General features: G+C 35.1%; 113 protein-coding genes, 1 tRNA gene, 2 pseudogenes and 1 riboswitch (2 of these 117 only partly in view). Of the genes and pseudogenes, 29 read left to right on the top strand and 87 right to left on the bottom strand.

The annotated features are described in order from the left end of the window. From BKP56_RS03965 to BKP56_RS03950, 4 genes are all read right to left on the bottom strand, one after another. Positions 1-550, bottom strand: the 5' portion of a protein-coding gene (locus tag BKP56_RS03965) for a mannose/fructose/sorbose PTS transporter subunit IIA (RefSeq protein ID WP_072693809.1). It extends 443 nt beyond the left edge of the window; the window shows 550 of its 993 coding nt (coding positions 1-550); the start codon lies at positions 548-550; the stop codon falls past the left edge of the window. Positions 551-991: 441 nt separating this feature from the next. Next, positions 992-1,723: a glycerophosphodiester phosphodiesterase gene (locus tag BKP56_RS03960; protein ID WP_072693808.1), complete on the bottom strand. Its 732-nt coding sequence runs from the start codon at positions 1,721-1,723 to the stop codon at positions 992-994. A gap of 223 nt (positions 1,724-1,946) precedes the next feature. After that, positions 1,947-3,008 (bottom strand): SDR family oxidoreductase, encoded by a 1,062-nt coding sequence (locus BKP56_RS03955; protein ID WP_072693807.1) that lies wholly within the window; start codon positions 3,006-3,008, stop codon positions 1,947-1,949. A gap of 109 nt (positions 3,009-3,117) precedes the next feature. Next, positions 3,118-5,490, bottom strand: a complete 2,373-nt coding sequence (locus BKP56_RS03950) for a phosphoketolase family protein (RefSeq protein WP_072693806.1) — start codon at positions 5,488-5,490, stop codon at positions 3,118-3,120. 233 nt (positions 5,491-5,723) lie between these two features. Here BKP56_RS03950 and BKP56_RS03945 point away from each other — a divergent pair, with 233 nt between their 5' ends. Together BKP56_RS03945 and BKP56_RS03940 are read left to right on the top strand one after the other, a co-directional pair. Beyond that, the gene (locus BKP56_RS03945; RefSeq protein ID WP_072693805.1) at positions 5,724-6,377 is read left to right on the top strand and encodes a deoxynucleoside kinase; all 654 of its coding nucleotides are present in this window, start codon (positions 5,724-5,726) and stop codon (positions 6,375-6,377) included. A gap of 25 nt (positions 6,378-6,402) precedes the next feature. After that, a complete protein-coding gene (locus BKP56_RS03940) occupies positions 6,403-6,912 on the top strand; it encodes a methylated-DNA--[protein]-cysteine S-methyltransferase (RefSeq protein WP_072693804.1) in 510 nt (169 codons plus the stop codon). Positions 6,913-6,965: 53 nt separating this feature from the next. Here the strand turns inward: BKP56_RS03940 and BKP56_RS03935 are convergent, their stop codons facing one another. The 8 genes from BKP56_RS03935 to rsmG all read right to left on the bottom strand — a co-directional run bounded on the left by BKP56_RS03935 (position 6,966) and on the right by rsmG (position 14,141). Continuing rightward, complete coding sequence (locus BKP56_RS03935; protein ID WP_072693803.1) at positions 6,966-7,730, bottom strand: CPBP family intramembrane glutamic endopeptidase; 765 nt, start codon at positions 7,728-7,730, stop codon at positions 6,966-6,968. 140 nt (positions 7,731-7,870) lie between these two features. Further along, positions 7,871-9,349 carry an IMP dehydrogenase gene (gene guaB / locus BKP56_RS03930; protein WP_072693802.1) on the bottom strand — a complete coding sequence of 493 codons (1,479 nt, stop codon included), beginning with the start codon at positions 9,347-9,349 and terminating at the stop codon, positions 7,871-7,873. A 278-nt stretch (positions 9,350-9,627) separates the two neighbouring features. Beyond that, complete coding sequence (locus BKP56_RS03925; RefSeq protein ID WP_072693801.1) at positions 9,628-10,335, bottom strand: DUF1129 domain-containing protein; 708 nt, start codon at positions 10,333-10,335, stop codon at positions 9,628-9,630. A 29-nt stretch (positions 10,336-10,364) separates the two neighbouring features. Then, positions 10,365-11,465 (bottom strand): redox-regulated ATPase YchF, encoded by a 1,101-nt coding sequence (gene ychF / locus BKP56_RS03920; protein ID WP_072693800.1) that lies wholly within the window; start codon positions 11,463-11,465, stop codon positions 10,365-10,367. 79 nt (positions 11,466-11,544) lie between these two features. After that, complete coding sequence (locus tag BKP56_RS03915) at positions 11,545-11,709, bottom strand: DUF951 domain-containing protein (RefSeq protein ID WP_232226955.1); 165 nt, start codon at positions 11,707-11,709, stop codon at positions 11,545-11,547. Positions 11,710-11,763: 54 nt separating this feature from the next. Next, positions 11,764-12,645, bottom strand: a complete 882-nt coding sequence (locus tag BKP56_RS03910; protein ID WP_072693798.1) for a ParB/RepB/Spo0J family partition protein — start codon at positions 12,643-12,645, stop codon at positions 11,764-11,766. Next, positions 12,635-13,399, bottom strand: a complete 765-nt coding sequence (locus BKP56_RS03905) for a ParA family protein (RefSeq protein WP_072693797.1) — start codon at positions 13,397-13,399, stop codon at positions 12,635-12,637. Before BKP56_RS03905 ends, BKP56_RS03910 begins: the two co-directional genes overlap by 11 nt. A gap of 25 nt (positions 13,400-13,424) precedes the next feature. Further along, positions 13,425-14,141: a 16S rRNA (guanine(527)-N(7))-methyltransferase RsmG gene (gene rsmG / locus BKP56_RS03900; protein WP_072693796.1), complete on the bottom strand. Its 717-nt coding sequence runs from the start codon at positions 14,139-14,141 to the stop codon at positions 13,425-13,427. A gap of 480 nt (positions 14,142-14,621) precedes the next feature. Between rsmG and BKP56_RS03895 the strand changes: the two genes are divergently transcribed. Both BKP56_RS03895 and BKP56_RS03890 read left to right on the top strand, forming a co-directional pair. Continuing rightward, positions 14,622-15,509, top strand: coding sequence for a helix-turn-helix domain-containing protein (locus tag BKP56_RS03895; protein ID WP_072693795.1), 888 nt, complete (start codon positions 14,622-14,624; stop codon positions 15,507-15,509). A 707-nt stretch (positions 15,510-16,216) separates the two neighbouring features. Beyond that, a complete protein-coding gene (locus tag BKP56_RS03890; protein WP_072693794.1) occupies positions 16,217-16,696 on the top strand; it encodes a GNAT family N-acetyltransferase in 480 nt (159 codons plus the stop codon). 75 nt (positions 16,697-16,771) lie between these two features. Here the strand turns inward: BKP56_RS03890 and BKP56_RS03885 are convergent, their stop codons facing one another. From BKP56_RS03885 to BKP56_RS03865, 5 genes are all read right to left on the bottom strand, one after another. Beyond that, on the bottom strand, positions 16,772-17,188 hold the full coding sequence (locus tag BKP56_RS03885; RefSeq protein ID WP_072693793.1) for a GNAT family N-acetyltransferase: 417 nt from the start codon (positions 17,186-17,188) through the stop codon (positions 16,772-16,774). Between the two features lies 1 nt (position 17,189). Further along, positions 17,190-18,560, bottom strand: a complete 1,371-nt coding sequence (locus BKP56_RS03880) for a flavocytochrome c (RefSeq protein ID WP_072693792.1) — start codon at positions 18,558-18,560, stop codon at positions 17,190-17,192. Between the two features lie 139 nt (positions 18,561-18,699). After that, the gene (gene arsB, locus BKP56_RS03875; protein WP_072693791.1) at positions 18,700-19,755 is read right to left on the bottom strand and encodes an ACR3 family arsenite efflux transporter; all 1,056 of its coding nucleotides are present in this window, start codon (positions 19,753-19,755) and stop codon (positions 18,700-18,702) included. Between the two features lie 121 nt (positions 19,756-19,876). Beyond that, complete coding sequence (locus BKP56_RS03870; protein ID WP_072693790.1) at positions 19,877-21,538, bottom strand: FAD-dependent oxidoreductase; 1,662 nt, start codon at positions 21,536-21,538, stop codon at positions 19,877-19,879. Positions 21,539-21,550: 12 nt separating this feature from the next. Next, positions 21,551-21,880: an ArsR/SmtB family transcription factor gene (locus tag BKP56_RS03865; protein ID WP_072693789.1), complete on the bottom strand. Its 330-nt coding sequence runs from the start codon at positions 21,878-21,880 to the stop codon at positions 21,551-21,553. Positions 21,881-22,054: 174 nt separating this feature from the next. On the opposite strand from BKP56_RS03865, the gene chrA reads away from it, so the two are divergent. Together chrA and BKP56_RS03855 are read left to right on the top strand one after the other, a co-directional pair. Further along, a complete protein-coding gene (gene chrA, locus BKP56_RS03860; protein WP_072693788.1) occupies positions 22,055-23,245 on the top strand; it encodes a chromate efflux transporter in 1,191 nt (396 codons plus the stop codon). Positions 23,246-23,284: 39 nt separating this feature from the next. Continuing rightward, positions 23,285-23,575, top strand: a complete 291-nt coding sequence (locus BKP56_RS03855) for a DUF983 domain-containing protein (RefSeq protein WP_198033983.1) — start codon at positions 23,285-23,287, stop codon at positions 23,573-23,575. 51 nt (positions 23,576-23,626) lie between these two features. Here the strand turns inward: BKP56_RS03855 and BKP56_RS03850 are convergent, their stop codons facing one another. Beyond that, positions 23,627-24,997 (bottom strand): aldehyde dehydrogenase, encoded by a 1,371-nt coding sequence (locus BKP56_RS03850; protein ID WP_072693786.1) that lies wholly within the window; start codon positions 24,995-24,997, stop codon positions 23,627-23,629. A gap of 185 nt (positions 24,998-25,182) precedes the next feature. Next, positions 25,183-26,103: a methyl-accepting chemotaxis protein gene (locus BKP56_RS03845; protein WP_083540461.1), complete on the bottom strand. Its 921-nt coding sequence runs from the start codon at positions 26,101-26,103 to the stop codon at positions 25,183-25,185. Between the two features lie 434 nt (positions 26,104-26,537). Here BKP56_RS03845 and BKP56_RS03840 point away from each other — a divergent pair, with 434 nt between their 5' ends. Next, positions 26,538-28,163: an ABC-F family ATP-binding cassette domain-containing protein gene (locus tag BKP56_RS03840; RefSeq protein WP_072693785.1), complete on the top strand. Its 1,626-nt coding sequence runs from the start codon at positions 26,538-26,540 to the stop codon at positions 28,161-28,163. Positions 28,164-28,326: 163 nt separating this feature from the next. On the opposite strand, the gene BKP56_RS03835 is transcribed toward BKP56_RS03840, so the two are convergent. Continuing rightward, positions 28,327-29,481: an ABC transporter permease gene (locus tag BKP56_RS03835; protein WP_156849215.1), complete on the bottom strand. Its 1,155-nt coding sequence runs from the start codon at positions 29,479-29,481 to the stop codon at positions 28,327-28,329. A 175-nt stretch (positions 29,482-29,656) separates the two neighbouring features. Between BKP56_RS03835 and BKP56_RS03830 the strand changes: the two genes are divergently transcribed. Next, complete coding sequence (locus BKP56_RS03830; protein ID WP_072693783.1) at positions 29,657-30,610, top strand: IS30 family transposase; 954 nt, start codon at positions 29,657-29,659, stop codon at positions 30,608-30,610. A gap of 1 nt (position 30,611) precedes the next feature. Here BKP56_RS03830 and BKP56_RS03825 read toward each other — a convergent pair whose 3' ends face one another. The 4 genes and pseudogenes from BKP56_RS03825 to BKP56_RS03810 all read right to left on the bottom strand — a co-directional run bounded on the left by BKP56_RS03825 (position 30,612) and on the right by BKP56_RS03810 (position 33,950). Beyond that, positions 30,612-31,382 carry an FtsX-like permease family protein gene (locus tag BKP56_RS03825; RefSeq protein ID WP_072693782.1) on the bottom strand — a complete coding sequence of 257 codons (771 nt, stop codon included), beginning with the start codon at positions 31,380-31,382 and terminating at the stop codon, positions 30,612-30,614. Continuing rightward, positions 31,372-32,143: pseudogene (locus BKP56_RS03820) on the bottom strand (ABC transporter ATP-binding protein). Before BKP56_RS03820 ends, BKP56_RS03825 begins: the two are co-directional and overlap by 11 nt. 114 nt (positions 32,144-32,257) lie before the next feature. After that, positions 32,258-33,277 (bottom strand): sensor histidine kinase, encoded by a 1,020-nt coding sequence (locus BKP56_RS13855; RefSeq protein ID WP_232226954.1) that lies wholly within the window; start codon positions 33,275-33,277, stop codon positions 32,258-32,260. Next, complete coding sequence (locus BKP56_RS03810) at positions 33,270-33,950, bottom strand: response regulator transcription factor (protein WP_072693781.1); 681 nt, start codon at positions 33,948-33,950, stop codon at positions 33,270-33,272. Before BKP56_RS03810 ends, BKP56_RS13855 begins: the two co-directional genes overlap by 8 nt. A gap of 349 nt (positions 33,951-34,299) precedes the next feature. On the opposite strand from BKP56_RS03810, the gene BKP56_RS03805 reads away from it, so the two are divergent. Next, a complete protein-coding gene (locus tag BKP56_RS03805) occupies positions 34,300-35,100 on the top strand; it encodes a helix-turn-helix domain-containing protein (protein WP_072693780.1) in 801 nt (266 codons plus the stop codon). 182 nt (positions 35,101-35,282) lie between these two features. Here the strand turns inward: BKP56_RS03805 and BKP56_RS03800 are convergent, their stop codons facing one another. The 7 genes from BKP56_RS03800 to BKP56_RS03770 all read right to left on the bottom strand — a co-directional run bounded on the left by BKP56_RS03800 (position 35,283) and on the right by BKP56_RS03770 (position 42,323). Beyond that, positions 35,283-35,987: an ABC transporter ATP-binding protein gene (locus BKP56_RS03800; RefSeq protein ID WP_072693779.1), complete on the bottom strand. Its 705-nt coding sequence runs from the start codon at positions 35,985-35,987 to the stop codon at positions 35,283-35,285. Continuing rightward, positions 35,988-36,764 carry an ABC transporter ATP-binding protein gene (locus BKP56_RS03795; RefSeq protein WP_072693778.1) on the bottom strand — a complete coding sequence of 259 codons (777 nt, stop codon included), beginning with the start codon at positions 36,762-36,764 and terminating at the stop codon, positions 35,988-35,990. Beyond that, complete coding sequence (locus BKP56_RS03790; RefSeq protein ID WP_072693777.1) at positions 36,761-37,717, bottom strand: branched-chain amino acid ABC transporter permease; 957 nt, start codon at positions 37,715-37,717, stop codon at positions 36,761-36,763. The genes BKP56_RS03795 and BKP56_RS03790 overlap by 4 nt, the downstream gene beginning before the upstream one ends. Before the next feature lie 9 nt (positions 37,718-37,726). Continuing rightward, entirely contained in the window at positions 37,727-38,605 is an 879-nt protein-coding gene (locus tag BKP56_RS03785; RefSeq protein ID WP_072693776.1) for a branched-chain amino acid ABC transporter permease, read from the bottom strand. A gap of 84 nt (positions 38,606-38,689) precedes the next feature. Continuing rightward, the gene (locus BKP56_RS03780; protein WP_072693775.1) at positions 38,690-39,856 is read right to left on the bottom strand and encodes an ABC transporter substrate-binding protein; all 1,167 of its coding nucleotides are present in this window, start codon (positions 39,854-39,856) and stop codon (positions 38,690-38,692) included. Between the two features lie 811 nt (positions 39,857-40,667). Continuing rightward, a complete protein-coding gene (locus BKP56_RS03775) occupies positions 40,668-41,378 on the bottom strand; it encodes a GntR family transcriptional regulator (protein ID WP_072693774.1) in 711 nt (236 codons plus the stop codon). Between the two features lie 48 nt (positions 41,379-41,426). Continuing rightward, entirely contained in the window at positions 41,427-42,323 is an 897-nt protein-coding gene (locus tag BKP56_RS03770; protein ID WP_072693773.1) for a class I mannose-6-phosphate isomerase, read from the bottom strand. Between the two features lie 192 nt (positions 42,324-42,515). Here BKP56_RS03770 and deoC point away from each other — a divergent pair, with 192 nt between their 5' ends. Together deoC and BKP56_RS03760 are read left to right on the top strand one after the other, a co-directional pair. Then, entirely contained in the window at positions 42,516-43,217 is a 702-nt protein-coding gene (gene deoC, locus BKP56_RS03765; protein WP_072693772.1) for a deoxyribose-phosphate aldolase, read from the top strand. Positions 43,218-43,231: 14 nt separating this feature from the next. Continuing rightward, a complete protein-coding gene (locus BKP56_RS03760; RefSeq protein ID WP_072693771.1) occupies positions 43,232-44,095 on the top strand; it encodes an SDR family oxidoreductase in 864 nt (287 codons plus the stop codon). A 1,094-nt stretch (positions 44,096-45,189) separates the two neighbouring features. Here BKP56_RS03760 and BKP56_RS03755 read toward each other — a convergent pair. The 6 genes from BKP56_RS03755 to BKP56_RS03730 form a co-directional block, all read right to left on the bottom strand. Beyond that, the gene (locus BKP56_RS03755; protein WP_072693770.1) at positions 45,190-45,441 is read right to left on the bottom strand and encodes an SHOCT domain-containing protein; all 252 of its coding nucleotides are present in this window, start codon (positions 45,439-45,441) and stop codon (positions 45,190-45,192) included. Between the two features lie 17 nt (positions 45,442-45,458). After that, positions 45,459-45,845, bottom strand: coding sequence for a DUF302 domain-containing protein (locus BKP56_RS03750; protein ID WP_072693769.1), 387 nt, complete (start codon positions 45,843-45,845; stop codon positions 45,459-45,461). A 437-nt stretch (positions 45,846-46,282) separates the two neighbouring features. After that, positions 46,283-46,744, bottom strand: coding sequence for a Dps family protein (locus BKP56_RS03745; RefSeq protein ID WP_072693768.1), 462 nt, complete (start codon positions 46,742-46,744; stop codon positions 46,283-46,285). A gap of 187 nt (positions 46,745-46,931) precedes the next feature. After that, positions 46,932-48,392 carry an ABC transporter permease subunit gene (locus BKP56_RS03740; protein ID WP_072693767.1) on the bottom strand — a complete coding sequence of 487 codons (1,461 nt, stop codon included), beginning with the start codon at positions 48,390-48,392 and terminating at the stop codon, positions 46,932-46,934. Further along, positions 48,393-49,289 carry an ABC transporter ATP-binding protein gene (locus BKP56_RS03735; protein ID WP_072693766.1) on the bottom strand — a complete coding sequence of 299 codons (897 nt, stop codon included), beginning with the start codon at positions 49,287-49,289 and terminating at the stop codon, positions 48,393-48,395. Beyond that, positions 49,273-50,211: an ABC transporter ATP-binding protein gene (locus BKP56_RS03730; protein WP_072693765.1), complete on the bottom strand. Its 939-nt coding sequence runs from the start codon at positions 50,209-50,211 to the stop codon at positions 49,273-49,275. Before BKP56_RS03730 ends, BKP56_RS03735 begins: the two co-directional genes overlap by 17 nt. A gap of 186 nt (positions 50,212-50,397) precedes the next feature. On the opposite strand from BKP56_RS03730, the gene BKP56_RS03725 reads away from it, so the two are divergent. After that, complete coding sequence (locus BKP56_RS03725) at positions 50,398-50,961, top strand: TetR family transcriptional regulator (RefSeq protein WP_072693764.1); 564 nt, start codon at positions 50,398-50,400, stop codon at positions 50,959-50,961. Positions 50,962-51,128: 167 nt separating this feature from the next. Continuing rightward, a riboswitch (NiCo riboswitch) is annotated at positions 51,129-51,234 on the top strand. A 156-nt stretch (positions 51,235-51,390) separates the two neighbouring features. Here BKP56_RS03725 and BKP56_RS03720 read toward each other — a convergent pair. Further along, a tRNA-Val gene (locus BKP56_RS03720) sits at positions 51,391-51,463 on the bottom strand. 122 nt (positions 51,464-51,585) lie between these two features. On the opposite strand from BKP56_RS03720, the gene BKP56_RS03715 reads away from it, so the two are divergent. Beyond that, positions 51,586-52,872: a hydroxymethylglutaryl-CoA reductase, degradative gene (locus BKP56_RS03715; RefSeq protein ID WP_072693763.1), complete on the top strand. Its 1,287-nt coding sequence runs from the start codon at positions 51,586-51,588 to the stop codon at positions 52,870-52,872. A gap of 102 nt (positions 52,873-52,974) precedes the next feature. On the opposite strand, the gene BKP56_RS03710 is transcribed toward BKP56_RS03715, so the two are convergent. From BKP56_RS03710 to BKP56_RS03685, 6 genes are all read right to left on the bottom strand, one after another. Then, the gene (locus tag BKP56_RS03710) at positions 52,975-53,952 is read right to left on the bottom strand and encodes an L-lactate dehydrogenase (protein WP_072693762.1); all 978 of its coding nucleotides are present in this window, start codon (positions 53,950-53,952) and stop codon (positions 52,975-52,977) included. A gap of 127 nt (positions 53,953-54,079) precedes the next feature. Further along, entirely contained in the window at positions 54,080-55,390 is a 1,311-nt protein-coding gene (locus BKP56_RS03705) for an MATE family efflux transporter (protein ID WP_072693761.1), read from the bottom strand. A gap of 113 nt (positions 55,391-55,503) precedes the next feature. Continuing rightward, positions 55,504-56,319 carry a phosphonate ABC transporter, permease protein PhnE gene (phnE, locus tag BKP56_RS03700; RefSeq protein ID WP_072693760.1) on the bottom strand — a complete coding sequence of 272 codons (816 nt, stop codon included), beginning with the start codon at positions 56,317-56,319 and terminating at the stop codon, positions 55,504-55,506. Between the two features lie 15 nt (positions 56,320-56,334). After that, on the bottom strand, positions 56,335-57,162 hold the full coding sequence (gene phnE / locus BKP56_RS03695; protein WP_198033981.1) for a phosphonate ABC transporter, permease protein PhnE: 828 nt from the start codon (positions 57,160-57,162) through the stop codon (positions 56,335-56,337). 12 nt (positions 57,163-57,174) lie between these two features. Continuing rightward, positions 57,175-57,954 carry a phosphonate ABC transporter ATP-binding protein gene (gene phnC / locus BKP56_RS03690; RefSeq protein ID WP_072693759.1) on the bottom strand — a complete coding sequence of 260 codons (780 nt, stop codon included), beginning with the start codon at positions 57,952-57,954 and terminating at the stop codon, positions 57,175-57,177. A 104-nt stretch (positions 57,955-58,058) separates the two neighbouring features. Further along, the gene (locus BKP56_RS03685; RefSeq protein ID WP_072693758.1) at positions 58,059-59,117 is read right to left on the bottom strand and encodes a phosphate/phosphite/phosphonate ABC transporter substrate-binding protein; all 1,059 of its coding nucleotides are present in this window, start codon (positions 59,115-59,117) and stop codon (positions 58,059-58,061) included. 368 nt (positions 59,118-59,485) lie between these two features. On the opposite strand from BKP56_RS03685, the gene mscL reads away from it, so the two are divergent. After that, positions 59,486-59,872: a large conductance mechanosensitive channel protein MscL gene (gene mscL, locus BKP56_RS03680; protein WP_072693757.1), complete on the top strand. Its 387-nt coding sequence runs from the start codon at positions 59,486-59,488 to the stop codon at positions 59,870-59,872. Between the two features lie 64 nt (positions 59,873-59,936). On the opposite strand, the gene BKP56_RS03675 is transcribed toward mscL, so the two are convergent. Both BKP56_RS03675 and BKP56_RS03670 read right to left on the bottom strand, forming a co-directional pair. Continuing rightward, positions 59,937-61,154: an acetyl-CoA C-acetyltransferase gene (locus tag BKP56_RS03675; protein WP_072693756.1), complete on the bottom strand. Its 1,218-nt coding sequence runs from the start codon at positions 61,152-61,154 to the stop codon at positions 59,937-59,939. A gap of 56 nt (positions 61,155-61,210) precedes the next feature. Beyond that, the gene (locus BKP56_RS03670) at positions 61,211-62,377 is read right to left on the bottom strand and encodes a hydroxymethylglutaryl-CoA synthase (protein WP_072693755.1); all 1,167 of its coding nucleotides are present in this window, start codon (positions 62,375-62,377) and stop codon (positions 61,211-61,213) included. 469 nt (positions 62,378-62,846) lie between these two features. Here BKP56_RS03670 and BKP56_RS03665 point away from each other — a divergent pair, with 469 nt between their 5' ends. Continuing rightward, the gene (locus BKP56_RS03665) at positions 62,847-63,053 is read left to right on the top strand and encodes a hypothetical protein (RefSeq protein ID WP_072693754.1); all 207 of its coding nucleotides are present in this window, start codon (positions 62,847-62,849) and stop codon (positions 63,051-63,053) included. A gap of 253 nt (positions 63,054-63,306) precedes the next feature. Here BKP56_RS03665 and BKP56_RS03660 read toward each other — a convergent pair whose 3' ends face one another. The 8 genes from BKP56_RS03660 to BKP56_RS14210 all read right to left on the bottom strand — a co-directional run bounded on the left by BKP56_RS03660 (position 63,307) and on the right by BKP56_RS14210 (position 70,125). After that, complete coding sequence (locus BKP56_RS03660; protein WP_072693753.1) at positions 63,307-64,143, bottom strand: DUF1129 domain-containing protein; 837 nt, start codon at positions 64,141-64,143, stop codon at positions 63,307-63,309. Then, positions 64,109-64,471: a PadR family transcriptional regulator gene (locus BKP56_RS03655; RefSeq protein ID WP_072693752.1), complete on the bottom strand. Its 363-nt coding sequence runs from the start codon at positions 64,469-64,471 to the stop codon at positions 64,109-64,111. Before BKP56_RS03655 ends, BKP56_RS03660 begins: the two co-directional genes overlap by 35 nt. A 534-nt stretch (positions 64,472-65,005) precedes the next feature. After that, on the bottom strand, positions 65,006-66,211 hold the full coding sequence (locus BKP56_RS03650) for an ABC transporter permease (RefSeq protein WP_072693751.1): 1,206 nt from the start codon (positions 66,209-66,211) through the stop codon (positions 65,006-65,008). A 4-nt stretch (positions 66,212-66,215) separates the two neighbouring features. Beyond that, on the bottom strand, positions 66,216-66,890 hold the full coding sequence (locus tag BKP56_RS03645) for an ABC transporter ATP-binding protein (RefSeq protein ID WP_072693750.1): 675 nt from the start codon (positions 66,888-66,890) through the stop codon (positions 66,216-66,218). Next, positions 66,883-68,115 carry an efflux RND transporter periplasmic adaptor subunit gene (locus tag BKP56_RS03640; RefSeq protein ID WP_072693749.1) on the bottom strand — a complete coding sequence of 411 codons (1,233 nt, stop codon included), beginning with the start codon at positions 68,113-68,115 and terminating at the stop codon, positions 66,883-66,885. The genes BKP56_RS03645 and BKP56_RS03640 overlap by 8 nt, the downstream gene beginning before the upstream one ends. Before the next feature lie 20 nt (positions 68,116-68,135). After that, on the bottom strand, positions 68,136-68,681 hold the full coding sequence (locus BKP56_RS03635; RefSeq protein WP_072693748.1) for a hypothetical protein: 546 nt from the start codon (positions 68,679-68,681) through the stop codon (positions 68,136-68,138). A gap of 629 nt (positions 68,682-69,310) precedes the next feature. Then, positions 69,311-69,889 (bottom strand): hypothetical protein, encoded by a 579-nt coding sequence (locus BKP56_RS03630; protein WP_072693747.1) that lies wholly within the window; start codon positions 69,887-69,889, stop codon positions 69,311-69,313. A gap of 17 nt (positions 69,890-69,906) precedes the next feature. Beyond that, complete coding sequence (locus BKP56_RS14210; RefSeq protein WP_072693746.1) at positions 69,907-70,125, bottom strand: stage II sporulation protein M; 219 nt, start codon at positions 70,123-70,125, stop codon at positions 69,907-69,909. 216 nt (positions 70,126-70,341) lie between these two features. On the opposite strand from BKP56_RS14210, the gene BKP56_RS03620 reads away from it, so the two are divergent. Next, positions 70,342-71,661, top strand: a complete 1,320-nt coding sequence (locus tag BKP56_RS03620) for an IS1380 family transposase (protein ID WP_072693356.1) — start codon at positions 70,342-70,344, stop codon at positions 71,659-71,661. Positions 71,662-71,854: 193 nt separating this feature from the next. Here the strand turns inward: BKP56_RS03620 and BKP56_RS03615 are convergent, their stop codons facing one another. The 3 genes from BKP56_RS03615 to BKP56_RS03605 are packed head-to-tail and all read right to left on the bottom strand — an operon-like array spanning position 71,855 to position 73,182. Then, entirely contained in the window at positions 71,855-72,100 is a 246-nt protein-coding gene (locus BKP56_RS03615) for a hypothetical protein (protein ID WP_072693745.1), read from the bottom strand. Further along, entirely contained in the window at positions 72,093-72,785 is a 693-nt protein-coding gene (locus BKP56_RS03610) for an ABC transporter ATP-binding protein (protein ID WP_072693744.1), read from the bottom strand. The genes BKP56_RS03615 and BKP56_RS03610 overlap by 8 nt, the downstream gene beginning before the upstream one ends. A 1-nt stretch (position 72,786) precedes the next feature. Further along, positions 72,787-73,182, bottom strand: a complete 396-nt coding sequence (locus BKP56_RS03605; RefSeq protein ID WP_072693743.1) for a hypothetical protein — start codon at positions 73,180-73,182, stop codon at positions 72,787-72,789. A gap of 169 nt (positions 73,183-73,351) precedes the next feature. Between BKP56_RS03605 and BKP56_RS03600 the strand changes: the two genes are divergently transcribed. Beyond that, entirely contained in the window at positions 73,352-74,671 is a 1,320-nt protein-coding gene (locus BKP56_RS03600; RefSeq protein ID WP_072693419.1) for an IS1380 family transposase, read from the top strand. A gap of 188 nt (positions 74,672-74,859) precedes the next feature. On the opposite strand, the gene BKP56_RS03595 is transcribed toward BKP56_RS03600, so the two are convergent. The 8 genes from BKP56_RS03595 to BKP56_RS03560 form a co-directional block, all read right to left on the bottom strand. After that, on the bottom strand, positions 74,860-75,852 hold the full coding sequence (locus tag BKP56_RS03595; protein WP_072693742.1) for a hypothetical protein: 993 nt from the start codon (positions 75,850-75,852) through the stop codon (positions 74,860-74,862). Positions 75,853-75,913: 61 nt separating this feature from the next. Then, positions 75,914-76,204 carry a hypothetical protein gene (locus BKP56_RS03590; protein WP_072693741.1) on the bottom strand — a complete coding sequence of 97 codons (291 nt, stop codon included), beginning with the start codon at positions 76,202-76,204 and terminating at the stop codon, positions 75,914-75,916. A gap of 496 nt (positions 76,205-76,700) precedes the next feature. Further along, a complete protein-coding gene (locus BKP56_RS03585; protein ID WP_072693740.1) occupies positions 76,701-76,883 on the bottom strand; it encodes a hypothetical protein in 183 nt (60 codons plus the stop codon). A gap of 136 nt (positions 76,884-77,019) precedes the next feature. After that, positions 77,020-77,616 (bottom strand): response regulator, encoded by a 597-nt coding sequence (locus tag BKP56_RS03580; RefSeq protein ID WP_156849213.1) that lies wholly within the window; start codon positions 77,614-77,616, stop codon positions 77,020-77,022. An 8-nt stretch (positions 77,617-77,624) separates the two neighbouring features. Continuing rightward, positions 77,625-79,367, bottom strand: coding sequence for a sensor histidine kinase (locus BKP56_RS03575; protein ID WP_156849212.1), 1,743 nt, complete (start codon positions 79,365-79,367; stop codon positions 77,625-77,627). Positions 79,368-79,579: 212 nt separating this feature from the next. Further along, a complete protein-coding gene (locus tag BKP56_RS03570) occupies positions 79,580-80,413 on the bottom strand; it encodes a class 1 isoprenoid biosynthesis enzyme (RefSeq protein ID WP_072693737.1) in 834 nt (277 codons plus the stop codon). Beyond that, complete coding sequence (locus BKP56_RS03565) at positions 80,404-80,583, bottom strand: hypothetical protein (RefSeq protein ID WP_072693736.1); 180 nt, start codon at positions 80,581-80,583, stop codon at positions 80,404-80,406. The genes BKP56_RS03570 and BKP56_RS03565 overlap by 10 nt, the downstream gene beginning before the upstream one ends. Before the next feature lie 460 nt (positions 80,584-81,043). After that, entirely contained in the window at positions 81,044-82,363 is a 1,320-nt protein-coding gene (locus BKP56_RS03560) for an IS1380 family transposase (RefSeq protein WP_072693735.1), read from the bottom strand. Between the two features lie 289 nt (positions 82,364-82,652). Between BKP56_RS03560 and BKP56_RS03555 the strand changes: the two genes are divergently transcribed. Next, positions 82,653-83,015 carry a YtxH domain-containing protein gene (locus BKP56_RS03555; RefSeq protein WP_072693734.1) on the top strand — a complete coding sequence of 121 codons (363 nt, stop codon included), beginning with the start codon at positions 82,653-82,655 and terminating at the stop codon, positions 83,013-83,015. Between the two features lie 81 nt (positions 83,016-83,096). On the opposite strand, the gene BKP56_RS14185 is transcribed toward BKP56_RS03555, so the two are convergent. Continuing rightward, positions 83,097-83,546: a group II intron maturase-specific domain-containing protein gene (locus tag BKP56_RS14185; RefSeq protein WP_232226953.1), complete on the bottom strand. Its 450-nt coding sequence runs from the start codon at positions 83,544-83,546 to the stop codon at positions 83,097-83,099. 69 nt (positions 83,547-83,615) lie between these two features. Next, positions 83,616-84,277 (bottom strand): annotated as a pseudogene (locus BKP56_RS14180) (reverse transcriptase domain-containing protein); the annotation flags it as partial. Positions 84,278-84,850: 573 nt separating this feature from the next. Here BKP56_RS14180 and istA point away from each other — a divergent pair. Further along, positions 84,851-86,407, top strand: a complete 1,557-nt coding sequence (gene istA, locus BKP56_RS03545) for an IS21 family transposase (protein ID WP_072693405.1) — start codon at positions 84,851-84,853, stop codon at positions 86,405-86,407. Next, the gene (gene istB, locus BKP56_RS03540) at positions 86,397-87,152 is read left to right on the top strand and encodes an IS21-like element helper ATPase IstB (RefSeq protein ID WP_022796280.1); all 756 of its coding nucleotides are present in this window, start codon (positions 86,397-86,399) and stop codon (positions 87,150-87,152) included. Before istA ends, istB begins: the two co-directional genes overlap by 11 nt. 556 nt (positions 87,153-87,708) lie before the next feature. On the opposite strand, the gene BKP56_RS03535 is transcribed toward istB, so the two are convergent. Continuing rightward, the gene (locus BKP56_RS03535; RefSeq protein WP_072693733.1) at positions 87,709-88,014 is read right to left on the bottom strand and encodes a hypothetical protein; all 306 of its coding nucleotides are present in this window, start codon (positions 88,012-88,014) and stop codon (positions 87,709-87,711) included. 174 nt (positions 88,015-88,188) lie between these two features. Here BKP56_RS03535 and BKP56_RS03530 point away from each other — a divergent pair, with 174 nt between their 5' ends. Further along, positions 88,189-88,656 (top strand): hypothetical protein, encoded by a 468-nt coding sequence (locus tag BKP56_RS03530; RefSeq protein WP_072693732.1) that lies wholly within the window; start codon positions 88,189-88,191, stop codon positions 88,654-88,656. A 25-nt stretch (positions 88,657-88,681) separates the two neighbouring features. Next, complete coding sequence (locus BKP56_RS03525; RefSeq protein WP_072693731.1) at positions 88,682-89,047, top strand: hypothetical protein; 366 nt, start codon at positions 88,682-88,684, stop codon at positions 89,045-89,047. Positions 89,048-89,114: 67 nt separating this feature from the next. Here BKP56_RS03525 and BKP56_RS03520 read toward each other — a convergent pair whose 3' ends face one another. Genes BKP56_RS03520 through BKP56_RS03510 form a run of 3 tightly spaced genes read right to left on the bottom strand, consistent with a single transcriptional unit; the run spans position 89,115 to position 91,949 of the window. Next, complete coding sequence (locus BKP56_RS03520) at positions 89,115-89,966, bottom strand: MurR/RpiR family transcriptional regulator (RefSeq protein ID WP_072693730.1); 852 nt, start codon at positions 89,964-89,966, stop codon at positions 89,115-89,117. A gap of 32 nt (positions 89,967-89,998) precedes the next feature. Next, entirely contained in the window at positions 89,999-90,892 is an 894-nt protein-coding gene (gene murQ / locus BKP56_RS03515; protein ID WP_072693729.1) for an N-acetylmuramic acid 6-phosphate etherase, read from the bottom strand. Next, positions 90,882-91,949 carry a DUF871 domain-containing protein gene (locus BKP56_RS03510; RefSeq protein WP_072693728.1) on the bottom strand — a complete coding sequence of 356 codons (1,068 nt, stop codon included), beginning with the start codon at positions 91,947-91,949 and terminating at the stop codon, positions 90,882-90,884. The genes murQ and BKP56_RS03510 overlap by 11 nt, the downstream gene beginning before the upstream one ends. Before the next feature lie 228 nt (positions 91,950-92,177). On the opposite strand from BKP56_RS03510, the gene BKP56_RS03505 reads away from it, so the two are divergent. Beyond that, positions 92,178-93,101, top strand: coding sequence for a ring-cleaving dioxygenase (locus BKP56_RS03505; protein WP_072693727.1), 924 nt, complete (start codon positions 92,178-92,180; stop codon positions 93,099-93,101). Between the two features lie 360 nt (positions 93,102-93,461). Next, positions 93,462-93,590: a putative holin-like toxin gene (locus tag BKP56_RS14205; protein WP_143744950.1), complete on the top strand. Its 129-nt coding sequence runs from the start codon at positions 93,462-93,464 to the stop codon at positions 93,588-93,590. Positions 93,591-93,745: 155 nt separating this feature from the next. On the opposite strand, the gene BKP56_RS03495 is transcribed toward BKP56_RS14205, so the two are convergent. The 7 genes from BKP56_RS03495 to BKP56_RS03465 form a co-directional block, all read right to left on the bottom strand. After that, positions 93,746-94,606, bottom strand: a complete 861-nt coding sequence (locus BKP56_RS03495) for a helix-turn-helix domain-containing protein (protein ID WP_072693726.1) — start codon at positions 94,604-94,606, stop codon at positions 93,746-93,748. 179 nt (positions 94,607-94,785) lie between these two features. Beyond that, entirely contained in the window at positions 94,786-96,111 is a 1,326-nt protein-coding gene (locus BKP56_RS03490) for an IS3 family transposase (protein WP_072693725.1), read from the bottom strand. A 190-nt stretch (positions 96,112-96,301) separates the two neighbouring features. After that, the gene (locus BKP56_RS03485; protein ID WP_083540456.1) at positions 96,302-97,378 is read right to left on the bottom strand and encodes a mechanosensitive ion channel family protein; all 1,077 of its coding nucleotides are present in this window, start codon (positions 97,376-97,378) and stop codon (positions 96,302-96,304) included. Between the two features lie 72 nt (positions 97,379-97,450). Next, a complete protein-coding gene (locus BKP56_RS03480; protein WP_072693724.1) occupies positions 97,451-98,164 on the bottom strand; it encodes a DUF624 domain-containing protein in 714 nt (237 codons plus the stop codon). A gap of 27 nt (positions 98,165-98,191) precedes the next feature. Then, positions 98,192-99,010 carry a carbohydrate ABC transporter permease gene (locus BKP56_RS03475; RefSeq protein WP_072693723.1) on the bottom strand — a complete coding sequence of 273 codons (819 nt, stop codon included), beginning with the start codon at positions 99,008-99,010 and terminating at the stop codon, positions 98,192-98,194. Next, positions 99,010-99,870 (bottom strand): carbohydrate ABC transporter permease, encoded by an 861-nt coding sequence (locus tag BKP56_RS03470; RefSeq protein ID WP_072693722.1) that lies wholly within the window; start codon positions 99,868-99,870, stop codon positions 99,010-99,012. Before BKP56_RS03470 ends, BKP56_RS03475 begins: the two co-directional genes overlap by 1 nt. Positions 99,871-99,963: 93 nt before the next feature. Further along, entirely contained in the window at positions 99,964-101,298 is a 1,335-nt protein-coding gene (locus BKP56_RS03465; RefSeq protein ID WP_072693721.1) for an ABC transporter substrate-binding protein, read from the bottom strand. A gap of 342 nt (positions 101,299-101,640) precedes the next feature. On the opposite strand from BKP56_RS03465, the gene BKP56_RS03460 reads away from it, so the two are divergent. Next, positions 101,641-102,468 (top strand): GNAT family N-acetyltransferase, encoded by an 828-nt coding sequence (locus BKP56_RS03460; RefSeq protein ID WP_072693720.1) that lies wholly within the window; start codon positions 101,641-101,643, stop codon positions 102,466-102,468. A 182-nt stretch (positions 102,469-102,650) separates the two neighbouring features. Continuing rightward, a complete protein-coding gene (locus tag BKP56_RS03455) occupies positions 102,651-103,676 on the top strand; it encodes a N(5)-(carboxyethyl)ornithine synthase (RefSeq protein ID WP_072693719.1) in 1,026 nt (341 codons plus the stop codon). 231 nt (positions 103,677-103,907) lie between these two features. Here the strand turns inward: BKP56_RS03455 and BKP56_RS03450 are convergent, their stop codons facing one another. The 3 genes from BKP56_RS03450 to BKP56_RS03440 all read right to left on the bottom strand — a co-directional run bounded on the left by BKP56_RS03450 (position 103,908) and on the right by BKP56_RS03440 (position 106,214). Continuing rightward, positions 103,908-104,234, bottom strand: a complete 327-nt coding sequence (locus BKP56_RS03450) for a four-helix bundle copper-binding protein (protein ID WP_072693718.1) — start codon at positions 104,232-104,234, stop codon at positions 103,908-103,910. Positions 104,235-104,391: 157 nt separating this feature from the next. After that, positions 104,392-105,522 (bottom strand): ABC transporter permease, encoded by a 1,131-nt coding sequence (locus BKP56_RS03445; RefSeq protein ID WP_072693717.1) that lies wholly within the window; start codon positions 105,520-105,522, stop codon positions 104,392-104,394. Further along, positions 105,522-106,214, bottom strand: a complete 693-nt coding sequence (locus BKP56_RS03440) for an ABC transporter ATP-binding protein (RefSeq protein ID WP_072693716.1) — start codon at positions 106,212-106,214, stop codon at positions 105,522-105,524. The genes BKP56_RS03445 and BKP56_RS03440 overlap by 1 nt, the downstream gene beginning before the upstream one ends. A 253-nt stretch (positions 106,215-106,467) precedes the next feature. Between BKP56_RS03440 and BKP56_RS03435 the strand changes: the two genes are divergently transcribed. The 3 genes from BKP56_RS03435 to BKP56_RS03425 all read left to right on the top strand — a co-directional run bounded on the left by BKP56_RS03435 (position 106,468) and on the right by BKP56_RS03425 (position 108,687). Then, a complete protein-coding gene (locus BKP56_RS03435) occupies positions 106,468-106,755 on the top strand; it encodes a hypothetical protein (RefSeq protein ID WP_072693715.1) in 288 nt (95 codons plus the stop codon). Between the two features lie 19 nt (positions 106,756-106,774). Beyond that, entirely contained in the window at positions 106,775-107,059 is a 285-nt protein-coding gene (locus BKP56_RS03430; protein ID WP_072693714.1) for a hypothetical protein, read from the top strand. Between the two features lie 437 nt (positions 107,060-107,496). Further along, positions 107,497-108,687, top strand: coding sequence for an IS256 family transposase (locus BKP56_RS03425; RefSeq protein WP_072693692.1), 1,191 nt, complete (start codon positions 107,497-107,499; stop codon positions 108,685-108,687). Positions 108,688-108,712: 25 nt separating this feature from the next. Here the strand turns inward: BKP56_RS03425 and BKP56_RS03420 are convergent, their stop codons facing one another. The 6 genes from BKP56_RS03420 to BKP56_RS03395 all read right to left on the bottom strand — a co-directional run. Further along, complete coding sequence (locus BKP56_RS03420) at positions 108,713-110,038, bottom strand: hypothetical protein (protein ID WP_072693713.1); 1,326 nt, start codon at positions 110,036-110,038, stop codon at positions 108,713-108,715. Positions 110,039-110,044: 6 nt separating this feature from the next. Beyond that, on the bottom strand, positions 110,045-110,401 hold the full coding sequence (locus BKP56_RS03415) for a hypothetical protein (protein ID WP_072693712.1): 357 nt from the start codon (positions 110,399-110,401) through the stop codon (positions 110,045-110,047). Positions 110,402-110,658: 257 nt separating this feature from the next. Then, positions 110,659-111,978: an IS1380 family transposase gene (locus BKP56_RS03410; protein ID WP_072693356.1), complete on the bottom strand. Its 1,320-nt coding sequence runs from the start codon at positions 111,976-111,978 to the stop codon at positions 110,659-110,661. A 152-nt stretch (positions 111,979-112,130) separates the two neighbouring features. Beyond that, positions 112,131-114,014 (bottom strand): YobI family P-loop NTPase, encoded by a 1,884-nt coding sequence (locus BKP56_RS03405; protein ID WP_072693711.1) that lies wholly within the window; start codon positions 114,012-114,014, stop codon positions 112,131-112,133. A 355-nt stretch (positions 114,015-114,369) separates the two neighbouring features. Continuing rightward, a complete protein-coding gene (locus tag BKP56_RS03400) occupies positions 114,370-115,197 on the bottom strand; it encodes a hypothetical protein (RefSeq protein WP_156849211.1) in 828 nt (275 codons plus the stop codon). 71 nt (positions 115,198-115,268) lie between these two features. After that, positions 115,269-115,343, bottom strand: partial view of an IS6-like element IS1216 family transposase gene (locus BKP56_RS03395; protein WP_002325565.1) — the final stretch only. The gene runs 606 nt beyond the window's last position; only the last 75 of its 681 coding nucleotides appear in the window; its start codon lies beyond the right edge, outside the window; it ends in the stop codon at positions 115,269-115,271.

Genomic DNA, 115,343 nt, shown 5'->3' with positions numbered 1-115,343 from the left:
ATGCCGTTGCTACTTGTCCATGTAACAAACGAGAATCTACACGTGCTAAAACAATTTTAATTTTTCCGTCTCCAACAACTGTATTAGGAGGTAGTTCTCCTTTAGGTTGTCCATCGTCTGCAATTTTAACTCCATTAGCAGATGCAGGTTGTAATTCTTCTGGTCTGACCTTTACACCATCTTTTGCTGTTTCAATAATATGTGCAGCAATTTCTTGAGCAGATGTCATTGACAAGCGAGATGCATAAGCTTCTATTAACATTGGTAAATTCAAACCAGCAACGATTGCCCATTTATCTTTATTCTCTTCAAATAAAGTATTAGCCTGATTAAACGGAGTACCTCCCCATAGATCCACCAAGAATAATACTTCATCTTGATCATCGAATGATGCAATTGCTCTCTTCATTTTTGCTTTGACATCTTCAGGACCTTCACTTGGCATCAAGGTAATAGCTTTAACATTCTCTTGTTCTCCAAAGATCATTGCGCCGGATTGCAAGATGCCTTCAGCGAATTCGCCATGGCTTGCTAGTATAATTCCTACCATTTCTTAACCTCCTAAATAATTTCTTTCTATTGCTTAACTAGACATGTCCACCAAAATCGTTCTCATCATTTGATAGTTTGTCTATATCTCAATTCTTTTTATTCTTTCTTACAATGTCTCCCCCTTTCAATCTTCTTCGATCTCTAATCTTATTGGAAGCTTAGAGCGACAAAACTACAGTATTTGTCCGTCACTTACTATATTGCAAATTCCGTGCCAACTTTAGTGTATCGTTATTAAACGTTGTTTTATCAACGTTTAATAACAAAAAAATATAAAAACAGATACACTAATTAGTGTATCTGTTTTCGCTTCAAGATTTTATCCTTCTCAGTTTTAGTGTATTGATCAATATTTCAAACTTAAAAGCTGCTGTTAAAATGGAAAGCGAATCACACTTTGTTTTTATAAATCCATGAACTAATAATCTGATTCATATATCTAAACGGATAGCTTATCTTGAATTTTCTTAAGGCGATCGGGAAAATCTGTAATAATAGCATTGATTCCAACTTTAACTGCTTTTTCTAAATCTAATTTTTCATTGATTGTCCAAGCATTGATTTTCAAATCGTAATTGTCTGCATATTCTATTAATTCTTCATTTAAAGATAATGCATTAGGATGGATATAATTCATCCCTATTTCTTTAGCTTTTTGGATAATTTGTTTAGTGCACTTTGATATCAACAGTCCAGTCTGAATTGTTGCATTTAATTTTTTAACTCGAATCATATTTTCTTTGTGAAAAGAAGATATGATTACCTGATTTTCTAATCCATACTCTTCAATCATTTTTAATACTTTCTTTTCTAATCCAATATCATTACCGTTAACTGTTTTAAGTTCAACATTAGTAAGAAGGTTTTTATCCTGCACCCATTCAAAGTATTCTTTTAAAGTCGGGATTTTTTGTTCTGCTAACTCTTCCTGACCTTTACTATTAATCGATAAAGACTTAAGCTCCTCTAGAGTATAGTTTGTTAATTGTCCTTTACTACTTGTTAATCGCTCTAAAGTATCATCATGAAAAATAACGACCGTTCCATCTTTCGTTAATTGAACATCTAATTCAATACCGTCAGCCCCCACTTCGAAAGCTTTTTGAAATGCAATCATCGTATTTTCTGGATACTTTCCACTAAATCCTCGGTGGGCCAAATTTAATGTCATAATACTACTTCCTTCCCTTATAACGATCTATTCAGTCATTATTCTTACATAGTTTTTTCGCTGTTATCCTACAAAAAGAGTGTAGCATAAGAATATAAATTTAATGCATTTTTTACTACTATTTTATTAAGTTTGTATAGTGTTTTATTATAAAAACCTCTGAAAGTTAGACTATTTCCCAACTTTCAGAGGCAGTATTTAGATAGTATTTTATCTTGTTACTTTATATTTTTTTGAGTTGTATACATTTTAACGCTGTTAACGCAACTCCTGCAGTTATGGCTGCTGCTGTCACAGCAGGATTTTTTTTCGCTTTTACCATAAGGCTTTTTGGTCTGTGCCAGCCTAAGTTATTACCACGCTCATACAAATCTTCTTTATGTTCATAGAGATTTCCAGCCTCAGGAGCTGGCGATTTCGTATTCTCATCATAATTAGTAGGATACGTATTGATTTCCATAATTTTATCAGTCAGTCTCGGATGTATCATTCCCACGATTGAGAAGAATTTAGATTGTGTCCCCACATACATATCGCGTTTAGGGTGTTCAGCAACATGAAGAATTGCTTCTGCCACACTTTCGGGTGGATAAACAATCCCTTTATGTGTTGGCTTTTTATTGATATAACTTGTTGCATGATCTGTATAAGGAGTATCTACTCTAGCTGGATGAATTTGGGAAAGAACTACTGGTGCGTGTTCTTTTTCCAGTTCCATACGTACAGCATCTGTAAATCCTCTAATGGCATGTTTGCTGGCTGAATAGATTGATTGAACCGGAAATGCACGATTTCCTACAACACTACCCATATTAATAATAGATCCAGGTTCATTCTTTTCTTTATAATGAGCGATGGCTCTTCGAGTTCCGTATACAACTCCCCAGAAATTGATATCAAATAATTGGCGCATATCTTTAATTGGAATTTCTGCTGAATATCCATAAATAGACACTGCAGCATTATTCAGCCAAGTATCAAATCCGCCAAATTCTGCAATTGCTTTTTCAGCAATTTTGTCTATGTCTTCTTCTTTAGACACATCGGCTACAACATAGGCAGACTCTGTTCCTCTAACTTTCAATTCTTTTTCTAATATACTTAAAGCCTCTTCGTTTCTCGAAGCTAACACTAACTTTACACCTTGTTCTGCGGCCATCCTTGCAGTTACCAGACCAATTCCGCTTGTGGCCCCTGTGATAACCATTACTTGGTCCTTTAATTTTTTTAATTTTAATTTCATACTATTTAAAGGCATTCCTGTATCTACTGTTCTTTGTTCCATATTATCTTCCTCCTTTAATGGATGTACGTTATTATTTCTTAAAGTTCATTTTATTGAAAAACGAAGACATTATTCAACTTATAGGGCTTAATTTGTAGTAAATCAACATTTAATCTACTGTGGTCCATCTCCACCCCGTCACCTCCGGCATATCTTTGCCATGTTCACGGATATAATCATGGTGCTTGCCCAATAGCTTATCCATTTCCACTTCAAAATCCTGTGCTTCAAATCCATATACCATTCTAGCTGCATCTTTTGCTAAACTAAATCTGTCCAACTCGTTTAAAACGCGCATATCAAATGGAGTTGTTACTGCACCATTTTCCCTATAACCATGAATGGAGATAGGGTGAATCGGTCTGTCAAAGAAAATATCTCTAATTAATCCTTCGTAACTATGATAAGCAAATAAAACAGGTTTATCTGGAGTGAAATATGCATCAAATTCACTGTCTGTTAAACCATGAGAATCGATTTTCTGATGACGTAACTTGAACAAATCAACTACGTTAATAAAACGAATACGCATTTCCGGAAAATATTCTTTAAGAATTGTAACAGCAGCTAAAGATTCTAGATTCGGCTCCGTGCCAGCAGCAACCATTATAATATCAGGTTCTTCATCTTGATCTGTACTGGCCCAATCAATTTTTTTCAAGCCGTTTTCTACTAATTCTTCTGCTTCATCAGCTGAATAGAATTGCGGACGCGGATGTTTACTAGAGACAATCAGATTGATTTTTTGTGTAGAACTTAACACTTTTGACATTACAGCCATCAAAGTATTTGCGTCAGATGGATAATAGGCGCGAATATATTCTGGCTTTTTCTCAGCCAGATGGGTAACTATTCCCGGATCCTGATGGGTATAACCATTGTGGTCCTGCTGGTACACAGAAGAAGATGCGATGATATTCAGTGAGGGATAGTCTCTTCGCCACTCTAACTCATCCGCTTTTCTGATCCATTTAAAATGCTGTGTCAGCATAGAATCCACTATTCTCAAGAAGCCTTCATAACTTACGAAGAATCCATGACGTCCAGTTAAAACATATCCTTCCAGCCAGCCTTCTGCCTGGTTTTCTGACAACTGAGAATCAATCACTCTTCCTGACGTACCCATTGATGCATCATTTGGCTCATGTGTAGGTTCCATCCATTGACGATCAGTCACTTCCAGCACTGCATTCAACCGGTTTGAATTAAGTTCATCTACACTGAAAATTCGGAAGTGATCTGAACTGTTGGCGACAATATCTCGACTATACTTCCCAAACTCTGTCATATCCTGTTTTTTTTCTGCTCCAGGTGTTTCTATTGAAACAGCGTATTCTTTCCAGTTTAGTACATCTAGTGGTTTAGGATTAATTCCGCCATTCGTAATTGGATTAGCAGACATTCTACTTTTACCTTTTGGTGCAATAGATTGAATACTTTCTTTTAATTTCCCATTTTCATCGAATAATTCTTCCGGTCTATAAGACTTCATCCAGTTAACTAAAGCATCACTATGTTCCAAGTTACTTTGTTCAACTGGAATAGGAATTTGGTGAGATCTGAAGGAGTCTTCAATCGGTTTGTTATCCCAGAATTTCGGCCCTGTCCAACCTTTAGGTGTTCGCAGTATAAATACAGGCCAAGTTGGCATTGCAAGTTTGGTTTCCTGATTATCTCTGGCAGACTTTTGAATCATCTGGATCTTTTCAATTGCTTCATCCAGTTTTTCTGCCATTTCCGGATGCAGTTTTCCAGCATCGTCTCCTTCAACAAATATAGGATCCCAGCCTAATCCTTTAAAATACTGAGTCAGTTCTTTATCTGTTTTTCTTGAAAGAATTGTTGGATTCGCGATTTTGTATCCATTTAAACAAAGTATTGGAAGCACTGCACCGTCTTTTCTAGGATTGATAAACACGTTAGAGAACCAAGAAGTTGCCAAAGCTCCCGTTTCCGCTTCACCATCTCCTATCGTTACAGCAGCAATCACTTCTGGATTATCCAGTATTGCGCCTGTAGCATGTGACAAGGCATATCCTAATTCTCCACCTTCATGTATAGATCCCGGTGTTTCTGGTGCTGCATGTGACCCAATTCCACCCGGGAAGGAAAATTGTTTGAACAGCTTCTGCATTCCGTATTCATCTTGAGATATTTCAGGATAGATTTCTGAATAAGTCCCGTCTAAGTAGGCATTTGATACCATAACTTGTCCGCCATGACCGGGACCTTCAATGAAAAACATATTCAAATTATATTTATTGATGACACGATTCAAATGAGCATACACAAAATTCTGTCCCGGGATGGTACCCCAGTGACCAATTGGATTCACTTTAACATCTGATGACTTTAGTTCAGTCTTAAGTAAAGGATTATCTTTTAAGAATAATTGACCAACTGATAAATAATTAGCTGCTCGCCACCAAGCATCTACTTTGTTTAAATAGTCTCTTGATGAAAAATCTTGTAATTTTTCCATGACCATTCTCCTCGTATTATAAGTTTATAGTTTCACTATACTGCTACAAGAAAGCAAGTAACAAATAAAGTGATTTACTAATCTACTTTGAGAGCCAATGTTTATTAAATTATTGTCTGTTAATTCTTCTTAACTAATAAACGACCTTTTAATTAAAACCTTTATGGAATTTTTACTTGCAATGTTTTCTGCCTATTTCATGTGGTATGATAATAGAGGTGAATTTTTAAAGAATGGAAGGAGATAAGATGTCAGTGATTGTATTAGCTGGTATGATTGGAGCGGGTAAGAGCACATATACTACGTTCATTTCAGAAGAATTTAAAAGTAAAGCTTTTTATGAACAGGTGGTAGAAAACCCGATTCTTGAAAATTTTTATGCAGATCCCCAAAGATGGGCCTTTTCATTACAGATTTTCTTTTTGAATACTCGGTTCAGAAGTATTAAACAAGCATTAGTTCATAGACATAATGTACTCGATCGATCAATTTATGAGGATGCTCTTTTTACTAAAATCAATTATGAAGAAGGAAATATGAGCGAAGCGGAAATGATATTATACACAGACCTACTGGATAATATGATGGAAGAATTGCAGGATATTCCTAAAAAAGCCCCTGATTTGCTGATTTACCTAAGAGGTTCTCTTGATACTCATTTAGAAAGAATAAAGAAAAGAGGTCGTCCTTTCGAACAGGTCGAAGGAAATTCCGGATTATTAGATTATTATACGAAGTTGCATAGTCGCTACGATGACTGGTTCAATGCATACGATAAAAGTCCGACATTGGTGATTGATATTGATTCAGTTGACTTGGAACGAGAAGAAGATAGAATAAAGGTAATGAAAGAAATCAAAAATGCTTTAAAGACGCATTCAATTTAACCTTAGTTATATAGGGGGAAGGTATATGGTTAAAACAATCTTCTATTCTGAAGTTTTATATGATAATTGGTCTTTTTATATTGCCGCTACTGAAAATGGATTGGTGTATGTAGGATCTTCTCCACAAACTTTTGATGAGCTTAAAAGTTGGGTGAACAATTTGACTTTTAATACAGATCTGATTAGAGATGACAATAAACTCGCTCGATATATTAGTCAATTCGAAGAATACTTAGCAAACCGGCGAAAAAATTTTACCTTTCCAGTTGAATTGTTCGGAACACCATTCCAAATTGAAGTATGGAAAAAACTATTGACCATCCCTTATGGTGAAACAACGACTTATAGCGAAATTGCTATTGCACTAAATAGAAAGCCAGGACACTCACGAGCAGTCGGTACAGCAATCGGTAAAAATCCATTACAAATCGTTTATCCTTGCCACCGGGTCGGACCAAAAGTCGGAGCTCCTAAAGGGTTTCGCGGGGGCTTACCAATGAAGAAAGCATTACTCTCCCTAGAAGGTATAAAATAAAAAAGAATCCGGCCATCAAAATTCTTTGAAATTTTGATGGCCGGATTCTTTTTTTATTGATACAAGGCGATAAATCCTAATAGGTTATTTAGCATATGATAAACAATACCAGCCTCTACACTTCTAGTTTGTTTCGCAGCATAAGCGAACTGGAAACCCATTCCGATATATGAGAATGCACTAGGAATATCAGTAGGAACATGGATCAATCCAAATAAAACAGAACTGACAATTACAGCTAACCAAGATGCTTCTAAGGAATTATGACGGAACAGAATCAACCCTCGAAATAGCCATTCTTCAGCAATTGGTGCAGCAATAACAACCATCAAAAACATCAGCAATATTGGTGTTGATCCAACAAGCTCTTCTATTCCCTGTTGATTAATAGCCTCTGCTTCACCAAATATGGATGTAAGTATATAATTTCCCAATATATATATAACATATGAGACAGGAATATACCATGAAAGAAATCGCCAATCCTTTTTACTTAAACCGGGTATAACTTTCCATTCATCTTTAGTTAACTGTTTTCGGTTAACCAAAGGGATTTTCCTCCAGATAATCACTATAGTCAAAAATACTAGCCCCATTACTGTTCCAAGTGATGAACCTAAATTAATGACTGGTTCTAAAGCACTCATAAGTTCAGTTTCTGAAGCAAAGTTCTGAATTACATCTCTATTTACTATGATGACATAAAAAGTAAGCAGAAAAGTTACTACTATTTGCATAACTATGGGCGACAATACCCACATCAGAGCTTGCTCTCTCTTCAAAATTTTTCTTAACGGATATCCTTCAAAAACTTTCATATTTAATCTCCAATCTAGTATGTACGTATGTACGTATGTAATCTTTCTCAAGAATACCAAAATGATGATTTAAAAGATAGCATAAATTGTAATAAAAAAGCACCGAAAAAATTTCGATGCTTTTATTACATGAGTAAATATTAAACAGAATAATTTGGCGCTTCTTTTGTGATATGCACGTCATGCGGGTGAGACTCTCTTAATCCTGCACCTGACATTTGAATAAATTGAGCATTTTCTCTTAGCTCTTTCAAATTGGCAGCTCCAACGTATCCCATTCCCGAACGTAGTCCTCCGGTTAATTGGAAAAGGATATCTTGAACACTCCCTTTATAAGCCACCCGACCTTCAATTCCTTCTGGGACTAATTTATTTGATTCTGTCTTATTATCTTGGAAGTAACGATCACTAGAGCCTTTTTTCATCGCGCCAAGACTGCCCATGCCTCGGTAAGTTTTGAAACGACGACCTTGATAAATTTCAAATTCTCCTGGTGATTCATCCGTCCCTGCAAGCATACTTCCAAGCATTACAGCATGACCTCCAGCAGCAAGAGCTTTAGCAATATCTCCTGAATATTTGATTCCACCATCAGCAATTATAGGTTTGCCATATTCGCGTGCAACTGAAGCTGCATCGTAAATAGCAGTAATCTGTGGAACTCCAACTCCAGCAACTACTCTAGTTGTACAAATCGAGCCCGGACCAATTCCAACTTTCACTACATCTGCACCGGCCTCAAACAGTGCTCTGGTACCTTCTGAAGTAGCCACATTTCCTGCAACGAGTGTAACAGTTGGAAAAGCTTCACGAATTTTTTTCATTTCTCTTAAAACACCTGCACTATGACCGTGAGCTGTATCCACAACGATTAGATCAACACCAGCATCGATCAAGGCCTGGGCACGTTCAAACGTATCTTTAGTAATACCTACAGCTGCACCAGCTAGTAAACGTCCATGCTTGTCTTTAGCCGCTTTCGGGAACTGAGTGATTTTTTCTATATCTTTAATAGTAATTAAACCGCTCAACCATCCATTAGCATCAACCAAAGGTAATTTCTCTATTTTATGTTCTTTAAGTAGAAGTTCCGCTTCTTCTAAAGACGTTCCTACAGGAGCCGTAACAAGATTTTCTTTTGTCATTACATCCTGTATCTGTCCAGACATATCCGTAATGAATCTCATATCCCGATTTGTTAAGATCCCAACGAATTTTCTATTTTCCATCGTTTCTACAATCGGCACTCCACTAATACGATACTTAGACATTAACGCTTCCGCTTCGGATACCAAATTTTCTGGAGTTAAAAAAAATGGATCAATAATTACACCGGATTCAGATCGTTTAACTTTACGCACTTCATCAGCTTGCTGTTCGATCGTCATGTTTTTATGAATTACACCAAGGCCTCCCTGGCGCGCCATTCCAATAGCCATTCCAGAAGCGGTTACAGTATCCATACTCGCACTTAGTATTGGTAGATTTAATTTCACAGATTCTGAAAGTTCTACTTGCAAGTCAACTTCATTTGGCAAAACATGGCTTTCTGCCGGTAACAGTAATACATCATCAAACGTATATCCTTTTTTATTGAATTTTGTTTCCCAATTGCCCATTTTTTCTCCTCCATTTTGTGATTACAGCTGATGCTGCCGTAATTTTTAATTATAAAATTACCACCCATATCTAACAACGTCAATACTAGGATTCGTCTTGTAAGAACTTTCTCATAAAGCAGAACTAAAAAACTATTGATAACGCTTAATTAACGAATGATACGTCTGAAAAAAATACAATTGTAAAGATTTTACCTCGCATTACTTAGGCTGACTGCACTATGATTTTATAAAAAACCTCTAAAGACTAATCGTCTCTAGAGGTTTTAAGAAATAATTTAAAATAAGGTTCCTTGAATACTCAATCTGCGTTTCAAGTAAATTTTTGCTCCAATTGCTACGACACCGATGATAACAGATATAGTTGGTGATAACATAGGATTTATACTGCTTGGAAAAGCACCTAAAGTCATTAACAAAACAAATCCTATCATAACTCCAGAGGTAGCTAGAATATATTTCAAAAATCCACCTTTTTGCCCTGGAACAGGTGCATATTTTGCAATGACCATTAAAGCCAGACCACCAATGGCAAATGCAAGAAAAGCCATAAACAATCTCATTGTAGCAGCTTGATCTGTAAATAAGCTGATTAATCCAGTAATTCCTGTATAAGCTCCCCCGGCTGTCAAGGCACCATCCAGATAGATTTTCCAAGTTTCTGAACGTACAGTTTCTCCTTGTTCACCAGCAGTTTGATTCTCTGTCAGATAGTTTGCTTGATCTGTGACAGTTCCATAGATGCGACGAGCTGTTAGATGCTGACTTTGTTGTTTGATGATATTTTTCAACATATCATTATAAATGATTGTCTTCCGTTCTTCTGGTACGCCGTGATCATCTAAGCTGCGATTCAGCTTAACCATATACTCTCGATTTTTATTCGTCAACTGTTCATATAATTTCGTATTTTCTTCTTTTTTCGCTAAAAGTTCCGCTGCTTTGTCAGGTTGCTCAGGAGCTTCTTTATTATTTTTATTGAACAAACGATTTTTCTCCTTTCTGATATAAATTTTTATACATTGAATCTGAACAAAATGACATCGCCATCTTGCACCACATATTCTTTTCCTTCTGAACGTAATTTCCCAGCTTCTCTTGCTGCTTTTTCACTGCCTAATGCATCATAATCTGCATAAGCAATCGTTTCTGCTCGAATAAAACCATGTTCAAAGTCACTATGAATAACACCGGCAGTTTGAGGAGCTTTCATCCCTTTGCGGAATGTCCAGGCACGAACTTCTTTTTCGCCCGCAGTGAAGAATGTCGCTAAACCTAATAGATCGTATGAAGAACGAATCAATTTATCTAATCCGGGTTCTTCCACACCTAGATCTTCTAAAAACATAGCTTTTTCTTCATCATCTAGTTCTGCAATTTCTTCTTCGATCGCTGCAGAAATTGTTACAACCTCCGCACCTTCTTCGTTTGCTATACTTCTAACGACTTCTAAGTGTTTATTACCTTCTGCGTTTGCAATATCTTCTTCTGCGACATTAGCTACATACAGTACAGGCTTGCTTGTTAATAAGAATAATGACTTGACGATTGGTAGTTCTTCCGGTGTGAAATCAAGCATTCTAACTGGTTTGCCTTCTTCCAGAACAGGTTTGATTTTGTCAAGAACTGTAAGCATTTCAAGAGCATCTTTATCTTTTGACTTAGCTTGCTTTTTCACACGGTCATAACGTTTTTCTACAGAATCCAAGTCTGCAAGTGCTAACTCTAAATTGATTGTTTCAATATCATCGGCTGGACTAACCGCTCCTGAAACATGTGTAATATTTTCATCATCAAAACATCGAACAACATGACAAATCGCATCCACTTCGCGAATATTTGCCAAGAATTTGTTCCCTAAGCCTTCTCCTTTGCTCGCACCCTTTACAATTCCTGCGATATCTGTGAATTCAAAAGTAGTAGGAACAACTTTCTGTGGTTTAACGAGTTCTGCTAATCTTTCAAGTCTTTTATCTGGTACTTCTACGATTCCTACGTTTGGATCAATGGTTGCAAACGGATAATTCGCTGCTTCTGCACCAGCTTTTGTTATGGCATTAAATAACGTTGATTTCCCTACATTTGGTAAACCGACGATTCCTGCTGTTAAAGGCATTTCAGTATTCACCTTTCCTTGCTTTCATGATTTTAAAATAATTTGAATGAAATAGTGCTGACGTCTTTTAAATATCTGACTAACCTATTTCGTCTGCTTTTTTGAGTACTTTTTTCATTTTCCTCTCGAACTCTCTTCGAGGCATGAGGACTAACTGGCCACATCCGACGCATTTAATCCGAATATCAGCACCCAGTCGAATGATTTCCCAACGGTTCACTCCACAGGGATGTTTTTTCTTCATCTCAACTACATCATGCAGTTCATATGACTTCTCCACAATCCTCACTCCCTACTTTTACTCAAATTCGATATCCAAATCTTCTAAAATACGATTCAAATCATCTTGAGAAACGTATTCGATTTCGATTTTTCCTTTTTTACCTTTTTCTCGAATCACAACACTTGTTCCAAATTTATCTGTTAACAGCTCTTCAGAGCGACGGATATAAATTGATTTATCTGCATCAACTTGCTTTTTCTTTTCTATTTTCGGCTTCTGATTTGCTTCTGCGACTAGATGTTCTAACTGCCTTACAGTTAGTCCTTCTTTTACCGTCCGTCTAGCAAATTTAGTCAGTTTTTTCTTATCTTTTAGACCAAGTAGTGTTCTAGCCTGACCGTTTGAAAGTTTATTTTCTTGGAGCAGATTTTTAACTTCTGTGGGCAAAGTTAGTAGTCGTAAGTGGTTTGCAATATAAGAACGACTTTTCCCTAGTTTTTCTGCAACCTTTTCTTGAGTCATAGAAAGTTTTTCCATCATCATATTATAAGCTTCTGCTTCTTCTAGCGAAGTTAAGTCTTCACGCTGTAAGTTTTCTAAAATAGCAACCTGCATCATGACTTCTTCATTCAATTCTCTTATGATTGCTGGGATTGTTTCTTTTTCAGCAATTTTAGACGCTCTAAAGCGACGTTCTCCAGCTATAATTTCGTACCCTTTGACTGAAGACTGGCGCAATATAATTGGCTGCAATACCCCAGATACGCTGATTGATTTTGCCAATTCATTCAGTGCACTTTCGTCAAAATGTCTTCTTGGCTGATAAGGATTGGGACGTATCTCTTCAAGAGAGATCAATTCTACACGTTCATCGTCCCCACTAACTTCATTTTCAAAATCAGGCACATCAAACAACGCATCAATGCCTCGCCCTAAGCCTTTCTTTTTATTTACCATTCAGCATCACTTCCTTCGCTAACTCTTGGTAAACCTCTGCACCTTTTGAGCGCAGATCGTAATCAATGATCGACAAGCCATAACTCGGCGCTTCTGACAAACGAATATTTCTGGGAATAATGGTCGTATAAACTTTTTCACGGAAGTATTTTTTTACTTCATTAACAACTTCAAAACCTAGATTGGTTCTAGCATCGAGCATCGTCAATAAAACGCCTTCTACTTTCAGTTCTTTGTTGAAATGTTTCTGGACTAATCGAACAGTATTGAGCAGCTGGCTTAATCCTTCTAATGCATAATATTCACATTGTACCGGAATCAAGACTGAATCACTGGCAGTAAACGCATTGATCGTCAAATGACCTAGTGAAGGTGGACAATCTATAAAAACGTAATCATAAATATCGTCCAGTGTCTCGATCGCACTTTTCAATCTAGTTTCTCTCGCCATCAGACTTGTCAATTCTACTTCGGCTCCTGCTAATTGTATAGTCGCGGGTACAATTGACAAGTTTTCTCTGCTTGTTGGTAAAATGACGTCTTCCAATGGTACTTCGTTGATCAATACATCATAAATGTCTTTATCCACTTCACCTTTACGAATGCCTAATCCACTTGTAGCATTCCCTTGAGCATCCATATCTATCAACAATATTCTTTTCCCTGCATATGCAAGTGATGCTCCCAAATTAACGGTTGTAGTCGTTTTACCTACACCACCTTTTTGGTTCGCAACGGCAATGATCTGAGCCATGTGAATCCTCCCGATTCTTTATATATTATATAGGTTGTTTATTTGGTGTTCCTGGTTTTCTTGGATACTTATTGGGTGTTTCTTTCTTTTTATCAATCAGAATAATGTGTCTTTCTCCTGATCCTTTAGGCAATTCAAAAGAAAAGTCTTTTCTGAATTTACCGCCTAAAGTAGTAATTGCTTTATTGGCAGCTTTCATTTCTTCAGGTGCGTGCGCAGCTTTCATAGCAATAAAGACACCATCTTTTTTCAAAAGGGGCAAGCATAATTCAGCCAGCACACTCATTCGCGCTACCGCTCTAGCAGTTACGAAATCATAGGTTGCTCTATACAACTTGTTCTGTCCAAACGTCTCTGCCCTATCATGACAAAGCGTGACACCGGATAGATTAAGCTTATCAACAATAATTTCTAAAAAACCGATTCTTTTTTTCAGTGAATCAACAATTGTAACCTCAAGTTCAGGGTAAAGTATTTTCAGGGGGATACTGGGAAAACCAGCACCTGAGCCTACATCGCATAAGCTGTGGACCCCTTTACTAAAATCTACATATAACCCTGCAGTTAAAGAATCGTAAAAGTGTTTCAAGTAAACTTCTTCTCGTTCAGTTATTGCAGTTAAATTAATTTTTTGATTCCATTCTTGTAGTAATTCTAAATAAAGTTTATATTGAGTCATCTTATCGTCAGTAATCGGTAGACCAAGACGTTCTAACTCGGCTTTAAATTCCTCTGGATTCATAACCAAAAACTCCTTTTATTTCAACTCGTGAAACAGCTTTTGTTTCACAAAGTCACTCTCTTCACTTTATACTAAATCACCTATAAATACAATGCTTTATGAGCAATTGTTTCATGAAATTAATAAAAAATATAAGACTATTTCTCAAATAAGATTCCTCTTCTACAAGCTTACGAAATTAATAGAAAAAAACCATTTAGCATGATTATGCTAAATGGTTTTTTCTATTATACATATATTACTAGGTTGGGCCAGTCCCAATCAGCCAGATACCTGTAGTCGAATAATCTCCTGCATAAGCAGCTGGTGTTGAAGATACTTGTACTGCAAACATCAACGCCAATGTGATTAAAGCAATTTTCTTTTTCAACTAAAGCAGCTCCTTTCTTAAAATGCAATTATATTCTATCATTATTATAGCAAAATTCAGCCATAAAATGTATAATTTTCTTAAACGCTAATTGATAAAAGAGGATATTTATGAATAATTTTGATGGTAAGAAACTATCTCTCAATCATTTACCCGGAAAACTACTTCGAAAAATACGAGAATCAAAAGGATATACTCAAAAGTATGTTGCACAAGGTATCCTTAGACAATCAACTTATTCAAAAATAGAAAGAGAAGAAGCGGAACCTGCTGCTTCCAAACTCTTTGCTATATTGGATCGTTTAGAAATGACTGTGGAAGAATTTTTATTTATACAAGAAAAATATACTTATTCCAGAAAAGGTAAAATTCTTTATTCGTTTGTAAATCAAAAATATAATGTCCCTGATGAATTGGAAAAACTAAAAAAAGAAGCGGATGATTACTTAACTGAATTTGAAGATACCGTCGTAAAAGATATTCAATCTATTTATGAATCGCTAATTGTTTTTGGAAGAACACATGATATCAAACTTGCAAGAAAGTATGTTCAGCCAGTCTGGGATAGGATTGAAGCGTTTGATGAATGGAGATTGACTGAAATCTATTTAGTCAATAATATTATGTTTTTTTTCAATGCAGATACTGCAATCTATATTTCCAGCCGAGCAATCGATCAACTAAAAAAATACGAAGGATTCAACACTAGTGCAAAATTAAGGTATAACTTGAAATTCAATCTAGTTTATCTATTTATGGATAGTAAAAATTACGATAAGGCACTAACCGCTCTTGAAAACTTAATTCCTTATACCAAGGAATTAAAAAAACATGATATGCTAGCTGTTTGTTATGCTAGAAAAGGTGTATCCCTGATTAAATCCGGTGATGAAAAAGGAGAAGAATGGATTAGTAAGGGATTAAATATTCTAGATATCATTGAGGAATACGAACTGAAAAATTTACTTAAAGAAGAAATACATTCATTCATAAATTAAGTTCACCCTCTTTTTATCGACTGATTATCTAGGGGGGTGGAGGCAAAACAGAATTAAACCGAACAATTTGTTCCCTTTTTTATATGTTCTATACCATTATATGACTATTTTCCGAGTTTGGAAAAAGTTTGTAGTATACTGTGTTCAAGTTACGAGATCAAGGCTTAACTCCTATCTATTTTCTCCTTGCTAAAGCCGACTGAATCGATCCGTAGCAAAACAATAGACCTCTACCGTAGTTCATATATTGCCTCTCAACTTTATATGAACAACCCCAATTATAAGTCCTTACTTGAAAAAGTGCGGACTTATTTTTGTGTTCTAAAATCTCTTTTTTGATTTATTTTCTGTAGTCTCTATAATTCCTTTATTATTTTTGTTTATTGTTTTTCTATTCTATTGTGTATCTGTTTATTCTTAACTTAATTAAGCAGAATATAAAAACAGCCATTTTTACCTATATATTATTCAAAAAACCTTAATAAAATAGCGCTTTATTATGTATTTTCCCTAAGATTTTCTTTTTTTCCTCTCTCGAAATAGATAAAATATTTTACTTAGTTGAGTATTTTTTTATTTTATGTATACTGAAGTGAATCAAGAATTATCTACACAGAAAATTCATTTATTCATCACAGCTTTTTCATTATTCGAGGACATTTTTATCTAATTTAAAAATCAATGTCCGGGAGGGGTATTCAACTCGTATGTGGCAATATAAACAGTTAGAAGAATTGAGCGCAAAAGATCTTCATTTAATTTTAAAAGAAAGAACAAAAGTATTTGTAGTAGAGCAAGCTGCTGCCTATCAGGAAGTAGATGATATTGATCTACGTGCCACACACCTAGTAAAACGGTGTAAAGATACAGTGCATGCGTATTGCCGTGTTTATTTACAAGATGGAAAGGTACGAATCGGTCGTGTACTTGTTCCCGAACACTGCAGAAATGTAGGTCATGGAAGAGAATTAATGCAAGTGGCCTTAAATTATATAACCGTTCGCTATCCTAAAAGAGAAGTTCAAATCCAAGCAGAAGCTTATTTGAAAGACTTTTATGAGTCTTTCGGTTTCGAACTTATTTCAGATATTTATTACGAAGACGATATTGCGCATTACGATATGCTTTATAGAAATCAGCAGCAGGTAGAGGCGCAAAGCCTAAAATCAGTAAACGTTTCTAAATAACTTCAACCAATTAGTAAAGGACATCTTTCCCAAAAGATGTCCTTTTTTTATTTTGATATTATATTCAATAACGGGTTAGTAACGGTACTGAACAAAAGCTATTCCCGCATTTCCTCCGTCCGCTTTCATAAATCCGTTCTTTTCATAAAAATGAACTGTTTTTTCCTGATTTTCTGTCATTAAGACTTTTTGCGGAATATGTTTATGATCATTAATCATTTTCTGCAATAGTTTGCTGCCGATTCCTTTACCTTGATAGGCTTCTTTCACTAAAAGGTCTTGAATATATAAGATGTAGACGCCATCCCCCACTGCTCTAACGAGTCCGATCAGCTCTTCTCCTACCCAAGCTGATATAACGTGTAGCGCATTAGGGATGATGGATTGTATAATCGTTTCATCTTCAATATAGGCAGTCCATTTTACATCTAAGTATAACTCTCTTATTTTACTTACATCAATTTCCTTTGTCTCTTTATAAACAATGTTCATTTTACTCTCTCCTTTGTCCAGTTATTTTCATATTCACATAATGGGCTGCACACTCCCCCGCGGTCCTCCCAAAGACAATCGTTTCAGCAATAGCATTGCCGCCAATTCGATTCTGTCCATGTAATCCGCCAACGGTTTCCCCAGCTGCGTAAAGTCCCTTAATGCTTTCTCCATTTTTATTTAACACTTCTGCTTGAATATTGATTTTTACTCCACCCATCGTATGATGGATCCCCGGTGCGATTTTAATCGCAAAATATGGCCCACCATTCATAGGGGCTTCAATTGATTCATCTCTTACACTTTGACTTACATTGATATCATTCAACTTTTTAACTGACTGTTTTAAATTGTTTTCCGTCATTTTCAAACACTGAGCTAATTCTTTAATAGACTCTTTTGAATAAACCATTTTTTTATATTCATAAAAAGAGACAGCGGGTACTCGTTTTCTTATTTTATTGTTGAATATTAAGTAAGCATGAGGTTCTTCCAGCTCTAAAATCGCCTTTGATACAACGTCTCGTCGATCTAATTCTTCAACAAACCTGTTGCCCTGCGTATTGACAAGTAGTGCGCCTTCTCCACGCAAAGCTTCAGTCACTAATATGCCTGTTTCTTGATGGACTGTCGGATGAATTTGCACCTGATTCAAATCACGAACATCTCCACCAATTTCTTGAATCATTTGAATACCTGACCCTTGGGTTCCTGGATGATTAGTTGTAATGATTCCATCAAGGTGCGGCGCATACTTCTGTAATAATATCTTGTTAGCACCAAACCCTCCAGTAGTTACGATAACGCCCTCTGCTAAGATTCTTTTCTTTTCTTTCAAATTATCTTCTATTTGTACTCCAACTATTTCGCTATTCTTTACTAATAAATTTTCTACCTTTGATTGGAATAGGATTGGAATATTCAATTCTTTTATCTTTTTTAATAATCCATAGACTAGATATTGACCAATAGCTGATCCATCTGCTGGGCGGTGTGTTCTTTTCACACTCATCCCACCGGTCTTGGTCAAATCCGATAACGTAATGCCTAACCCATCCAGCCAATCAATCGCATCTGCTGAATGATTTACGAAATATCGTAGTAACTCTTTATCATTTGTCTGGTTTCCTCCTTTATATGTTTCCTGAAAAAAGCATTCGTTAGAGTCTTCAACATTTTGCTTACTCTGAAATTTTGATTCTGAAGCATTCATTCCTGCGGAAGATTTGATTGTATTACCCTTGATCTCATTAAGCTGTTCAACCAAAACAACATTTGCTCCAGATAGCTTTGCAGAAATAGCAGCAGTCATTCCTGCTCCTCCTGCCCCTACCACAACAACATCTACTTTATCCTTTAGAATTACCTGCACCAGCAATCGCTCCTTTGGTTTATATGTATCATTGACTTATTGTGAAAAAAGTTCTATTTATATTGTAGCTTTTCTTTAAATATTGTACAACGCAAAAAACCAGGTGATTGCACCTGGTTTTTCTGGACTGAAAATTTTATTATTTAAAATCAAACCATTTCTGTGTACGGTTGGCTATTTTAACCAGTAATAACATAACAGGAACTTCTACTAGCACGCCTACCACAGTAGCTAATGTAGCTCCTGAATTTAAGCCAAACAACGAGATAGCAACAGCTACAGATAATTCAAAGAAGTTACTTGCTCCAATCATTGCAGATGGAGCAGCGATGTTATAAGGTAGTTTACATGCATAAGCTCCAAAATAAGTCACACCAAAAATGATAAACGTCTGTAAAATAAGTGGAATTGATATCAATAAGATATGAATGGGATTTTGTACAATGCGTTCTCCTTGAAAAGAAAAGATTATAATCAAAGTAAGCAATAATCCAATCATCGTTACTCGATCAAACTTACTTATAAAGGCTTTTTCAAAGTAAGTTTCTCCTTTTTTACTGACTACTAACTTTCTTACTGCTATTCCAAGCACTAAAGGAACGACAACGAATAATATTGTTGACAATATCAAAGTATTCCATGGTACAACAACGTTACCCACGCCAAGTAGCAACGCAACGATCGGGGCAAACAAGACCAGTATAATAATATCATTGATTGAAACTTGAACTAATGTGTAAGCTGGATCCCCGTTTGTCAGCTTGCTCCATACAAACACCATCGCCGTACATGGTGCCGCACCTAAAAGAACGGCTCCTGCAATGTACTCTCGTGCTAACCCATCTTCAATAAAACCATTGAAGACAAACAAAAAGAAAAACGAAGCAATCAAAAACATCGTAAAGGGTTTAACAGCCCAGTTGATGGTTGTTGTCAAAAGTAATCCTTTAGGCTTTTTAGTTGCATCCACTATACTCGAAAAATCAATTTTAAGCATCATAGGGAAAATCATGATCCAAATCAAGATAGCGGTTGGAATAGAGACTTGATAATATTCAAAACGGCTTAAAACATCTGGAATCCAGGGGATGAATTGTCCAATCATGACTCCTATTGCCATACATAATAAAACCCAGACTGTTAAATATCTTTCGAAAATACTAATGGCTGCTTGCTGTTTACTTTCTTTTTCCATTCTTATCCTCCACTTTGCATCATTCATCAAATAATTTTGATCTATCATTCTAAAATTTGTTCTTTTAAACCATGTCTGTTATCAAAACTAGACATGGTTTAAAAGAACCACTTAGTACATATTAATTTTCTTTGCTTTTTATATAATACTGATAATTGGTATTTCCTCCAGATAATACATACACTTGCTTAAAGCCAATATTCAATAGGAGGTTCTGGGCAGTATTGCTCGTTACGCCTTTATTACAGTAAACAACCGTAAGTTTATCTTTATCTAATTCCGCTGCTCTTTTACGTAAGTCTGGCATCGGAATATGAACGGCCTCTTTAACATGATTTTTTGCATAAGCCGATTTTGATCTAACATCTACAACTTGAACCACTTTCTGATTCTCTTGTAATTCCACTAACGCTTCTGGTGTTAGGACTGGCTGACCCGTGCGGGCATTTTCCAGAACCATTCCCGTATATAATACAGGATCTTTTGTCGTGCTAAACGGCGGTGCATAAGCTAAATCTAAATGGAATAAATCTTCCGCTTTTGCGCCAAATGTGATGGCGGTGGCTAACACATCAATTCGTTTATCTACCCCTTCAGGTCCAATGATTTGTGCACCTAACACTCTCCCAGTTTCTCGATCTGCAACAGCTTTGATTAGCAGATTCTTACCACCCACATAGGTTGCATGAGCTAGTTTAATGTTGTGGATCACAACCGGATCAAATCCGGACTGTTGTGCTTCTCTATAAGATAACCCTGTAAAACCAACTGTTAAATCAAATAAACGGAAAATTCCTGTACCTAATATCCCTTTAAAAGATAAAGATCCTCCAGTAAGATGATCTCCTGCAATTCTTCCCATTTTATTGGCTGTAGAACCTAATGGAATATAGGAAGGCTGCTTAGTGATCAAATTAAAACTTTCAGCGACATCTCCGACAGCATAGACATCTTCTTCTGAAGTCTGCATATGTTCATTAACTTTGATTGCTCCAGTATCTCCTAACGCTATATCAGCATCTTTCGCTAAAAAAACATTCGGTCTAACACCAATTGCTAAAATAACTAGATCTACAGCAATATCTTTTCCTTTGTTTGTGTGGAGCTGCTCCGCTTTTCTATCTCCAGTAATCGATTCTACTTTATCCGCAAGATGCAATTGAACATTGTTTTCTTTCAACTTTTCTTTCAAATGATAAGACATGTCTGCATCGATTTTAGGGAAGATTTGATCTGCCAATTCAACAATTGAGACTTCTAATCCTTTTTGCGTGAACTGTTCAGCCATTTCTAATCCAATAAACCCGGAACCAACTATTGCTACCTTTTTGATTTCCTGATTATGCATATATTGATCAATAGCTTTCGTATTGTCCATCGATTTAACGTGAAAAACATTTTCGTAAGTGTTTAAGTTGAATGGCGGTGGTGTTAAAGAATAAGATCCTGTCGCTAACACTAACTTGTCATAAGTTTCTCTAAAGCCCTTCTCTGCATTCTTATCATATATTTCAATTTCCTTGACGAGTGGATGAATGGCGGTCACGTGATGATTTGTATGGATATCTATTTCGAAGCGATCTTTAAACCATTTAGGATTTCTAGGAATCAATTCTTCAATCGATTCTACTTCTCCACCTAAATAGTAAGGCATTCCACACACAGAATAAGAAATATCCTGGTTTTCTTCATACACTACAATTTCGACTGTTTCATCATTTCGACGTGCCTTAGCAGCTACAGATGTTCCAGCAGCGACCGATCCAATCACAACAATTTTCATAATATCCTCCTTTTAACAGCAGTTATCGTCTTCTGATTTTAAAAAGTAGCAAAATTGATCAGATAGCAATTCATTAATTTTTTCTTCTTCTACCCAATAGTAACTCCAAGTTTTAGAAACTTCTTTTTTGATCAGTTTAGCATTCAGTAATATCTTCAAATGATACGAAAGTTTAGATTGTTGGAGATTCAGAACCTCTTCCAGGTCACATACACAAGATTTGCCATTCAAAGCTAATAAATGCAGAATGGTCAATCGAATAGGATCTGATAATGCTTTAAATTGTTTCGCATAATTGGAGATTTCAGGTGCATCGATCAAAACATTTTTAGTTTGACTCATTCACTAAACTCCTTAATCAATTTATTTTGATGAAGCAAGTATATCAATACTTGCTAAGAGGGGCAACCAGAGAATTGTAAAGATTGTAAAGATATAAATTTCTATAGTAGTCCATAGAAATTTATTGTATCTTTAATATATGACTATAAAATTTAATTGTTATGGAGTGAAACTATGTTAGAACATTCGACCCTTCCGGTCAGGGAGTGGAAATCTTTCCTAATGGATATTTTCATCTGTTCACTAGGGGCTTTCGGGGGCCCTGAAGCTCACTACAGTGTATTCACAGACCAATTAGTGACTAAAAAGCACTATCTCTCAGAAGAAGAGTTAGTCGAATTAATTGCTTTATGCAGTTTTTTACCGGGTCCAAGCAGTACTCAGACAATCGTTGCAATCGGGCATAAAACCGGCGGACCTTGGTTAGCTTTTCTAACTATGCTTATCTGGGCCCTTCCAGCCTTAGTCATCATGACCATCCTCTCTTTTCTGTATCAGTTTCTAAATAATCAGGAAATTTCTACGGATATCTTGCGATATATAGGTCCTATGGCAGTTGGTTTTATTATTGTTGCTTCTTATCGTATCGGAAAAAAAGTGGTCAAAGACCCTCTCACTTTATTCTTATTATTTTTTGGAGCAGGCATAACTTACTTTATTCGTGACCCCTGGATTTTCCCCACTGTTTTAATAGCCGGTGGACTTATTAGTATTCTTTCAACAAAGGAGAAAGATTTATGGAATCATGTTAAATTAAATCCACCCTATCCATACCTTGGATTATTTCTGTTTTTCACTTTTGGTTCTTTATTACTAGCAATCCTTTTTGATAATGAGCTGATTCAGCTATTCGAGCGGTTCTATCGTTATGGTTATCTCGTTTTTGGTGGTGGTCAAGTGGTTATTCCCGTGATGTATGGTGAATTAGTCGAAGTCAATCAGCTTATGAGCAGTAATGAATTTTTAACTGGTTACGGACTGGTTCAAGGTATCCCTGGTCCCATGTTCAGCTTTAGTGCTTATGCAGGGGGGATGGCTGCACGTTCTGGTTCATTCTTATATCAGACCATTGGTGCTATAGTCGGAGGAGTCGGTATCTTTCTTCCAGGACTATTGCTTATCTATTTCGTTTACCCGATGTGGGAAAAAATCAAGCATATTAAAGGCTTTAAAATTGCTTTAAGAGGAGTAGCTGCTGTAGCGGGTGGTTTGATTGCGATCGCTGCAGTCTTATTAACTCAGCAAAGTGGTCTCTCTTGGGATAACCTCCTCATTACTGCAGTCACTGTGCTTTTGTTATCTAGTAGAAAAATCCCTGCTCCAATCATTGTTTTAATCATTATTTTAATTGGTTGGCTTTTATAATATAATTCTTCTATGAAGATTTCTACTATCACTAAAGGGATGGGATTTAAATTGGCAGATCTGTTTGAACTGGTCTTTAATTTTATCGTTTTTGTAATATCAGAGTCAGGACAAAGCTTTTTCAAAAATGAAAAAAGAAGTAAGAAGGTTCGTTTGTTTTTTGCTCTACTTATTTTCCTTTTCCCGGTCATCCTATTTTTAATATTAACGCCTCTCATTATAGAGCTAAATATATGGATCATTTATGTAGTTGTTTTTGGAATAGAAGTTTATTTCAGTTACTTAACCCTTAAATATACTAAAGGCATCCTTATGGGATTTAAAGGTTGAAAATAAACTAAGAGGTATTCGCCATTTAGGCGAATACCTCTTTCTATAATACTATCTCATAATATACTTGAGTATCTTTAACCCATTTTTAGCATTCGGATATCTGAAAGGATTATCAAAAAGAGTCGTTTGTTTCAAGATACTTTTCTGGTGAGAGAATGTCTCAAAACTGCTTTTCCCATGATAGCTTCCCATACCGCTTGTTCCAACCCCACCAAATGGTAAATAGGGTGTCACAATATGAAACACAGTGTCGTTAATGCACCCTCCACCAAAAGATACCGATCCTACAATCCGATTTTCCACTTGCTGATCTTGGGTAAACAGATAAAGAGCAAGCGGATTAGGATTTCTAGCAATTCCCTCCATCACCTCTGACAAGTCGTCGTATTCTAAAATAGGTAAGACTGGCCCGAATATCTCCTGTTGCATGACAGAATCTTCCCAAGCCACCTCTTCTAGGATTGTAGGTTCAATGACTAATTGGTTCAAATCTTTGTCCCCACCATAGACAATGGTTCCTTCTGTAAGATACTGTTCAATTCGGTGAAAGTGATTTTGATTCACGATGTGCGTGTATGCTTGATTCTTAAGCGGATATTCTCCATAAAGAGACTTCACGGCATCAATCAACGCCTCTTTAAATTTCTCTTTAACCTCTCTATGTACATAGAGATAGTCTGGCGCAACGCACGTTTGACCTGCATTCATGAATTTCCCCCAAGCAAGTCTTTTTGCTGCAAGTTTGATATCAGCATCTTTATGTACAATGCCGGGACTTTTTCCACCAAGCTCCAATGTTACTGGAGTCAAGTTTTTTGCAGCTGCCTCCATCACGATTTTTCCAACCGGCACACTTCCAGTAAAAAATATATAATCAAAATCTAGCGCTAAGAGTTCTTGCGTTACTTCTGCATCACCTTGAATTACGGTAATATATTCTTCCGGGAAGGCTGATCTAATCAATTGACTTAATACATCCGCAGTATTCGGTGTTAATTCAGAAGGTTTAACAACTGCACAATTGCCTGCTGCTATAGCCCCAATAAGTGGTGACAACGTCAACTGGACAGGATAATTCCACGGTCCTATCAACAAGGTTGTTCCATGAGGATCATAATGGACATACCCTTTTGATCCCAAATGCGTTAGGGACGTTTTCACCCTTTTTGGCCGACTCCATTTCTTTAAATGCTTAATTACAAAGCTGATTTCGTGTAAAACAATCCCAATTTCAGAAGAATAAGACTCAAAGGCAGATTTATTCAGGTCTATTTTCATAGCTTTCATAAGCTTTTGTTCATTTGCTTTTAATAAATATTCCAGATTTTTTAATGCTTGTATCCGAAATTCTATACTTTTTGTACTATCGGTTTCGTAAAAATCGTGTTGTCTTTTTAGTAGCTGGTCATAAGTCCCCATAAAATACCTCCCAATCAAATAATCGAACTCCTAAAGTAACATAAGAAAAATTCTTTCGATAGAAAAAGCTGTACATATTCAAAATAATAAGGCATCTCATGCTTTATTTTATCAAAAAAGCTGGATACCTTATTATTTTCATCTTATAGTTAATCAGTATTAACAATCTTTCTAATCTATCTACATTAAATGATCGTATCTAGTTTTTTTGCTTGCTTTTGTAAATTATTTGATTCAGAATCTATTTGGTTAAATTCTTTTATCGTACCTTCTATTTCCTTTTCACTCATCTCAATCCGCTCTTTCAATTGTCCATTTCCCTCTACAACTAAATTGATGTTGTTAGTGACGGCTAGAATATCTTTTCCAATCGTTTGGGCAGATTCAGAAACTTTTTGAGATAAGTTTTTAACTTCCTGTGCAATAACACCAAACCCTAATCCATAATCTCCGGCATGTGCTGCTTCTATCGAAGCATTAATTGCTAATAAATTAGTATTTGAAGCAATATCTTGAATGGTTTCTATAATATTCTGAATGGATCTATTTTTCTTTTGAAGTTCACTTAGGTTGTTAGTACTTACCGCAGACAAATTGCTCATTTCTTGGCTTTCAGATAATAAGTCCTTTCCTCTTTTAATCCCTAATTGAGAAGACTCAGTCAACTTTTTAGACATTTCCATTAGATCATCGGTAACTTTTTCGATTTCATTTTGTCTTGCCGTAATGTCAGTCGCTACTTTTGCAACGCCAATCACTTCGTTGTGCGCTTCATCATAGATAGGAAAGTATGTTGCTTCAAGCCAGACAATTTCAGAATTTGCATTTTTTCTAATGATCTTATCTTGAAAACTCATACCCCTCAATAAGTTTCTCCATAATTCCTCATAAGCCGGGCTCTCTGAAAAATCAGGAAAACAAAATAACTTATGCTCTTTCCCATATAATTCCTCTTTATTATATCCGAGTACATTGGCAAAATTATCATTTACATAAATGACTCTTCTATTTATATCGAATCGTATAATTGCAATGTTCTGTTCTAAAGCATCAATAATTAATTTTTCATGTAACCCATCTTTTTCAACCTTTACATTCTCCATCATCTTCCTCAGTCTCCTTTTGTTAAAAACACCTTTGCTTACCTCTGCTGATTCAGAATCAGAAGTAAGTAAATGATTGAAAGCAAGCTTATTATAGTACCAAAAAAGACAAATGTCACTTAATACGAATTAGGAATATCTTAAAAATATCCTTTTATCCGCTTTCACTTATACTTATCGACTACTTTTTAATAAAATTTATAGCATAACATTGTATTTTTTTAGACTATATTACTTATTCTTATATAAAAACCTGCTTTTTTACACAAATTACATTGTGTGCAATGAATAAATTGTGACAGTTTCTAAATTTACCAATTTTTTTCTTTTTCCCTTCTCATAAACAATGCATTATTTTCAAAATAAAGTATAATAGAGCCTAATGGGCATAACTTGCCTTATGGTAAAGATCAAAAAGAAACGAGGCTATATTTTTAATGATTACTGTAACAGATGTAAGTTTAAACTTTTCAGATCAAAAATTATTTGATGATGTGAATCTACAATTCAATAATGACAATTGCTATGGTGTAATTGGTGCAAATGGCGCCGGTAAATCTACTTTCTTAAAAATTCTATCTGGGGAAATTTCTCCTACTTCTGGAAATGTTTCTCTTCCAGCAGATAAACGAATGGCTGTTTTGAAGCAGAATCACTATGATTACGAAGACCAAACGGTTATCGATACTGTCATCATGGGGCATAAACGCCTTTATGAGATCATGCAGGAAAAAGATGCGATTTATACAAAAGCGGACTTTTCTGATGCAGATGGGATCCGCGCCGCTGAACTTGAAGGAGAATTTGCGGAATTAAATGGATGGGAAGCTGAACCTGAAGCTATGACACTTTTAAAAGGTCTAGGTATTCCTGAAGCTTTGTACAACCAGAAAATGAGCGAATTAACCGGTGGACAGCACGTTAAGACTTTGCTTGCTCAAGCTCTATTTGGCGAACCAGACGTTTTACTTCTAGATGAGCCTACCAATGGTTTAGATGCTCAATCAATCAGCTGGTTAGAAGATTTTCTGATTAATTTTGAAAATACTGTTATCGTTGTTTCCCATGACCGTCACTTCTTAAACAAAGTATGTACGCACATGGTGGATGTTGATTTCGGTAAAATCAAATTATTTGTCGGAAACTACGACTTCTGGTTAGAGTCTAGTCAACTGGCTTCTAAACTTGCGGCAGATTCTAATAGTAAAAAAGAAGAAAAAATCAAAGAACTACAAGACTTTATCGCTCGATTCAGTGCGAACGCTTCTAAATCCAAACAAGCAACTTCCCGTAAGAAAATGTTGGATAAAATTACTTTAGATGATATCCAACCTTCTTCTAGACGTTATCCATTTGTTGGATTCACACCAGAACGTGAAATCGGAAATGATTTATTGCGTGTCGAAAATCTTTCAAAAACGATTGATGGTAAAAAAGTTCTAGATAAAATATCATTTAATTTAGGTAGAAATGATAAAGTTGCTTTTACCAGTATGAACGATGTTGCCATTACAACCCTATTCAAAATTATCATGGGTGAAATGGAACCTGATACCGGATCCTTCCAATGGGGTGTAACAACTTCTCAATCTTACTTGCCTAAAGATACAAGTAATGAATTCGAAAACAATGACTCGACGATTGTAGACTGGTTACGTCAGTATGCTTCGAAAGAAGAAAACGACAATACTTTCCTGCGCAGTTTTTTAGGAAGAATGTTATTTTCAGGCGAAGAAGTACTGAAACAAGTTTCTGTCCTTTCCGGAGGAGAAAAAGTTCGTTGCATGCTCTCTAAGATGATGTTAAGTAAAGCTAACGTACTCGTAATGGATGATCCTACAAATCATTTGGATCTAGAGTCTATTACTGCCCTTAATAACGGTCTGATTGATTTCAAAGGTGCCATTCTCTTTGGGTCACATGACCACCAGTTTATCCAGACATTAGCAAATCGTATCATTGAAATTACACCAAACGGAGTGGTTGACCGCTCTGAAACAACTTACGATGAATTTCTGGAAAATAAAGATGTTCAAAAGCAAATCAAGTCTTTATACGCATAATCTCTCAGAGCCAAGTACCTTGAGTACTCGGCTCTTTTTTTGTCTGAATTGTTTTAATTTTATACAACACATTATAATGCAATTCTGTTATAATCATTCCTGAAAGCAAAAACCACCCCAAAAACGTTTATTCTAAACGTTCTTGAAATGGTTTGTTCTATTTTTATTCTACTATACTTAGATATACTTTCGAAGTAATTCTATAAATAATCCAGTAAATTAAAGCAAATGCAACCACTACTCCTACGGTACAAAGTATCAATAGTTTATGCTGCATGATGCCAAAGATCATTAATAATTTATGGATAATCGGATAGGCAAATGCTGTATGAATTGCAGCAGTCAAAATTGGTAAGGTGAACATCCAGACAATTTGAGAGTGTGTAGCTTGTCTAGTTGTTTGTTTATCCAATCCGACTTTTTGCATGATCTGGATTCTTTCCCTGTCATCATATCCTTCTGACACCTGTTTGAAGTAGGTGATGAGTAAGGCTCCTATTGTAAATAAACCTCCTAAGAAAATACCTAAAAATAAAAACCCGCCATTCATACTGTACCATTCTTGACGACTAGTTTCTCTAGATTCATAAAAGCCACTTACTTCCAGGTCATCAGCTTGTGTGATTTTATTAATTTCATTTGCATACTCTTTTTTTACAGCTTCTGATCCTGTTGTATTCCAATGATAATCAGCGTACCACTGGGTGTCGGCATTATCCGGCTGTTGATTGTTATAGTTTAATACTTCATCAATATCTTGAACCGTAGGAAGAACTGCTATAATAGTATCTACAATTTGGGTATTAGATTTAAGGATTTGAGGAACTTTTTTTAATGGAATAGTATTGTACTCCTGCTCAGCAATTACAAAAGAATCTAAGTCTACAGAAGATCCATTATTATAAATAAGTGCTTCTCCTTCCTTTAAATCATACACTTGAGCACTCATTTGATTGAAATCTTTCAATGGAATGAGCAGAGCCATCATTCCATCGGCAGCGTTTATCTCTCCTAATTCAAAAACATTCTTTTTTAGCTCTCCAAATAAGTTCACATATTGATACTTAACACGATCCTTAACTTGTTGGTTTTGTTCTTCTGTATATTGTTCAATTCGATCGTAAAGCACTTCAGCATGACGTTCTAAATCCTCCCCTGACATATCTGGAGGAGACATAGTTACATTGTTTTCTGAAGGAAATCGGGTACTTAAAGTTTCTTCGGTTCCTAAAAATAAAGTAATGGTAGTAGATACTGCAATAATGACCATTACTGAAAGGATGCTGATATTTGCTAATCCTACTGCATGTTGTTTCATTCTGTATAACATTCCAGAAATCGAAATAAAAGGACCTGGTTTATAATATAATTTTTTGTTTTTCTTCAACAGTTTTAAAATCTTGAATTGTAAAATTAAGCTAGAAAAATAAATAAACCATTTGTGGTACACTCTCACCAAGTTCCAACCACGAAAATCAGAGGAGTGACCACAAATGGCCTACACACATCTTACCATGAATGAACTCGGCTGGATAGAAACTTACTATGAAATTGGGTATAAACCCTATAAAATTGCGAAGAAACTTGGACGTTCAAATCAACCCATCTATAACGTTGTTAACTTCCTCAAGGAAGGCGGAACTGTTCGTGACTACTTTAAACGTTATGAACAGAATAAAACAAAATGCGGGGCGAAGAAAAAGACATTTACAAGCGAACAGATACAATACGTTAAGAATCGGGTCGCTGATGGCTGGACACCTGATGTCATCATCGGGCGAGGAGAAAAAAATCTCGGTTGTTCGATGCGCACACTCTATAGACGATTTAAAGATAGTGCACTCTTCGATGTAACGACGTTACCGATGCAAGGGAAACGAAAACCCAATGGGCACAAAGAAACTCGTGGGAAGCAAGGCGATAAAAGAACTCTTGATGATCGTAAAAAAGCTTATCCCACTTATGAAAATGAGTTCGGTCATTTAGAGGGAGATACAATTATCGGTAAAAACCATAAGAGTGCTGTTATTACCTTTGCTGAAAGAGTATCTAAGCTAATTATAGCTCTAGAAACGCCAGGCCGTAAGGCTGAAGACATCGAATGGACATTAAATAATTGGTTTAAGCAGATACCCAACAACCTCTTTAAGTCGATTACGTTTGATTGCGGCAAGGAATTTTCCAATTGGAAAAATTTGAGTAATCAACAAGACATTTCGATTTTCTTTGCAGATCCAGGTTGTCCATCTCAACGAGGCTTAAACGAACATTCCAATGGTCTTTTACGTAAAGATGGCTTACCGAAACAGATGGACTTCAATGAAGTGAATCAAGCGTTTATTTCTTCCGTCGCAGTTAAAAGGAATAAAATTCCTAGAAAGTCTTTAAATTATAAGACCCCGTTGGAGGTCTTTCTTGAGAATGTATCAGGGTTAGATTATTTCTAGCTTAATTTGACAAACGAAAAATAATAATAGAACCTGCCGTAAATAAGAGATACGTTCCAATGATAACTAATAGTACTGCTACAAAGAATTGGGTCAAAGCACTCATTGGATCCGCGATCGTTAAAGAAATATAGTAACCTGCTCCTAATGATAGAAGACCAAGCACAAAAAGAATCGGTGAACTTTTCGGTTCTTTTTCCCCTTCTTTTCCACCTTTTAGTAAACGTATAGGGTTTGAAAAAGTTACTTGGGTAATATTGAAAAGCATAGTCAAAAAGAAGATTCCTATAAACAAAGCAATCGTCAGTCCAAATGTGTTCCAGCCAATACTATATTCAATCTCCACCGGGAAATTTAATACATAATTTAAAATTAAAAAGCTCATTTTACCAAACAATATACCTACAATGATCCCAGAAATTATACTAATACTACCAGCTATAACAGTTTCCATTCCTAGTATCGTATTAACATGTTTTTTCTCCAGTCCTAATATACTGTATAGACCTAGCTCTTTTTTTCTTCTCTTCATCAGAAAACTGTTTGTGTAAAAAATAAAGATTAGAGAAAATATCCCAATTACAATCGTACCCATTCCAAATAAAGTGGTAAGTACGGCTGACCTTTCTTGAACAAATCTATTTGTCAGGAGGGCTGACATCATAATAAACATCGCTACTGTAGTGCCTGCAGCAACCATGTAAGGAATATACAATTTACGGTTTGACTTGATATTCTGCCAAGCCATCTTTGAAACAAAACTAATCTTCATTGTACTCACCTCTACTTGAAGACACTAAGAGAGCTTGGGTGATTTTTTCAGTATATTTCTCATTTGATTGTCCTCCACGATAAATCTCGTGATAAACACGTCCATCTCTAATGAATAATACTCGACTAGAATAACTGGCTGCCTGAGCACTATGAGTAACCATTAAAATCGTTTGGCCTTCTTGATGAATAGATTCAAACAGCTCTAATAAACTTTGAGAGGATTTTGAGTCCAACGCCCCTGTTGGTTCATCTGCTAAAACAATTTTCGGCTCTGTAATCAATGCTCGTGCAACAGCTGCTCTTTGTTTTTGACCTCCTGAAAACTTCGTAAGGATATTGATCAAGTAAAGCAGCAATACCTAGATTTTCAGCTAATGGCTGGATACGTTTTTCCATATTATCTACAGATGTTCGTGCAAGCACTAGTGGTAGTAAGATATTATCTTTAATCGTAAAGTTGTCTAATAGATTAAAATCCTGAAATACAAACCCTAATTGCTCTCTACGAAATCTTGAAATGGACTTATCTTTAATTTCAGAAAGCGGTGTGCCATCTAAATATACTTCACCTTCAGTCGGATTATCCAACGTAGAAAGAATATTCAGTAAAGTTGTTTTTCCTGAACCAGATTCTCCCATGATTGCAACAAATTCGCCTTTATCTACTGAGAAATTAACACTACTCAATGCCTCTGTACCTTTTGATCCTAAACGTGGTGTGTAAACTTTTTTCAAATTATTTACTTCCATAAATGTCATTATACTCACTCCTTATTTGTATCTTAAGGATACCGCTTTGCTAATGACTCAGCATTTATCCAATCTTACATATTGAAAAAGAACCTTACAAAATTGTAAGATTCTTTTGTAAGATCAGTCAAATAATTGATAATCTGGACGTTTGAAGTCAAGATACACCTTAGTCCCTACACCTAATTCTGACTCAATATGCAGTCTATGACCTAATCTACTACAGATTTTTTTCGATAGAAATAAACCAAGTCCCGTAGATTTTTCATGTAGTCTGCCATTTAACCCTGTATATCCTTTTTTAAAAATTTTAGGCAAATCTTCTTCGCGAATTCCGGCACCAGTATCTTCGATAACTAATGTATGTCCATCTTCTAGAAAAATACTAATTTTACCGGTCTTTGTATACTTCAAACTATTGGATAATATCTGCTCTACCAATACTTGCAGCCAATTAGGATCTGATAAAAACTGCTTTTCTAATGGTTGATAGACTACCTGTATTTTATTATAAATAAATAAAATCGAGTATTTTTTTAATGTTTCTTTGATGATTTCATCAATCGATACCCACTCTAAATCTAATTCTTTTCCAACATCTTCAAGTTTCAGATAATTTAAAGCCATATGTGTATAATCATCTAGTCTTAGTATTTCTTGTTCCATCTGCTTTTGCGCTGTCGCCTCTTTATTTTGTTGTACAAGTAAGCTGATTGCGGCTATTGGTGTCTTGATTTGGTGCAACCAGAGAGAAAAATATTCCATTTGTTCTTTGCTTTTTTCAGTTTCCCGTTGCTTATAGTCAAGGTACTCTTCTGTTAATTTCCTATACTGTTTCTGATAGATTTTTTCAGCTATATCAGCTCGATCTAATTTGCTTTTATCTACCTCTAAACCAAGTTTATGAAAAGATTCAGCCCTTTGGATTTTTCTAGAATACCGCAGCCACTGAAAAACAACTGATATTAAAAGAAAAAACAGAGAAAGTTGAACTCCATACCAGTACAAAGATAATGGTGTACGAGACAAAAAGAATAATAATCCAAATATTACAAGAAGAAAAAAAATCAGCAAAAATTGTGGTAACATTAATATAAAAAAGTTTTTTAATCTTAATTTTAAAGATAAATTCTGCTCATTCATGTCGTCCAACAGCGTATCCCACCCCTTTTTTTGTAGTAATAAATTGATCTTGTCCTAAACTTTTCAGCTTCTTTCTTAGTCTGGCAATATTAACGGCTAATGTGTTCTCATCGATAAATGATTCGTTTTCCCATAAACTTGTCATGATTATTTCTCGAGTTACATAATTTCCTTTTTTTCTAAATAAAATTTCCATGATTTTCAGTTCTGTTCGTGTCAGCTCAATTTCTTGTTCTTTATACATCATAGTAGATGTACTAGGTTTAAGCAGAACTTCATTCACAGCTAAAAAATCCTGTGTATCATTAAAATCATATGTTCTTCTCAAAATTGCCTGTATTTTCGCCATAACTACAGAAAGATTAAATGGTTTTTGGATATAGTCATCGGCACCCATTTGTATAGCCATCACAATATCCATGTTGTCCGTTCTAGAAGAAACAAAAATAATCGGCACCTCAGAAAACTTACGAATTTCCTGGCACCAGTAATAGCCATTATACGTCGGCAACTGGATGTCCATTAAGATGAGCTGAGGACTTTTTTCAACAACTATTTCAGTAATACGGCTAAAGTCTTCACTGACATAGGCAGAATATCCCCACTGTTCTGCTTCATTTTTTAATGATTGAGCAATTGTTTCATCATCTTCTATAATCATAATTGAAAACATTCTTTTACTCCTTTTCAAACCGTGCTCCGCCCTACTCTTCTTTTCATAATATATCACAGATACTCTCTAAAAGTAGCTCATAGCTAAAAATATGTAAATCAATCTAAACAACACTCTTTATAAATGTTTCCAGAAACATACTTATGAAGATAATTTTATTTAATCATTAGTTTCAATTTTGAAAATCAAACTATACAACCTTTACATTATTGACTTAAGTAACCCTACAATTCTTGTGCAACAAACTGTAGCAACCTATCAAATCAACTTTTTCAAGAAATTCCACAATTCCAATCTAGCTATTTCTTTCTTATATCGAATATAATGATTATAAGGAAGGCGGAAGCATATGAAAATCGGGGAACGTTTAAAAGAAAAAAGGCAGGCAGCTAATTTATCACAGAAAGAACTAGCAGATATTCTTCATGTCTCCAGACAAACAATTTCTAGCTGGGAGGTAGGCAGGACCTATCCAGATTTGGAGATTCTAGTCCATATTAGTGAGTTTTATACTGTACCATTAGATGAACTGCTAAAAGAAGATTCTACTTTATTAGAAGATATTTCGCAAAAGGTAAAGAAAAGCGAGAGAAGAAAATTAATGAATATTCTTCTTAGTCTAATGCTAGTTTTAGTCAGTTGTCTAGGCATTTATTTCGCTGTTCAACATTATCGTAGCCAAATGACGAATGAATCCGGACTGAGTCAGGCCGATTTGTTCAATACAACCTGGCAACTGAACTTTACTTCATCACAAGATATCGAACAGTCTATTTTGTCCTTTGATCAAAACAGCATCGCTATCTTCAACCAGTATAATACCAGAATCACATCCGCAGAATCGAATAACCCTAAAATACTAGAAATTGAAAAAGAAAAATGGTTAGAGCGCGGTCTTGAAAACGGGGTAACGAATTATAGCGATTTAAAAATTGAATTAGTGGAAGATACTTACATCGTTACGGCGTATGGATTCAGCCAAAAGTATACCCGTTTAAGCGACACGATCATCAAAGACCAAAATGGTACAGAATACTTTAAAGTACGTTCTTCTGATATGCATGCTGATCTGCACCAAATTGATGAATACGTGAAAGAAGAAGGGGTCGAAAGCTTCTCAGTGGACTTCACACCTTCTGAGAGTAATTAGCTATATTTTTAAAAAGCTTTACTTCGAGTTACATGGCCGAGATTCATGAATTGTAAAAGTATACTTTACGATAAAAAGCAGAAATCCTGTTCAGTGGATTTCTGCTTTTAAACTTAATTATGATTTTTGAAAGGATACATGAATTATTTTTATAAATACTTTTAGGATTTTCGGTTTTGATGCTAGCCTCCCAGATATGCTTTTTGAACAGCATCACTTGCTAGTAACTCTTTTCCTGTTCCGGTCTGGACTACTTCTCCTGATTCCAGAACATATCCTCGGTCTGCAATTTGCAGCGCAATTTTAGCATTTTGCTCAATCAGCAGAACCGTTGTGTCTTCTTTGTTGATTTCTTTAATAATATCAAAAATGCCCTGAATAAATATAGGCGCCAGCCCCATTGAAGGTTCATCCAAAAGTAACAGTTTTGGTCGAGACATCAATGCTCGTCCCATTGCCAGCATTTGTTGTTCTCCACCGGATAAAGTAGCTGCATCCTGTTTTCTTCTTTCTTCAAGAATCGGAAAATACTCATAAATTCGTTTCAGATCCCGCTTGATTCCTTCTTTATCTTTCCGTAAGAAAGCGCCCATTTCAAGGTTTTCAAGTACACTCATTCCCCCAAAGACATGTCTGCCTTCCGGTACATGAGAGATTCGTTCTTTTACGATTTGTTTTGCGGATTCCCTTTCAATGGCTCTGTCATAATAACTCACCTGTCCGCTGGTTGGTTGGATCAATCCGGAAATGGTTTTTAATATAGTCGTTTTCCCTGCTCCATTAGCCCCAATCAAAGAAACGATCTCACCTTCTTCTACTGAAAAAGAAATGTTATGAATTGCTTCAATGGCTCCATAATGCACTGTCAATTCTTTCACATCTAACATCTACTCTTCCTCCCCTAAATACGCTCGGAGTACATCAGGATTGGAGCGAATAGCTTCAGGTGTCCCTTCAGCCAATAAACGTCCGTATTCCAGTACATAGATTCGTTCGCATACATTCATTACTACAGACATGTCATGTTCAATCAAAATGACCGTTAAGTCAAATTCTTGTTGGATTTTTCTGATTAGTTTCGTCAGTTCCACACTTTCTTGCGGATTCATTCCAGCAGCCGGCTCATCCAAGAAAAGCAGAGAAGGTTCTGTAGCTAAGGCACGGACAATTTCCAGTCTTCTTTGCTGCCCGTAAGATAAATTTTCAGCTAATACATCTGAACTGTCTTCTAAATTAAAAATAGCGAGCAGCTCTAAAGCTTCCTTTTTCAATTTATCTTCCATCTTAAAGAAAGAGGGTACCCGCAGAATACTTCGGATAGTTCCTACATTATTCTTTTGATGCATGCCGATCAATACATTATCCATCACCGTTAACTGCTTGAACAAGCGAATATTCTGAAATGTACGGGCAATACCTAACGAAGCGATTTGATCTGTTCGCTTATCAATCAATGAAATCGGTTCTTTTCCAACATTCAAGCTGATTTTTCCTTCCGTGGGCTTATATACACCCGTCAGTAAATTGAAGAAAGTTGTTTTACCTGCTCCGTTAGGTCCGATCAGACCAACCAATTCATTTTTTTGAATGGATAGATTGATATCTGAAACTGCTGTTAATCCTCCAAATTGTTTCGTCAGTTTCTCGACCGATAGTATACTCATGACTGAGAGACCCCCTTTTTCTTCCAGTTGAATAACTTAGAAGCTTTAATTTCTCTTCTTCCAAATAATCCAGAAGGTTTAAAGAGCATCACCAAAATCAATGCTATAGCATATAATATTACTCGAAGCGAACCATAATCTGCTAAGAAATGATTCAATAGACCTAAGAAAACAGCTGCAAAGATACTTCCTGTTAAGCTGCCCATACCCCCTAGAACAACCATGATCAATATATCAATGGACCGTACAAAATCAAATTGGCTCGGTACGATTAGTTGATAATAAGTAGCGTGGAAAGAGCCCGCAATGGAGGCGGTCATCGTACCTATCAAAAAAGCAATCATTTTATATTTCTGAATATTGATTCCCAAAGACTCAGCTGCGATTTCGTCTTCTCTTATAGAAATCGTTGCTCTGCCGGGAGAGCTGTTCACGTAATTAGCGGCGACCAAAATAATCAATACCACCACAATATAAGCATAATACCAAGTTGCCAGCTTTGGAATACCACTTAATCCGCGTGCTCCATTTGTGATATCCAAGTTTAAAATAGCAATCCTAATAATTTCTCCCACACCAAGAGTGGCAATGGCTAGATAATCTCCTTTCAACCGCAGAGTCGGTATACCAACTACATAAGCAACGATCCCAGATAAGAACACGCCGCCTAATATACCTAAAGCAAACCCTCCTAAGTTTGGCATCATACGGGTAATAATACCCGTAGTATATGCTCCTAACGCCATAAATCCTGCGTGGCCTAATGACAGTTGTCCAGAAATCCCTACTATGAGATTTAATCCTACTGCCAGCATGATATTGATTAAAATCAACATTAAAGTCATTTCATAATATCTCGTGATCCAACCTGTTAAAATAGCGACCTGAATAACAGCAAACCCAATTAACGCAACAACAACCCATACGAGGATTGATTTCATTCGTTTCGACATATAAATCTCCTACACTTTCTCTTTGGTTGTTTTCCCTAAAATGCCTGATGGACGAACCAGCAGAATCAGGATCAGTATGACAAATACAACAGCATCTCTAAGTAATGAGTTCCCATAAGCCACTACCATTGTTTCAGTCAAGCCAATCAAAATCCCTCCAAGCATTGCTCCAGGTATGATACCTATACCACCTAAAACAGCAGCGATAAATGCTTTCAAACCTGGCAGAAAACCCATCGTTGGATTAATCGTATTATAAAACAACCCAACCAGGACTCCTCCGGCTCCTGCTAGCGCTGAACCTAACATAAAGGTAAAAGAAATAACATGATTCACATTAATCCCCATGAGTTGTGCTGCTTCAGGATCCATACTGACTGCACGCATTGCTTTTCCCATCTTCGTTTGATGCACAATCAGCTGTAAGGCGATCATTAAAATGATAGATGTTCCAAAAATAATCAGCTGTATACGGCTGATCGAAAAGAAACCCAGATCATAACGAGTATTCGTCAGCACTTGAGGAAAAGACCGAACATTCGGGCCGACCCATTGGATCATGCCGTTTTGAATCAGATAAGATACCCCAATCGCCGTGATCAAAGCCGTGATTCTTGAAGATTTTCTTAGCGGTCTATACGCCACTCGTTCAATGATTACACCAAGGAGTGCACTTGCTGTCATTGCGACAAGCAGTGCAGGAATTAATCCTACATTTAAAAACTGGATTGTTGCATATCCTACAAACGCTCCTATCATAAAGATCTCACCATGAGCAAAATTAATTAATTTAATAATTCCATAAACCATTGTATATCCTAGTGCAATCAAAGCATAAATACTTCCTAGGGATAAACCATTGATGACTTGCTGCATAAAACTGGACATTATGTTCTTCCTTCCTTGTTCATTTGCATCAAAATAAAAGGGCCTAAGGTTCCAACCACGACCCTTTTACTTCTGTTCTTAAACTTATTCAGGTTGTACTTCTGTGAAATTCACTTCTTCTCCATTGTCTAACTCAACAACGATTGCTGATTTAACAGGATTGTGGAAATCATCAAATGAAAATGTTCCCGTTACACCTTCAAAGTCTTCTACTTCACGCAATGCATCACGAATTCCTTCAGGTGTGACTTCATCTAAATCTTCTACTGCGTCAGCTATAAGATATACTGTGTCATAAGCCAAGGCAGCAAACATATCTGGTTCTGAACCATATTTTTCTTCAAATGCTGATATAAATTCAGCCACTTCAGGATTATCTCCTTCTGAAGTGTAGTGTGCAGAATAATAAACGTCTGTTACGTTTTCTGCTCCTGCCAATTCAACTAATTGAGCATTCCCGAATCCATCTGGTCCAAGAATCGGTTGATCGATTCCCATTTCTCTTGCTTGTCTAATGATCAATCCAGCTTCTTCATAGTAACCAGGAATGAAAAGCACATCGAAATCCTGATCAGTTAAGCTTGTAAGTACAGCACTAAAATCAGTGTCTCCTGCTGTAAAGTTTTCTGTAGCAACAATTTCTCCACTAAATTCTCCAGTGAAAGCTTCTGCTAGCCCAACTCCATAGTCACTCGAATTATCACCCAGAATAACTGCGGTTTCTGCACCCAATTCATTTGCTGCAAAGTTTGCCAGCGCGACACCTTGGAATGAATCTTTGAAAGAGGTACGGAACACAAAAGGTGTTACTTCTCCATCTTCTCCCACAGTAACTTGATCAGCTGTTGCTGAAGGTGAAACCAGCGGTACGCTAGCCGCCGTAGCACTAGGTGCGGCAGCCATCGCAGCACCTGAAGTAGCCGGCCCTACGAGAACGTGTGCGCCCTCAGATGCTGCACGAGTAGCTAATTGTGCCGCTTCTGTTTCTTCAGATTGTGTATCATAATCGGTTAAGTCAAACTCTAATCCATTGACTCCACCAGCTTCATTGATTTCCTCAACTGCCAGCTGGACACCATTTAACTCAGAAGTTCCATAAGCCGCTACTGGACCTGATTGTTCAAAAATCCCTGCAATATTTATCGAATCTGTTTCTCCAGAAGAACCTTCTTCACCTGACTCTGCCTCGCATGCTGCCATCAGCAAAGCAGCAGAAGCTGTTATCCCTACAAACCACGTTCTCTTTTTCATAATAATTTCTCCTTTTTTCTTCAATATAATAAACAACAACCAACGTATTTCTATCTATCTTTTAGCCTTACCTAGGGAACTATAGATGAGGATTCCGTCTAAATAAAATAAAAGAGCCAGTTCACTTTGTACAGTGAGCTGGCATCTAGTAGCTTGACCCCGAGCCCTCTTTCTTATTTGCAGAAATAGGACTCTATCTTTTACGAATAGAACCCAAGCTACGGAATAATTAATAAGAAAATATCAGCAAGCAGATTCCCTTGTTGTCCTCTTCTATTAGCATAAAATTTGACATTGTATTCAGTAGTCATCTGCTTTCCTCCTTTAAATTAAAAAATCATTCCATCATCTTTTAATCGTTTATTTATGTAGTATGTTACATATATTAGAATAAGATTAATTTACAGTCAATATAATTCTGAAAATTTATATTTTTAAACTCATTTATTTTTAATAATTAAGTTGAATCTCTTATATCTATAGGTGAATGCGCTTTTTCTCTTAAGAAAGAAAAACAAATTGTTTGTAGTACTTGCTCCTTATCATTAAATACTTTTAAGAAATAACTGATAAAAAGAGGCACTCAACTGAGCGCCTCTTTTTATCAGCTATATATTTACCTTCATCTCACTATAAATGGTTGTTTAGAATGTGCATTCAGAAAAATGATTCTAACTTTCCTAATTAACTTTTCCTTTAAGTTCTTTAAAATACATAAATGCTGCCAAATGATAATGAATTAAAAATTAGATTAAAATAAATTTTTAAGTTTAATAGCTCAAACATATTTTACGTAGAAGCAAATAACTCATTATTGAGACAATTCAAATATAAATGAGTTACGGTCTCCGCGATATTTTGAAATCGAATATTCGATAGGTACATGACTTTCAGAAAAACCTTGAGTATGAAAGTAAAAGACCGGTTCCTCAGCATCAATATCTAATAAATCACTTGTTGTTTCATCAGCTTTGATAATTTCAAGCTTGCGACTCACAGTTTTGATAGGATGTCCCATTTCTTCGAGAACATGATAGAGTTTTTCCTGGGAAAAATCGATCTCTCTTAATTTCGGGAAAAGAGTATAAGGAATATAACTCGTAACTAATACAACTGGAGTTTTTTCTGCATAACGCAAGCGAATCAGTTTATATACTTTTGAATCAAGCGGAACTTCTAAATTTTTTGAAACTTCTTCATTAGCTTGTACTATGCCAAACTTGAGAATACTTGTTTCAGGAACCAAACCCTTACGACTCATTTCAGAATCGTAACTTTCAATCACATGTGTAAATTCTTGCTGGATCTTCGGTCTTTTAACAATCGTTCCTCTTTTTTTTCTTTTCTCTAGATATCCTTCATTTACCAAAGACTGGATTGCCTGCCTAACAGTTGGTCTACTCACACTATAGATATCTGCTAATTCAAGTTCTGTGGGAATCAACTGATTTTCTGCATATTCATTCGTCTGAATTTTATTTAAAATATCTTGACGTATTTTTTTATGCAATGGAACATTCATCTTCATCTACTCCTCTATATCATATTCCCATTATAGCATAGGAACTGATTACCAATAAATGTGTGGAGTAGCTAAAACCACTTCAGCACACCCTGTTATCTCAATACTTTCCTCAGGTAATAAGACAATGCTTTGTCCCATAGCACAAGGTTGGTCCCCAATATACAACTCCCCAGATAAAATGGTTGCAACACTAGCGATTTTAGCTGGATTAGATAGAAAATCAGTAGCAGAAAAATGCTGTATTGTGAATTCGCGTTTTTCAACTGTCTGTCCGATATCGAAAGAATCTTTTTCCACTTTTTGTTCTAACTTCAGAGTCTCAATAGCTTTTTCTACATGCAATTCGCGTTTCTTACCGTCTTTATCTAGACGATCATAGTCATAAAAACGATAAGTAATATCGGTAGCTTGTTGGATTTCATAGACCAATGCACCTTTGGTCAATGCGTGAATTGTTCCTGATGGGATATAGACCAAATCATGTTGCTGAATTGGGTACTCTTGCAATACATCAGAAACCCTTTTGTCATCTACAGCAGTTAAAATACTCTCTTTTTCTTTGCTGGTTTGCTCTGCATATATCCATCCTTCTTCTGGAGGTGTAATGAAATACCAGGCTTCGCTTTTTCCATAAGGCATTGATTCATGAATACGGGCATAATCATCGGTTGGATGAACTTGAATACTCAAATTCTTATCACATGCTGTAAAAGATATGATTAATGGATAGACATCCCCTTCTCTTAACCCAAATCTCTCAGGATCTATCTGAATTATTTCATTAAGTGATTGATTACTGCCTACTATCTTACAATCAATTCCCTCAATACCGCTTGCTGAATACACAGACCCAATCTGATTAATATTTTGGTCTCCTGAATATGCATGTAATTTTGGCGTACCCCAAACACGTTCTCTTGATTCTGGTATTAAAATAAACATAAAAAGTTCCCTCCTGTTAATTCTTGCTCTAGCTAATAATTTCATTATGTAATTACATTTACCATAGATATACTTATATTATCTCTATTAATTTTAAAATGTCAATAAAATTATAGCTAAATCAAGCACCTTGACACATAAGTGCGGACAGAGTATTATTCAATTTGTAAATACATAATAGGAGGATATCACATGGAAGTTTACAACATTGATCAGTTAGCACGTTTTATTGACCATACAAACTTAAAACCATTCGCTACAAAAGAGGACATGCATAATCTTTGCGAAGAAGCTATTAATTATCACTTTAAAATGGTAGCGATCAATCAAGTACAATCAAAAGTCTGTAGCAAGTTTTTAACAGGAACCGACATCCACACTGGGGCAGCAATCAGTTTCCCATTAGGTCAAACCTCTATTGCAGCTAAAGTAGCAGAGACAGAAGATGCCATTAAAAATGGAGCCAATGAAATTGATTATGTAATAAACATTACTGAAGTAAAAAACAAGAATTGGAGCTATTTAAAACAAGAAATGGAAGAAATAGTAACGGTATGCAGAAACTCTAATGTGATTTCGAAGGTAATATTTGAGAATGCTTATCTAACTGATGAAGAAAAAATTGAACTATGTACTATTGCAAACACCGTAGAGCCTGATTTTATAAAAACTTCTACCGGTTTTGCCCCAAGCGGAGCTACATTCGAAGATATCAAATTAATGAGAAAACATACTAAAGAGACAGTACAGATAAAAGCCGCCGGAGGGATTCGTGATGCTGAAACTTTTAAACAAATGATTACTTTGGGCGCAACCAGAATAGGAACAAGTTCTGGTATCGAAATCATCAAATCACTTACAAAAGAAGCTGAAAATGGAGAAATTTCTATTTAAAAGGAGGATAAGTAATGTATAAAATCGCAGTTACTGGATCAACAGGCTATCTAGCCTCACTTATTCAGTTATATAACAAAGAGAAATTCTTGTTTATTCCTATCAGTCGAAAAGACTTAGACCTTGAAAATACAGATGAAGTTAAACAATTTTTTGAAAAACTTGAATTTGACACGGTCCTTCATGCAGCCGCAAGAACACAAACAACCGATTGTGAAATGCATCCAGACGAAACAAAAAAGGTAAACACAGATAGCGCTATTCAAATTGCCAAAATTTGTCAAAAAAAGAAGGCCCGCTTTATCTTTCTAAGCACAGAACAGGTATTTAACGACAAGAAAAAAACAGGACCCTACACAGAACAAACCTCCCCTAAAAGTACTTCTGTATATGGAAATCAGAAATTAGCAGTGGAAGAATACTTAAATACTCATGAATTGGATTTTGTTACTCTACGCTTATCTTGGATGATGGGACTTTCCTTTCCAGATTTAACCTCAAGCCCTAATATAATCAAAAATGTAATGAACGCAATGTTTTATCAAAAACCTACTAAATTTACAGTTAATGAGATGCGCGGAATGACTTACGCTAAAAATTTTGCACAGCAATTTGATAAAATTCTCGGCTTACCAAAAGGAACCTATCATTTTTCCAGCAATAATAACTTATCTACCTATGAATTCGCCAATTTTATTGCAAAAGAACTTGGATTTGATAATGAACGTATTAGACAATTTATCCTTGCCGATAAAGAACGATACGCCGATCAGTTTCGCGACTTACGGTTAGCAACTGATAAAATCCAGCAGTATGGCATTAAGTTGCAGTCATCACAAGAAGATGCTAAAGAATGCCTGAAAGACTTTGGATGGTGAATTAAAAATTTGCTACTAACATAAATGCTTCTCATTAAAATATTACTGAATTCCGGTTCGTAGTGGTAAAAACTCTTTCATCACAGACTAAGATTCAGACTAAAATAAAGGACTTTAAAACTAAACTGGTTTATATTCCTTTTCTGTATTATTTTTTATCGTCTATACAATCACGATTAAAAACAAAAAGCCTTACAAGCGCTTTAAATCAACGCTTGCAAGGCTTCAACTGTCATATAGTATGGTCCCTACTGGTATAGAAGTAGGTGTTTTGAGTGCTTTTAATGAGTTCAATAATCAGAGGTATTATTTATAGAAGAAAATATAAAAAGCGTAAAACAGATATAAACTACAATTAAAAACGGATACATGAAAAGGATGCAACTAAAACTATAAGGGTGTTTCGGATATAAAGATATTCTATATTGAGTAGCTCTTTTGTAAAGTTTAACTTAACCACCTTCCTTTTTTCTTTTTAAGAGGGCTCTACTACTACAAAAACCTTAACTTAATTAACTATGTAATACTTTTACTGCAAATTATTATATAGTTTAATTCGAATTTCGTCTGGGTAAGGTAAATCATTTATGATAAACACAAGTAAATCCTCAAGAAAACTTTCATCAATTCTATCTTGACCTACCTATAAGACTGTATTTTCTATTTATTGTATAAAATTTCCGACACACTCAGAAGGGTATCTATTAATGATTTCATTTGTCAAATTAAGTTAGGCAAATCCCACTCATTCATGTAACTCAAAAAGATTTCCAATAGCGTCTGGTAGTTCAAAGGTTTGCTCAGAATTTGGTTTCTTCCGCAATTAGTAGTAATATATTTTTAGCCTTTCATGTGTTTCATTTTACTCAGTTGACATGGGGCTGGGACAATAGTCCGTCCCTAAAATTATAAAAGCGGAAACTCACAGATTTAAAATTCTGGAGTTCCCGCTTTTTTTGAGTTCATGAAAAAAGAATAAGAGCACGCTCTTTGCTGTAATGTAAATAACCACAAATACACTAGAAAGAGGTGCTCTTAATGTACATTAACTATACCACGAACCAAACTTGTTTACCACTTGAGTTCACCCCGTTCTATCGGGTACGGTCTTCTGTTAAGGTCTCTTTACGATGCAAGTACTCCTCTTCTGAAATTTCATCACGTGCGTATCGTTCATTCAATATTTTTAACGCTTCTGTGGTCGAGTTTTCTTTTTTTGAAGAAAACTCTGAGCGAGAATTCAATGTTTTTACAATAATATACACAATCAAAACGACAATAATCAGCAATGCAAGCCAGCCCAGCCAACTCCACCAATGTCCTCCCATGCCATACCAATGATACATAAAACGATTTCCCCCTTTTAAACAGCTGCTTGAATCGCTTCTTTCAACGTATTTTCTACTTCTTCAGCAATTGTTTTCAAACCATCATCTTCAATCAAGCCGATTAATATTGTGGGTTTCAATAATCCAATATATACTTCGTCTCTCTTTTCGTAAACCACTACTTTGCAAGGTAAAAAATAACCTGCTTCAGTATGTTTTTCCAACACTTCTTTTGCTTGTCCTGGGTTACATACTTCTAATACCTCAAAATCTGAAGAAAATTCCAGACCTTTAGATTTAATCTTCTCTTTGAAATTCACTTGATATAATACACCAAACTCTCTTTCTTTTAGGCTGTCGGTAATATCCTCAATAGCTGTCTGAAATGATTTATTTGTTTTAACTTCATATTTAAAGTCCATTTACATTCCCTCCCTTTCAAAAGTTATTGCAATACAATAAGCTTTTTTCTATCAATTACATCCATTGTAATGTTCTTCATGCCAATCATCTCTATATAGTCTTTTGCTATGTCTTTGATTCATTGCTTCATCATTGAAATACACTCCTGCAGGGTTATGAGGATTCGTTTTATGCTATTCCAGTATTATGATTTGGCATACTAAAAGCAATGGTGCCTACTAATAAAAAACTGACTATCAATCCTTTTATTTTTATTAAAATCACCCTTTCTAATTCCGCTTACATGATACACCCCGGGGTATATATTTTCAAGTATTTTAACTTTTCGGTAATTTTTATAAAATATTAGGTGGGCTTAAAACCTATTACAAAAATCGAGCACTAAAAATCAATGACGATTTCTAGTACTCGATTTGCTAAAGTTCTAAGTTTTTGCTTATGCGTCTGCTGCATTTCCTGAATAAGCTTTCAACATCCAGATATGCTTATCAACACTTCCTTTCATTGCAATCAGCATATCATTTGATGGAAAGTCTTCATGTTCATCTGTTAATTTTGCACCTTCTTTTAGTGAATCAGCTATAGTTTCTAAGTCAGCGACTACCGCTCCTACCATTTCATCTTGTGAAAGATACTTGTCTTCTACTCTTTCTTCAATAATTGAGTGATCAATAAATTCTTGAAGGGTTGAATATGGTTCGCCCCCAATAGCGAGTAAACGTTCTGCAACTACATCTAAGTTTGCTGTTACTTCATCATACAACTCTTCAAATTTCTCGTGTAGTGTAAAGAAATGAAAGCCCTTCACATACCAATGAAACTGATGCAGACGAATATTAAACTGCCCCTGGGTTGCCACCACTGTATTCAGATAATCTTTGACTTCTTGACTTGCCATAAATATTTTCCTCCTCATTTATTGTACATCGACATATTACCGTCTAATTAGACTGTAGCAAATAACAAGGTTTAAATACTGTTCGATTCTTTTTTCTACATCGATCACCTCCTCTATTTTAGATAACTCATTTTCATCTATTAATACTCATCATTCACTAAGGAACTTCTTATCCTTCTTTTCAATGTTAAAGAGGTAAATCTTTTTTCGTAAAGATAACATTTGCTACTGTATATAGAACTAAAGCGACGGCACCTAAAGCAACTAAGCCCCAACCAAATTCTCCGCTAGCTAATATTGCATCAGTATCAAACAGACTCGTTATCGTAAAGTACTCGAGTGCTTCTCCACTATCCATCAGCTGTTGAATCATAGTAATCAAGAAGAAAGCAAATGGTATACCACCGCCGACTGCTAGAGCTTTTCCTGTCCGGTTAAACAATGTAGCGGCAAAGAACGAAATAGAACTCATAGCTAGAATTAAGAGCAGTAGGCCAAAACTTAACCAAAAGTAAGCTTCTGTATCGAATTCCAGCGCGTCATCGACAGACCTTGCAGATGACACCATGGCATGGTTCGCCATCGCAATAATTTGCTCTTCATCCAAACCTGTTGCGTCCATTGACGCCGCTAAAGCAGTAGAATCTTTAATTAAAGTTAAATTTTCATTTACTTGGTCGCTATTCACATTTAAGGCCGCTGCAGATGAATCAATTACAGTCTGTAATAATAGTTCAGCATTGTCTTCAGTAACCATGACTGCTGGTTGAGAATTTTCTTGGACTTCTTCCTCAGTCTCAAGTTCAGCAATTTCATCCGTCACGAACTGATGGTACGCATTGACAGAAATCCCTTGAACACTTGCACCTGCTGCTAAGGCTTCATTACTTGCTAAAATCATCGCAGGGTTTTCAGTTAATTCCTTAGCTGTAATTTCAATAGCATTCTCTTCCATATTTTCATCTTCTGCATAGATATCTCGTCGTTCATCAGTGATAATTTCTGCTGCTTCTTCATAAGAGCGTTCATGAATAGTATTTTCTAAGTAGATGGAATAAGCTTCTACATCCATATCTCGTGCAGCAGCTGCTTCTCGCATAGCTTGTTCATCTTCTTGAATTAAATATAAACGCTCAGAGATATAACGTTCGTCGTGATTTAAAACTTCAGAGGCAGCCTTAATATCATCCGTGATTGGATAACCAGTGACATTATTATATTGAAATTGAGATGCACTTAAACCAGCTGATGCAATGATGGTATACATTAAAAAGATAGACAGGATTAGATAGATGGACTTAGTAAAAATAACACTTGATCGTTTAATGGGTGTTGATAAAGTATAAGCCATCGAACCTGAGTCTACTTCGTTAACGACAAGATTATTTGCTGTAAAAACAACATAAACAATCCCCAATATGACAGCAATCAGTTTATAGAAATTTTCTAAACTTCCTAAAAGACTAGTCATTGACGAGAGAATATTGGAAAAAGCTGTTCCTTCCGCTGCTGTAGCAATCGACGCATATCCTGCTGCATCATAGTTAATGATAAAAACAGATAAAATTGCGGAAGCAACTAAAGTAATAATTACCCACAGTTTCCAGTTCGCTTGGATACTTTGTTTTAAAATTGGTTTTGAGAACATCTACACTTCCTCCTTGAATGTTTGAGTAATGTAATCTTCGAATGTGACTTTGACTTCTTTAAAATAAACTAAATCAAAATATTTTAAATCTTGGATAAGCTGATTAATGTCTTTATCATGTATTTGAACAAATAATTGTAAATCGCCCGCTTTTATTTTATCGATTTGATAATCTAACCTTAAAAAATGTTCAAAATCTTTAAGCGATTTAAACTCCATTCTGTAATATTTATTCTTGTTATAGCGTATGGTTTCCATATCGATAACATCAATAATCTTGCCCTCTTGGATGACTGCGACCCGGTCACAAGCTTCTTCCACTTCTTGGAAGATATGGCTGGACATAAAGATGGTTTTTCCTTTCTCCTTTTCTTGTTTTATAAGGTCAAGGAAAATATCACGCATTAATGGGTCTAACCCTGTTGTCGGTTCATCCATAATCAAAATATCAGCAGCAGAAGCGAAAGCTGAAACAATCGCTGTTTTTTGTTTCATCCCTTTACTCATGGAACGTACCTTAGCCGTAACATCTAATTGAAGAAGGTCACTCAGTTCTTTGGCATATTCCCAACTTCCCCGTCCCGATAAATAGATTTGATTCTTTAAAAATTCTTCTCCAGTCGTATCTCCGGGAAAATTAATTTCACCTGGTATATAAGACACATAACGTTTGACTTCGGCACTACTTTTGGTAGCATCAAGTCCTTTAATAGTGACACTGCCTTCATCCGGTTTCAAAAAGCCCATCATATGGCGAATCGTTGTCGTCTTACCAGCACCGTTAACGCCTACGAAGCCATAAATTTCACCTTCTTCAACTTCTAAAGACACATCGAATACTCCGCGTCCTTTTCCATAATCCTTGGTTAAATGATCGATATCAATATAAGCCACCATGCAAATTCTCCTCTCCTTCAGCAACTGTTTTTTCACGATCATAGAAATCCATAAAATAATCTTCTAGAGTAAATTTAATTTCTGAAATAAAATTAACGTTTACCTCACTTAATTCAGCAAAAAGATGTTGCATCTTTTCATCGGTTAAATTCAACTTCACCTGATTTTGATTCGGTCTTTCGATTGTAATAACAAGTTCGGTATTCGCCAAAAACTTTTGGTAATCATTAAAACTAGCAAACTCAATTTTAAACGCTTTGTTGGTGCTTTGCTTCAATTGCTTTGCTTCAATCGTTGAAACAACCACACCGTCTTTAATAATGGCAATACGATCACAAGTTGCATCTACTTCACTAAAGATGTGACTAGATAAGAGAATAGTTTTTCCTTCCGCTTTTTCATTTAAGATGAATTGAATAAATCGTTCCTGCATGATAGGATCTAATCCGGAAGTTGGTTCATCTAATATCAAAACATTAGGATTGTGCATAAAAGCAGTAACGACCGCTAGCTTTCTTTTTGTTCCGAGACTCATCTCTTTAATTTCTTCCGATGTATCCAATTCAAATATTTCTTTGAGCTCCTCTGTCCTTGTCATATCGGTCATTTGTCTTTCTTCTGCCATAAACTCAATGAATTGATCCCCAGACATGCCCTTTGGAAATGCCAGTTCACCAGGCAAATAACCGACGTCATGCTTAATAATAGCTGCTGATTTCCAGCTGTCTTTCCCATTAATATATAATTCGCCTTCTTGAGCTTTAGTAAATCCCATTAAATGACGAATCGTTGTCGTTTTTCCAGCACCATTAGGACCCAGGAAGCCAAAAACTTCTCCTTCTTCGATTTTAAAAGAAACATCAAATATTCCTCGCCCGTGACCATAATCTTTGGTCACATGTTTAACTTCTATCACAGGCATTCTTTTCCCTCTTTCGTTTTAAAATATAAAGGTAAAATAATTAACAACTGTTTCTTTATTTACATTTGTTATATTTAAAATTATACTTGAATGGAAAGTAAGGACAAGGAACAGATTTTTGCATCTGATAATTAAGTAACACTTTGAAACAACATGTTTATTAACTATGAAGGAGATAACACCATTATGGAAAAACTAGATTTAAGAGTCCACAAAACCTATAAGTCACTTATTGAAAATTTTGAGGAATTATTACAAGAAAAGAAGTTTGAAAAAATATCTGTGAAGGAAATATGTGATGCGGCTATGATTCGACGTCCAACCTTTTATAAGCATTTCTTAGATAAATATGATTTCTTGACCTTCTTTATTAAATATAAAATGGACATAATCTTTGATTACGCGTTTGAAAACATAAATGATAAGAAAGACAACTTTTTTATTTTAGTTTTCGAACAATTGCTTAATCAGCCTGACAATGTGTTATACCTTATCTTCAGTCTTCAATTGAATGCAGATATCATCATAGAATTAGAAGGCGTTCAAGAGTACGGGCAGAACATGCTAAAAAACCATGTTCATTCAGGCAACACAGATAGTAGCACAGCCATAGAAGCTGATTACAAAGGTCAAATTATTATGGGAATCACGATTCAATCAGTCTATTGGTACAAAAAGAATCAAGACAAAACCAGCCAAGAAGATGTTATTAAGTTTTACAAAAAAACTTTAGAAAATATTTTTATTTAAATGTCTATTGCCAAATTTTATTGATTTCCTAAGGGTATTTTTTGATAATTAATACTTAAGTATCCTAGTAAACCAAAATGACTATACATTTTTTTGTAAATGGTTATTCTTCTTTATAAATCTAAATAATGATAGCTTTGGGTTGTATATTTCTTGGAAGAGACTATCCATTGTGATCTGAACAAGCTGTAAATATATAAAACTCATGCAGCTGTGCTACGATTTTTATGGCAGCAAAATGTAACATTCAAAGGGTATTTCTGTGGGACAATTAATTCCGTTTTATAGGTGTCCTTTCTTTATTATTTACTGAAGGAAATCTAACAACATATTTGGCTTAACAAAAAAAACCGTAATTATCAGTATTTTCTGATAATTACGGTTTTTTTATCAGTGAAGGCACTCTAACTTGCCCCACTCTCTAATGTATGGTCCCTACTGGGCTCGAACCAGCGACCCCTACCTTGTCGAGGTAGTGCTCTCCCAACTGAGCTAAGGAACCTTAACACTTTTACTATTATCCTTATTTTTCTAAGCGTTGTCAAGTCGATTCAGGTTTTAGCTTCCTTTTTTCATTCTAGTCCTTCATAATATAGTTAGGAATACCAAGAGAGGAAATCAGGAATGAATACAGAATATTTAGCTAAGTTTTATAAAAAAACATACACAGAAAAAATCGATGCTCTGGTTAAAGCAGAATTATTAACCGAATTACAAGCTGACAACTTAAAAAACGAAGGTGGTGATTTAGGCCAAGACATCGGTGAGCATATGATCGAGAATTATATCGGAAATTATTCTTTACCATTGGGTGTGGCGATGAATTTTCTAATTGATAATCAAGAGACAGTGGTGCCGATGGCTATTGAAGAACCCTCTGTCATTGCGGCAGCAAGTTTCGCTGCCAAAATCATTGGATCTGCTGGCGGATTTACCACAGTAGTCTCTGAACGGATGATGATTGGACAAGTAACCTTAAAAGACGTCGCTGACCCTTCAACTGCTATCAAAAAAATTAAAAATTCCAGGCAAGAAATTCTGGACCAGGCAAACGAAGCCCATCCTTCCATAGTAAAACGTGGTGGTGGTGCTAAGGACCTTTCTGTTCGTCTTCTAGAATCAGATACATCTGAAAATATCCCATCCTTTTTGGTGGTCCATTTACACATTGATACGCAAGAAGCAATGGGTGCCAATATTGTGAATACCATGATGGAAGGCATCGCTCCTTACATCGAAGAGTTAACTGGTGGAACAGCATTATTGCGTATTTTATCTAACTACGCCACCGAATGTACAGCAACTGCTACTTGTACAATCCCCAGTTACAAATTGAAGACTACAAATTTTTCAGGAGAAGAAGTACGCGATAGAATCGTAGAAGCTGCTCAAGTGGCATGGGTCGATCCTTACCGGGCGGTTACCCATAATAAAGGGATTATGAATGGTGTAGATGCCGTTGTTGTCGCAAGCGGAAATGATTGGCGGGCAATCGAAGCAGGCATTCATGCTTATGCAGCTCGTTCCGGTCAATATCGTGCGCTATCAAAGTGGCATACAAATGAAAAGGGAGATTTAGTTGGTACATTAACCTTACCTCTACCTATTGGAACAGTTGGCGGATCAATTAGTATTCACCCTGCCGCGAAACTTTCAAGAACCCTTTTACAAGAACCTGATGCAAAACGATTGGAAAGCATTCTAGTATCTGTAGGTTTAGCACAGAATTTCGCAGCTATCCGCGCGCTCGTCACTGACGGAATTCAAAAAGGACATATGGGATTACATGCCCGTTCACTGGCAATCAGTGCTGGTGCAAAAGGCGCACAAGTAGAGAAAATTGCAGAAGCTCTGAAAAAAGCGCCTCATATGAACCTGCAGACCGCAAAAGATTATTTAAGTAAACTTTAGACTTTTAATAAAAATCAACTTATTTTATTTTTTCAGATAGACTCAAAGCCTTCTCATAACGTATTAATTACTGTTATGGAAGGCTTTTTCTTATATATATAGTCAGGAGATAGACTTTATCCCTGCTCCTACTGAACTCATTATATTTTGAATATACGCTGCAGATTCACGCAGCATTTTTTCTTCTTCCTCATCTAAGATGATTTCTAGTTGCTTTTCAATTCCATTTCTGCCAATAATACATGGCATACTCAAAGTCACATTTCCATTATATCCATACTGTCCTCTTAGTGTAGTAGATACGGGATAAACACTTCTTTCGTCCAGCATAACGGCTTTAACTAGCGTGGTGACCGCTTGAGCAATTCCGGCATTTGTCCATCCTTTTCCGTTAAAAACATCATACGCTGCCTGAACTACTTGATTTTTTATACTAACTTGATCAATTTCAGCACTTTCAAAAAGATCCTTCCACTCACTCATTTTAAACCCCTGTATGTTAGCTCTACTCAATACGGGAAAAGCTGTCATTCCATGCTCTCCCATCATATAAGCCGTTATACTTTTAGGATCAATATTGTACTTGTCCGCTAATATTCTTTTTAATCTAGCTGTATCCAGCATTGTTCCTGTTCCAAAAATTTTCCCAGCTGGATAATCAAATTCATTTTCTGCAATATGTACTATTGTATCTACAGGATTGGTAATAAAAATTAATACAGCATTATTTGTATGAGCAACAATATTTGCCATAATCTCTCTAATGATCTTCGCACTATTTTCAGCTAGCAAAGCCCGATCCGGCATTTTTTCCTCTTCAGATGGCACTATACTGGCACCAGCTGAAACAATAACAAGATCTGAATCTGCACAATCTTGATAAGTTCCAGAAAAGACTTTTGTATTCGGCATAAAAGTAAAAGGATTAGCATGCAGCTGATCTAACGCTTCACCTTTAGATATATTTTCATTGCTATCAATTAATGCAATTTCCGAAAACAGTCCTAATTTCACTATATCTGATAATACATAAGAACCAACATGACCAATACCAATTATTGTTAATTTTTGCTTATTCATATACCCGTCCTCCTATAAAACTTTATAGCTACTATACAGGATACAACTCCATAAACCAAGATTTTCTATGTTAAAAAACAATCAGACTCACTTGACCATCTGATTGTTTTTTTCACAAATTACTGAATTATTTAGCTTGTCTAATCCTTTTGCGAGGATTCATCTTTATAACGATCCATAATACCACGATTGCTTCGGCTGCTACATAAGACATCCAGACTCCATTCATTCCCCACAGATAACTAAACAATAAAACTATCGGAATGATAATAACGCCACCTCTAAGCAATGAGAAGAATAAAGCAAATCTAGGCTGATCAGTCGCACTAAAATATGTTGTGGATATCGTATTGATCCCTGCAAAAAAGAAACCAACAAAATAGACAATCAGTCCAGTTGCTGCCATTTCAGCTACATGGGTGCTTTGATCGCTATTAAAAGCGGCTATGATTCCTGATTTAAATAAAAGTGTCGTCAAATAGACCGTTGCACTAATCACCAAAGCCGTTATTATAGATAATGTCAAAACATGCTTTATTTTACTCAAGTCGCGCTTGCCATAGCTATCGCTTAATAAAGGTTGAGCTCCCTGAGCTACACCTGTAAATAATGACAATACTACAAAAGAAATATTTGCCACAATTCCATATGCCGCTAAGCCCAGATTTCCTTCAAGTGAGAAAATAATTGTATTAAATAAAAATAAAACTACCGCTGAAGCAATTTCATTAATAAATCCTGTAGCCCCCAAGTAACAGATATCTTTAAGCACAATCCAGTTTAATTTCTGAAAAACAAATTTCAGCTGATTTATAGCACGTTTAAAATGAATAGACAGCACTGCAATACTACTGATTGGTGCTATACAAGTCGCCAAAGCAGCTCCAAACATTCCCATATCTAACGGAAATATAAAGATATAATCCAATAAAATATTCAAAAAACTTCCTATCATCATGCCCGACATAGCAAGTGATGGGTCACCATCATTTCTAACAAATGACTGAAGTGTATTGTTTAAAATAAAAAACGGAGAAAAAAAGAGTATCGTCTGTAGATAAATAGAGGTGCTGACAAGTGTCTCGTTATTCGCGCCTAAACTGCGTGCAATTAGACCTGAGCCAAACAATCCAAATACTAAAAAAACACCTCCGATAATCACTCCAAATATAAGAGATTGTGCATACACTTTTTGTGCTGTTTTTATTTTCTTTTGTGCACTTAAAATACTATATCTTGAAGCTCCTCCCAAACCCAGCATCAGCCCTATTCCATTGATCACCCCATATGCTGGTATGCTTAAATTCAAAGAAGCGATCCCATTAGATCCTAATGCCTGGGCAATGAAAAAAGTATCTGCTAATATATACAGAGATATTCCTACCATTCCCAATACATTCAAGCTTACATACTTAAAAAACAACTTGTTGATTCCCATGCAACTCCTCCAAAACATGCTTCTAATAAATCCTCTTCGTATGTACTGCCTAGTTCAATATAATAAAAAGCTGCACCTCATTCAAGATGCAACTTCTCAACTTACTTCAGCTATTAGTTTGTTCCACTTACTAGTCTTGATCTTAATTTGTTTGATATCACTTCAACAACCAGAATTAAGATTACTAATCCAATAAGTATAGCTCCGACCTGATTCCATCGGTATGATCTCATGGCAAAAATCAATGGTGCTCCAATTCCTCCAGCTCCAACTAATCCTAAAATAGTCGCATCCCTGAGATTCATATCGAATCGATAAATCGTAGTAGATAAGAAACTTGAGAAGAGTTGCGGCAAAATACCATAACGGATTTTCTCATAAGTCGTACACCCCATAGAAGTCATCGCTTCCAGTACTCCACGGTCTAAGTTTTCAATGACATCAACATACAACCTTGAAATCATCCCAATAGATGTAATTGACATTGTCAAAACCCCCGCATAAGCTCCAGGACCGGTTACACGAATAAACATAATCCCATAAACTAGAGAAGGAATTGTACGAATAAAAATTACAAACAACCTGGTAATATAAGCTACTGGTCCACTTACAACACTCGGTGCCATCAAAAATGAAATTGGAATAGCTAACAAGGATCCAAAAATTGTTCCTAAAAAGGCAATCGCAATCGTTTCATATAGTAAATAGGCAACACCTTGGCTAGAAAAGTCAAATAAGAATTCTAAATCCGGTGCTACAATACCTTTAACGATGTTTACAGCTAAACCCGTTCCTTTTTTATCTAATCCAGTGACATCTACACCAAGGAATGACCAGATCAGAAGAGCTAATACAATTACGGTAATAGTTGTAAAATAAAGTTTACGATTAGGTGCTTTACCCATTTGTGTTCGAATTGCTTCGTTCATTTTTACTCTCCCTCTCTAAGATAGTTTGCGTCTGAAATATTCACTGACTCTTTCAATAATGAATACAACGACCATCAAAACCAGCAAGACCATTCCTACACTTGGGTAGTCTCTCCAGCCTAATCTCTCATTTAATACCAATCCAATACCTCCAGCGCCTACATATCCTAAGATAGCAGCATATCTAACATTTCCTTCAAAAGCATATAAAGAAACAGATAGATAAGTAGGTAGAACCTCCGGAACAATGGCATATCTAAAGGCTTCTACTTTAGACAAACCCATAGATTCATGCGCTTCAAAAGCACCCATATCCACATTTTCAATATGCTCATACATTAATTTACCAACATAAGAGGCTGAAAATATAAGGATAGCTAATGTTCCTGCCATAGTCCCTAAACCGAACAGAAATGTAAAAATCAATGCCAAAACCAAAGTCGGTAAAGTTCTTAAAATACTTAGAAACAGTTTGAAAAATCCATTAAGCAACCTGTTTTTTATAACATTGCTAGAAGATAACAACGCTAGAGGAATTGCAAACAAAGCTCCTATAAGAGAACCTAATAAAGACATTTGGATAGTATCAAAAAGTGGGGCCCAAATATTAGAAATGAATCCAAAATTAGGCGGGAACATACTCAAAATAATAACAAAGAACTGACTTCCTCGTGTAAAGATTAGTGAAAGATCTACTCCAGTAGCTTGAAAAGAAGCATATATAGCTAAGAATATCAGAATCAGTATTAACGGAGTTTTTGAAGCCCTTTGTTTGACTGTCTTGCCATTTTCTAATGTATAAGTTGTTGGTTTAAATATCTTATCATAGATTGTTTCTTTCAATCTGCACCCTCCTTACACTTCTGCTTCTTCAGAATCATTCATATGCGGTACTTCTGTGATACTTCCGTAAATGTTATTTAACACTTCTTGATTAACATCTTCAGATTTACCGTCATATACTATTTCACCTTTGCGAATTCCTATTACACGATCTGCGTACTCTAAAGCTAATTCAACATGATGGATATTAATCAAAATAGACATTTCCATTTCTTGATTGATTCGTTTGAAATCGTCCATAACCACTTTAGCTGTTACAGGATCTAAAGAAGCTACTGGCTCATCCGCTAATATAACAGAAGGATTTTGCGCAAGCGTACGTGCTAAAGCTACACGTTGTTGTTGTCCACCAGATAGTTGGTCTACTCTATTGTAAGCTTTATCCAAAATTCCAACTTTATCCAATGCTTCCAATGCAACAATTTTTTTATCTTTTTGAAATAGCCCTAAAATCTTTCTCCACCAGGGAAGTTCTGGTACAGAAGAAACAAGAACATTATTAATAACACTGGTTCTAGTTACTAAATTGAATGACTGGAAAATCATGCCAATCTTACGGCGGAAAGTACGGATTTGTTTTCCTTTTAAGTTACTTACATCTACACCATTGACATTAAGGGTTCCCTCGTTAATATCATGCATACGATTGATGCAGCGAATTAAAGTAGACTTACCCGCTCCAGATAATCCGATAATCGCAACAAATTCACCTTGTTCAATCTTCAAATTCACATCTTTTAATGCAGTAACCCCATTCGGATAGGTTTTATTTACATTAATAAATTCGATCATAATTCACTTTGTCCTTTCTAAGACATACTCAAAAAGAAAGCCAGGAGAAAAAAACTCCCAGCTTGTTCTTTAGTTTATTGAGTATTAAGTTTGATTAATTTATATTAGTTTGTTAAATCTCTTAAGATTTGTTGAGCTTCACGTTCAACATCATAGTCAGAACTTTCAGATTTTTCATATCCTTCATGAGAATAGATGGAAATAATTTCTTTTCCTTCTTCAGTTCCAGCGATATTGATAAATGCATCTTGCAATGCTGCTTTTAAATCATCATCCATAATTTCAGAATTTTTACTTACACTAATTGTATCATTGTAAATTCCAGGTGTCACACCAATAACATCTGTCTGATCCCAGATACTTGCAGTACCACCAAAAGTATCTTCCCAGTCTTCAACATAATCGCGGCGGGCATCAGCGTACATTACTGCTACATCTGCTTGTTCTGTTGCTAGACGAGAAACTGAAGTACCATAAGAATCAGCTTGAGAGATTTGACTCAAGTCAGATAATGATTTGTCATAATTTTCTTGTAAAAAGATCGTTGGATATATATATCCAGCTGATGAAGATGAACTCATAACACTCCAAGAAGCTGAATCCAAGTCTTCCCATGTTAATTCTTCGCCATTATTAACTTTGTCTGCAAGTTCGCGTCCCTTTTCAGAAGGGCCTGCCACCATGATTGAACGATAGTACGTTACTTGTTCATCAGTTGGTTCAGTTGGTTTATTAGCGTTCCATTCTGCAGGATCTTCAGAGTCATTACTCAATCCTGCACGAGTTGCTGTCAGAATTACTTCAGCTCCATCATCATACAAAACATAAGTTCCACCAGGTAAGAATCCAACATCTACAGATCCAGCAGACATTGCTTCTCCTACAGCTTCATAATCTGTTCCTACATCGATTTTTACGCTATCGATATCATACCCTAATTCGGCCATTTCATCAATCAGCATTCCTTCTAGAGGTTCTGTAGCTGTTACGATTTCTTCTGGATCACGTGAAGGTACGAATTGTACTGATAGTTCATCAATCTGCACGTTTCCGTCAGTTCCTTCAGAAGCTGACTCACCACTATCGTCACTGTTTCCACAAGCTGCTAGTACAAGTGTTGATGCGAAAGTAATACCTAAACCTTTTAACCATTTTTTAGACAAAATTTTTCCTCCTAATTTTAACTAAGTATAAAACAACGGCATTCTTCAAATGTGCATATTGTAGCTCCATAAGAATAGTAACATCCGACAATACAAATGTCTACAGTATATTTTAGAAATTTTACAAAAAATACACACCTAAAACCGAACATTAACTGTTTTTTACACAAGCAATCTTCCTTTTTACTTGGTGATTATCTGACAGCAATTTAGTATATCTTTTATTCTCCCTATCTTTCTATCAATTTTATGTAAAGTTATCGTAAAATCAGTTCGTTCTCTTCTTATTTGCAATAGCTCCTTTCCTTCAGTAATATTAAAGACGAAAGATAGACAATTTTATTTTTTTGAAAGGAATTTTTAAAAATATGATCAAAGAGTTTAAAGAATTCATTGCTAGAGGCAATGTTATTGAGTTGGCAGTCGGTCTCGTTATGGGGCAAGCTTTTACTGCAATAGTAACTGCGCTAGTAGACAGCATTATCATGCCGCTTCTTGTTGCCCTTACTGGACAAGCAAATGTAGAAAAATTAACTATGGAAATAGGCGCTGCTTCAATCAAATATGGCGCTTTTTTACAAGCCATTATTAATTTCTTCCTTATTTCAATTGCATTGTTTATTGTTGTTAAAGTCATCAATACTTTGACCAAGAAAAATAAGCCAGCTCCTGAAGATACACCTGTAGAAGCACCAACAGTTGAAGAATATCTTGCAGAAATTCGCGATTTATTAGCTGAAAAAGCAGAAAAATAACCTGAAGAAACCAAAATAGAGGATCATCTCAATTGATGATCCTCTATTTTTGTAATTGTACAACTTAGTCAATATCTGTATTTCTGATAATAACAGCCGCACCCATGCCGCCACCAATACATAAAGAAGCTATTCCATATTTCAATCCTTTGCGTTTTAATGTATACAGCAAAGTAACTAAAATGCGATTTCCACTTGCTCCAATGGGATGACCGAGGGAAATGGCACCACCGCTCATATTTGTTTTAGCAATTAGTGTTTCTTTGTCTATTTTGAACGCTTCAGACAATTCATGCACTACCGCTAAACTTTGAGAAGCAAAGGCTTCATTCAATTCAAATACATCTATATCACCAAAAGATAGTCCAGATTTCTTCAATGTTTGCTTAATGGCTGGAACAGGTCCCATCCCCATAATCGATGGATCAACGCCGCCTTGTCCAATTGCGACAATTTCAGCTAATGGTTGAATAGATTTTTCTTGCAGATAGTCTTCTCCAACAATCAACGTTGCGCTGGCACCATCATTCAGTCCAGAAGCATTTGCAGCTGTTACCGTACCCTCTTTTTTGAACGCTGGTCTGAGTGAACTCATTTTTTCAAGATTCGCTTTACGATTAGGATATTCATCAGCATCAACAATAACCTGTTCTTTCCTTCTAGTTGTATACTCTACAGGAACCACTTCTTCTTTAAATAAACCATTATCCAGTGCTTCGAGCGATTTTTTCTGGGAATCAAATGCAAAGGCGTCCTGATCTTCACGTGAGATTCCATACTGTTCGGCAATATTTTCCGCAGTAACCCCCATATGATAACCCTCAAAAGCATCTGTCAATCCATCATGCACCATATGGTCTATCGCCTGAAAACCTCCCATCTTGATACCAGTCCGAGCTCTGTTAGGAATAAGATAAGGGGCTTGGCTCATAGATTCTGTCCCACCAGCCACAACTGTATTATATTCTCCCGCACGAATGCCAATAAAAGCATTCATGACAGTTTTCAAGCCACTCCCACAGACCATATTTGTTCCATAAGCTGGCGTAGTTTCTGGAATACCGGCTTTGATAGAAGCTTGTCTGGAAACACCTTGACCTTGACCAGCTGAAAGAACGTTTCCTAAAGATACTTCATCTATGTCAGTTGGATCAACACCACTTTGGTTTAAAACGCCTTGGATAGCTGTTTTTCCTAAGTCAGCAGCTGAAACATCTTTCAGTGCACCAAGAAACGAACCGATTGGCGTCCGCTTTGCCCCTGCTATATATACTTTTTGCATAAAAGTATGCACTCCTTTTAGTTAGCAAAATTTTTCATTCCATCAGAATCGTTTACTTACTTTTTACTATATTTGCGAATATTAGCCTGAACCCCACTTAAGATAACCGTTCCACTAGATGCTTCACTATCCAGTTCAATATCTGTTTCATCTTTAGGTAAAGATTGCTGTAAAATTTCTTCATATTCTTTAATAGATAATTCGCGACGCTTATTCAGTAATGCTTCATGTTCTTCTTTCAACATGTGTTCTTTATACCCAGGTTTTACAATTCCACTGAAAAACTCACCAACAGCTCCTGAGCCATAACTGAACAGACCAATACGCGCATTATCTGCTAGCAACGGTCCTTGTTCCAGTAAAGAAAGCAAACTTAAATAAAGTGATCCAGTATAAATATTCCCAACTTGCTTATTGTAAGAAACACTTGGCTCATAATATCCCATCAGACGAGCTGTATCTTCTTCTGAAGCATTTTCTGTTAAAGCTTTTAATGCTTTTTTACCCATTTTAGTATAAGGAACATGGAAGCACAATGCTTCAAAGTCACTTAAATCACGGTTATTTCTTTCTTTGTATTGACCCCAGACATCTGTTAGGAAGTTTAAATAAGCTTGGTTAGAGAATTTTCCATCTACATAAGCATAATCAGAATATAACGGACGCCAGAAATCGGAAATGTCTTCTGTCATGGATACACTATCTGTATCAATTGCTAGGATTTTCGGATTAGCAGACAATACCATTGCAACAGCTCCTGCTCCTTGAGTCGGCTCTCCACCAGTATTGAGTCCATATTTTGCAATATCTGTTCCCAATACAAGGACTTTGCTTTCAGGATGCAATGAAATATGACCCATAGCCATCTTGATTGCGGCAGTAGCACTATAACAAGCTTGTTTTAATTCAACTGAACGAGCATATTTTTGAATACCCGTTAAATGATGGACCCAAACTGCACCTGATTTTGAGTGATCTACCCCTGATTCTGTTCCAAACAAGACAAAATCAATTGCATCTCTATCTTCTTCATCTAACACTTCAAGCGCTGCATTGGCTGCCATTGATACTGCATCTTGTGACAAAGGCGCTACTGCCATTTTTTCTTGTCCGATTCCAATCGTATATTTAGCTGGTTCCACTCCTCTAGCTTCAGCTAACTTTTCCATATCTATATATACATCCGGTGTATAAAACCCTATTTTATCAATTCCAATTTCCAAATCATCGTCCTCCTATAATATACACTCACAAAAACGTTTCTATTATCTTAATTACATTATAAATGACCTTCCTAAAAAAAGAGTTAAGATATGTACGATCATCTATAAAATGATCGGTTACGTTCCCAGCAGGCATATTTCTTCAATAGAATCGTACCACATGACTTAAAACTCGCCTGTGTTATATGCTCAAAAAAGGATAGAATAACGTATGGTGTCAATAAAAAGGGTGAACACTAACTGATAATTTGTTTACTTATGCAAATAATCAAGGACTGTAAAGGAACACCTCATTTGCTTAGTTTCTGTAAATGAGGTGTTCCTTTTAACATTATATTTTTGCAATAAATGCAAAGATTATCATAATTTTTGCGTTAAAATAAGAAGCAACGATTTGTTGCTTTATTCTATTCAAATTAAATCGTATACTTTTTATGTAAGTAATATCAAAAAGTGAGGAGAATGAAAAATGAAAAAAGGCTTAGTATTAACAATAGAAATCATTATGAGTATAGCATTATTAATTGTCCCTTTTATCGGTGACTACATAACTAATCAAACTAGTGCTATTGGATCTTATTATATTGCATTTTTTATTGTGACTTGTATATCTGTTGCTCTTTTCATACTTATGATTGGATTCTCTATTATCAAGTTTATTCAAATTAAAAAATAAAAGAATCTTGGACAAAACTAGCCAAAAATAAAAACACCGTTAAATCGATGAATTTTAACCCTAGATTTGACGGTGTTTCTACTTGTCTAGATTTACAAGTTTTTGTTAAAAGGAGACTTTTGTCTCAGCCTCTTTATTTTCAACTTAAAAGTTTATTCCAGTATTTAAGTATAATAGTTTATAGTAATTAGTTGTATGTGAAGCACCAATATTTATAGAAGCTGACTGATATAATCCTTTTAGAGATACTCTTTTAGTCAACATCCATCTTTTTAATAGCATAGAAACTGATTAGATAATTAATCATTAGTCCCAATATCAATCCGGCAACCACTGTTACTTTACCGTTTGAAGATTGAACCCAATCTGAACTTGCAGGAAAATAGTTCAAGAAAGCTAAAAGAACGAATAACCAAATAATGGGTAAAAAACCAGACCATAATAGTCTTTCTCCTTTTGGAAGGCTATAAACTTTCCATGTTACCCCTACGGAGGCTAGTGTTATCATTCCTAAAGCAGCTTCTTTAGGCAAAACAATTGTCCATGCCTCCGAAATGAAATAAGGGGATGTAGTCAAAATCGTTAATACTACTACGAATGTTGCACCAAATAGTAGCCCTTCTAATGTTGAAATAGATTTTTCTTTCTTGAATGTACTATTTTTCAAGATAGATAAACACACAATCACTCCTAGGCCTATCGTTAGAGAGTTAATAATGAGCTGTAGTATATTAACTTTGTACTGGTCAGCAGATAAATTAGAAAGAATGGAGAAAAAAATTGAAATCCCAAATACTAGTCCCAATATTTTTAGCCCATCTAACCAATTGATTGGAACATTTGAAAGTATCTCATCTGCCGTTGCTTTAGGTTCTTGACCAAAATACTCTTTTGCAGAAATACCATCTTTTTGAGCAGAAATCATATCTTGTAAGATTTCCAGTAATTTTGACTCTATATCTTCCTCATCTTTTAACCAGTCTCTTAACCTCATATAAATTAGTATTTCTTCATAGTACGTTTTATTCTCCGTGTTCAACTGCTCTCTCAATTCATTATTTTGCTGGATCATTTCCTGCGTTTTTGTCATCTTTTTTTCCTCCTTTGTCTATCAAGTTATGGACGCTAGATTCCAACTCCTGCCAGTTCTGAATAAATTCTTGGCAGTATTCTTTTCCTTTAGGTGTAATCTGATAATACTTACGGTCTGGTCCGTCTTTAGATGGCTTTTTGACGCTAGTTGTCAATTCATTCTTTTCAAGCTTTTGTAGTAATGGATAGACTGTTCCTCCGACAATATCTGTAAATCCCGAAAGCTTTAACTGCTGGACTAACTCGTATCCATAGACTTCTTTTTCCTGGATGATCAGTAGCACACATCCTTCAAGCACACCTTTTAATAACTGCGTTTTTTTCAATTTGTCACCTCTGTTCAGATTACGGAATCTAAGTTGTAATACATACTAGTTAATTATAGAGTACCTCACTCCCACTAGTTTGTAAAGCATACTAGTTAAATAAAAAAGAATCGAATAATCCATTTCATAATTATTCGATCTTTTTCAAATGGTTACTTGGTTTCAGCTGAATTTAAATCAGTACGCTTAATCAATTTTACTAAATGGACATCCATACAAAAGACTTTTCTCAAAAAGTGAAATACTTTAACTTAAACAAATAATTACTTATTCATTTGCTGCTTGCTTATTCTTACTTTTACCATAAAAATATCGAATAGAGTTGATCACAATATAACTAATTGGATAAATCACTACATACGTTAAGACCAACAAATCAGGATACTCATGTAAGATCAGTAAAAACATAAGAACGACAAACAAAAAGGTTAGCTGTTTGGTTTGGTTTTTAAGATCCCTAGAAAATTGATTGACTAGAAAACGAATATAAGCCTCATTCAGAATTCCCCTTTTTCTCTATCTAGTTTTTCAAGGTTAAAGGATATCAATAATTTCTTTCTTACTTGCTGCATTTGCTGGTGCATAACTGAAAATCAATCCCACTAGTGCGGAAACACCAATCGAAACAAGAATTGTAAATAGATCTAATCCAGTAGAAAACGGTAAAAAGAATGAAGCAATAGAAGAGAATAACCAGCCAAATAAATAGCCGAATATTCCACCAATACTTGTCATCATAACACCTTCTAGTACAAATTGAGCTCGAATACTCTTTTGAGAAGCTCCAAGAGCTCGACGGATACCAATCTCTTTTGTTCGTTCGGATACTGAAATATACATCATATTCATAACGCCGATTCCGGCAATAAATAAGGAGATTCCAGCAACGCTTGCGATAAATAGCGTAATTCCTCTCAGAACTTGAGACAACCCATCATCTAAAGCAGACATATCAAAATGAGTATAGGTTCCTCTATCTCTCATTGTACCTTCTTCTTCTAATAGTGACACACTCTCTTCTGCAACATCTGAAGGAAGAGAGCCTCTGGCAACTGTTATACTAATCTGATCTTCAATGGTATCCTCTTCATGATAGCGATTATAACTGCTTTTTGGAATTTCAATCTCTTGCGGTAGAAACCCAGCGAGAATACCCGAAGCGTCAACATCCCCTTCTGATACTCCAACGATTGTATACAGCTGATCCCCAAGCGATACCCCTTTCCCTAAAGCTGCTTCTTCTGATGCATATTGGCTCTCGATAAGCGAATAAGGTACCACAACAACTCGGTTTTCTCTTTCGTTATCGATAGAATCAAGTGATCTTCCTGCTACGACAGGACTACCGCTGTCTTCTATTAGAGAGGCTTCCAAATAATTCTCTTCTCCGTCAATCGTAGTATCAAATGAGGCATATTCTGAATTTATGTTAATCGTCTCTACGCTTTGAACGCCATGTACATTCTCAATCATTCGCATGTCCATATCAGTAAATAGATCTTCATTCGTTTCAAGCATCCAATCTGGATCATCTGCCTGAAATTGAATATCAACGGTTAACAGTTCTCCTTCATCAGGATTCAAAGAGTCTAAAACATAGTTCTCAAATCCTCTTCCAATAGACATGATCGTACTGACCGCAGCGATTCCAATTACGATTCCGATCATTGTTAAAAAGCTTCGTTTTTTATTTTTAAGGAGTGCATTCCATGCCCCTTTAAAAAACACTAACGGGTTCATGTCTTCACCTCACTTCTTCGGTCAGTATGCCATCTTGCATATGAACCACACGGTTACAATACTTGACCGTTGTCGGGTCATGCGTAACTAAAATAATCGTAACCCCTTCTTCTTCATTCAACTGTTTGAACACATTCATAATGTCATTAGAGGTTTGCGTATCTAACGCACCAGTTGGCTCATCCGCTAAAATAAAGTCAGGATTATTTATGATTGCTCTGGCAATTGCTGCTCTCTGTTGTTGACCACCTGAGAGCTGTTTCGGCATTTTCTTTCCTTTATCTCCAATGCCCAGCTTCTCCAATAGTTCCAATACTTTACTTTTAGTCTCTCGATAATTCCATCCATCATATAACAATGGCAACTCTACATTTTCTTCAATTGTTAAAGTCTCTATTAGATTAAACTGTTGAAATACAAAACCTACGCGCTGGTTTCTAAGTTTAGACAAGTCAGCATCATTTTTAGAAGTGACAATATTCCCTTCCAGGAAGTAATTACCTTCATAATTTCGGTCAACAAACCCAATCAGATTCAATAACGTTGACTTTCCAGATCCTGATGGGCCCATAATTGCTAGAAAATCGCCTTGGTTTACTTCCATTTCAACATTTTTCAGTACGGGAATCCATTCATTGTCTGCTTTATAAGATTTCCCGATTTTTTCTAACTTAATCATACATCACCATAACCTCATCCCCATCTGCTAGTTCAGGATTCGGGTCAAGCAGTACTTCTTCATCCACTTCCAATCCAGAGTCCAACACATAGAAATTGCTTTCTTTATGGGCTTCGATTTCTCGACGCTCTACGATTCCGTCAATTATTACAAAGACGATTTTTGTTCCATCTTCTTCCTCGACAACAGCAGATTGGGGAAGATAAATGGCGCCTTCACTAAATCCGACCTGAACTGAAAATCCATATTGAATTGGTTCTTCTGGTATAACTGTAAATGGATATCTTGAAGAAGTTGAGCCTTCCGCACTAGCTTGCATAGGCAGCGAACCGATTTGAGTAATTTTTCCCGGTATTTCTTTATCAGAACTCATTAAACTGATTTCTACAGGACTTTCTTCTTTGATTTTGTCATAATCATATTCAGAAACAGTGGCTTCGATTTTAACATCTTTAGATAATAAACGAACAACTGGTTCTTCACTAGATGCAAGTGTAGAAGCGTTTGTGTTAGTTACTTCAATAACACCTGAAAAATCAGCTGTAACTGTTGTGGTAATGCCTTCCCTCAACGTTTCAATCTCATATTCGATATCTTCCATTTGATCGTTCAGTTCATCTATACTCATCTCAGCACTTTCGATTGTGGCTTCTGCCTCTGCTTTATCTGACTCATATTCCATTAAATCAGTTTGTGCAGTTTCGAATCCTGCGTCCATACTTTCTTCTGTTTCAGCAGGCCCTTGTACAGTCTGGTTGCTTTTTTCTATATTTACATTGGCTGTACTCAACGCGTCTTTGGCGTTGGCGAGTTCTGTTTCTGCTTCTGAACGACGTTCTTTTAATCTACTATACTGACGATTCTGTTCATCCAATAATTGCTGATTTTCTTCATTTGTATAAGTAAATAATTCTGTTTCCGCTTCAACTTCCTGCCCATCTTCCACAAGTACTTCAGCGATCACGCCTTTTGATGCATCGTAATACTCTTCTTGAACTTCAGAAGCTTGGACTATTCCGTCAAATAAAATCGGATCTTCTTCTCTAACGATATGTACCGAATACGTTTCTTCTGCATTACTTTCCAGATCGGAATTCTGGAAAAACTGAATAATAAAAAACAGAATCATAAGTACAATAATAATACCAACAGTAATTAAACCTTTTTTTTCACCGACCCGTTTCAACAGTGAACGAGTCGGTGAATTTTCATCTATTTTTTTCAATCTTTTTTCCCTACTTTCTATTAGCCCAACATATTTGAAGCAAGAGCATTAAAAGCTATACTCAAGACTATTCCAATTACAAGCCACGCTACTTGGACAATTGTGATTGCCTTTTTGATATGTTGCTCTTTTTCTTCACCTGAAAAGTAGAAGAATAAAAAGAGTACAGTCGTAATAATGTTGACAATTGTTCCCACAATCAAGTTCTCTTGATAATTAAGTTGTTGTACCAAAAAGTTCATCACTGTTCCAATTGCAGTAGAATAAAATAAAGCTGCCCAGATATCATACTTATAGACATTTTTTTCTTTAGAAATCCATTGTGTAGGAAACTTGGTAAAAGCGTATTGTATACTCAAAACAATAAAAGCACCTATCGCTCCAACTATTCCGCCTATCACACCACCAGCAACTAAAGCCCCTGAATTTCCCTCTAGTTCTTCTAAACCAGTTGTATCCATGGTGAAAATCTGTAATGCTGCAATTCCTAAAATAACAACTGCAAAAACTGCCATTGCCACCCATGGAAACCCTTTGTTTTCACTTACCTCTACTTCTTCACTCATCTTTGTTCCTCCTTTTTAATAAATCAGCAAAGCAAAAAGATATTTTATATTTTCCACTCTTTTCACTAATTAATATTGTAACAAACAGATAATTATATAACAACGTCATTTTATAAGCTCCAATTTGTATAACAGGAAATTTTTAACATCAAGATTTCTAAAACATCTCCAAAAAATTAGCACTTTGCTCTTTAAGTATTCATCATACACTAAAACACATACTTTAGGGGAGCAACGCTCCGTTGCCCCCTTGGAATTCCATCTATATCAACAATAATATATAGTAATGCTCGTAATAAAAAATTTCCCTAAGTAGTAAAAAATTAAACTCACTACTAAAAAACAAAGTTTCTTTAACAAAATATGGATATACATAAATTTTAAAAATAAATTTCAAAACTAATTTTTTACTAAATTTTAAAATCGTTTTGTCAATTCTATTATTAGAAATATAACAAATTTTATCCGAAGCTTAGTTTACTCCACCATATTTTAAAACGAACAGAATCAGAAAAATGATAGTTATCATTAAAATAGACTACTTTATCTTTTTTTAAAATTGCAACCTAAAAAACGGTTAATTCTTCAACTACCAAATTTAAATCATTCTCTTTAGGCATTTTCTTCAGTTATAGTATCAACGAAAATACATAACTTATTGCCAAGTTCAAATTTAATGTTAGAAAGCCAATCAGAATGTAATGGTTAATTTTGAATTGCTTATACAATAGATAACTCACTAATGCGAAAAACAAAATATTAAATGGTCCGTAGTGCGTTCGAATCATATCTACTATTGTTTCTTTTCCTAACACTGTTTCATCTATTAGAGCAGAAGTTGATCCAAGGAAACTATTATAAATTACTTTTATTACAAAGGTAACCATCGAAATAGAATATACCCATGAAACTGGTAACAGACAATTTTTATAGGTTATATCTTGTCCTAGCATTAGTATAACGAACCAGAATAAAAATCCTGTAAATAAAATATAGTAAGCAGGATTAAAAAAAGAAATAAACACACCAAATGAAATAGCCAAATTTTTCAAAATACCTATACCATCTGGATTAGTTGACGCTGCTTCATTTAATAGCGAATCTATAAAAGGCCCGTTTTGAAGAGTGATCAAAAAAGTTAACGTTGCACTAATTATCCCATATAAAATTATTAAATAGATCGGATTATTCTTCAATCTATTTATCATTTAAAAAACCTCCAAGTTTAGGCAGGATTAGTTAAGTACTCAATAAATGCAGCAAAACCTAAGAGCACTATACCTATACAAAATTTCATAACTATACTTCTTACAATTTTAGTGGATTTTGAGCTCTTTCTATTTATAACATACTTAAATAAGGTAATCACAATTGATAATCCCAAATAAAAGGCATATAACTCTATTAATCCATGAAAAACAATATATTTAAGTGCCACAATCATATTAGTTTTTTGGGCCTCAAATAAAATAAATAATCCTAAATTTAATACATTTAAATAGACCTAGATAATTCATACTTTTGCTTGAATCGTGGAAACACTGCCTAATGGCAGGCACTATGATACTTTTATTGTTTCACCTGTTAAGTGATGAAAAAAGAACTCCATTCTGATATGGTAAAGGTGTCGAAACCAACCATAAGAAAAGGAGTTCTTCTAATGACTAGCTTACACAAAAAACAGATTAAATTCAATTCTAACATTACCATTTCGCATACAGGTGGACGCTTATCTAGTGATTCCGGTTTGGTCTTAGTTAAAGAACTAATGAATACCTTTGGTTTCTCTGATTTAGCTAAACGACTACTTCACTTAAAAGAAAATCGTGCTTACTTCATACATGATAATCTAGCAATTTTTGAGCAGCTTATTATGCAGCTAACGGCTGGTTATTCGACAGACTCTTCGGCTAATATATTAAGACATGATCCAGTATTTCAAGTTATTCTAGGTAGAAATCAGTTAGCCTCGCAATCGTCGCTTTCGCGATTTCTAGACCGTTTTTCAGAAGAGAACTTAGATCAGTTACAGTCATTAAATCAATCATTAATTGATAAAGCGCGTCTGATTCGTAATGATACCGAGTTGATCATTGATATTGATTCAACACACTCAGATACCTTTGGAAATCAAGAACAAACCGATTATAATGCCCACTATCAAACTTATGGATATCATCCTCTAGTTGCCTTTGATGGACTGACTGGAGATTTCTTAAAAGCTGAACTACGTTCAGGAAATCAATACACATCTAAAGGTGTAAAAGCTTTCATAGAACCTTTACTGCAGCATTATAATCACTCCTTACCGAATACCGACATACTCGTTCGTGGAGATAGTGGATTTGCAACACCAGAGGTGTATGAAGCTTGTGAAGCCAACAATAGCCACTATGTTATTCGTTTAAAGAACAATAAAAAAGTGAGTCAACTAGCTGAAAAATCAGTTCTATATGGTGAAAATCAGAAATGGGAAGAGAGAGAAGTGCAGTACTTTTCAGTACCTTATCAAGCTAAGTCATGGTCAAAACCTCGTCGTCTCTGCATTCGTTCTGTTCGAGAAGGAGGAGAACTCCTTTTTCAGCATACATTTATTGTGACAAACCTATCAAAAAATGTATCCCCTGAAGTCATATTCTCTCTTTATGCCAAACGTGGAACGATGGAAAACTTTATCAAAGAAGCGAAAGCAGGATTTTATTTTGATAAAACCGATAGTCCACGCTTCTTAGAAAATCATGTAAGGATGTTAATGAGTTTACTCGCTTATAACCTCATCAACTTTTTAAAGACGATTGGGTTTGATGAACGAGATAAAGGTCTGACTGTTCAATCCATACGACTGAAATTACTTAAAGTAGCCGGGAAACTTGTCCAAACAGGTAGGCAAGTCTATCTTAAACTGTCTAGTTATCACGTTTATCATAAAGAATTCTATGCTGTCTTCGACCGCCTGAGGCGGTCCCATTCATGGGTATAAACTAAGCGGATACTATTTTTTTAAGAGAAAAGTTCCAAGGGATAAGTGTGCCCAAAATTATACAAAAGTAATTTTTGGGCACTTACAAAAATGAAAAGAGTCTTTAAAAAGATTGTTTTGGGCAAAAGTTATCAAAATAAATAAAGCGAGAATGATTTTTTTAAGAGATTTACTTAAAATACAGAGTTATGAATTATTCAGGATAGATTATAAAAACAGAAGTAACTCCTAATGTTAAGGTGCCTGCTATAATCAGTAAAAATACATATAAATTATTCATAAATATATCAAAGGTTGAACGATAGTTTAATGTGTTGTTGATAATATTATCTTTTTCTGAAAAATCAAGACTCAAAAAATAAGCAGATACTCCCCCAAACAGGATTAGAAAAAGAAATATGTATACATCAATATTTTTCACTATTTTTTTTTTAATCATAAAAAAGGTTTTCCAAATCTTGAACAGTATGTTCCGCTGTTATATTTATTTCGTGCTTCAGTTTTCCATTGTTTATAAATAAGATCTTTGAACTTATATCTTTCACTATAGAAATAGCATGCGATGAAATTAAAATTGTTTTACCTGATATAGATAACTCATTTAATATTTCTTTCATAACAATCATTTGCTTAGGATCCAAACCATCAAATGGCTCATCCAATAGTAATAAATCTGGAGAATGTATGATAGTTACGATAAATTCAAATTTTTTTCGCATACCCTTAGATAAGTTTCTAATTGAAGTATCATAATAATCATATAGGTTTAATTTCTTTAATAGGATATCTAATTTTTCCTGTTTCAATTTTAAATTTCTGACCCTACTCACAAATTGTATATTCTCTTTTATTGACAAATAATCATATAAATTTAATCTTTCAGGCAATAATCCAATTTTTGTCTTCAAAAAGTTATCATCTACCTGCGTTTGATTGAACCAAATATCATGTGTCTCCTCATCAAGACCTGCAATAGCATTTAAAATAGTCGTTTTTCCTGCTCCGTTCTCTCCTATTAAACCAACGATTTGTCCCTTTTCACAACTAAAGGATATATCATCAATAAAAAAATTTGTATGATCGAAATGTTTACTTAAGTTTTTCACTAATAGAGAAACCGTCATTTTAAACGCCTCCATACTTTTTTTGTTTCGTATAATGAACAAAAACTTTACAAATATAAAATAAAAAAAGGTTAACAGCAAATACAATCACTATATTAGGATTTATCAGTTTTTCTGCTTTTGATAAGTAAAAAACTGTCGCTAGACCAGATACTGTAGAGAGTAAAAAGCCAAATATTTTGGCTTTTTTTGAACCACCTTCATACTCATCTGTATTTCGATTTACCTCCGCAAATAGAATAGTTCCCGTTAAAAAGAAAACGGATTGATTTAGTAACCACGGTATCATTCCTACCAAAAATATAAGTTGATTATGGATAGTTTCCGGCACTAAAAGCAAATAAAAAATGGTAAATAATAGTACAATAACTACAGTAAAAATAAAAGATATTTTCATTTTATAGTTAATTCCTGAATAATTCATACTTTCTTTTGGAACATGTAGAAACTGCCTAACGGCAGGTGAAATTAACTTTTTATATCATCACCCTTTAAGTGATGAAAAAAGAACCCCTTTCTGATATGGTAAAGGTGACTAAACCAACCACAAGAAAGGAGTTCTTCTAATGATTAGCTTACACAAAAATCAAGTTAAATTCAATTCAAACATCACTATTTCCCATACAGGTGGTCGCTTATCAAGCGATTCTGGATTAGTCTTAGTTAAAGAAGTCATGAATACCTTCAATTTCTCTGAACTGGCCAAAGGCCTGTTGCACATAACGGATCATCGTGCCTATTTCACCCATGATAATATAGCGATACTTGAGCAGTTCATCATGCAGCTGGTCGCTGGCTATTCGGCAGACTCTTCAGCGAATCTTTTAAGACAAGATCCCGTATTCCAAATGGTGCTAGGCAAGAAGCCTTTAGCCTCTCAATCATCACTTTCACGTTTTCTAGACCGTTTCTCAGAAGAAAATATCCATCAACTACAGTCTTTGAATCAAGCATTAATCGATCAAGCACGTTTGATCCGCAATGATACAGAATTGATCATAGATATTGACTCTACCCATTCAGATACCTTTGGCCATCAAGAACAGACTGATTATAACGCTCATTATCAGACATACGGGTACCATCCTTTACTTGCCTTCGATGGTTCAACGGGAGATTTCTTGAAAGCTGAACTGCGTTCAGGGAACCAATACACATCCAAAGGCGTGAAAGGGTTTATAGACCCGTTGTTACTTCACTACAATGAGGCATTACCCCATACCGACATATTGGTACGGGGAGACAGTGGGTTCGCTACACCAGAGGTGTATGAGTCTTGCGAAGCCAACAGCGCTCATTATGTGATCCGGTTAAAGAACAATCAAAAGCTCAGTCAACGAGCTGAACAATTAGTCCTGTACGGGGACAACCAAAAATGGGAAGAGCGAGAAGTTCAGTATTTTTCTGTACTGTATCAAGCTCAGTCATGGTCCAAACCTCGTCGTGTCTGTATTCGATCTGTTCGTGAAGGAGGAGAACTTCTCTTTCAACACTCGTTTATTGTGACTAGTCTTTCAGAGACGATCTCTCCTGAAGCTGTATTCTCTCTTTATGGTAAACGCGGTACAATGGAAAACTTTATCAAAGAAGCGAAATCAGGGTTTTATTTTGATAAAACCGATAGTCCACGATTCCTGGAAAACCATGTCAGAATGATGATGAGTGTCTTGGCTTATAACCTCGTCAATTTTTTGAAGACCATTGCGTTTGAGAAACTGAATCAGGGCATGACGATTCATTCCATTCGATTGCGATTACTTAAAGTTGCCGGTAAACTCGTTCAAACAGGGAGACAAGCTTATCTCAAACTGTCGAGTTACCATGTATATCAAGCTGAATTTTATAAGGTTTTTGAGCGCCTAAGGCAATCCAGGCAATGGATTTAGACCCTTAAATGCAAAAAAATTTTCAATCCTTCACTTTCAAGGGAGAAGTATGCCCTTAAACACTTAAGAAAATCCTTAAGAGATTGATTCAGTAGAAATCAAGTCCAAAGACACATTGTTTAATGAAAAAGTCGCTAATTTTTTCAAAAACAAATAATCTGTTCAAGAAAACAGGCTTAATTACAGAGCTATGAATTATTCAGGTTAATTTTATAATCTATAAAATGACCAAAATGTTTTAATTTTAATATTCTTGACTGTTCAGAGTCAAACCCCACCATATAAAGAATAGCAATTTGAAAACAACTAAAAAGCGCGCCTACAAAATAACCGACATACCCTAACATCATGTGATAATTGCCTTCTTGCAAAAGTTGACTATCATATACAATCATTAGTAAGCCTAAAGCAAATATTGGCCAAATAAGTATTGATAGTGCAGCGGATGAAAAATTAAATCCTGACTCCTTATAGGCAATAATTAGTTCAGTTATTAATGGACTTTTATCATGTGACTGAAATTTATTGACTAATAGAAAAGATAGGATTTTAGACAATAAAGTTATAGAAACCACAATAGCAATCAGCATCCAAACTCTGTCATCAAAAGCAAATGAATTATTATTAATTAATAGTATTAAAATCCATGTTTGATAATTAAGTATACTTTCAAAAACAGTATTAAAGCTTATATATGAAGTCAAGAGGATTTTATTCCTGATGATATAGCATATTGGAATAAGTACAATAAACAATAACATATACAAAAAAATCAATATTAGATTTACGCCTTGTAAAACTAGTAGACTCAATAATATAAATAAGTAAACAAAATTTCCAATCTGGTTAAAAAAAGATTTGGCAATATCTATTCCAATATAAAAATTTTTTTTTGTATATCCTAGTGCAAGAAAAGAGTCTACTTGACTATTATTATTACGAGATTTTTCTGTTGAAGAAAGGCCCGTAGTCAAAAAACTCATAAATAAAAAAATTGCAATTATGGGTATCGTTTCTACTGAAAGCAATCTGGTTAATAAACCATATATTAAAGGAATCAACAAACTATTAAAGAAGATTCCTGAAAATAGCACAAGCTTTGATACGCTACTTTCTCTTTTAAAACTGTTTTTTACATAATAATAGGCTAAGATCACGCTTTTATTTAATTTATAATTCATTAAACTAGCCCCCTAAAAAAATGTAAGTTAGTGAAATTAGTATTTAAAAATGTTTTTTATCTTAAAGTGCCAATCCGTATTTTACACCATGTTTTTTTATATAACTAATAGCTACTGAGGCTATAGAAGCTAATCCTGCAGATGCAAGAACAGCAGCTATTATTCCAATAACAGTTGTTACATCAGCAAACGCACCTAAATATGTTAAAACCCACCCAGGTATCTGAGGGAAGTTAGCTGCCAAGTTTGCAATTGGCATATTGTCTTGAATAATTATAGGCAATAGTAAAGCTAAACATACTATACCAAAAATGGATATTGCTAATATTCTTTTCTGATTTTTCACATACATATTATCTTACTCCTTCTTTTAATTGTATTTTTTCACTAACTTACATAACTCTTAGGTAAATCAAAGAACCATAGCGTGTCAATTGCTAGCATTATTGACACTTCTAATTTATCAGAAATATCTGTTATTTATAACGGTGGTAAACCACCGTATTTCAATTTTTAATAAAGTGAAAAAATATAAATTCCGCCCTTTATATATACAAACTTCATTTTCCTGATGGATAAGGTGTGTAAGCAAAAAATATAGGAAACCAACAATTTAAACTTGTCGGCTCCCTACATCTATCCTAGACTTTTTAAATACAACGGGTGTATCCGTTAATTCTGCACTTCACACCATATTCAGCAATATCAAATGATCCTATTTGACACTTAAACTCAAAATTTTATATCTCTTCACTTTCTCTTGTAAACAATTAAGATAATATACGTGGAACTAATTCTTAACGAAATAGCATATTTAAATATCTCAATGCGATGTAGTCAAGAAAGCTTTATCTTTTTTCGATTATTTCTTTCGAAATTGACTTAACATATCCTTTTTTTTGTAAATCGCTGAGAGCCTTGTCAAATTGTCCAAAAGGCATGTTATGCTTTTTAGGCACTTCGAGTTCAATGTATACTGTTTCCCCACTTTTAACTTCTTCCCCGTCACTCGTTTCGAACTTGATTGTCAATATTTTTCCCTCCTTAAAAAAATTATCATTCACAAGTTTGCTCTATCAAAAATTTCTTTTCATTATAATGGTTGTAAACCACCGTATTTTTTCAGATAACATAAATAAAAAATCGGAAAATTGAAACGCTTCTTTATTAACCAATCATTTCATATCCTAAATTTATTGCCTTACGTATTAGCTTTTTATCATTCTCAACCTCAAATTTAAGCATCAGATTCTTTTTATGCCGCTCGACTTGCCTTAAAGTAACATTCAATTGTTCACTTAATTCTTTATTCGTGTATCCTTTACATATATAAAGAAGGGCTTCTTTTTCACGTAAAGTCAGTTTAGGCAGCTTTTTCTCTTTTGTCATTCCAGGTTTTTCTCCATTAATAGCTTGTATAATTTGAGCTAAAAACTGCCTTGGTTTTGGATCTTTTAAAAAGAAACCAGCTGCTCCAAATTCACGTGCTTCCGTTCTGAAATTTGCTTGATTACCGTGACCAGTCACAAAAGCAATTGGCATTTCTGGAGCGAAATTCTTAATGTTTTCTGCAAAATCAAATCCACTCATACCGTCCAGGTTAATATCAATGATAAATAAATCAATTAAATTATTTTCTAAACATTCTATTATTTTTTTCACTTCTTCAGGATAAAATGAAAAAACTTTTTCCACTTCCGAAAACTGTTGTAAAGAATAAGCAAATCCTTCCATGAACATTCCATGGTTATCTACAATAGCCAACCTCAAAATTACCCCTCCACTTCAGGCACTCGAATATCTACCTTAAATCCTTTCTTATTAGCAGTCTGAATCATCACTTCTCCACCAATTGCTTCAACTTGACGATATAAAGAAGCTAACCCAAAACGAGTTGTTGAATTTAAATCTCCATTCCAACCAATGCCATCGTCTTCTATCCTTAAATACCACTGTGTCGTTTGTTTTTCTAAAAAAACAACTAAATTTTCAGCATTTGAATGCTTATAGGTATTTACCATACATTCTTTGATCGCACGATAAAGTAAACTCTTTATTTCTATTGGACTTTCTTCAAAAGAGTCTACATCAATATCCATATCTAACGTAATATCGGTAGGTAAATGCTCTTCTAGTGCTTGTGATAGTTCATAGACTAGCCGATCAATTTCTTTTCTGTTTGAAGGATACCCCATCCATTCAATGGTTCTTAATTTAATAGATTTCTCCAATTCGTTGGTTATCATTTCTGTTCGCTGACGTATACGATCTATTGAATTTTCAGAAAAAATCATTTGTTTTAAATAATAAATGTATTGTTGAACATCATCATGTAAATATCGAGAAATCATATCATGGTAAACATCCACTGACTTCATTTCGCGTAAGTACAAAGATTTTTCTAAAGCCGTGTATGAGCGATCCTCTATTTTAGATTTTAATTCTAACAGTTTTTCTTTTTCTACTAGAGAATGTAACCACTCTTTAATTTCTGTCGTAATTTCTTTTCTTTCTTCTTTATTAAAAGGATACGAGCAATTGACTTCAACTTCGTAGAGCAAATAATCTTGGTTAAGGTTAACTATTACCTTGTTCTTTTTCGGATAAAGCCTTGTTGTTTCTTTTATATCATCAGTAGTAAATAAAGTCGTTAACTCATTTCCATCTCTTTTAGAAAATGTAATCCCAGTAATTTCCCATTTCCCTGTCCAGTACTGACTCATTCGCTGAAAGTCTTCTTCCATCAACTTGTTTTTCAACTGATAAAACGTTAACATTTCTCGTTCTTCTTGAAATGTACGGAGTTCCTTTTCTACAGTCTTCTTCCGATACTGAGTATACAGGATTGTGCCAATATAAATCACATATCCAAGTATGAGCAAAAAATGACTCCCTCTAATGAGCTGCATTACTGTTGGATCAAATGATAAATATAATATCACCAAGATCAAGCCCAGTAGTAATAACACTAAAAAATAACTAGAGAGGAAAGAGACTTTCCAATAACGATGTAAAATCAAATTATTTTTATTTAGTAAGTACCCCATAACTACTGGCAACACCAAAACAAACCCTAGCGTCCACAAATAATGGAAAACTCCATTTAAAAATACTGCCGGTATTAAACTAACGACTATAAACGGAGCGATTGAACTTAAGGCTGCGACTAATATTAATCGAACTTCTTTAGACTTCCATTTTAATGTACCTTGATTTTTATTATCATTGTAAAGTTTATAAGAAAAGAATAACATCAACAATAAATTACTGAAGAAAAAAACGTTCGAATCAACTGTTAGTATTTCAAAGCGGGAAAACTCTCTTAAAACTGCCAATAAACCGAGAATTAAAATCCAGGTGCAGCTCTTATTAGTAGATGGTTTGTGTTCGCTGATATTTTGATTGATAAAGTATAAAAATAAGGGTGGGAAAAACGAAATCAGTGATACCATACTTTGCTGAACATAAACAGACATGGACTCATTAAACCCTGTGATAATCCACGAAAAACTCATCACAACTAATATAAAACTAAAGTTCAAAGAGGAGAGTTTAGTTCTTACAGTCCAAATACTCAATAAAATATTTAGGCATATGACAATTACCATTACTGTTAAGAGTATGGGAGAAAAAGTTAGATTCGTTATATAAAATATATACGCATTAAGGCTTAAGAATAGCCCTACTGAAAACCAGGCTACATACTGAAATTTATTAAATGGGGTGGTCATCTTTTAAAGCTTTCCTTTCTCACTAAAAGAGAATCAACTTTCTTTTTATCTGAACAGATAGATAGTAAAAGATCTCTTGCGCGGTTACTGTATGATATAGCCAACATTTGACCATAAGTTTGAATACCATACTCGCTCAATGCATTTTTAATCTCTTCTATGTTTCCTTTTCTTTCCTCATAACTTGAATGAATTAATAAATGCAGCATTTCTTTTTTATTTTGCTTTTGCGCATAAGTAAGTAATTTGAGAAGCGGAAGGGTTCCTTTATTGTTTAAAAAGTCTGAGGGAAGTTCCTTATTAAAGTTATTTAGATCATTCATAATTTGAAACTTGATAGCTAAATATTCAATAGCCTTCAAAAGAGTCCATGATGGCTTAGGATCTATAAGGTAAATAAACGATTGCATTAATTTAATAGAACGTTGAACCAAATAATAGTAATCATCTTCTGAACTAGATTCATTAAGTTTATAATGGTCTTCTGCTGATTGAACAACTAAAGACTGGGTGATACAATCAACAAATTTTTTGAAATTAGATTGGGGGACAAGAATTTTTATTTTTTCCAAAGTAGTCCATAAGTATTTAGATAGTTCCTGTGTATGCTTAATTAGATAAAAGTACTCCGGTTTATCTTTATCCATTAAATCATCAATTAAATCTGTTAATAACCCCAACTGTTCAACCAAATCAACTAATTTATTATTAGATTCTACGTTCAAAAGTTCTTCAAGTAAAAGGTAATATTTTTTCCACGTTAAAGCATCGTTCGTTTTCTTATGTTTTGTTGTAACAAAAAATGTATCAAAACTTTCTGTTATTTCCATAAACCTCCCTCAGAAATAGGTATATCTAAAAGTTCTAATGTTGCATCATGAAAATCACTTTCTGACAAATGAAGTGTGCTCAAAGTTTCAAGACCATCACTATTTAGTTGAAATGTTTCTTTGCTTTCTTTCCATTTTTCAACTAATTCCCATAATTTTTCATTCTCCATTATTTTCACCTCTTCCTATTTGTACTATATTAAGCATACCAAACTTCAAAATATAATTCCATTATTATGTTACGATATTCACATTCTTTTGAATCTATTAATAATGGGGCTTAAATCTTTATAAACTAAAAGATATATTGATTGAATGAAGGGTTTCTCAATAGGTTGCCTATCGATAAAATAGCAACTGAACACTATATTAACTTTACTTTATCATTATACTTTACCTAAAGAATAATCTTAATAAAAAAGCATTAATCCTGAATAATTCATAGCTCTAAATTTAAGCTATTTTTTTGAACAAAGTGCCTATATTTAAATTAGGCAGATACATTCTTCCAAAATAATGTGTTTTCGAACAGGATATCTACGGAAGAAGGCTATAATAAAAATTATTTGTCTATTTAAGGGCAGACTGACCCCTTGGAAAAATAGGTTAAAAATTTTTACGATAACTAGCCTAAATCCATTGCCTAGATCGCCGTAGGCGTTCAAAAACCTTATAAAATTCAGTTTGATACACATGATAACTCGACAGTTTGAGATAGACTTGTCTACCTGTTTTAACGAGTTTGCCGGCAACTTTGAGCAATGTCAATCGTATAGAATGAATCGTCATCCCCCGATTCACTTGTTCAAATCCAATGGTCTTTAAAAAATTGACGAGGTTGTAAGCCAGGACACTGATCATCATTCTAACGTGATTTTCCAGGAAGAGTGGGCTATCTGTTTTGTCAAAATAAAAGCCTGATTTCGCTTCTTTGATGAAATTCTCCATTGTACCCCGTTTGCCGTAAAGAGAGAATATGACTTCAGGTGAGACATTATCGGATAGATTAGTCACAATGAATGCGTGGTGAAAGAGCAATTCTCCTGCTTCACGAACGGAACGTATACAGACTCGACGGGGTTTCGACCATGATTGTGCTTGATAAGGGAGTGAAAAACACTGTATTTCTCGGTCTTCCCATTTTTGGTTATCCCCGTAAAGAACGGATTGCTCAGCTAATTGACTTAACCTCCGATTGTTCTTTAATCGGATCACATACTGACTTTCATTTTCTTCACAAGACTCATACACCTCTGGTGTTGCGAAGCCGCTGTCTCCACGAACCAATATGTCAGTATTCGGTATGGATTCATTGTAGTGGTGTAACAATGGGTTGATAAAGGCTTTCACCCCTTTAGATGTGTACTGATTACCTGAACGCAGTTCAGCTTTTAAGAAATCTCCAGTCAGTCCGTCAAAGGCAACTAATGGGTGGTAGCCGTAGGTTTGATAATGGGCATTATAATCTGTTTGTTCTTGATGGCCAAAGGTATCTGAATGAGTGGAATCGAGATCAATGATTAACTCGGTGTCATTGCGAATCAAACGCGCTTTATCAATCAGCGACTGATTTAATGCTTGGAGTTGATCCATGTTCTCCTCGGTGAAACGATCCAGAAACCGTGAAATTGACGATTGTGAGGCTAATTGTTTTCTGCCTAACACCATTTGAAAGACTGGATTCTGTCGTAACAGATTAGCTGACGAGTCTGCCGAATAACCAGCAATCAGTTGCATAATGAGCTGTTCTAATATCGCTAAATTATCATGCGTGTAGTAAGCACGGTTATCTTTAATGTCCAGAAGTGATTTTGCCAAATCAGAAAACTTGAAGGTATCCATTACTTCTTTAACTAAGACTAAACCCGAATCACTCGATAAACGACCACCTGTATGCGAAATGATGATGTTTGAATTGAATTTTACCTGGTTTTTGTGTAAGCTAATCATGAAGAGAACTCCTTTCTTATGGTTGGTTTAGACACCTTTACCATATCAGAATGGGGTTCTTTTTTCATCACTTAACAGGTGAAAATGAAAAAGTAAATTTAAGCTGCCGTTAGGCAGTTGGCACATGTTTCAACGAAAAGTATGAATTGTTCAGGATTAATTAATGATTATTCCCAATTGAAATAAACCCTTATTCTTTTCATAAGTGTTTCTCGTTTTAAAAAGTAAACATTTTCGTTATAATGAAGGGAAAGAAAGATTCAAACTTAATATTAGGAGGAAAATAATTATGAAATTTATTAAAGGCGCTATCGTTGGTGCAGCATTAGCTTTGTTATTCGCACCTAAAAGTGGAAAAGAAACACGCAATGATATTTCAAAAAAATTCGGTGAAAAGAAAGAAATGGCAAGCGGTTATGCAGATATGGCGAAAGCTAAGTCTGAAGAAGTGTCACATGCAGCAAGTGAAGCATCGGATAATATCAAAATCACTTTAGCTAAAACAGCTCAAGACTTAAAAGAACAATTACATTCTGCTTCCGAAGAAATTAAAAACGAAACAATGAGTGCTGAAGCTGACGTAGCCCGTACAGCTCAAGAAGCTAAGGATGAAGTATCTAACAATAATACACCGAACAACAAAAATATGTAAGTTCAATCGAGTAGGAGACAAGCCATTAATTGACTTGTCGACCTCTCACACCACCGTACGTACGGTTCCGTATACGGCGGTTCAATATCTTTTGTAAGCAGACTCCCCTAGGTGGCTTAGTGAAACTAAGCCCCACTGGTGGAGTCTTTCGTTTGTAAGTGCCCAATGAACTTCAGGCGTTTTGGATAGTCGCCAGTATTTCTTTCTTGAAAATCCAATCCGTTTTGCGCTATCCTCATCTAAACCGTACTCTAATAACTTCGTTATCTTTGTTTTCGGTCGTTTCCATCTTTTTAAGATAAGCTGTCTGAGTCTGTGATGTAACCATGGTTCTATCTCGTTTGATATGAATCTTTTGATAAATCCTAATCCAAAGTAGCCAATCCAACCTCTTGTGACTTGGTTGATTTCCTTTATAACAGTAATGAAGTTTCCTGGACGTTTACGACTCGTTAGCCGCTTTAATGTACGCTTAAACTTCTTCTTGGCTTCTTTTGTAGGAATAAAACGACAGGTTCCATTTACTTTCATCATCAGACAGCTCAAGAACTTTAAACGAGTGGGAGACCCCACTTTACTTTTTTCGTCATTAACGATAAGTTTGAGATCTTTTTCAATAAAACGAGTCACACTTTTCATGACTCGTTCCCCTGCTCGTTTCGATTTCACATAAATGACAAAGTCATCTGCGTATCGAACGAATCGGTGTCCTCGTTTTTCAAGCTCTTTATCCAGTTCATGTAAGTATACATTGCTGAGAAGGGGTGACAATACACCACCTTGCGGTGCGCCTGTATGAGTTTCTACGAATTCGCCAGACAGGTCTGTTACACCACTCATCAAGAACTTACGGATAATCTTGAGTATCATCTTATCTTTGATGAACTGCTCAAGATGGTACATGAGTTTGTCGTGATTCATGTGTCAAAGCATTGCTTTAGATCACAATCCACAACCACTTTATATCCTTCTTCATAGAACTTGGCACATTGTTTCAGCGCTGTATGTGTTCCTTTATTTGGTCGGAACCCATGACTTTGCGGAAGGAAATAGGGGTCGATATAAGGTTCAATTATTTGTTTGATTGCTTGTTGTACCACACGATCACGTGCACATGGTATGCCCAGCTTGCGCTTCGCACCGTTTGCTTTCGGGATTTCAACCCGTTTAACAGGTTGAGGTTTGTATGTCCCATCAAGCAGCTTCTGCCTTAAGGGCAGATAATACTTCTCAATATGGCCTTCAACCTCAAAAACTGTCATGCCATCTACTCCAGCAGCGCCCTTATTTCGTCTAACGACTTGGACTGCTTCGAGTAAATTTTCTTTTCTTACAACGAGCTCCATCAGTGATGGAGACTTACCATACATTTCTTTCATTTAACCTAGAAGAAAGCTCTACACATCTACATACTCTTTCGGTTCCACCTTATCCCTCCGCAGATTGCCAATGTTTCCATTGTTTTCTGTAGTCTTCGCTTCCTCTAACCTCCAGTCTTTACTTTGTATTTGATATTGTTCGGTCCTTCGGTACGTTTTCCCTACTATGACCTCTGTTCCTGCGATTACTCGTCACAAATAAATCGGCTGACTTCTGTCTATTCGTTGTTACTACGATACATCTGTATCGCTAGACAGATCTCCCCAGGTAAGGTGCGATAACCTGACTACCGCCAGCGAAATGTACCAGCGCTGCCAAGTTTTGTACCACCCTTTGCCATGAAATGTACCAGTCATTGCCAACCTGTTTACCACTTATTAACTTCTGTATAATTAATGTGCATGCCTACGGCATTTAAGCCTAAAGCATGACATTTATTATATGGAGGTTTTTTTATGTTCCAATATAGGAAAGTATTGGAGATGAGGTCTGATGGCTTTTCGCTTCGAAGTATTCGTGCAGCTACTGGTCACTCAAGACAAAAAATAACGGAAGTCATTCGACTTGCGGAAAAAAAGGAGGTGACACTACCGTTAACAGATGAGATGACAGATAAATGGCTCGAAGAGTTTTTGTATCCTGAAAAGACGATGGAAGGATCAGGTTACCGACCGATTGACTTTGAATACATTCACAAAGAGTTGGGAAAGAAGAATGTCACTTTAACACTGCTTCATCATGAATATGAAGTGCAGTGTCGAGCAGAAAACGCTATTCCTTATGCCTATCGCAGTTTCATTCGTCATTATAGAAAATATGCAGAAAAACATAAGGCAACGATGCGAATTAAACGAAAGCCAGGAGAAATTTTAGAAGTCGACTGGGCTGGATCTACCGGTACTTTAATTGACCGAGATACTGGTGAGAAGGTGAAAGTCTATGTATTCGTAGCGACATTTCCTAGTAGTCAATTGTCCTACGTTGAAGGTTTTTTATCAATGAACTTAACGTCGTGGATCACAGCCCATAGACATGCTTACGACTATTTTGGTGGTGTGAGTGAAGTTCTAGTCCCTGACAACTTAAAAACAGGGGTTCAGGAAAATACGCGAAAGCAATTAGTACTAAATCCTACTTATAAAGATATGGCGAATCATTACGGCACATTCGTGATGCCAGCTCGAGTAAAATATCCAAAGGATAAAGCGTCAGTAGAAGGGTCTGTACGCACAATCTCGACTTGGATTATCGCTGCCATGAGGCACACTCAATGCTTCACTTTAAAGGAATGGAATGACGTTGCCAAAGAAAAATTAGAAGAGTTCAATCATCGTGATTTTACGAAGCGTGAAGGTTCCAGATGGTCAGCATTTTTAGAAGAAGAGAAATCGTACCTTTCTCCTCTTCCGCCAACACCTTATCAGATGTCTGAATGGTTAACCGCCAAAGTTCAACCAGACTATCATATCTCTGTTAAAAGTCAGTTTTATTCTGTTCCTTATGAATATATCAGTCAACAGGTAGATGTGAGAGTTACAGATCATCTTATTGAAGTATTCTACAATCATATGAGAATCGCTTCTCATTCACGATTATATGGGAAATATGGCAGGCAGTCCACTAACCGAGATCATATGCCAGAGAACCATAAATTATATACGGATCAAACCCCACAAAATGCCATTGCATGGGCAAAAGATATTGGACGATCTACCTTACAAGTGGTCGAATTAATTCTAAAAAACGCTGCCGTTGAACGACAAGGTGTTCAGTCCATTTTCACTCTTAAGAAAGTGTTACGCAAACACACAAAGTATGAATTGGAAAAAGCCTGCCAGACGGTACTGGACGTCACAGAAAGACCGACGGTCTCTCTTGTTAAAACAGCCCTTAAAAATAATCAGAAGCAGATAAAAGAAGAACAAATGAAGAAAGCAGTAGATAAATTAACTCAGAACCATGGATTCACCCGTGGAGCTAGATACTATGGAGGACGTTTAAATGATGAATGAAGATACGATAACAAAATTGATTGAAATGAAAATGAGTGGCATGGCAGAGGCCTATAAGCAACAGGCACAAAACAAGCAATATAACGATCTGGGCTTCGAAGATCGCTTTAAGCTATTAGTAGACAGCGAACATTCTCGTCGCAAAAGTAATAAGCTTCAACGCTTAATAAGGCAAGCTGCATTCGAAGTTCCTTCAGCATCAATTGAGGAGATTCAATATTTCGAAGACCGACGGTTACCAAAAGAAGAGATCTTACGCTTAGCTTCTGGGTTGTACTTAGAAAATAAGAACAACATCATTCTGATGGGAGCAACTGGAGCTGGGAAAACCTACTTAGCCTGTGCCTTTGGTATAGCTGCTTGTCGTCAATTTTATAAAGTTCAGTATGTTCGCCTACCTGAACTCCTAGATGAGTTTAAGATAGCAAAAAATCAACCAGATGACAGCTATAAAAAATTAATGCGTAAGTACACCAAGAAAGAACTACTCATTATTGATGAGTGGCTTCTTCATGACTTAACAGAAGAAGAACTATACTTGACCATGGAAATCATAGAAAAACGGGAAAAGACGACTTCTACGATCTTCTGTACCCAGTTCAACACAGCCGGATGGCACTCTAAACTGGGAGGTGGTCCCACAGGAGAAGCAGTTATTGATCGGATTGTTCATAATTCCTACACCATCACTATTGATGGTGAAACATCTATGCGTGAACGACTGGGTTTATCCAATAACTTCTAAGATATTATTATGAAAAACTAATATAATCCTATGGATTATGTAAAGGTGTCCCATAACTAACTTAAATCACAGTGGTTATGGGATATTTCTTTAGTGGTACATCGAGCTGGCAAAAGGTGGTACATTCTTTGGCAAACAGTGGTAAGAAAGTTGGCATCAATGGTACAAATGTGTGGCAGTAGTCATAACCTTCCACTCATGTCACTGCCTCATTTACTGTATGGGATTCGTGCAGTATTGGACTTTGTCTTGTTAGGCAGACTCATCCGTCCCTCTTCAGCCTTCATATAAGGGTTCTGTTCGTCAGTGCGAGTGTTTGCCTCCAGCTTCCTTTAGATTCCACCTCACGATGGACACCCTTGCTTTCAGCTAACAGTTCCTACTGCAAAGTCTGTAGTGGACTTTCACCACCAAGTTATCGCCCATGCTGGGCGCACCTAAGAAAAGCCTATTCCTTAATCGGATAGGCTTTTTTGTTCTACCTTTATTGAAAAAAGGTCTTGGTTACTCCAAGATAATTTCTAAAATAACTTTAAGTATATCTGACTATATAAAATCACGGCATAAAAGCAACCCACCAAAATATACTAATTGCTATTATACACATTGAAATCAAATATCCAACAACAAGTAAAATAATAGGTACATATTGTACTAACTTATCTTTTTCTGCTTCTGCACTTTTAAAAACACATTTTCCATAAATACCGAAAAAAACAAGACATATTATTAGTAATAAAATTTGAGCAATTCCTATTGGATAATATCCCAGATAAATAGGAAACATAAGATATATAAAATAGGTTGAAAAAAATAAAAGATCTATGATTACTAAAGCAATTAAACTATTTTTAGTATTCATTCTAGAACCTCCTCTCTTTGTATTCGTTACTATTTAATTCAATTCTTCTTTCCAAAAATATACTCCTTCTCTAAAAAAATGAGTACACATTCTTACCTAGACTAAAACTTTTCAATAAAGTATTCTTACATAAAGAATTAACTTTTTAAAATAACGTTTTAAGGTGGAAGTATTATGAAAAAAGATTTAAGAATAGTATTAAAATTTGGGTTACCTTTTTTGTTATTATATATGATTAATGGCTTACTCAATTTTATTGATGAAAATTTCATTTCTACTTCAGAGGAAATTCAACTCTCTCTTTTATTGGGTTTATTGATTTTACTGGGAAAATTTTTGTTTGCTTGTTTATGTACATATATTATTTTTGGATTAGCCAAGAGACGTAATAAAGGTCATTTTCTAATAGATACACTAGCTTTCGCGATAAAATGGATATTATCCTTTTTATTTTTCCCTATCGTTAATAACATAATCGGTGTTCCTTTAGGAAATCTGTTGCCGGGTATAGAGGAAGCAAGCTGGGTCATTATCATCTCTTTAATTATTTTATTGGCTGAGTTTTTATTCGCTTGTCTTTGTGCTTCCTTTATATTTGAAATCGCTGAACATGGGGAAAAACGTCCTTTAAGATTTCCATAAACAATCATAAGAACGGATGATACGAATGAAAAAACTATTAACCGGCGGCTCTATAGCTTTGATCCTTATTTTAAGCTTTTATTTATATCAAAAAACCACTGAACCACCGCCCAGACTACTCGGAACTTATCAATCAGAAACCAATCCTCCTAATATTATTATGATGTCTTTTACCCATGAGGGAGAATTTGAAGAATATTTCAATTCAAAATTGGTTGATTCAGGTACTTTCAAAAAAGAAGAGGAGGGTGTCTATTCTATCCACAGCGAAAACAAAACAGACTTACTCCTTACTCAAAAAGGAGATCAATTCTATTATTATTTTGATAATGACGAAGTTTATCTTTTAAAGAATTTAGATAAAGCTCCCTCTAGTATTTTAACTGATTAGGTCTCTTTAAGAACATAAAGAACACCCAAAGACTATGATTACTTAGTATTTGGGTGTTCTATCATCTTTACTGACTATATTTTTCGATCTGTTCTCTAGAATGACGAATCAGATTGATTATTTTATCATAATTTTTTGAAGCATATACGTAAAACAGGATATCTACCAGAATAAATTGAGCATGCAGAGAACTTGTTGCCGCGCTCCTTAAAGCACCTTCTTGAGCTCTAACATGCTGGAGAGAGATGTCTGCTTTTTTAGATAAACTATTTTTTCCGAATTGGGTTAAGGCAATCGTTTTATACCCATTATCTTTAGCTAATTCTAGTATTTTCACAACTTCTTTGGTTTCTCCTGAGTTAGATATCCCGAAAAAAATCTGTCCTTCTTTTGGAGCAGACATTGCGGCTAACAGTACATGTGGATCAGAAAAACTGATACATGTTTTTCCGATTCGATTCCACTTATGAGCAATATTTTCTGCTACTAGGTTAGATGCTCCAATTCCATATAAATAAATGATCGAAGAAGATTTTAATACTCTTACCGCTTCAAGTAAAGAACGCTCATTAATCACTGAAACAGTATCCTGCATAGATTGAAAGGCATTACCCAGCAACTTGTCCATAATATCTTCAAGTGGCTCGTCCGGTGTAATATCAGAGTACCCCATAGGGTTAGTCTGAATGACTTCTCTAGATAGGAGTACCTTGAGCTGTGTAAAGCTGGAAATATCCACTCTTTTACACAATCGGATTACTGTTGCAGCACTAGATTCTGCTTCTTTTCCTAACTTTGAAGCAGTCATATTAATTACTTCTTCTGGATTTTCCAGTATGAAATGCGCAATTTTTCTTTCTGCTTTCGGTAATTGATCAGAGATACTTTTAATTCTTCCTAGAATATTTTTTTCTGTCATATTTTTACAGTCCTTTGTCCCTTAGGATAATCCTATTGCTGAGAACGAATTGCTTCACGAACACGACCGTGTTTCTGATCCAACAAACTTTCCGCTTCGCCTAACGTTACTTCTGCCAATATTTGAACAATAGCAGTCTTTACCGAATGAGATTGCTCATAATATTTTTCGGCCTCTTCAATCGAACAGTCTGTAGCTTCCATAATGATTCGTTTGGATCGATCAACTAATTTCTCATTTGTTGCTTGAACGTCTACCATTAAATTCTCGTAGGCTTTTCCTAATTTTACCATAGTCACTGTAGAGATCATATTTAAGACTAACTTCTGAGCTGTTCCTGCTTTTAAGCGTGTAGACCCTGTTAGGACTTCCGGTCCTGTTACGACTTCTACGGGGTAATTCGCAAGCTCACTGATAGCGGAGTCAGGATTGTTGGAAATCGATCCTGTCTGTGCCCCGACTTCTTTCGCGTATTTTAAAGCACCCTTTACATAAGGCGTACGCCCACTTGCCGCAATTCCGATCACCACATCTTTTTCATTCAAATTTTTATCCTTTAAATCTTTGACGGCTAATGCTTCAGAGTCTTCTGCCCCTTCTACTGCTTCCAAAACAGCTTTTTCTCCACCGGCAATTATTCCTTGAACCCACTCAGGTGATGTTCCAAATGTCGGTACGCATTCTGCGGCATCTAATATCCCAAGACGTCCACTCGTTCCTGCACCAATATAAAATAATCTGCCACCTTTTTCCATTTGCTTAATAACAACTGAGATTAAGTCATTGATCTGATTCATGCTTTGACGAATAGCTTTAGTAACTGTAGTATCTTCTTCATTCATCAGTTCTGTCATTTCCGGTACAGATAATGTATCCAAATTCATTGAACGAGGATTTCTCTGTTCTGTATTCATTTTACTCATCATAGTCCTCCATAAATTGAAATTTGACTCCTGCAGTTATGTGCTCTAGTAACCCTAATGAAGCGTCTTTAACTTGACCTAACACATTTACTCGATCATCTGCAGGCAATGCTCTCTTTATCACTTGTAGTTCTCCTACATACCTACCATATAAATCGTTATCTAACGTAATAGAACCCGTTGGTCGTTGCTTAGCTTGAATGGGTTCAAATGACTGCCCTTTTAAAGCAACCCTTGAACCTTCTGAACGAAGGACATCTCTTGCTACATCTTGTCTATTATGATGAATTTCATAAAAATTTTCCGGTAGATTAGTGTGCACATTGGTAATGGGTAAAACGATAACTTCCTCTTCTATCCATTTTTTTATTCTAGTGACGGTACTTTCTTTCATAAGGATATCTCCAATCAGAACTTCATCTACCAGGAAGGTTTCTTTTAAATCCATATAAGCAACAAGCGGATCTATATTGCGATGCTCTTCTAGTGTAGGTAGTCCCGCATATATCGGTCCCCTCTTTTTGAGATTTCCTGGAATAAATGCTTGTATTTTGAATCCTTTATCTTTTAAGTACTTATTTCTCTTTAAGAAGAAATTTCTATCTAGTCCTGTATTTTCTCTAGGATAATAATTATGACAGACCGTAACCTCCGACAGATTCATCCCCGCTTTCATGAGTGAAGTACAAGTTTCTTCAGTAATCGTACTCGCATTCAAGATGATCTGAAAATGTTTTGAGAAAGTTTTAATTTCTGTATACGAAAACCCATGATCAATTCTTAAGCTTGTAATCCCAAATTCCTTAAAAAAATCAATTGCTTTTTCTTTTGTGATTGAATACTGTTCTAATGTACTTGACGATACATCTGCCATCAAGTTCATACCATAGTTTTTTATTTTACCTGTAATCCGTTTCAACCCACTTAACGTTTGTTCAGGATCTTCTTCAGGAATATGAAGAGAGGTAAAAATCGTTTTAACTCCTACTTCGTTTAATACTTTCAAATTTTGCATATTCATTTCTTCAGACTGAGATAAGTAAAGTGATGCTCCTAACATAATCGAACGACCCTCTCTACTAAATTTAATATTTGATTTCTCTTTTATTATGAACGAAATGAAATATTATTTCAATTTATAAAGTGGATTTCATAAAAGTATTTCGCTTATAAAAAATAAGTATAGATGATTGACATCTTAATTTAAGAGAGCTAATATAAAGTCATAGAATATAGTACGAATTAGAGATAAATATTTTTATAATATATAAATTAAAGGAAGCGTTGGATGATGAAAAAAACAGTTGGAATTCACCATATTTCTGCTATCGTAGGAAGCCCCAAAGAAACCGTGGCTTTTTATTCAGAGGTTCTGGGGCTTAGACTGATTAAAAAAACTGTAAATTTTGATGATCCAGGAACTTATCACTTATATTTTGGTAATGAAGAGGGCACTCCGGGAACTATTATGACTTTTTTCCCTTGGCCTAAAGCTTACTCAGGAACCGTCGGAACTGGTCAAGTTGGCAGAACCATGTTTTTTGTCTCCGAAGATGCTTTAGACTTCTGGAGTGAGAGACTGCGTTCTTTCAATATAAAAGTAGAACAAAAATCACTATTTGGGGAAGAAACTCTATTCTTTCAAGATTCTCATGGACTTAATTTAGCTATTGCAGCTAGATCTGTTTCCGCTGAAAACACATGGTTGTCTGAAGGAATTCCTGAAGAAAAATCTATAAAAGGGTTTGCTGGTGCTGCTCTTTTATCTGCGCAACCGGATAGAACAGCAGAACTTTTAGAAAATCATATGGGATTTGAGAAGGTAGAGGAAACCGAAGACTATATTCGTTTTAAAGCAGAAGGAACACTTGGTAATACAATTGATTTGAAAAAATCAGAAAGTCTTTCAGGTTCCTTTGGAGTAGGTACGGTTCATCATATCGCTTTTCGTTCAAAAGATTTTTCGGACCATCTAGAATGGCAAGATTACTTGATGGATAACGGTTATCAAACAACCGAAGTAAAGGACCGTCAGTACTTCAAAGCCATTTACTTCAAAGAACCGGGAGGAATTATAATGGAGATCGCTACTGATACGCCTGGGTTCACAGTAGATGAACCATTAGAACATCTTGGAGAAACGCTGCTACTACCAGAATGGCTTGAATCAAAAAGAGCGTTGATTGAGGCTCACTTACCACTTCTTTCTTAAAAAACTTATCTCTGCCTTAAACTATTAGCAGTTCTCTTATGAAATTGAACAACAAGAGACACCCAGATAATCTTACAAATAAAGACTAACTAGTTTGAAATCTCATAAAGCTCTATACTACTACTTATATTCACTGTTATTAATGAATTACAAACTTTTCAACATAGAATAAATCATTTTATGTAAAATATTTTGATTATTATATCTTCAAAAGAACTAAAGCATTTGCGACAAGCTATTAAAAATTAAATAGTAAAATCATGATGTACTATACTTGTAGCAAGTTAAAATAGTTGCTATCTTGGATCGTGGTGATGCTTATATATGTAAGTGTTAAAACCTTAGAAAGGATAAGCCTTTTTGTCCATAGCTGAAGCGTTACAGCTTATAATTGCTTTTGGCAGTCTTTTGATTTTCCTAATTAATCTTGTAATCATATTGATCAAGCTGAATAGTAACAAAAAAATAAGTAGCCGTATTTGCCAATAAGTAAAATAGCCATATACATCTATTCAACTGTAAAGTTTGTACTTTTACTCTGCCTTTCGTTATTAGTTCCCTAGCTATTAAGATAAGGATCTCCTTTACAAAAAAAAACGAATTCACAACCACTTTTAAGCTGTCGTGAACTCGTTTTTTGTTTTTTAATTTTCTACTTCTGCTTCTTCTAATTCATCAATTGCCAGGTTAGCCATCGTTATGAATCGTTCATTTTGCTGAATTTCGAAGACAAAAGCAGCCTTCTTGTAAGATTCTACTGCTTGGTGACTTTGATCTAAATGCTCTAGGCATAAACCCTTTTGATAAAAGAAATCTCCTAATAAAAAAAGTGTATTATTTTCTATCAATAATTCAAGTCCTTGTAGTACCTTCTCCAAAGAATCGCGATACTTCCCTTGTTTAGATAGACATAGAGAATAATTCAATAATAGTTTTGCTTTTTTCTCATGTCCCATCCATTCTGAAAAAGATTCAAATCCTTTTTGGTAGTACTCTTCAGCTTTATTGTACTCTTGTTTTCGCTGATACTGGTTTCCAATACTGTCGATGATTTCAACTCGTAGTTCACCTTTTTTCGTACCTTCTTCGATTGCGATCAGATGTTTTAATGCTTTATCATAGTCCCCATCTCTATGCGTGTATAACAACCCTTTGATCCATTCGAAAAACAATTTATCTTCTCCAACAGAACGGGCAACTAATTCATGGTTTGTCTCTACCAAATAAGCGACTGAATCATATTCTCTTCTATCAAGATGCTGTCTGATCATTTTACATAATTGGCTGACTTGAGAATGTCTCGTCTCTAGAGAATCTTCCCCATAGAAATAACTCATCGGGGTGTCCATTCGATCCGCTAATTTCTCCATCAGGTCTCGACTAGGTCGTACTTTCTGTTTCTCTAATCTACTAACCATTGCCTGAGTACAGATTCCTTCAGCAAGATCAATCTGTGTCATACCAATTTCTTTTCTTCTTCTTTTGATCTTCTCCCCTAAGCGCATATATCTGATGCCTCGTTCCTTATAAAATATAAATGTGATTATAATAGTCTCATTATACCTAAGCATCTTTTAATTTTCCACACTATAAAGCTAAATTTTATTAATATGACTCTATTAATAAAACACGCTAGTCAACTATAAAATGGACCCTATGTCAAAGACATTTAAAAAAAGAGACCTTATGCAATACCTGATAAAAATTGTTCCCTGTAATGAACAGGGGGCAATTTTTTTAGGTTCCATTGCCCACGTTCATTATTATAATAGTCAATGTAATCACTCACAGTTGCTCGCAATTCTTCTAGGTTCGTACAATTTTCATAGTTCATTTCATCCTTCAAATGTCCGAAGAATGACTCTTGGGGGGCGTTGTCCCAACAGTTACCTCTTCTGGACATGGACTGCCCTAAATGATTCTCTATCAACTTCTTATGAAATTTAGGGCTAGTGTAATGTACGCCTTGATCTGAATGGATAAAAGCATCTTTATGTAACGTTGCACCGTGAGCGCTCATTAAAGCATCTACGGTGTTTAGCGAAATATCAAGTTTTAGATTATCAGATACATAATGAGCTAAAATTTCTTTCGTCGTACCATCTTTAATGGTTGATAAATAACCCAGGAAACCATCAGCTCCAGGTAGGTAAGTAATATCTGTTAATAGAACTTTGTGGGCTATCCCTTGATCAAATTGACGTTCCAGCTGGTTTTCAACAGTGCGATGTTCTTTGGTAGCTTTTGCCATTCTTTTATAGGGATTCGCTTTACGAATGGGGCAGAAAATATTAAATTTCCTCATCAAACGCTGTACCTTTTTACGATTGACTGTGATACCCAGAATATTCTTGAAATACATGACAATGCTTCGAGAGCCTTTCTCGTAACCACGATAACTATAAGCTTTTTCAATTTTGGTTCTCCAAGCCTGATCTTCTTCATCTCGTACATTCCTAGTGCCTGAACTCTTCAAATAATTGTAGTAACCGGAACGGGAAACCTCCAACACATCACATGCATCTACAATGGTTCCTGTGTAGGAACCATCTGTTTTCATTTTATGGATTCTTGCGAAGATTTCGCTAGTCTTTTCGTTTTTTTCTAGCCTCCTTTCGCTCCATTCTGATTTTTTTAACAGTTCATTTTCTTGTTCTAGTAAGGAGATTTTGGCTTGTAACTTTTCAATTTGTTGTTCAGATGTTAGTTCTGTCTTTCGAACTCTGCCCGAATGGTCCTGTCGAGTGTCTTTCAACGCCAAAACGCCATTATCCCGATATTTTTTTCGCCATTTCTTAGAGAATGCTTTTACTCTAGTTTCACCAAGCATATCCAAATCAAATCCTGCTTCAGAAAATATTTGCTTTGCCGTTTTTGAGTCCAATGATTCTGAAACAAAATGGCGTTTGAATTCATCGGAATAAGTAATGCTTTTTTCAGATACATTTTTTACATATGGGTTTGTCTTTAAAAATTGGATTTGTTTTGGTGTAAATGTTAACTTTGACATTTAGTAGCTCCTTTCTGCACGTAGTTGTGCAGTCAATGTGGAATATGGTTTTAATGGACTGAATAATCTTAAATCAACCATACTTATATTTTTCTATATAAGTATACAAAAATAGACCCTATAGAGGGCACTTTTTTTAGTGTCCATTCTATAGGGTCCATTTTACTAAGGACTAGCGTGTTTTTAAATATTATTCTTTCTCTTGCTGAATTAAATGTAAATCTCTCTGCGGGAAAGGGATTTCGATATCATGAGCATTAAATTTTTCAAACAGCTTAAATCTCAGATCACTTGGAATACGAAATTCTCTTTCATCCGCTTGCTGATCTATCCAGAACCAAACCTTAAAATCTAAAGAAGATTCTCCAAAATTTTCAAAGAAAACCCTTGGTTCAGGATCGGCCAAAATATTATGCCAAATTTCTTCATTTAATTCCTTTATCGATTCTTCTATGAGCTGTTTAACTAATCGAACATCACTATCATAAGCAACGCCTACCTCAACAGAAATTCGAAGCTTAGTGTCTGCATAAGATCTGTTAATGAATTTCTCTTCTAGAAAGAAAGAGTTGGGAATGATCATTCGTTCATTTGCTCTTGTTCTTACAATTGTTGCGCGCATCTTAATCTCTTCCACATCCGCGATTGTTTCGTCAATAATGATTCTATCACCGACTTTAACCGGACGTTCAAATAAAATAATCAAACCTGATATAAAATTCGACATAATATTTTGTAGTCCAAACCCGATCCCAACACCTAACACACTTGCAAATACTGTCAAACTAGTCAAATTAAATCCAAGAGAAGATAATGCGATCAGAATCGCCAGTGCTACAACAACATATTGGAATAACGTATTGAACGTAGCCTGCATCCCTCTATCTAGCTCATATCTAGAATACACACTCGGTAACACATGCTTTTTTACCGCATTTGAAAAACGAATCGCTACGATTACCACAAAAAGGACTGCTAAAATCAAAAAAATCGTGACCCTGGTGTCTCCAAAAGTAAAAAGTGTTTCATACAGCCATGGTGTGTTGGATAAGTAAGATAGCAGATAAACGACTAGAACAAAAAGCGTAGTCCAATTTACAAATGCTTTCCATAGTACTTGCCATCTTTCTGATTGAATTAATCGTTTACCGACTTTTTTTAAGATAGACCTAACAACTAGTATACTAATTAATCCTGCTATACCCCCAAGCCAATAAGTAATTCCTGCTTCATTTAAATATTCTAGCCAGCCTTCTAAAATTGCCAATTTATTCGCCCCTCTATTTTGACCTGTTAGTCAATTATAGCAAATACTGATATAAACCTCTAAAAGAACTCTTTACATTGATTCAGAGTCTCGATTCCATTGGACTTTTTTATTTGAAATAATCTTATTGTACTGATAATTGAATATAATAAAACTTGTATATACACAAGCTACTGGCGTCATCCATACAAAAACGGCTATGCTTATTTCAAAACTTGCATAAATCATGAATAGAACTAACATAAAAGATCCAATAGAATAAAAAATTCTGGCAAAAACCAATTGTTGTGCTCTTTTCAACTTCCAAATAAATGGCATCTCAAAGTGAGCTTGAAAACAGAATAATTGCACCATTATGATTAAAGTAAAAAGTAAAGCGATAAATGCTACAGTAAATAGAATAAAACTAATTGACCAGCTATAATATATGAGAAGACCAAGTCCAGTAAATAACCCTGATAGTAGTATCCCCATTTTTAAACTTTCTTTAAAATTACTAACCCAATACCTCCAGAATGTTTTTACTGTAGACACCGGCGTTTGCAATACTATATCTCTTACTAGACAAAACAAAGCTTGGGTAGATGGAAAAAAGAAAAGTGGAAGCCCTAAAGATAATAGAGGTAATAATACATAGTAGCTACTGGGTTGAGTAACGATCTGGAGTTGAATCACCACAATCAGAAGTGGACTATTCAAAATAATCCATAACAAGTTAGCTACAAATAATTTACTGATTTTATCTGATAATTCATATGCCACAGAATAGGCTTTGTCTTTCCACATGTCTTTTCTCCTTTGCTGATTTAATAGCTATTTAAGAGCGCCTTCTGCTACACCTTCTACGATTTGTTTCTGAGAGCTAAAGTAAAAAATGATAACCGGAATAATGGCAATGGTCAGTCCCGCTAAAGCTAAATGCCATTGTTTCGTATATTGTCCAAAGAAATAAAACATGCGAATGGGAATCGTCTGACTATTATTTCCTAGGACTAATGAAGGGAGTAAATAATCATTCCAGATCCAGATAACGTTTAAGATAGCTACCGTAACCGAGATCGGCTTCAATAAAGGAAAGATAATTCTCCAGAAAATCTGAAATTTATTGGCCCCATCCATTCTTGCTGCTTCGTCTAACGTAACCGAAATACTTGTCATGGCACCATGATAAAGAAAGATCGATAAGCTACAGCCAAATCCTAAATACATTAAAATCAACCCCAGACGATTGAGCATTCCGATTTGACCAAAGTTTGAGGTCAACGGAATCATTACTGATTGAAAAGGAATCAGCATAGCTGCTACAAACAGCAGTAACAAAACACTGCTTAATTTACTTTTGTTTCTAGCTAATGCGTACCCTGCCATAGAAGAAAAAATAATAATGACGAGAACGCTGGCTACTGTTATCAGAAGCGAATTAAAAAAAGAACGAACAAATTCTAAATCTTCAAATGCTTGCTGATAATTTTCAAAGTTTAATTCTGAAGGCGGTGTTAGCACATTGGAAAAGATACCTCTCGGATCCTTGAAGCTATTAACGATCATCAAATAAAATGGTGAAATCCAGACTATTCCCAAAAGAATTCCGATAATTTCCAACAAATAGAGAGATTTTTTCTTCTTTTTCATTATAAATCGACCTCTCTTTTCTTATTGTAGTAGACTTGACTCAGAGAAATAACCGCAACAATCAGAAAGAATATAATTGCTTTAGATTGTCCATATGCCATCTGATTCCCAGAGAATGCTGTATCCACGATATTCATTGCTACCATTTGAGTAGAATTATACGGACCTCCGCCTGTTAAAGATAAGTTTTGGTCATATATTTTAAAAGAATTTGAAAGGGTCAAAAACATCGTGACAGTAAATGCTGGTGCAATCAAAGGAAAAATGACATGTCTAAATTTTTGAAAGGGCGTAGCTCCATCAATTTCTGCAGATTCCAATAGTTCTTTAGGAACTCCCTGCAAATAAGCAATATAAATAATCATGATATATCCTGCCATCTGCCAGACAGTCAAAATAACGAGCCCCCAAAAACCAGTACCTGGCGTCGCTAACCACACTTGGAGTGACTCTACTCCAATCAATTCTCCGACAGAAGCAAATACTCTAATAAAAATAAATTGCCAGATAAACCCTAATATCAACCCGCCAATCAGATTCGGCATAAAGAAAACCGTTCTCAAAATATTTCTGCTTTTTAATTTACTCGTTACTAAAAGTGCCAGACTCAAACCAATAACATTCAGTAAAATAATACTGGCAACTGAAAACTTAACGGTAAACCAAAGTGATTGCAGAAACTGTTCGTCTCCAAGTAACCGCTTATAATGATTCAATCCAACAAAGCTGGTAAAATTCAATCCATTCCAATTAGTAAAAGAATAAAATAAACCCATGACTACGGGAAGAATCACTACTAATGTAAGACTAAGTAATACGGGGGTAATAAATAACCAAAATGTAAATTCTTTATTCCTCATCTCATTACTTCCTTTCTGAATCAAACATTAAATTCTTTAAAAAAAGAGAAGAACCGTGATTCATCAAGCATCACCCGGTCCTTCTCAAGTGTATCACTGTCTCATAGACACCCAAGCTTGTTTTGATGCTTCGATTGCTTCTTCCCAGGTCATTTCTCCTCCCAGGTACGCTTGTAAATTAGGCCCGAATTCATTTAATTGATAACCGGTAGGAAATCCTGTAAAGACCCAGCCTAACGTTTCACCATTTTGTGAATAATCGTAAACCGTTTGAGAAAGTGGATCATTAATCTCCATATCTTCGTATCCTTCATAAGCAGGTACAAAATTGAATTCAGAAACCACAAATTCTTTTCCCTCATCTGACAGATACATCCAATCCAGAAAGTCTTTAGCTGCTTGTACCGTAGCCTCATCATTATTACTGTTCACTGCCCAATAGTTAGGAACACCGACCGGCAATTGATCCTCATATCCCTCCAAAGGTATCGGAATCATTCCTACGTTATTTTCTGCAAAATCAGGATCCATCTGCTCTAAGGTAGGATAAATCCAATTCCCTTGTTGGATCATAGCTACTTGTCCTAGAGAGAAATATTCTTCTACCTGTTGAGAATAATCTAAACTGAGTACAGGTTCAACAGAATAGTTCGCCTGTAAATCCAACATATTTTTGAATTCATCAGCTCTTTCAAACTCTAATGATTCTGCATTATATGCGTCAACAGAATTTTCATTTAATTCTGGTGATAAGTAAACATTAGCTAAATGGTCTCCCATGACCCAGCTTTCAGCACCAGGTAAAGCAAATACTGCTTCAATCCCTAAATCTTCTTTTTGACTATCAATTGTTTCAACCGCTGCTTTTAATTCCTCATAAGTGGAAAGCTCTTCAGGATCAACTCCAGCTTGTTCTAATACTTCCTTATTATAAATAAATCCATAACCCTCTAAATTGTACGGAATAGCATCAATTCGTCCATCCTCATGAGTGACATTTTCAATTGTTCCTTCTAAAGCTGCATCAGCAGCTTCTGTATCTGACATATCTGCCATTGTATCCTGAAATTGTTCAATTTCATTTGGCCCAGCCACACTGAATATGTCCGGCTCATCACCAGAAGAAAATCGAGTTGTCAATTGTGTGAAATAATCTGTTCCTCCACCAACGGATGTTATTTCTATCTGAACATTTTCATTCTCTTCCATGTATTGATCTGCCAATTCATTGAACTGTTCATTGAATTCTACTTTTCCTTGCATAATATTCAATTGAATGGTTTCGCCATCTCCATCACTTCCTCCAGATTCTGTCCCCATCCCGCCTGGTCCAGCACCACTTTCGTTACCACATGCCGCTAAAAGCACTGCACAAGCTCCTGTAAAAAGCGCTCCTATTCTCACCTTAGAATCATGATTTTCTAACATATTGATCTCCCTTTCCAAAAGTCTATCACCCATACAAAATGATCACAATAAGTAAATTATTAGGTAAACTAATTGTAATACAACCGTTTTCATTTTTGCAATTTATATGATTTCACTTGTTTATTTTCTTATATAATGATTTGTCATGAGCAACCTTTTAAAATAGCTATACACTGAACAATTATGATAAAATCATAGTATATTAATCTATTTGTTTTATTGTATAATGATTTATTGGCCTTTTCTTAATCCATCATCATAAAAGTACTCTTTACTTGACCGATATATAATAAACAACTTTCTATAACAGCCAATTAACAAAAAAATTTCGGAGGCTTGTACATGTTAACAATGGAACAACTTTACGATGTAGAAAAGCTTCAAAAAGAAGTAGAAGTATTTGATAAAATTGAATTAAAATTGAATTGGGATATGCTTCGCGATAGAGAAGCATATCACTTTGATTTCTTACACTATGAAAATAATGAATTAATAGCTTTTATTGGGTTATATCCTTTTGGATCAACTGTTGAAGTAACTGGTATGGTTAAACCCAGAGAACGCCGGAAAGGACAGTTCACAAAATTATTTAAAAAATCAATGAAATCAGCGGCTAAAATCGGTTATAAAAAAATCTTATTAAATGCTCCCTCTACAGCTAGAGAAGCAAAGGATTTTCTTAAGAAACAAAAAGCAGACTATAGCTTTACTGAACATCAGATGAAATGGGAGCCAAGACCACTAACCGTTTCTTACTCTGGATTCAAATTACGCCCTACGGAAAGAAAAGATGCAGACTTAAGGATTCAACTTGATATGCTAGCATTCGATTTATCCGAAGAAGATGCCTTGGCAAATGAAAGCAACATTATCAATGATCCAGATACTGATTTATTCATGATTGAAGTGAACCATAAAGCGATTGGTAAAATACAGATCTATCTAGAAGACAGTCAAGCATGGATTTACGGTTTTTCAATTCTTCCTGAGTACCAAGGAAAAGGCATCGGAAGCAACGTATTACGTTATCTCGTACAAGAGCAAAGTAAAAAAGGCTACTCTGTCCATCTAGAAGTAGAAACAACTAACACTAATGCATTAGGATTATATAAAGCTGTTGGCTTTACAGTAATTCATGCTCAAGATTATTACACTTATAAAAAAGCTTAAACGATTAAATGTCTATAAATAAATTAATTAATCTCTAAAAATTTTGAAGTACAAGTTTATGTGAAAATAGGTCTTAATACACTATTTTAATATAAATTTGTATCTAGCTGTCATTAATGAGATAATAAAGTACTAAATGTTGCTCAACACACTTATGGATCATAATTAGGAGGTTAGGAAATATGCTAAAAAAACCATTTAAAACAATCGGTTTTGTCAATAGCCACAAACTTGGTGAAAAGCGAATTGCCTTATTACCTAAAGACATAGTAGAATTAAAACATCGTGAAGCGTTATTCTTTGAAAGAAATTATGGAAGCGATTTAAATATTTCTGATACTGAATATGCAGCTTTAGGTTGCCAAATCGTTTCTAGGAAGGTTGCTTTGGCACAGGATATCGTATGCGATCCTAAAATCGGAGATGCTACTTTTATAAAAGATTTACATCCAGGTCAAACAATATTTGGATGGGTCCATGCAGTACAGAATAAAGAAATAACAGATACATTAGTTGCTAATCAGTTATCTGCCTATGCATGGGAAGACATGTATGAAGACAATCGCCATTCCTACTGGCGCAATAATGAACTAGCTGGAGAAGCTGCTGTTATGCATGCCTATCAATTAAATGGCGTAATGCCGTATGATACAAAAGTAGCTATTTTAGGGCGCGGTAATACTGCACGGGGAGCCCAACGTATTTTAATCGGTTTAGGTGCAGATGTTAAAGTCTATAACCGCAAACAAGAAAAGTTATTTCAAAAAGAAATGACTGAATTCGATGTTATTGTCAATGCGATCTTATGGGATACTTCTCGCACGGATCATCTTATTTACCAAAAAGATTTAAAACAATTCAAACCTGGTACACTGTTTATTGACGTTAGCTGTGACGAGCAAGGTGCCATTGAAACCACCGTTCCTACCTCTTTAAATAATCCTATCTACAAAGTTGATGGAGTTGTCCATTACGCAGTCGATCATACCCCAACTATTTTCTATCGCTCTTCTTCAAATGCCATTTCTTCAGAAACTGCTAACTATATCGATAAATTAGTAGAAAACCGTCCCAACAAGATTTTAAAGAATGCTCTGATTGTCGATAACGGACGAATTATTGATGAAAGAATCAATCAATTCCAGCATCGATCTATACATGACTCATTAATACAGTCTGACAGACAAGATCCGGCTTCAATGATTTAATTGTTAAGATAATATTCTTCTAGAATTTAAATTTTATATTTTGCTTAGATATGATAGAGACCCCTAGAAGTTGAATTTCACTTTGACTTCTAAGGGTCTCTAATAGGTTAAATAGAAAGATAAAGTATAAATATTGATTTTATCAAGTTCAATTCTCAAATAAGCTACATCTCTTAATTTCTTTTATATTTATTTATGGAAAAATTTAAAACTGTCTCAACCAACATCTTCTTAACCTAGATAATCTTTACAAGCTTTTTCGCATTCGCGGCAAGCTTTAGCACAGTCTTGACAGTGTTGCATGTCATGCTTCTCACATTCCTCTGCACAAATACCGCAAGCTTTAGCACATGCTGCTACTAGGTCAGGAAATACTTCGCTTTCTCTATAGGCAAAGTCCGCTACGATTCCACATAAATCGGCACATTCACGATCTGTACGGATGCAGTTCGCCATCATCTTTACGTCGTCTTCTTTTAAACAGGCATCAAAACACTCGTTACATGCTTTAGCACACGCAGCTACTTTACTGACTAACGTTTCTACTGCTTCACTCATTGTCTATCACTCCTATTATTTTTTTTATTCTATTATTAGTCTACTTTCAACCATATTTTATGACAAGTGAAAAGCTTAAAGCACAAAAAAGGAAGCTGTGAAGGTGCCGACCCCCAGAAGTTAGAGTAAACATTCTAACTTCTGAGAGTAAACATAATTACAGTCTTTTTTTAACCTTGATAATGATACCTGAAATAATAGCGCCTATTACAGAAAAAATAGACAAACTTATTACACCATTCATAAAATTAACTTGTTGATTTAGCCTTGGCATATATTCATTTCCATAAGTAAGAACTTTAGAAATATCAAAATACGTTAAAGGTATATAGTGTCCAAAGCTAGCCAAGGCAGAGTCGGGGCTAAAAACAGGTGTACTAGGAATTATAATAATAATCAGCAATACAAATAGATTGATAAAGACGTTATCTGTAAATCTAGAAACTAACAGTGAAAGAAACGAGATGAACACGATAATTAGTAGTAATAAAATAGATACTTTAACTAAAAATTCAAATGTTGTTATGATATCAACGTGAATGCCATCCTCTGAGCGAGGAATTGGATAATTCCACATGCCTGGTCCATTTTTGACAGTAGCCGCTATAAAAGAAATAATCATAGCTACAAAAAAAACGATAATACTGTATCCGACAGAGACAATCATTTTAGACGAGGCAAATACTCTGTGTGGCAAAGGCGTCATATTCAAAAAATCTTTTGTTTCCTTGTTCTTTTCAGCAGAAAATATATTGCTACAAATCACGACCGGCAGAATTAATATCATTATGAAAGGGAAAAATCCCTGAAAGATACTAGAAATGTAATTGACCCCTGGTGTACTATTACTAAATGTCTCTAGAGAGGGTAAATCATTGTCCACTAAGTAACCTAATTCCGCAACTATTTTACGTTGTTCAACTATAGGGATCCCTACACGCGACCCTGCCTCCATTTGTTCAAGAACTTTTTCCTCATATGCTAGTTTCGCTTCTAATTTTTTAGAGGAATCATTTCCTTCATTTTCTTGCAATAAGCTTTTCAATAAATCTAATCGTTCAGTTTCATCTTTTACTGCTAGATCTACATTAGCTTGTTCCATTTCTCGTATGCCTTCTTCGGCTTGAAAAATTTCCGTTTCCAGTGCAGCTGTTTCATCCATATCAGATTGCATATCTGGAATTGCTATTAAAGGTATTAAAAATAGAGCTACTGTTATGGCTAGTATCACTATGTACAATTTATCCTTCAATATTTTTTTTATTTCAAATACTAGATGATTAAACATCATTCTTCCTCCATACCATATAATTTGTTGTAGACATTTTCTGAAGATTCACCATTCTTTTTACTATCTATAGAATGAACTATATTGCCATCTTTAAGAAAAAGAACTTTGTCCGTAATGGTATCTATATTAGAAAGTATATGCGAAGAAATAATAAAAATTTTATCGTCTTTTTTCATTTCTTCAATGTATTTACTGATTATTCTTATACTAGTAGGGTCTAACCCATTCATTGGCTCATCTAATAAAATAACGTCTGCATCACTTACAATACACATAGCTAATAATATATGTTGTTTCATTCCCAAAGACAATTTTTTTATAGGTTTGTTAATATAATCTGAAATACCTAATTTACGGATTACCACTTCTACATCTATTGATGATTCCCATACGGATTTCACATAAGAAAGATGATCCATTCCATTTAAGTTAGGATATAACGTATGATTACTTTCGACGTAGTACAATTTTTTGTAATAGGCTTCTCTATCGTCGTGAACTGTCTTTCCTTCTATAGAAACACTTCCCTCTTGAGGTTGTATGAGCCCCGATATTGCCCTTAAAAGCGTTGTTTTTCCTGTTCCGTTCGGTGCAACTAACCCTATAATTTCCGATTGAGTAATTTCTAGATTAATATTTTTAAGAATTACCTTCTTTTTATACTTTATAGTTAAATTTGTTACTTTCACCCTTCATTCTCCTTCATTCATCAAATATGTTTTTCGGTGTATTTTCTAGTTCAACCTACTTTATCTATAGTATTATTCATAATACTATAGATAAAGTGGTAATACTACTATAAATAAATTAATAATTTTTAAAAGAAATTCATTGACGTTATAAATACAGACCGTTATGATAGTCTTAAGACTATATTACAAAATTACTTATTCGAACTTTTTTGTAATATAGTCTATATCCTAACTGAAAGGAGATACCAATATGCTAAAAAAAACGGGCTTAAAGTTAGCGTTAGTATTAGGAGTTTTCTCTATAATGTTCGTAACTTCTCCTAACACAGCAGAAGCTGCTCATGTCGAAAGTGTTCCTGATTCTTATTTTGCTCAAATGACTAAATCTACTGGTAGATTCAGCGAAAACTATGGACATACTTATAAAGATTTGAGATTTGCAAATGGTTACACTAGAAGTGGTCCTACTCGTTCGCAATACTCTTCAACTCTTTTCAAAGTAACATATAAATATACTTATTCGTACTATACTTATTAGGAAAGGGGTTTATATCGATATGAAAAAACGGGTCATGAAAATCATTTTATTTCTAAGTGTTGGAATCTTATGTATTATTACTTTTCCTAATACTGCAGAAGCTGCTCAGGTTGCTGAGGTCGATGATTACTACTATAGAACCTACTATGTTGACGATGCTCAATATGGTTCTATTACTGGACGCACAACTAAATTACTGAGATTTACAAATGGCTATACTAAAGGTTCAACAACTCAAAGACAAGTTTCTTCAACGCTTTTCACTAGAACATATAAGTATACTTATAGTTATTATACTTATTAAGGAGTATTAGAAATATTAACGCTGTGGTGCATTCAATAAAATGTAAATATACTAATTTTCTCAACAATTTTTTAAGTATCAGGAAAAGACGAAGTAGAAACACATTTTCTAATAACTCTTTAAATGCAGAGACCCATCTGGAAGAATTGTCCTTTTATAATTCTTTTAAGTGGGTCTTATTCATTTACTTATTTTTCGGTTCTATCTAAATGACGTTGATATATGAAAAAAAAGCACGCGCTTAAATTTATAAAATTGGACTTATCAATATAAAAAATTAACCTGTTATTGACAGCTTTTTAGTCTAGAACTATTGTACACCACTTTTAAAATAGGCATAATTGAGAGTGTAAAATATCTTGTGTAAATAGAAAAAAGGAAGTCCCTTCTGTAGAATAGAGTTACCACACTACATTCACAGAAAAGAGGACTTCCCTATGAACAATCTTACTACAGATATCTTACAGACTCTAGCCACAAAAGGTGATTTAAACGAATGTTTTCGTTCTCATCTAGAATTAGCCGTTAACACCCTCTTAAAAACAGAATTAACTGCCTTTTTGGATTATGAAAAATATGATCGGATCGGTTTCCATTCAGGAAACTCTCGGAATGGCACCTATGATCGTAAGGTCAAAACCGAATACGGCGAACTTCAGCTTCAGATTCCACGTGATCGGAATGGTGAATTTAAACAACAGACTTTCCCAGCCTATAAGCGAACCAATGAGACCTTGGAAGAAACGATTATCCATCTTTTTCGAAAGGGGATCACGATGTCCGAAATTGCCGATCTAATTGAGAAAATGTATGGCCATCATTATACGCCACAGACGATGTCCAATATGACGAAAGTCTTTTCTGAAGAAGTCGCTGCTTTTAAAAAGCGTTCACTAAATAAGCACTATGCCGCTATTTATCTGGACGCAACCTATATTCCTTTAAAACGTAAAACCGTCGATAAAGAAGCCATTCATATTGCCGTAGGCATCCGTCCAGACGGCGCTAAAGAAGTACTGGGTTATGCCATCGCACCGAATGAATCGACCATAACTTGGAAAGAGCTACTAGAAGACTTAGTAAGTCGAGGCGTTCAGTCCGCTCTCCTCTTTGTGACTGATGGGCTTAAAGGGATTAAAGATACCATTCATCAAGTATTTCCCAGTGCAGCGTATCAACACTGTTGTGTGCATGTTTCTCGCAATCTTGCCAGTAAAGTACGCGTAGCAGATCGAAGAGACATATGCGAAGACTTTAAAGCTGTTTACCAAGCGGACTCACGAGAAAAAGCAATCGAAGCTCGACTAGATTTCACAGAGAAGTGGCACACCCGCTACCCTAGAGTAACCAAATCTATTTTAGAGAACGATAGCTTACTGACCTTTTATGACTTTCCTGCTTCAATCCGAAGAAGCTTGTACTCCACTAATTTGATTGAGTCTTTTAACAAACAAATTAAAAAATACAGTCGGCGTAAAGAGCAATTTCAAAATGAAGAATCTATGGATCGCTTTTTAGTCTCAAATTTTGATCTGTACAATCAGAAATTTTTAACTCGAAGCCACCGCGGTTTCCAACAAGCTGAAGCAGAACTTTGGGAAATGTTTGGAGAACTAGAAGAAAGATAAGTTTTTTACAGAAGGAACTTTTTATTTACACAAACTTCTTGACGCTCTCGATAGCAATGTTTACAATATAATTTTTTATACTTTGTATATATTGATTGAACTCACTGAAGAGTATTTTTTTATCGCTCTCTTTGAGATGTTTTGCAATTAATGTCTGCATGAGTGGGTGATCTCTCTTGATTTCAGCTAAACTTATTTTCTTAGAATTACCTATTGTAGATAAAATTCTATCCATATTCTCCACGCTAAGATTCGAATTCAATAGACCAATTATTTCACTCTCACTCACTTGATCTGTCACCAAACCTAGATAGGCTTCAATATCTGACTGTATAAAATCAATCAAAATATCTCGGTAGTTTTCTCTTATATTCTCTAGGTTAGTAGAGTTCATTGAAATCATGCCATGCTTTAGTAATAGACTAATTTTATTATCTTGCAGATTTTTAATAGTGAATTGATCGTTAGTTAATTTATAGTTGCTCTCTCCAATAATATCTTCGTAACGATTATCACGTAATTCATTCAAAGCTAAAGTAGCCTCAAAAAATCCAATCTCGTCAAACTCTTCAATAACCTCATCATAGTCAACTTTTATTTTATGTTGAACTTGATTGACAAAGTTTATTAATTCTTCATTCCAGTTTTTATGCGATTGTTGGAAATATCTTACTATGTTTTGGATATTTGAAATAACTTTGATATTTACGATTAAAGTTTCCCTTGTTTTATGCTCGTCAATTTCTTCAAGATTTTCAACACGGTGCTTCATTGATTCTATATATTCAACCTTAGTAGTATCCGCTACATTTTTACTATTTAAAACCCATAATACATTTTCTTCAATATCATATGTATCACGATTAGAAAATAACAAATATAGATTCAAATACTCGTTCAGATTTTTCTTGATTCTTGTTTTTAATATATCGTTTTTTGAGTTCATTAATAGAGTTAGATTCTCGTGTTTAAATTTCTCAATGTCTGATTTATCTGTTAATATCCCTTCAAATATAGCAATTTCTTCAATATTCTCGTAATTTAACTCATATAAATCACTCTCAATTATCGACTCAAATAACTTACCGTACATTTGTTCATGATCAATTTTAGTTAATTTAATTTCCATTTTTTTAAGCTTATCAATTCCATTTTCGTTAAATTGATTCCACGTAAGCTCAGAGACGTTTTCAAATAACGAGCTATTCTGATTAATAAATTTTACTAAGACTAATTTTTCTTTTTCGTAAGCTTCGCTATTGCTATTCAAATAGGTTAATCCATCAAGCACTAAACCTTTCAATAAGTTATTACTTTCTTCGCTTTTACTTTTATACTTTTCGATTGCCAATGAAAGTTAATTTTCCCAAGTCGAGAACAAAGTCACAACAAAAAATATTCTATTATCAGTATCTTTCGCGTTATCATATTTCAAGAGATTCCCATACAAATCTAATACAAACTTATAATTGTCGCTTTGTTTAGCTACAGATAATATTGTAGAAAGTTGCCTTTCCATCTTTCTGTCTATAATATACTCAGATAAACTAAAGTTAAGAATACCTACTCGATTATAATCTTCATCTTTTAATACTTCAGTAAGAGACTCTAAGTTCCTCAATTTTTTACTTGGTTCACTTTTTCCATAAGAGAGTAAATTCCTCAGAAATAATTTATCTTCCCTTTTCAAGTCATTTGGATAAAAATAGTTCATATAATCCTCATAATTTTCGTCTATATAACCGTTACTTAATAGAAATATTATTAAGCCTGAATAATTCATAACTCTGTATTTTAAGTAAATCTCTTAAAAAAATCATTCTCGCTTTATTTATTTTGATAACTTTTGCCCAAAACAATCTTTTTAAAGACTCTTTTCATTTTTGTAAGTGCCCAAAAATTACTTTTGTATAATTTTGGGCACACTTATCCCTTGGAACTTTTCTCTTAAATAAATAGTATCCGCTTAGTTTATACCCATGAATGGGACCGCCTCAGGCGGTCGAAGACAGCATAGAATTCTTTATGATAAACGTGATAACTAGACAGTTTAAGATAGACTTGCCTACCTGTTTGGACAAGTTTCCCGGCTACTTTAAGTAATTTCAGTCGTATGGATTGAACAGTCAGACCTTTATCTCGTTCATCAAACCCAATCGTCTTTAAAAAGTTGATGAGGTTATAAGCGAGTAAACTCATTAACATCCTTACATGATTTTCTAAGAAGCGTGGACTATCGGTTTTATCAAAATAAAATCCTGCTTTCGCTTCTTTGATAAAGTTTTCCATCGTTCCACGTTTGGCATAAAGAGAGAATATGACTTCAGGGGATACATTTTTTGATAGGTTTGTCACAATAAATGTATGCTGAAAAAGGAGTTCTCCTCCTTCTCGAACAGAACGAATGCAGAGACGACGAGGTTTTGACCATGACTTAGCTTGATAAGGTACTGAAAAGTACTGCACTTCTCTCTCTTCCCATTTCTGATTTTCACCATATAGAACTGATTTTTCAGCTAGTTGACTCACTTTTTTATTGTTCTTTAAACGAATAACATAGTGGCTATTGTTGGCTTCACAAGCTTCATACACCTCTGGTGTTGCAAATCCACTATCTCCACGAACGAGTATGTCGGTATTCGGTAAGGAGTGATTATAATGCTGCAGTAAAGGTTCTATGAAAGCTTTTACACCTTTAGATGTGTATTGATTTCCTGAACGTAGTTCAGCTTTTAAGAAATCTCCAGTCAGTCCATCAAAGGCAACTAGAGGATGATATCCATAAGTTTGATAGTGGGCATTATAATCGGTTTGTTCTTGATTTCCAAAGGTATCTGAGTGTGTTGAATCAATATCAATGATCAACTCGGTATCATTACGAATCAGACGCGCTTTATCAATTAATGATTGATTTAATGACTGTAACTGATCTAAGTTCTCTTCTGAAAAACGGTCTAGAAATCGCGAAAGCGACGATTGCGAGGCTAACTGATTTCTACCTAGAATAACTTGAAATACTGGATCATGTCTTAATATATTAGCCGAAGAGTCTGTCGAATAACCAGCCGTTAGCTGCATAATAAGCTGCTCAAAAATTGCTAGATTATCATGTATGAAGTAAGCACGATTTTCTTTTAAGTGAAGTAGTCGTTTAGCTAAATCAGAGAAACCAAAGGTATTCATTAGTTCTTTAACTAAGACCAAACCGGAATCACTAGATAAGCGTCCACCTGTATGCGAAATGGTAATGTTAGAATTGAATTTAATCTGTTTTTTGTGTAAGCTAGTCATTAGAAGAACTCCTTTTCTTATGGTTGGTTTCGACACCTTTACTATATCAGAATGGAGTTCTTTTTTCATCACTTAACAGGTGAAACAATAAAAGTATCATAGTGCCTGCCATTAGGCAGTGTTTCCACGATTCAAGCAAAAGTATGAATTATCTAGGTTAAGTCATAGTAATCATTATTTTTTATATCTGTATGCTCTTCTAGCTTTCTGCCAAATTGATTATCATCAAAAACCTTTGAGAAAGGTTGCTCTTCAACTTGCTTTCTTTTTATTTTTAAATCCTGGATTTTAGCAGCCATTTTTTCTTTTTTTCCATTTTGTATATCTTCTACTATTTTTTTATCTTTTTGATATTCTGCCGTAGCTTCCATGTTTTTCAAAAGTGTATCAAGTGAAACAGTCACTGAAGATTTTCTATACGTATCTTGATATCTGTACTGATTTAATTGAACTATTGATAATTTTTCTCCTTTAAGTACGTCTCTTACGTACGCCATTCTTGTTGGATAAGTATTTTCCGATTTGCCATCAACCAAAATTCCCTCTGTTTTTAAATGGGTCTCTTTTAATACTTCAAAAGAAGCTTTACGACTAGATTTTAGTGCTTCCAGCTCACTCTCGAGAGTCGAAATTTCACTGTTTATTTTACTTTTTTCTTGGTCAAAAGCACCCTGTTTATCATTTAGAACTGAATAGATAAATCCTTTACCGTATTGCAATTGAGAAAAATCCCTAGGAAAAATATTTTTGTACGTTACCATACCTAACAATTTATTTTGATCTAATGAAGACGTATTAATTTCATCATTGTATATCGTATACTCATTAAAAATATTTTTGATTAACCTCATATCATCAATATAAAACGATAAGTTTCTCAAAAATATTCTATCTATTTCTTTACTTGTTTCAAAAATTTCTATCATCTTATTGAAAGAATTAGAAGAGCTAACTGTTGGTACTACTGGAATAATCAAATCAAAAAATTTCGTTCTATCTTTTGATATAAAAATATCATCTTTTATGAGGTATAAAAACACTAATTTTCTATGAGTGTCTTGTCCTGCTAAATCATCTTGTTTTCTTTTATTTATTAACTGGTTAAGTTCTCTTAGTTTTCTAAACACATCGGGACTCTCAAATCGATCTAAATCTTCGAATACGATAACATTTGCACCACTATTTTCGAATAAATAAATCACTTCATTTAAATGCTCATCAAAAAAAGAATTTTCACTATTTTTAAAAAGCTCAATTTCATTACCACGAATTGAAATCTTTCTAATTAATGATCTGTTGATTTGAGCTTTTCCAAAAACATAAGTTATATATCCAATTAGTCCAAAAAGTAAAGCTACAATTAATATCCTTGAATAAGGATAAACTGTAAAGAATAACCAATTCATGTTATTAATCTCTACGAAAGCAACCCAATCTTCGAATCTCAATAAGAATACCGAGAATGCAAGTACTAACGGTACTATGAACGCCCACAAAATAATTTTTCCAAATGAGTTGTTCTTTTTAACTTTAGTAAAAGCTTGAGGAACATTATCAACGTTAACTTGGTGTAATAACTGATTAATAATTTTACCCTCTATTTCTTTGAAATCTTGAGTAGGAGATTTTATTCTTTGCTGATTCACCGATTTCTTTTCTAGGTTTTCTCCTTCGTATACTCCTATTGGATTTTCCAGTGAGTTACTACCACCATCAATAGTATCGTATTTACCAAGGGCTATATGAATAAAGTTTTTTTGTATGTTCTTTTTTTTAAAACTTTCGATTAGACTACTTTTGCCTGCACCGTAAGGTCCAGTTAATCCTACATTAAAAATACTACTGTCTTCTATCATTTGATTAAGAGCGTCTTCGTATTTACCTAACTCAACATTATCAACCGGTCCCAATGATTTAAAAATATACTTTTGCTTTTTTGTATCTGTTTCGTTATTTTCTGTATTACCTTTTAACTTTTTCCATAAGAAAAAATTGTTAATCATATCTCCAACACCTTCCACTTCTTTAATAAACATACTTCTAAGTACAATTATAGAGTATAATACTAAAAGTTATAATCCATTTTTTGCAACAATAGGTATACTCTATCAATAACAATTTGCAGTATTGGTATGATAGTATCAACGTTGTAATAATAGCGTTGACCGAAAAACAACTAGCGCAACATTGCCCAGAAGTGTTGTATCAAATTTATCTGTCGCAGAAAGCCGTCAAATCAAGGATTAAGCCTCCTGAATTTAACGGTTTCCTGCTTTTTAGCTAGTTTTGTCCCAGACTCACTTGTTAGATAGAACATAAAGATCAAAATAAAAAGCATGCAGAAATAATATCTGCACGCTTTAGTTCAACTGGTAAATTTTCAATATTTAATTATTGATATTTCTCATCTTCAATAAACGAGATATACTGCTCTAGTAAATGAGGGTACTCAAGTGATTTATCTAATGCAAAAGCTTTAAACATACCTCTCTCTTTATATTTCATTAGTATTTCATGTTCTTTAAGCATTTTGTTAGTAGGTTTTACAGGCGTAAGTACACCGTCTATCTCTTTGTATGTTATTAAGGAACTTCTTCTATTCAAATGCTCATCTTTTAAATAAGCAAAAATTACACTGTTAACAAACTTTTCAACTGAAAACTTATATTTATCAGTCACCAACCCAGCTGGAACAAGCAGTATAGGTTTCAGGTCTGGCCCCATCGGCAATTTGGCTATTAGCTGTTTCCATTCTCCATCTGACACATCGTAGTATTTGCAAAGTCCTGTTAAATAAACGGGAATATCAAGTTCATTACAAACTTTTTCAGTAAATTCTGCTAGTTCTTTGCTAATTATGTTAACAGTCAAATCTGAAAATCTATCAGCACCAAAATTTGGAACAAATAGAGGGATTAGAGTCGGACGTGCCATAAAAGAATTTCTGAGAAATTCTTCAGATGTAATCTTCTGAAAAACACCGTCTAATATTTCTTCAGATGGACCATTTCCTTTTGAGGCTCCTTTAGAAAGACCTAAATGAGTAGCATTTATTTCCTTAGGTTCGCTCAGTAAAGAAATGGCTAACTCTCTATTTCCTTCTGCATACAGACTGAAACCTTTTTTAAAGTACTCCTGTACTTTAAAGCTAGCTTTCTTAGAATCGAATAAAGGTTCGTTAAGTCCAGTGATTTTCACTGGGTCTACAAACTTTTTCACGTCTGCATTCAAAGTTAGGTTCTGTTGCAAAGTTTTAAATAAAGAATAAAATCCCTTACGGTATCTATGATTTAAGCTGGGATTCCCAATAATACCTTGATTTCAGTACAGACCGAAAACCCGAAGAGAGTGCCTTCTTTTCGGGT

It is taken from the genome of Marinilactibacillus sp. 15R (assembly GCF_001895285.1).
Taxonomy (GTDB): domain Bacteria; phylum Bacillota; class Bacilli; order Lactobacillales; family Carnobacteriaceae_A; genus Marinilactibacillus; species Marinilactibacillus piezotolerans.
This window is presented reverse-complemented; position numbering and strand designations above follow the sequence as displayed.

What these genes read in the sequence shown, in the direction of transcription:
- BKP56_RS03960 (WP_072693808.1), bottom strand. Translation starts at nt 1,723, where the DNA reads ATGACATTAAATTTGGCCCACCGAGGATTTAGTGGAAAGTATCCAGAA.
- BKP56_RS03955 (WP_072693807.1), bottom strand. Translation starts at nt 3,008, where the DNA reads ATGGAACAAAGAACAGTAGATACAGGAATGCCTTTAAATAGTATGAAA.
- BKP56_RS03950 (WP_072693806.1), bottom strand. Translation starts at nt 5,490, where the DNA reads ATGGAAAAATTACAAGATTTTTCATCAAGAGACTATTTAAACAAAGTA.
- BKP56_RS03945 (WP_072693805.1), top strand. Translation starts at nt 5,724, where the DNA reads ATGGAAGGAGATAAGATGTCAGTGATTGTATTAGCTGGTATGATTGGA.
- BKP56_RS03940 (WP_072693804.1), top strand. Translation starts at nt 6,403, where the DNA reads ATGGTTAAAACAATCTTCTATTCTGAAGTTTTATATGATAATTGGTCT.
- BKP56_RS03935 (WP_072693803.1), bottom strand. Translation starts at nt 7,730, where the DNA reads ATGAAAGTTTTTGAAGGATATCCGTTAAGAAAAATTTTGAAGAGAGAG.
- guaB (WP_072693802.1), bottom strand. Translation starts at nt 9,349, where the DNA reads ATGGGCAATTGGGAAACAAAATTCAATAAAAAAGGATATACGTTTGAT.
- ychF (WP_072693800.1), bottom strand. Translation starts at nt 11,465, where the DNA reads ATGCCTTTAACAGCAGGAATCGTCGGTTTACCAAATGTAGGGAAATCA.
- BKP56_RS03915 (WP_232226955.1), bottom strand. Translation starts at nt 11,709, where the DNA reads ATGAAGAAAAAACATCCCTGTGGAGTGAACCGTTGGGAAATCATTCGA.
- BKP56_RS03910 (WP_072693798.1), bottom strand. Translation starts at nt 12,645, where the DNA reads ATGGTAAATAAAAAGAAAGGCTTAGGGCGAGGCATTGATGCGTTGTTT.
- BKP56_RS03905 (WP_072693797.1), bottom strand. Translation starts at nt 13,399, where the DNA reads ATGGCTCAGATCATTGCCGTTGCGAACCAAAAAGGTGGTGTAGGTAAA.
- rsmG (WP_072693796.1), bottom strand. Translation starts at nt 14,141, where the DNA reads ATGAATCCAGAGGAATTTAAAGCCGAGTTAGAACGTCTTGGTCTACCG.
- BKP56_RS03895 (WP_072693795.1), top strand. Translation starts at nt 14,622, where the DNA reads ATGAATAATTTTGATGGTAAGAAACTATCTCTCAATCATTTACCCGGA.
- BKP56_RS03890 (WP_072693794.1), top strand. Translation starts at nt 16,217, where the DNA reads ATGTGGCAATATAAACAGTTAGAAGAATTGAGCGCAAAAGATCTTCAT.
- BKP56_RS03885 (WP_072693793.1), bottom strand. Translation starts at nt 17,188, where the DNA reads ATGAACATTGTTTATAAAGAGACAAAGGAAATTGATGTAAGTAAAATA.
- arsB (WP_072693791.1), bottom strand. Translation starts at nt 19,755, where the DNA reads ATGGAAAAAGAAAGTAAACAGCAAGCAGCCATTAGTATTTTCGAAAGA.
- BKP56_RS03870 (WP_072693790.1), bottom strand. Translation starts at nt 21,538, where the DNA reads ATGAAAATTGTTGTGATTGGATCGGTCGCTGCTGGAACATCTGTAGCT.
- BKP56_RS03865 (WP_072693789.1), bottom strand. Translation starts at nt 21,880, where the DNA reads ATGAGTCAAACTAAAAATGTTTTGATCGATGCACCTGAAATCTCCAAT.
- chrA (WP_072693788.1), top strand. Translation starts at nt 22,055, where the DNA reads ATGTTAGAACATTCGACCCTTCCGGTCAGGGAGTGGAAATCTTTCCTA.
- BKP56_RS03855 (WP_198033983.1), top strand. Translation starts at nt 23,285, where the DNA reads ATGGGATTTAAATTGGCAGATCTGTTTGAACTGGTCTTTAATTTTATC.
- BKP56_RS03850 (WP_072693786.1), bottom strand. Translation starts at nt 24,997, where the DNA reads ATGGGGACTTATGACCAGCTACTAAAAAGACAACACGATTTTTACGAA.
- BKP56_RS03845 (WP_083540461.1), bottom strand. Translation starts at nt 26,103, where the DNA reads ATGATGGAGAATGTAAAGGTTGAAAAAGATGGGTTACATGAAAAATTA.
- BKP56_RS03840 (WP_072693785.1), top strand. Translation starts at nt 26,538, where the DNA reads ATGATTACTGTAACAGATGTAAGTTTAAACTTTTCAGATCAAAAATTA.
- BKP56_RS03835 (WP_156849215.1), bottom strand. Translation starts at nt 29,481, where the DNA reads ATGAAACAACATGCAGTAGGATTAGCAAATATCAGCATCCTTTCAGTA.
- BKP56_RS03830 (WP_072693783.1), top strand. Translation starts at nt 29,657, where the DNA reads ATGGCCTACACACATCTTACCATGAATGAACTCGGCTGGATAGAAACT.
- BKP56_RS03825 (WP_072693782.1), bottom strand. Translation starts at nt 31,382, where the DNA reads ATGAAGATTAGTTTTGTTTCAAAGATGGCTTGGCAGAATATCAAGTCA.
- BKP56_RS13855 (WP_232226954.1), bottom strand. Translation starts at nt 33,277, where the DNA reads ATGAATGAGCAGAATTTATCTTTAAAATTAAGATTAAAAAACTTTTTT.
- BKP56_RS03810 (WP_072693781.1), bottom strand. Translation starts at nt 33,950, where the DNA reads ATGTTTTCAATTATGATTATAGAAGATGATGAAACAATTGCTCAATCA.
- BKP56_RS03805 (WP_072693780.1), top strand. Translation starts at nt 34,300, where the DNA reads ATGAAAATCGGGGAACGTTTAAAAGAAAAAAGGCAGGCAGCTAATTTA.
- BKP56_RS03800 (WP_072693779.1), bottom strand. Translation starts at nt 35,987, where the DNA reads ATGTTAGATGTGAAAGAATTGACAGTGCATTATGGAGCCATTGAAGCA.
- BKP56_RS03795 (WP_072693778.1), bottom strand. Translation starts at nt 36,764, where the DNA reads ATGAGTATACTATCGGTCGAGAAACTGACGAAACAATTTGGAGGATTA.
- BKP56_RS03790 (WP_072693777.1), bottom strand. Translation starts at nt 37,717, where the DNA reads ATGTCGAAACGAATGAAATCAATCCTCGTATGGGTTGTTGTTGCGTTA.
- BKP56_RS03785 (WP_072693776.1), bottom strand. Translation starts at nt 38,605, where the DNA reads ATGTCCAGTTTTATGCAGCAAGTCATCAATGGTTTATCCCTAGGAAGT.
- BKP56_RS03780 (WP_072693775.1), bottom strand. Translation starts at nt 39,856, where the DNA reads ATGAAAAAGAGAACGTGGTTTGTAGGGATAACAGCTTCTGCTGCTTTG.
- BKP56_RS03775 (WP_072693774.1), bottom strand. Translation starts at nt 41,378, where the DNA reads ATGAATGTTCCATTGCATAAAAAAATACGTCAAGATATTTTAAATAAA.
- BKP56_RS03770 (WP_072693773.1), bottom strand. Translation starts at nt 42,323, where the DNA reads ATGTTTATTTTAATACCAGAATCAAGAGAACGTGTTTGGGGTACGCCA.
- deoC (WP_072693772.1), top strand. Translation starts at nt 42,516, where the DNA reads ATGGAAGTTTACAACATTGATCAGTTAGCACGTTTTATTGACCATACA.
- BKP56_RS03760 (WP_072693771.1), top strand. Translation starts at nt 43,232, where the DNA reads ATGTATAAAATCGCAGTTACTGGATCAACAGGCTATCTAGCCTCACTT.
- BKP56_RS03755 (WP_072693770.1), bottom strand. Translation starts at nt 45,441, where the DNA reads ATGTATCATTGGTATGGCATGGGAGGACATTGGTGGAGTTGGCTGGGC.
- BKP56_RS03750 (WP_072693769.1), bottom strand. Translation starts at nt 45,845, where the DNA reads ATGGACTTTAAATATGAAGTTAAAACAAATAAATCATTTCAGACAGCT.
- BKP56_RS03745 (WP_072693768.1), bottom strand. Translation starts at nt 46,744, where the DNA reads ATGGCAAGTCAAGAAGTCAAAGATTATCTGAATACAGTGGTGGCAACC.
- BKP56_RS03740 (WP_072693767.1), bottom strand. Translation starts at nt 48,392, where the DNA reads ATGTTCTCAAAACCAATTTTAAAACAAAGTATCCAAGCGAACTGGAAA.
- BKP56_RS03735 (WP_072693766.1), bottom strand. Translation starts at nt 49,289, where the DNA reads ATGGTGGCTTATATTGATATCGATCATTTAACCAAGGATTATGGAAAA.
- BKP56_RS03730 (WP_072693765.1), bottom strand. Translation starts at nt 50,211, where the DNA reads ATGCCTGTGATAGAAGTTAAACATGTGACCAAAGATTATGGTCACGGG.
- BKP56_RS03725 (WP_072693764.1), top strand. Translation starts at nt 50,398, where the DNA reads ATGGAAAAACTAGATTTAAGAGTCCACAAAACCTATAAGTCACTTATT.
- BKP56_RS03715 (WP_072693763.1), top strand. Translation starts at nt 51,586, where the DNA reads ATGAATACAGAATATTTAGCTAAGTTTTATAAAAAAACATACACAGAA.
- BKP56_RS03710 (WP_072693762.1), bottom strand. Translation starts at nt 53,952, where the DNA reads ATGAATAAGCAAAAATTAACAATAATTGGTATTGGTCATGTTGGTTCT.
- BKP56_RS03705 (WP_072693761.1), bottom strand. Translation starts at nt 55,390, where the DNA reads ATGGGAATCAACAAGTTGTTTTTTAAGTATGTAAGCTTGAATGTATTG.
- phnE (WP_072693760.1), bottom strand. Translation starts at nt 56,319, where the DNA reads ATGAACGAAGCAATTCGAACACAAATGGGTAAAGCACCTAATCGTAAA.
- phnC (WP_072693759.1), bottom strand. Translation starts at nt 57,954, where the DNA reads ATGATCGAATTTATTAATGTAAATAAAACCTATCCGAATGGGGTTACT.
- mscL (WP_072693757.1), top strand. Translation starts at nt 59,486, where the DNA reads ATGATCAAAGAGTTTAAAGAATTCATTGCTAGAGGCAATGTTATTGAG.
- BKP56_RS03675 (WP_072693756.1), bottom strand. Translation starts at nt 61,154, where the DNA reads ATGCAAAAAGTATATATAGCAGGGGCAAAGCGGACGCCAATCGGTTCG.
- BKP56_RS03665 (WP_072693754.1), top strand. Translation starts at nt 62,847, where the DNA reads ATGAAAAAAGGCTTAGTATTAACAATAGAAATCATTATGAGTATAGCA.
- BKP56_RS03660 (WP_072693753.1), bottom strand. Translation starts at nt 64,143, where the DNA reads ATGACAAAAACGCAGGAAATGATCCAGCAAAATAATGAATTGAGAGAG.
- BKP56_RS03650 (WP_072693751.1), bottom strand. Translation starts at nt 66,211, where the DNA reads ATGAACCCGTTAGTGTTTTTTAAAGGGGCATGGAATGCACTCCTTAAA.
- BKP56_RS03645 (WP_072693750.1), bottom strand. Translation starts at nt 66,890, where the DNA reads ATGATTAAGTTAGAAAAAATCGGGAAATCTTATAAAGCAGACAATGAA.
- BKP56_RS03635 (WP_072693748.1), bottom strand. Translation starts at nt 68,681, where the DNA reads ATGAGTGAAGAAGTAGAGGTAAGTGAAAACAAAGGGTTTCCATGGGTG.
- BKP56_RS03630 (WP_072693747.1), bottom strand. Translation starts at nt 69,889, where the DNA reads ATGATAAATAGATTGAAGAATAATCCGATCTATTTAATAATTTTATAT.
- BKP56_RS14210 (WP_072693746.1), bottom strand. Translation starts at nt 70,125, where the DNA reads ATGATTGTGGCACTTAAATATATTGTTTTTCATGGATTAATAGAGTTA.
- BKP56_RS03620 (WP_072693356.1), top strand. Translation starts at nt 70,342, where the DNA reads ATGACTAGCTTACACAAAAAACAGATTAAATTCAATTCTAACATTACC.
- BKP56_RS03615 (WP_072693745.1), bottom strand. Translation starts at nt 72,100, where the DNA reads ATGATTAAAAAAAAAATAGTGAAAAATATTGATGTATACATATTTCTT.
- BKP56_RS03610 (WP_072693744.1), bottom strand. Translation starts at nt 72,785, where the DNA reads ATGACGGTTTCTCTATTAGTGAAAAACTTAAGTAAACATTTCGATCAT.
- BKP56_RS03605 (WP_072693743.1), bottom strand. Translation starts at nt 73,182, where the DNA reads ATGAAAATATCTTTTATTTTTACTGTAGTTATTGTACTATTATTTACC.
- BKP56_RS03600 (WP_072693419.1), top strand. Translation starts at nt 73,352, where the DNA reads ATGATTAGCTTACACAAAAATCAAGTTAAATTCAATTCAAACATCACT.
- BKP56_RS03595 (WP_072693742.1), bottom strand. Translation starts at nt 75,852, where the DNA reads ATGAATTATAAATTAAATAAAAGCGTGATCTTAGCCTATTATTATGTA.
- BKP56_RS03590 (WP_072693741.1), bottom strand. Translation starts at nt 76,204, where the DNA reads ATGTATGTGAAAAATCAGAAAAGAATATTAGCAATATCCATTTTTGGT.
- BKP56_RS03575 (WP_156849212.1), bottom strand. Translation starts at nt 79,367, where the DNA reads ATGAGTTTTTCGTGGATTATCACAGGGTTTAATGAGTCCATGTCTGTT.
- BKP56_RS03570 (WP_072693737.1), bottom strand. Translation starts at nt 80,413, where the DNA reads ATGGAAATAACAGAAAGTTTTGATACATTTTTTGTTACAACAAAACAT.
- BKP56_RS03565 (WP_072693736.1), bottom strand. Translation starts at nt 80,583, where the DNA reads ATGGAGAATGAAAAATTATGGGAATTAGTTGAAAAATGGAAAGAAAGC.
- BKP56_RS03560 (WP_072693735.1), bottom strand. Translation starts at nt 82,363, where the DNA reads ATGATTAGCTTACACAAAAACCAGGTAAAATTCAATTCAAACATCATC.
- BKP56_RS03555 (WP_072693734.1), top strand. Translation starts at nt 82,653, where the DNA reads ATGAAATTTATTAAAGGCGCTATCGTTGGTGCAGCATTAGCTTTGTTA.
- BKP56_RS14185 (WP_232226953.1), bottom strand. Translation starts at nt 83,546, where the DNA reads ATGAAAGTAAATGGAACCTGTCGTTTTATTCCTACAAAAGAAGCCAAG.
- istA (WP_072693405.1), top strand. Translation starts at nt 84,851, where the DNA reads ATGTTCCAATATAGGAAAGTATTGGAGATGAGGTCTGATGGCTTTTCG.
- istB (WP_022796280.1), top strand. Translation starts at nt 86,397, where the DNA reads ATGATGAATGAAGATACGATAACAAAATTGATTGAAATGAAAATGAGT.
- BKP56_RS03535 (WP_072693733.1), bottom strand. Translation starts at nt 88,014, where the DNA reads ATGAATACTAAAAATAGTTTAATTGCTTTAGTAATCATAGATCTTTTA.
- BKP56_RS03530 (WP_072693732.1), top strand. Translation starts at nt 88,189, where the DNA reads ATGAAAAAAGATTTAAGAATAGTATTAAAATTTGGGTTACCTTTTTTG.
- BKP56_RS03525 (WP_072693731.1), top strand. Translation starts at nt 88,682, where the DNA reads ATGAAAAAACTATTAACCGGCGGCTCTATAGCTTTGATCCTTATTTTA.
- BKP56_RS03520 (WP_072693730.1), bottom strand. Translation starts at nt 89,966, where the DNA reads ATGACAGAAAAAAATATTCTAGGAAGAATTAAAAGTATCTCTGATCAA.
- murQ (WP_072693729.1), bottom strand. Translation starts at nt 90,892, where the DNA reads ATGATGAGTAAAATGAATACAGAACAGAGAAATCCTCGTTCAATGAAT.
- BKP56_RS03510 (WP_072693728.1), bottom strand. Translation starts at nt 91,949, where the DNA reads ATGTTAGGAGCATCACTTTACTTATCTCAGTCTGAAGAAATGAATATG.
- BKP56_RS03505 (WP_072693727.1), top strand. Translation starts at nt 92,178, where the DNA reads ATGATGAAAAAAACAGTTGGAATTCACCATATTTCTGCTATCGTAGGA.
- BKP56_RS03495 (WP_072693726.1), bottom strand. Translation starts at nt 94,606, where the DNA reads ATGCGCTTAGGGGAGAAGATCAAAAGAAGAAGAAAAGAAATTGGTATG.
- BKP56_RS03490 (WP_072693725.1), bottom strand. Translation starts at nt 96,111, where the DNA reads ATGTCAAAGTTAACATTTACACCAAAACAAATCCAATTTTTAAAGACA.
- BKP56_RS03480 (WP_072693724.1), bottom strand. Translation starts at nt 98,164, where the DNA reads ATGTGGAAAGACAAAGCCTATTCTGTGGCATATGAATTATCAGATAAA.
- BKP56_RS03475 (WP_072693723.1), bottom strand. Translation starts at nt 99,010, where the DNA reads ATGAAAAAGAAGAAAAAATCTCTCTATTTGTTGGAAATTATCGGAATT.
- BKP56_RS03470 (WP_072693722.1), bottom strand. Translation starts at nt 99,870, where the DNA reads ATGAGGAATAAAGAATTTACATTTTGGTTATTTATTACCCCCGTATTA.
- BKP56_RS03465 (WP_072693721.1), bottom strand. Translation starts at nt 101,298, where the DNA reads ATGTTAGAAAATCATGATTCTAAGGTGAGAATAGGAGCGCTTTTTACA.
- BKP56_RS03460 (WP_072693720.1), top strand. Translation starts at nt 101,641, where the DNA reads ATGTTAACAATGGAACAACTTTACGATGTAGAAAAGCTTCAAAAAGAA.
- BKP56_RS03455 (WP_072693719.1), top strand. Translation starts at nt 102,651, where the DNA reads ATGCTAAAAAAACCATTTAAAACAATCGGTTTTGTCAATAGCCACAAA.
- BKP56_RS03450 (WP_072693718.1), bottom strand. Translation starts at nt 104,234, where the DNA reads ATGAGTGAAGCAGTAGAAACGTTAGTCAGTAAAGTAGCTGCGTGTGCT.
- BKP56_RS03445 (WP_072693717.1), bottom strand. Translation starts at nt 105,522, where the DNA reads ATGTTTAATCATCTAGTATTTGAAATAAAAAAAATATTGAAGGATAAA.
- BKP56_RS03435 (WP_072693715.1), top strand. Translation starts at nt 106,468, where the DNA reads ATGCTAAAAAAAACGGGCTTAAAGTTAGCGTTAGTATTAGGAGTTTTC.
- BKP56_RS03430 (WP_072693714.1), top strand. Translation starts at nt 106,775, where the DNA reads ATGAAAAAACGGGTCATGAAAATCATTTTATTTCTAAGTGTTGGAATC.
- BKP56_RS03425 (WP_072693692.1), top strand. Translation starts at nt 107,497, where the DNA reads ATGAACAATCTTACTACAGATATCTTACAGACTCTAGCCACAAAAGGT.
- BKP56_RS03415 (WP_072693712.1), bottom strand. Translation starts at nt 110,401, where the DNA reads ATGAACTATTTTTATCCAAATGACTTGAAAAGGGAAGATAAATTATTT.
- BKP56_RS03410 (WP_072693356.1), bottom strand. Translation starts at nt 111,978, where the DNA reads ATGACTAGCTTACACAAAAAACAGATTAAATTCAATTCTAACATTACC.
- BKP56_RS03405 (WP_072693711.1), bottom strand. Translation starts at nt 114,014, where the DNA reads ATGTTTATTAAAGAAGTGGAAGGTGTTGGAGATATGATTAACAATTTT.